Raw genomic sequence first — 109690 nt, 5'->3', positions numbered from 1 at the left:
TACCAAGATCATCCGTCCCGAGGAGCAGAAGGTCTCCGCCGAGTAGTTTCGGCGTATTCCTCACCCATCCATCCCGCTCCGGCGGGTAGTGACTCAAGGAGGCACCATGGCAGGCGAGACAGTCATCACGGTGATCGGCAACCTCACGAACGACCCCGAGCTGCGGTTCACGCCGTCGGGTTCGGCGGTTGCCAACTTCACCATCGCGTCCACTCCGCGTACGTTCGACCGCCAGTCCAACGACTGGAAGGACGGCGAAACGCTGTTCCTCCGCGCGTCGGTCTGGCGCGAGGCTGCGGAGAACGTCGCCGAGACCCTGACCAAGGGCACCCGCGTGGTCGCCCAGGGCCGACTCAAGTCACGTTCGTACGACACCAAAGAGGGCGAGAAGCGCACCGTCATGGAGCTCGAGGTGGACGAGATCGGTCCATCCCTGCGCTATGCCTCCGCGAAAGTCTCCCGGACCCAGCGCTCAGGCGGCGGGAACGGTGGCGGCGGTGGTTTCGGCGGCAACTCAGGCGGGGGCAACTCCGGGTCGAACCCGCAAGCGGGCTCGGGCTGGGGCGGCGGCCAGCAGGCCCAGCAGCCCGCGGATGATCCGTGGGGCGCACCCGCCGGCGGCAACAACTCCCAGGGTTGGGGCAACGGCGCCGACTCCGAGCCGCCCTTCTAGGCTCTCCAGGCAGGGATCCGGTCCCGGGTCCCTGCCGAAGTCACGATCCGTGACTCGCACCTCCCATCCCGCAGAATCGTTCTGCGGGCTCCATCAGAAAAAGGAGCACCACGATGGCTAAGGCTGAACTCCGTAAGCCCAAACCAAAGTCCAACCCCCTGAAGGCCGCTGACGTCACCGTCATCGACTACAAGGACGTAGCCCTGCTGCGTAAGTTCATTTCCGATCGCGGAAAGATCCGTGCCCGTCGCGTCACCGGTGTCACGGTGCAGGAGCAGCGCAAGATCGCTCAGGCCATCAAGAACGCCCGCGAAGTCGCCCTCCTGCCGTACTCCGGCGCCGGCCGCGGCTAGGAAAGGGACACATCATGTCGAAGCTCATTCTCACTCAGGAAGTCACCGGTCTCGGTGCAGCAGGCGATGTCGTCGAGGTGAAGAACGGTTACGCACGTAACTACCTTCTGCCCCGCGGTTTCGCCTTGATGTGGAGCAAGGGTGGCGAGAAGCAGGTCGAGTCCATCAAGGCTGCCCGCTCCGCCCGCGAGCACGCATCGCTCGAGGACGCCCAGCGCCAGGCCGCCGCGCTGTCGGCGAAGCCCGTCACCCTGACCGTCAAGGCGGGTGGCTCCGGCCGCCTGTTCGGCACGGTCAAGGCGGACGACGTCGCCAAGGCCGTCGAGGCCGCTGGTCTCGGCAAGATCGACAAGCGCAAGGTCGAACTGCCCGCCCACATCAAGTCGGTCGGGTCCTACCAGGCCAACGTCCGTCTCCACGAGGACGTCGCAGCAGTCATCGACCTGGACGTCGTCGCAAGCTAGTCGTCCTGTTCGTCCGGGAAGCCTCCGCCGTCGGCGGGGGCTTCCCGTGCTTAAGGGCGGGTGCAGCGAGGGGTGCGAGGTCGGCAAGGATTCTACCGGGTGCTCGTCGCCCCGGTTCGTCAGCAACGCTCCGCCATCGGCGGGAGTGGGTCCTCGTCGGCGCCATCGGGCCATCCCCGGAAGCTGCATGCCGACCGCCGCGGCCGGATCCTCGCGCTGTCGAACGTACTCCCCTCGTGATCCCTCCGGCACACTGCGCCCTCCACTATGCCTCGATCGGCATACTCCCACGTGCGGGTCGGCGCGGCGCGCATCACGCTTCGGCAATGCGGCACGGGACGGCGTGCAAGGACCGCTAGGGGGCCTAGCGAACTACTTCCGGTGATGTTGTCAACAGCGGCCCTGTGGATGAATGCGGGCAGAAAATTCTTTTCGTACACAGGGCGGGGACAACGTTTCCGCAGGTCAAAGGGCTCTCAAGCCGGAATCCCGTTCTTTGTCCACAGGGTTCTCCCCATCCTGTGCACAAGACACGCCGTGTAATCCACAGGTTATTCACACTTACCCACACCCCCTGTTGGTGGAGCGCTTTGTGCCTTGCGAGGCGACGGCTACGGTAGCGGGAGATTCCCACTAGTGAGGGTGTCGGGTGATAGGTATGTCCTGTCGGACCCGGCCCGGGTGTCCGGTCGACGTCGTGACGTCGGCCGCTTCGACAGTAGGAGAAAGGCCCTTCAGTGTCCCTGGCACATGCAGATTCATCATCGGACACACGGTCACCGGAATTCTCCCGCACGCCGCCCCAGGACCTCGTCGCCGAGCAGTCCGTCCTCGGCGGCATGATGCTGTCGAAGGACGCCATCGCGGACTGCGTGGAAGTGCTCCGGGGCATCGACTTCTACCGCCCGGCCCACGAGAGCATCTACGAGGCGATCATCGACCTCTACGGACGCGGTGAGCCGGCCGACGCCGTCACCGTGTCGGATGAGCTCACCAAACGGGGTGAGATCTCCCGCATCGGTGGTCCCGCCTACCTGCACACGCTGATCCAGTCCGTCCCCACGGCCGCGAATGCCGGGTTCTATGCCGAGATCGTGCGCGAGAGGGCGGTCCTGCGCCGCCTGGTCGACGCCGGCACGAAGATCGTGCAGCTCGGCTACTCCAACGATGGCGAGGTGGACGACCTCGTCAACGCCGCGCAGGCGGAGGTGTACGCCGTGGCCGAGCGGCGGACGGCCGAGGACTATGTCGCGCTGAAGGACATCATCGAGGGGACCGTGGACGAGATCGAGTCCGCGGGACACAAGGGCGAGGGGATGACGGGCGTCCCCACCGGCTTCTACGAGCTCGACGAGCTCACGCAGGGCCTCCACGGTGGACAGATGATCGTCGTGGCCGCACGGCCGGCCATGGGCAAGTCGACCTTCGCGCTGGATTGGGCTCGGTCGGCGGCGATCAAGCACAACATGACCACGGTCTTCTTCTCGCTCGAGATGGGGCGCAACGAGATCGCCATGCGACTGCTCTCCGCCGAGGCGACGATCGGCCTGCAGGACCTGCGCAAGGGGACCATCAAGGACGAGCAGTGGGGGAAGATCGCGACGACCATGGGACGCATGAACGATGCGCCCCTCTTCATAGACGACAGCCCGAACATGTCGCTGATGGAGATCCGGGCCAAGTGCCGGCGCCTGAAGCAGCGCCACGACCTCAAGCTCGTGGTCCTCGACTACCTGCAGCTCATGTCCTCCGGCAAGCGTGTCGAATCCCGCCAGCAGGAGGTGTCGGAGTTCTCACGGGCACTGAAGCTGCTGGCCAAGGAGCTCAACGTGCCGGTGGTCGCTCTGTCACAGCTGAATCGTGGCTCGGAGCAGCGGACGGACAAGAGGCCCCAGGTCTCCGATCTCCGTGAGTCGGGGTCGATCGAGCAGGACGCGGACATGGTCATCCTCCTGCATAGGGACGATGTCTACGACAAGGAGTCCGCACGGGCGGGAGAGGCTGACGTGATCGTGGCGAAGCACCGCAACGGTCCGACGAAGACCTTGGTCGTGGGTTTCCAGGGCCACTATTCGCGCTTCAACAACATGGCGGCGGACGGCGGCGGCTACTAGTCCTTCTTCGGCCCGAGTTCGTTGATGACGGTCGCCAGGCGATCACGCAGATCCTGCGATGCCAGGCCGTCCTCGGCCATCAGCTCGTGTTCGATGTTCTTGGCACGCTCGAGGGCCTTCTGGCCGGCGGAGGTGATGGTGATTCGCTGGCTGCGGCGGTCCGCGGTGTTCCGGAGCCTCGTCACGAGTCCCCGCTTCTCGAGGCGGTCCAGGGTGCGGCCGACCGTCTGGGCCTGCACGTGCACCAGCTGGGCGAGGCGCACACCGGTGAGGGTCCCTTCGCGCTCGAGGACGCCGAGGGTCGTCAACCCGGCGTGGGTGATGCCGATGCTCAGGAGCTTCTCGTTCCATGAGTGCTCGACGATGCGGGCCGCGGTCGTTAGCAGGCGGCTGGTCGACCAATCGTTCAACTCCGGCACGATAGCGTGTCCTTCCCCTCGGTCCTACGCGGTGGATTCGCTGTTCCCTACTACTTACTCTAGACAACTTCGCCCGAAATAGACAGCAGGCTTAGCATCAGTTCTGCACAGCGGGCAGAAATCACCCGACGCCCCTGGGGCGCTACGGCTGGTCAACCAGAACGAGCAGAGGGCCCGGGGCACGGCCCCGGGCCCTCTGCTCAGTCGGTGATGCTGTTTATCGGTTGTCGCCGCGACGGGTGTCGTCCGCGCCGTCGACCTCGATCTCTTCCTTGCGGACCTCGCCGCTGACCGTCTCGTTGGACGTGACCGTCTCCTTGTCGAGGCGCACGCGCTCCACGGGAACGGCTTCCTTCTCCACGACGGGACGCTCGGCGTGGAGGGTCACTTCGTGCTCCTCCTCGCTGATGGCGGGGCCGTCGTAGGCGTCGCCACGGTTGGCGTCCGTGATGGGCTCGCGCTCCACCCGGACCTCCTCGTGGCTGACCGGAACGGTCTGCGTGACATTCTCGGTCACCACGTACTTGCGCAGGCGAGCGCGGCCGGCTTCGCGCTGCTCGGTGCCGACGTGCAGCTGCTCCTCGGAGCGCGTCATCGCATCATCGGTCGTGGGGCCCGAGGTGTCGTGGCCGACCGTGCCGTGCGTGTTGCCCGCGTCGCGGTCCGACGTACCGAAGCCGCTGTCGCGTGAGGTGTCCGTATCGGTGAGGCCCGACGTGCGGCCCGAGGTGGTGTCGATATCGACATCGCGGTCACTGTGACCCGTGGTGCCCGTCGTTCCGCTCGTCGTACCCGTGGCGTTGGGCGTATCGGTGTAGCCGCCCGTTCCGCCGCCGATCTCATAGTGGCGGTACAGGCGGTCCTCCTCCTCGGGGCTGAGGTTGCCGTCGGACTCCACGCGGGGGGCGTCCTTCACCTGGTGCTTGGAGTAGGGAACGCGCACGTCGTGGCCCTCGACATCCGCACCCTGAAGGGGGACGAAGGACTCCGACGTCCCGAAGAGGCCCGTCTTCGCCGTGACCCAGCTGGGCTCGCCGGTCTGGTCGTCGAGGTAGACCTGACCGATCGAGCCGATCTTCTCCCCATCGGATCCGAGGACGTTGCCGCCGTTGCCGAGCAGGGTATCGATGTGGTCCTGAGTAATCATGTCCTTCTCCTTCTGAGTCATCTCACTGGTTCGGGATTCGGCTTCGCCTTGACCGGAGTCCACGGCTAACCACCGACCCCTAGAGTAAGCACACTTAGTACCTGATGGGAAGCCTGCTTAGCGTTTTTCCCGAAATGCCTCGACGGGCTGAGCGCCCGAGGTTCGGGCAATCCCGCCTCGAGCTGCTCCCTGTCCGTAGGATGGCCGTAGGTCCAGCCACCGGCCTGACATCCTCCGACCCGGCGCCCGCAGGCGTCCGTGTCGCCGGAGACGATTCCACGCAAGCGGTGGGGGATCGTCTCCGGCGTCGCCCGACGGGTTCCCGACCGGTCGCCTGCTGCACGCCAGGGTCTTCGAGCCCCGGAAGGGTTCCCATGCACGCTGCACGCCCCGCTGCCATCCACGACGTCATGATCGCCGCGGCAGATCTCGAGAACGCCGAATTCACACGGGACGCCCTGGCCCTCGTCTGCGGCGACGCGATCCGTCAGGCCCTCGCCACCGGCCTGACCCACCACGAGCTCGCGGAAGCCGCCGGCCTCTCCGAGGTGGACGTGCGCCGCCTCGCGGAGCAGCCGACGCTCCCGGTCGCGCCGCCGGCGGGGGTGGCCTACCTCGCGGGCTATCCGCTCCCCGACCTAGCCGCGGCCCGGAGCCCGTCCCTCCTGCCCGAGGAGCCCTTGGCTGATGCGACAGCCTCTGTCCCGCCCGCTCCCCGTGACCAGCGGAAGGAGCCGGATGCCGCCCGGTGAACGAGCGGTGGACGCCATGCCAGGTCGCGCGGCACTGCTGATCATCGACATGCAGAACGCCTTCTTCGAGGACGAGGTCCTCCAGCGCTCGCGCTCCTCCCTGGTGACCGCCTGCAACGAGCTCATCGCCGCCGCCGCCCGAGGCGGTTCGATCGTCCTCGTGGCGCGCACGGAGCACGAGACGGACCGCTCGACCTGGACGCTGTCGATGCTCGATGATGAGCAGGGCTTCATCTTCCGCGGGACGGCGCAGGCCGAGCCGGTGACGGGGCTGCACGTGGAGGGGCTGGAATCGGTCATCAAGACCCGCGACAGTGCTTTCTTCGGCACCGACCTCGCAGGGCGCCTACGCCTCCTCGGAGTGCAGGACCTCGTGCTCGCGGGCGTCTCGACGCACAACTGCGTGGCGCACACGGGGGCTGACGCCTTCGCCGCCGACTTCCGGGTCACGTACGTGATCGACGCGATCGGCAGTACGAATGAGCGGTATGCGGAAGCCATGCTGGAAATCCTGTCCGACGAATACCGCCAGCCGATCGTGGACCTCGCCACCGCCGTGGACCTGTTGGGTTGAGTCGGTTCCTGTGTGGACCACGGGACCGATCAGCAGGCCGATCACCGGTCGTCGTTCGACGATAGGGGTGACGAAGGGGGCGGACACGAAGGAGGCCGCCGGATGTGTCCGGTGGCCTCCTTCACTGTTCAGGGTCCGATCAGTGCTGCTGGACGTTCGACTTCGCGTCCTGCGCGCTGCCCTTGACGTCACTGGCAGCCTGCTGGCCCTCGCCCTTGACCTCGCCGACGGCGTGCTGTCCCTCGTCCTTCACGGTCTGCACGGAGTCCGCCGCAGACTCCTTCACGGACTGCATGGCGTCCTGGGCAGGTTCCCTGACCTCGGAGGCGACCTGCTTGGCGGCGTCCGTGACCTTCTCCTTGAGGGGGGCAGCCTGCTCCTTGAGCTGCGAGGCGGCGTGCTGCTCCTTCTCGCTGGCAGGAATGAGGCTCGCGACGAGGAGGCCCGCGCCGAAGGCGATCAGCCCGGCGGCGAGCGGGTTACCGGCGGCCTTGTTGCTCAGCTGGTGCGGGGCGCCCTGGGCGGCCTGGCCCGCGCTGTGCAGCTTGTCCTTCGCGGTACCGGTGGTGGACTGCGCATGACCCATGCCATCCCCTGCCCGGTCCTTGGCGTGTCCGGCCTTGTCGGCGACCGCGCCCTTCACGTCATCGGCCTTGCCGAGCACTGAATCCTTGACGTCTTCGGCCTTGCCCATGACGGTCTCCTTCACATTGCTGAAACTGTGCTTGACCTTCTCGGTCTGGCGGTGCGCGATATTCGCGGGATTCACCTTGTCGGCCACGGCGTCGACGTCGGTGCCGAGCTCCTGACGCGTGCGTTCGATGTCGGCGCGGATCTCATCTGGTGTCTGGCTCATCGTGTCTGCTCACCTGGTTTCAGTGTCTGCGGAATCTCTTTGACGGTCTCCGCTGTTTGCGGGAGGCCCTTGACCTGCTTCATTTCCTTCTTGCCCATGACGGCGAGGACTGCGGCGATGATGCCCCAGAGGACGGCCACGATCAGGGCGGCCCACCCCAGGGGCATGAGGGCCCCGAGGCCCCACATCAGGGCGATGGAGAGGAAGAGGAGAACGAAGTGTCCGCCGAGGGCGGCGCCGGCGAACATGCCGGCTCCCTTCCCTGCGTTCTTGGCCGACTCTGTGGCCTCGGCCTTCGCCAGGGCCACTTCCTGGCGCATGAGCTTGGAGAGGTCCTTCGTCACCTCCCCGAGGAGCTCGCCGACGGACGCGTTGGCCGAGCGCTGCTCGGCCTCCGTCGGCAGGGGTGCGGCAGCCTGGTGGGCGCCGCCCGTGTATGCCTCACTCATCAGCGCAGGCCCCCGTCATTCGCGCGGGTGCCGACCGGGGGGGTGCCCGGCGGGATGGTGGGGTAGTCGTCGGTGGGGTCGACGAAGGCGGGATTGGATCCGGCGACGTGCTGCCCGTGGGTCGCCTCGTCGAAGCCACCCGTGGCGGGCGTACCGCTGTAGAGGTCGGAGTCCGCCTCGGTGTACCCGGTGTACCCGGTGTACCCGGTGTACCCGGCGGTCGTGGTGCCGCTGGTGCCCGTGGGTGCGGAGCCCTGCGGCCCGGAGGTGCTGCTGTCGGCGGAGCCCGGGTTGCCGGTCAGGCCCCGGGTCAGGCGCCCGACGACGAGGCCGGTGCCTGCGGCGATGGCCAGGAACGTTCCCGGGTTCCGACGCGCGAAGCTCTTGACGTCCTCGAGGAGCTCGGATGCATCGCGGCCTTCGAGCCAGCCGGCGACGGAGTCCGTTCGCTGCGAGGCCTGCTGGACGAGGTTGGACACCATGTGGTTGTCCGACTTGTCGGCCATCGACTTCAGCTCGTCGGAGATTCCGCGGATCCCTTCGGTGATTTTCTGCTGCTGCGAGCCTGCCTGGCTCTTGACCTCGGAGGTCACGGTGCCGAGGAGGTTCTTGGCCTGGGTGCCGGCCTCCGCAGCGACGCTCTTGGCCTCGGACGCGGCGGTCCCGGCGACGTTCTTCGCCTCGGACGTCGCCGTGCCGGCGACATTCTTCGCTGCTTCCTTGCCGTCCTGGCCGACCTGCTTGGCCTGGTCCTTGGCGGTGGAGGCCTTGCTGTCGGTGTGGCCGTCGGTGCCGAGCTGGTGCGTGCCCAGGTCGGCGGTGGACGACTCGTTGCCGGTCGTGGAGGGAACCAGGGGATCCTGCGGCCAATTCTGCGTAGTCATGGTCATTCCTAACGTTGATCTTGCCGTTCGAAGCGGACGCTCCACCGTGTTCTCGATGTGCTGGCCCGGCATCTCGTGCTGGACGTATCACTGAAGCTAAGCATGCTTACGTTTGTGATTGCAAGCCCTTTCGCCACTTCCCGCAACCTCAAAATAAGTAGCCTTAGCATCTTCCGAAAATCTTATGGTCGCCGTTAGCGTCGAATCAAGAGGACCTCCTCCGGCCGCTTCCAGAAGGAGCGGAACCCCTGGGGAGGCCCCGAGGTGGGGAGGTATTCACCCGTGTTCTTCCACAAGCAAGAACTTCAGTACAAGTCGACGCCCGACAAGCCGGACGCCATCTACGCCCGGAAGCTGCAGGAGGTGCTCGGCGGCCAGTACGGCGAGATCACCGTGGCCCTCCAGTACAGCTTCCAGGCCTGGAACGCGCACATCCCCGGCAAGTACCGAGACCTGCTCTTCGGGATCGGCGCAGAGGAGATGGGCCACGTCGAGATGCTCGCGACCATGATCGCGCAACTGCTCGAGAAGGCTCCGCTCGGCATCACGGAGGACGCTGTCCAGGCCGATCCGGCCATCGCCGCAGTGATCGGGGGGACCGACCTGCAGCACGCGATCGTTGCGGGCGCGGGCGCACGACCCGTCGACAGCATGGGGAACCCCTGGCAGGGCAGCTATGTCACGGCGAGCGGTAATCTGCTGGCAGATTTCACGGCCAACGCCAACGCCGAGATGCAGGGCCGCCTCCAGGTCGCCCGGCTCTACCACATGACCGACGATCACGGGATCCGGGACATGCTGTCCTTCCTGCTGGCCCGCGACACCATGCACCAGAACCAGTGGACCGCAGCCGCGCGTGAGCTGCAGGAAGCCAAGCTGGAGGAGCTTCCCGTGCCGAGCAACTTCCCCCTCAAGAAGGAAGCGCGCGAGGTCTCCTACCAGTACCTCAACTTCTCGGACGGCAAGGCGGCCTCGGAGGGCAGCTGGGCGTCCGGTCCCTCACCCGATGGCAAGGGCGAGTTCACCTACCACGAAGGCCCGACGACCAGTGCTCCCATGCCGCCGGCCACCCACCCGGACTCCCGGTTCTACGGGACCACCGAGATCCCGAACACCGTCGAGAAGATGGCGGGAACCGTGCAGGACAAACTGAACCGCGAGTAGGCGCTGGCCCCGCCCGCCGAGTTCATCGACCAGAAGGAGATTCTCATGACAAACACGAACAACCGCACGGTGGAGGGTGGGCGGACCACCCTGCAGCGTGCCGCGCAGGCGGTAGGCGTCGTCTTCCTGCTCGTCGGCATCCTGGGGTTCATCCCCGGCATCACGTCGGACTACGACACCATGATGTTCGCCGGCCACCAGTCGGAGGCCATGCTCCTCGGGATCTTCCAGGTCTCGATCCTCCACAACATCGTGCACCTGCTGTTCGGTGTGGCAGGCCTCGCCATGGCCAGGACGGTCTCCGGTGCGCGGTCGTACCTGCTCGGTGGCGGGATCATCTACGCGATCCTGTGGATCTACGGACTGGTCATCGGACAGGAGTCGGCCGCGAACTTCGTCCCGCTGAACTCGGCGGACAACTGGCTGCACCTCCTCCTCGCGGTCGGCATGATCGGCCTCGCCCTGGCGCTCGGCCGCCGCGCCCGCACCACCACCCCGCGCCGGGCCTGATCGGTCTCCGGGCCGCTGTGCCTCGCCGGCAGGATGCCGGCACGACGACGCCGGGTCGGCGGTCCCCCTCGGGGGACACCGGCCCGGCGTCGTCATGTCCTGGTAGGAGCTTTCCTGCGCGCGTCCTCCTGTCCGGTGGAAGCGACGGACCCGGAAGGCGGGCGTCCCGTCCGAGGAGAACGCCACGGAATACGTCGACGAGCACGTCGCGGCCGACGCCGTCCACGAGCAGATCGCGGGCCGGGACATGGCAGGCGGCCTGGTCGAGGAAGACCCCCGCCTCCTGCCGGACGTGCTGTTCGGCGCGGCTGCGGGGCTGGCCATCGACACACTGATGACGAGGTACACCATGGACGCCTGGGAGGGTGGCCGCTCCTCGCTGCGCCGCTCGGAAGCGATGACCTCGTGAGTCCGGAGGTGGTTCCCGGACCCGATGGGCGGGGCGAGGCCGAGGGGCCCGAACGCTCACTGAACTCCGGCGCCGCGTCACCGGTCTCCGTTGTCGCCTGCCCCGACGGGCCGCTCCTGATCGGGGGGGGGGCGGACTGGTGGGAGCGGACGGCAAGGAGTTGCCCCGCACGCGCCGGACGGTCGCCCTCTGCCGGTGTGGTGCTTCGGTGCTGAAACCCTACTGCGACGGGTCGCACAAGCTGACAGGTTTCCGTTCGGAGCCGTGACCGTGCGATCCCCCGTCCAGACAGGATATGCGTCGCCTTCTGCCGCGGGGCTGAAATCGCGATGCGGGTCCCGCTGCGCGCGGTCGGTAGGCTCGATGCACATCATCGATCGAGGAAGAAGGCGATACCCATCCGTCGTCGATCCATCCGGGGGAGTACCGCCCTGATCGTCGGGTTGCTGCTCGCCCTGACAGGCTGCACCGCGTCACGGCCCCCGTCCGCCGCGGAAACCTCGGCATGGTCCGCCCGGCCGGAGTCGGCCGTGGTCCTCGCGGATCGCGGCGCGGACGTCAGGGAGGTGCTGGCCGGACCGCCTTCCGACGCGTCCCTCGCGACGAGCCGCTCCCTCTTCGAGCGGTCCCCCGTCGCGGTGGTGGTCGCGGCCGCCGGCGACGCGACGGCACCTGCGCTCGGCGTGGCGGCGACCGCCGCTGTGGGCCTCGGCGTGCCCCTCCTGACCGTCGATCCGCAGGTGCCGGTACCCGGGCCCGTGATCGAGGAGCTGGACCGCCTCGGCGTCGGGACGATCATCGCCTACGGTGATCCCACGGCCGACTGGGCGGGCCTCGGCGCGGACCGGGAGCTCCTCACCGGTCCGGTGTCGGCGGACGGGTTCTCCTCCGGCCTGGGTCTCCGGGCTTCCGAGCAGACGGTGCCGGCAGCAGAACTGGTGGCCGCCATCGGCGCCCTCGATCCGGCCCGGCTCACGCTCGTGACCGTCGACGCGCCACCGGACCCCGTGAGCGGGAGTACGCCGGCCCCGTCGACCGGACCGGAGGGCGGAGCCGGACTCGAGGGGATCGCGACCACGGACGCACTGCCGCCGATCACGGCTCCGGAGGGACGTACGGACGCCCTCGTCCTGGTCACCGAGGCCTCGCCCGCCGCAGCTGTCGCCACGGCGCGGGCGGCACGGGCGGACGTGGCGATCCTCGCAGACGGAGACCCGAGGTCGACGCCGGCGGGCGTCTCGGCCGTGCACGCGCACGCGGACGGGCCCGTCTACGGAATCGGCGCCGACTTCGGTGGCGCAGCGGACTTCGCAGCCCACGTCGAGGTCGCGGCCACGGGCGTGGAACTCCCCGGCGGTGGGCAGACGGTGTTCCCCGGCCGGCGCATGGTGGCCCTGTACGGGCATCCGAGCGGTCCCTACCTGGGGGCACTCGGGGAACAGGGCATCGACGCGACGATGGACCGCGTGAAGCAGCTCGCCGCGCAGTACCAGCCGTTCAGCGACGAGCCGGTGATCCCCGCGCTGGATCTGATCGCCACGGTGGCCAGTGGCGAGCCCGGGCCCGACGGTGACTACTCCGGTGAGACACCGGTCGAGGTCCTGCTGCCCTGGGTGCATGCCGCGGAGAAGGCGGGAGTGTACGTGGTGCTCGACTTCCAGTCGGGCCGCACCGATTTCCTCTCCCAGGTGACGCGGTACGAGGAGCTGCTGGCGCGCCCGACCGTCGGGCTGGCCCTCGATCCCGAGTGGCGGCTCGCGCCGGGTCAGCGGCCGCTCGAGCAGATCGGGACCGTCGGTGCCGGCGAGATCAATGCCTCGTCCCGGTGGCTGGCGGACCTGACGCGGGACAGGGCCCTCCCACAGAAACTGTTCATGGTGCACCAGTTCAGGCTGGACATGATCAGCGACCGCGACACGCTGGACACCTCACGCAGCGAGCTCGCCGTCACCCTGCACGCGGACGGGCACGGGACACCGGGGGAGAAGCTGGAGACCTGGGCGGTCCTGCAGGACGCCATGCCCGCAGGGGTGTGGCCGTCCTGGAAGAACTTCTACGACGAGGACCGGCCGATGCTGACCCCCGAGCAGACCTACTCGCTCGTCGCTCCCCGACCCTGGCTGGTGACCTACCAGTAGCGGACGGGAACACGTGGATTGTTGAACAATTCACCTGGCTGATGCATGCTGGGAGGAACACTGAGATGGAGGTCACACTTGACGATCGACCTGAACAGCGACGTCGGCGAGTCCTTCGGCGCCTGGACGTTCGGCGACGACGCGCGGATCATCGAGTCCGTCTCGAGCGTGAACGTCGCCTGCGGCTTCCACGCGGGGGACCCCACCGGCATCCGGGCCACCTGCGCCGCCGCGGCTGCCGCCGGCGTCAGTGTCGGCGCCCACCCCGCATATCGCGATCTCGCGGGCTTCGGCCGTCGTTTCATCGATATCGAGCCCGCCGAACTGACGAACGACGTCGTCTACCAGATCGGGGCGCTCCAGGCGCTCGCCCGGGCCGCCGGAACCACGGTGCGGTACGTCAAGCCGCACGGTGCCCTGTACAACACGATCGCGGTGCACGAGCGGCAGGCCCGGGCGGTGGTCCAGGCCGTCCGGGAGGTCGACGCAACCCTTCCGGTGCTCGTGCTGCCGAACACCGTCATCGAGTCGGAGGCTCGCAACGCAGGCCTGCGCACGGTGGTCGAGGCATTCGCGGACCGGGCCTACACGCCCGACGGCGCCCTGGTCTCCCGGCGTGAACCCGGCGCCGTGCTGCACAGCGAGACCGACGTCGTCGAGCACGTCCTGCGGATGGCGACGGAGGGCGAGGTGCTGGCCGTCGACGGCTCGCGGATCCGCATCGAGGCCGAGAGCATCTGCGTCCACGGGGACACACCCGGCGCCGTCGCCATGGCTGCGGCGGTTCGCCGGGCCCTCACCGCCGCGGGTGTGGGGATCGGTGCCTTCGCCTGAGCGGCCCGGCCCGGCGGGTAGGACCGGGATGACACTCCGAGCCGTCGGGGACCGCGGACTGCTCGTCGAACTGCCGGGCCTGCCAGAGGTGCTCAGCATCCAGTCCCAGCTGCAGGCCAGGCCGGCCGACGGACAGGTGGACGTCGTCGCGGCGGCCTGCACCGTGCTCGTGACCGTGCGCAACGCGGTGCACCTCGAGGCGCTCGCGGAGCGCCTGCGCAGCACCGATCCGACGCTTCCCGTGGAGGTCGAGGACACGCTCGTCACCATCGAGGTGCAGTACGACGGCGAGGACCTCGCGGAGGTGGCGCGGCGGACGGGTCTCAGCGAGGACGCCGTCGTCACCGCCCATTCCTCCCGTCCCTGGACCGCCTCCTTCGGCGGGTTCGCGCCGGGCTTCGCCTACCTCACCGGCGGTGATCCCCGCCTCGAGGTGCCACGGCGCGACTCACCCCGCACCGCCGTACCCGCCGGGTCCGTGGCCCTCGCTGGAGCCTTCTCGGCGGTGTATCCGCGGGAGTCGCCCGGCGGATGGCAGCTGATCGGGCACACCGACGCCCTCCTGTGGGACACGCACCGCGAGCAGCCGGCGCTCATCCGACCCGGGAACCGCGTCCGGTTCGTTCCGGTACGGCACCGCGTCCAGGTCGGCGCGCCGGGGGAAGCGGCCGGACCCGGGGAAGCGGCCGAACGCCGTGCAGCGCCCGCGGAGCCGGCCGGGCGCGGCGTACCCGGTGTGGCGGCCACCGGCGGGGAAGCGCCCGTACGCCCGGCAGAACGCGGTGCGGCGCCCGCGATGGAGCCGCACCACCTCATGGTGGTGCACCCCGGCCTCTCCAGCACGCTGCAGGATCTCGGCCGGCCTGGGCTCATGTCCCTCGGGGTCGCGGAGGCGGGCGCGCTGGACCGGTCCGCCGCCCGCCAGGCCAACCGGCTCGTGGGCAACGCAGCGGGTTCAGCGGTCATCGAGAGCCTCAACGGCGGGCTGGCCCTGGAGGCCGGGACGGACCAGGTGCTCGCCGTGACGGGTGCCGACGTCGGCCTGACCATCGCGATGCCCGACGGCCGCGAGCGGGAACCGCTCGTCTGCGCGCCGTTCCTCCTGCGCGCCGGCGAGGTGCTGCGGCAGTCGGCCCCGGCGACGGGTCTCCGGTCCTACACGGCAGTGCGCGGCGGGTTCGCTGCGGAGGAGGTCCTCGGCAGTCGCTCCACCGATTCGATGTCCGGGCTGGGGCCCCGACCGCTCGTCACGGGCGCGCCGCTCACCGTGGCGCTGCAGGCGCCCGCGTCCCCGGTCGGCGAGCCCGAATCCCTCCGGCGCGCCGCCTCGCCGGAGGTCCTCCGCATCCGGACGGGCCCCCGGGACGACTGGTTCGGTGCCGAGGGTCTCGAGCGCCTCTGCTCCTCCGACTGGACGGTCAGCGCCCAGTCGAACCGGATCGGGCTCCGCCTCGACGGGCCCGCCCTGCAACGCACCCGGGAGGGGGAGCTGCCGAGCGAGGGCACGGTGGGCGGCGCCCTCCAGGTGCCGCCGTCGGGCCTCCCGGTGCTGTTCCTCGCCGACCATCCGGTGACCGGCGGGTACCCTGTCATCGCCGTCGTGGTCTCCGCCGACCTGGACCGTGCGGCCCAGCTGCCGCCCGGCTCCACCGTGCGATTCCTCGTCGCAGACCCCTGATCGGACCGGATACCGGGCGGGCGGGCCCGGTTAGGGTGGGATCATGACGTTCGACGACGCCCTGGCGGCCATGCGCCGGCTCTCCAGCGGAGCGCGCCACGCCCATACGGGGCAGTGGGTCGCGGGTGCGCTGAGGACCCGCATCGCCGAGGGTGACCTGCCGCCCGGGACGAAGCTCCTCGAGGAGGCGCTCGGGTCCGCGCTCGGGGTCTCGCGGAACACGTTGCGGGAGGCCTTCGGCATCCTCGCCGCGGAGAACATCGTCACGCGGGTCCCCAACCGGGGGGTCTTCGTCGCCCGCCCCACGGCCGAGGACATCGCGGAGATCTATCGCGTCCGCCGGTACCTGGAGCCAGCGGCGCTGCGCTGGGGCGGTGCCGGCTCAAGGGTGGCGACGGCCGAGCTCGACGCCGTCATCGCCCGGGCTCGCTCAGCGCGGGACGCAGGCGACGTCGCCGCCATGGCCGGTGCCAACCAGGAGTTCCACAAGGCGGTGGTGGCGCGGGCGGGCAGTGCGCGGTTCGACGCCATCATGTCCGAGGTACTGGCCGAGATGCGCCTGGTGTTCCACGGCATGGGTGACGATCCTGCGTTCCACGCGCCCTATGTGGAGGCCAACGGGGACATCGCAGCGCTGCTGCGGGCGGACCGGGCGGACGAGGCAGCGGAGGGCATGCGCGCCTATCTGGACCAGGCGGAGTCCCAACTCCTCGCGGCGGTGCGCCGGAGCTGACGGGTCCTTCGGCGCTGCGCGCCGCCCGACGGGCGGGGGGACCCCGGGCCCCGGACTGACAGAGGTCGTTGCCGGACGCCCACGCGCGGATGCTCGACGTCCCGTCGGTGGGCCTCGTCGTCATATCGGGACGGGCCGCGTGGCCGTGGGATTCCCGGCACAGGGATGTTCGCGGCCGGAAACGCGGTTGAAACCGCCGGTCCGTAGCGTGAGGGAGAACACCCCGTTCACAGGAGGCTGCCGTGCAGACGCTGAGGGTTCGACAGGTCCCCTGGACCAACCCCGTGGGTAGGGGGCTGCGGGAAGCGCTCCGTGCGGAGTCCGGGAGCGGGCACGTGCCCCCCGTCCCTGTCGCACCCGACGACGGCTCGGACATCGCGGTGTTCCTCATCGCGTACGAGCTGGCGTCGGGACAGCCCGTCGGGTGCGGTGGACTCCGCCTGATCGGCGCCGCTGCCGAGGTGACCGACGTCTATGTCGTGCCCTACGCCCGGTGGTCGGGGATCGCGCGGGCCATCACGGAGGAGCTGACCTCCTGGGCGCGCGTGCACGGCATCGCCTCCGTCGGGCCGGACGGGGCACTGGCCGGACTTGATGCCCTGCGGCTCTGACCGCGATGCGTCAGGGGACGAGATAGTCGCTGTCGCGCGCGTCGGTGACCAGCATGTGGCCGGGTGCGTGGCCGATGGCCAGGCCCGGCCGGGACTCCATCACCGCGGCCTGGGGCGTGACGCCGCAGGCCCAGAACACCGGGACGGTGCCGCGGGGCAGGTCCACGGGATCGCCGAAATCGGGTGAGCCGAGGTCGGCGATACCGAGGGCTGCCGGGTCTCCCACGTGGACGGGAGCGCCGTGCACGGCCGGGTAGCGCGAGGTGATCCGGACGGCGTCGGCGATCCGGTCCGGGCTGACCGGCCGCATGGAGACGACGAGCGGTCCGGCGAGACTCCCGGCCGGCCGGCACCGGCGATCGGTCCGGAACATGGGCACGTTCACGCCCTGGTCGATGTGCGCGATCGGGATGCCGCCGGCCTGCAGGGCCGACTCGAAGGTGAAGCTGCACCCGATGATGAAGGTCACGAGGTCTTCCTGCCAGACCTCCAGCAGGTCGGTGGGCCGTTCCACGGGGACTCCGTCGCGGTAGACCACGTACCGCGCGGCATCGGTGCGGATGTCGCCGTCACGCAGGAGGCGCCCGGTGACCTGTCCAGCGTCGAGGACGTCGAGGACGGGGCAGGCCTTCGGGTTGCGCTGCGCGAAGAGCAGGACGTCGTAGGCGAGGTCCGCGGGGACGATCAGCAGGTTGGCCTGCGTGTAGCCGTCCGCCCAGCCCGCGCTGGGCGCCACCGTGCCGCCGCGGAACAGGGCGCGCGCCTCGCCGGCGGTGAGCCGCGACGCATCGGATGGGGCCGGTACCCCTGCGACGGTCATGCCCACAGCTTCGCGAGACCGCTGAGCGACTGGTAGCCGAGGAAGAGGGTCAGGAGCCAGGCGAGGACCCCGACCACCAGGAGCCACCTCGGGTACACGTACCCGGCGAGGAGGTCCCTGCGGCGCCAGGCCACCCACAGGATCACGGCGAAGCCGACGGGCAGGATCAGCCCGTTCACGGCGCCCGCGGCGATGAGCAGCGTCGTCGGCGCCTGTCCCACGAGCAGGTAGATCACGGCGGAGACGGCGATGAAGACGCAGGTGTAGAGGTTCCGGCGGCGGGGCGCGGTGGCGGAGGAGGTGATGAAGGAGATCGACGTGTAGGCCGCTCCGATGACGGACGTGATGGAAGCGGCCCACAGGATGATGCCGAACAGCCGGAGTCCCACCTCGCCCGCCGCGATCTGGAACGCCTCCGCGGCCTGGTTCTGGCCGGCGAGCTCCGCACCGCCCGCGACGACGCCGAGGATGGCCAGGAACAGGAGTACGCGGATGACGCCCGTCACGATGATGCCGAGCACGGAGCTCTGGGTGATCTGGCGGACGTTCGCCGGCCCGACGACGCCGGAGTCGAGCATGCGGTGTGCTCCCGCATATGTGATGTAGCCGCCGATCGTCCCGCCGATCAGGGTGGTGATCACGAGGAAGTCGATCTGGTCCGGGATGACGGCGTTCCTGATCGCGAGCCCCACGGGTGGCTGCGACACGACGGCCACGTACCCGGTCAGCAGGATCATCAGGGCACCGAGGACGACGACGATCCGGTCCAGTGCCGCGCCTGCGCGCTTGATGAGGAACACCGCGATGGCGATCACCGCGCTGACCACTCCGCCGATCTTCGCATCCACCCCGAGCATCGCGTTCAGGCCGAGCCCGGCGCCGGCGGTGTTGCCGATGTTGAACACCATGCCGCCGAGGAAGATCAGGGCCGCGAGGAACCAGCCCACGCCCGGCAGCACCAGGTTCCCGAGCTCCTGGGCCCGGCGACCCGTCACGCCGATGACGCGCCACACGTTCAGCTGCACGGCGATGTCCACCAGGATGGAGACGAGGATCGCGAAGGCGAAGGCGGCCCCGAGAGCCACGGTGAACGTGCTGGTCTGCGTGATGAAGCCGGGCCCCACCGCGCTGGTGGCCATGAGGAACATGGCTCCCAGCAGTGCGCCCCGTTCGGGGCGCACTGCCACCGGTGTCCTCTTCTTCGCTGCCCTGTCGGCCATGGGGTTCCCGTCATCGGTTCAGCAGGCGGCGTGACGGGCGTCACGCCTCGAACGGGAGTCTACAGATTGTTCAACAATCCGCGCAAGGGTTACGGACGGGGTGCTCCGAGGTCCACCGGATCCTCGTCCGTCAGATAGGCGAACTCGGAATGGGCCGCGATGTCGATGCCACGGATCTCGTCCTCCTGCTCGATCCGGAGCCCGATGGTCCGCTGCAGGACCTGCGCGATCACCCAGGTGACCACGAAGGAGTAGGCGAGGACGGCCACGGTCGCGAGGGACTGGATCCCCAGCAGCTCGAAGCCCCCTCCGTAGAAGAGCCCCGCCACGCCGTTCGGCGCGTCCTCGGTGGCGAACAACCCGATGAGCAGGGTGCCGAGGATGCCACCGACCAGGTGCACCGCCACGACGTCGAGCGAGTCGTCGAAGCCGAGGCGGAACTTGAGCTCCACGGCGAGCGAGCAGACGGCACCGGCGATGGCGCCGATGGCGAGGGCGCCCATGGGACTCACCGCACCGCAGGCGGGGGTGATCGCCACCAGGGCGGCGATCAGGCCCGACGCCGCACCGAGGCTGGTGGCGGCACCGTTCCGGATCCGCTCCACGAGGGCCCAGGCCAGAAGGCCGGCGGAGGCCGCCACGGCCGTGTTGAGGAACACCACCGAGGCGGACTGGCCGGCGGAGAGCGCCGATCCGGCGTTGAAGCCGAACCAGCCGATCCACAGCAGGCCTGCGCCGACGAGGACCAGGGGACGGCTGTGGGGCTTGGCATGGTCGACCGTCGGCCAGCCGTGGCTGCGGCCGAGCACGAGCGACAGGGCCAGGGCCGCGATCCCGGCGTTCATGTGAACGGCGAGGCCTCCGGCGAAGTCGATCGCCCCGAGGTCGTTCGCGATCCAGCCGCCCACCACGGAGCCGTCCTCCGAACTGAAGGCGAAGACCCAGTGCGCGATCGGGAAGTAGACGAGGGTGGCCCAGACCCCCGCGAAAATCATCCAGGCACCGAACTTCATGCGCCCGGCCGCGGCCCCGGCCACCAGTGCCGTGGTGACGCAGGCGAAGAACAGCTGGAAGGCGGCGAAGAGGATCGGCGGGATGGAGGCCGCGGGGTCCTCCGCGAGCAGCTGGCCCATGCCGGCGTACTCGGCGACGTCACCGATCAGGCCGAGCCCGCCCACCGAGTCGCCGAACGCCATCGAGTAGCCGAAGAGCGCCCACAGCACCGCCACGAGGCTCGCCCCGCCGAAGCACATCATCATCATGTTCAGGATGCGCCGGGAACCGACCATCCCTCCGTAGAACAGGGCCAGGGCCGGGATCATCAGACAGACGAGCGCAGAACTGGCGAGAATCCAAGCGACGTTTCCAGAATCCATGGGAGTCCATTTCCGTGACAGCGCTCCTGCGTGCCGGAGGGGACAGGGCCGGTTCCCGCACAGGGGGTGGGGTACGAAACCGGGAGGGCACGCCGCGCTGAGCCATGGTAGACAGCGCCACGTTTCCGCCCCCGGCGGCCGCCGTTAACTCTGTGTTACGCCGCGCCCGGTCCCTAGCCGCCGGCCACGGACTGGATGATCATGACGGTCACCCCGGGAGGCACGGGCGTCGCGAGGCCGTCGAGGCGGCGCACGTCCTCACCATCCACGTAGATGTTGACGTACCGCCGCAGCGCCCCCGTCTCCTCGCGGATCCGCTGCTCGAGCAGGGGGCGCCCTTCGCCGAGCCGGTCCAGCAGGGCCGCGACGTCGCCGTCCTCGGGCACGGTCAGACCGACCTCGGTGCGTCCCTCCACGTACGGTCGCAGCAGCGTGGGGATCAGGACGGTGACGTCACCGGCTGCGGCCCCTGGCAGGGTCTCCATCGGGTGCACCCGCTCAGGCGGGGACGACGGCGGCCCGGACCGAGAGGACGTCCGGCAGGTGGCTGGCCACTTCCCGGAACGTGCGGCCCTCGTCGGCGCTCGCGTAGACGCTCCCGCCACGCGTCCCGAAATACACGCCCGCCACGGCATCGTCGTCCACGCAGGCGGCGTCGCGCAGCACCGCGTTGTACTCGCCGCGCGGCAGTCCGGCGTCGGACGCCTGCCACGTTGCGCCGCCGTCGTCCGTCCGGTGCACGGCGAGGTGCCCGTCGGGCGGGATGCGCTCGCCGTCGGCCTTGAGCGGGATCACCCAGGCCGTGCCGCTGCGGTGCGGGTGCGAGAGCATCACGAAACCGAAGTCCGCCGGCAGGCCGTCAGCGATGGACTGCCAGGAGTCGCCCCGGTCCGTCGTCGCGTAGACGCCGTGGTGGTTCTGGGCGAAGAGGCGGTCGGGGTCGACGGCGTCGCGTGCCAGTTTGTGGACGCACTGACCGAACTCCGGATCCGGGTCCGGCATGAAGTAGGCGCTGATGCCCTTGTTCCTCGGCCGCCAGGAGGCTCCGCCGTCGTCGGAGCGGTACACGCCTCCGGTGCTCATGGCGACATGGAGGGTCTCGTCCGTCGGCTCGGCAGGACGGTGTGCGCCGCCGCGCCGCCGAAGCCCGCGCCCCACTCGCTGCGATGAGGGTGGTCCCAGAGACCCCGGTTCAGCTCGAAGGTCTCGCCGTGGTCCGTGGACTTCCACACCGAGATGGGCTGGCAGCCCGCCCAGACCACACCGGGGCGGTTCTCGGCGTCGGGCTGGATCTGCCAGACATGTTCGAGGGCGGCCCCGTCCTCGGGCGCGAAGCGGATGCTCCCCTCCTGCGGCTCGGTCCAGGTGGTCCCCAGATCGTCCGAGCGCGCGATGCAGGGGCCGAAGTGCCAGGACATGCGTCCTGCGAACAGACGCGTGGTGCCGCCCCTGGTGTCGATGCCGACGCTCGGGATCTCCTCCATCAGGAAGAGGGGGTCGGAGAGCGTCCAGGTCTCACGATCCGTGCTCGTCGCGAGCCACAACCCCTTCTTCGTCCCGATGGCGAGAAGAACGGTCTTCCGTGCTGCTGACATGGCTGCCCCCGTTGGCGTCCTGGCGGCTGTCGGGCCGTCTCCTGGTGCGGATCACTTGGGACGATGCCACCCGCCACTCGTTTTGTACAGGGCCGACTACCCGCTTCTGTCCGGAATGGCGACAGGGCCCGCTGCGTCGTGCCAGAGTGGGTTCATCCGGACGCTGGGGCGCGGACCTATCCACCCCTGGAGGCACCGCGTGAGTCAGATCGTCCTCGGAAGTCCAGCACCGCTGCGATCCTGCCCGGCTGCCTCGACCGTCTTCCCGGCCCTGCCCGCTCCGCCCTGCCGGTTCTGCTCCGGTTCGTTCTGCGTGCGGGTCGAACCGCGTCTCCTCTCCCTCTGGTGGGCGACCGGCTCCGTGCTCGGCCTCGCGGACGTGGCCGGCGCCGCCGAGGTCATCCGCGACGTGTCCGACGGCTACCGCCTCCCGCTCGTGGTGCACCTGCAGGGCATGGTCGGCATCGCCGCGGCGGCACGGACCCTCATCCTCGAGAGTTCCCTCTCCTCGCGCATCGCCTACGTCGGCACCGGGCCCGTGGACCAGGTCATCGCGGCGTTCCTCGACCAGGGGCTGTCCGAGACGCGGTACTTCGAATGCCCGCGGGCGGCGCAGGAATGGGCACTGGGCGGGCGGGACGGTTAGCCGAACATCGGCGTGAGGAAGCGGCGCTCGTAGCGGCGGATGCAGCCGCTGTCCCGCGCGAGGCGGTACGCCTCGATGCACTCCTGATCCGTCCGGGACTCCGTGCGGTAGCGCTCGTAGTCCGCGAGCGAGGGGAAGGTGAAGAGTGCGTAGGCGATGTCGCTGTCGCCCTCGCCCGGCAGGAAGTACCCGTGATGGTTGCCGCCGAGCTTCCCCACGAGCCGGATCCAGCGCCGCCCGTACTCCTCGAAGTCGGCGATCCTGTCCGGATCGATCTCATAGCGCAGGTGCACGGTGATCATCCGCCTACCTGCTCTCGTCCGCGGTTCCGGCACGATCCGCGTCCGCCGGGACGGCGGCCTGCCGTTCGTCGATGACCGGTGGGAGCCCGAAGGCGTCGAACAGTTCGGGGTACAGGAAGTTGTGGTGCCCGATGATCCGGCCCCCGGCGGTCTCGATGACCTGGATGGCCCAGGGCTTCCAGAGGCCCGGCTCCACGAGGTGGTAGTTGGCGAAGCCGCCGGCACCGTTGACGCCGAGCGGGAGGAGGCGGCCGCCCTCGCAGACGCTGCCTTTGCCGACGAACCAGGCGATGACGTCGTCCGGACCGCTGAGCCACAGGTCGAACGGCGGCATCGACAGCACGACGTCGTCGCGCAGCAGTGAGACGAGCAGGTCCATGTCGTAGGACTCGAAGGCGCGCAGGTACTTGGCGAGGAGGTCCCTGTGCGCGGGGTCCTCGAGCGGCATGCTGGTGCTCTGCTCGTGCCCGGCCATGGTCTTGCGCGCCCGCTGCAGCGCGCTGTTGATCGACGCCGTAGTCGCATCGAGCAGGTCGGCCACCTCAGCGGCGGACCAGCGGAGCACCTCGCAGAGGATCAGGGCACTGCGCTGCAGGGGTGGCAGGTGCTGCAGGGCGGCGATGAAGGCGAGCCTGATCGTGTCACGTGCCTCGGCGACGACGGCGGGGTCCCCCGATGTGTCGATCACCCGATCGTCCCGGATGGGCTGCACGAAGGTCCCCTCGGTGAGGGGAGCGCCCAGCACGGCGTCCGCCGTCCGCGTGGAGGGGCCCAGGTCCATCGGCCGCGCGCGTCGCTGGGGACTGCGCAGCATGTCGACGCAGACGTTGTGCGCTATGCGGAACAGCCACGTCCGCAGGGAGGACTGGCCGGCGAAGGTGTCCCTGCGGGACCACGCCTTGATCATCGTCTCCTGCACGGCGTCCTCGGCCTCCGAGGCTGCCCCGAGCATGCGGTAGCAGTAGCCGGTGAGCTCCCGGCGTGAGGCCTCCAGGAGGTGGTCGAAGGAGGCGTCGGGCCGGACGGGGCCGGACGTGGCGTCCGGATGCGACGCGGCGGTGGCGGGCTGCATGCCTCGAGCGTAGCGAGGGCGGGGGACCTTCGGGGGAAACAGGGCCTGAAAAGTGGGCGAGGGTCGATGATTCCGGGCCCTCGGTGACGTCTACTGGGGGACAACAGCATTCGACACAGACCGGAGCACCCCATGCGCAGACTCACAGCAGGCCTCTTCTCCTCGGTGGACGGGGTGGTGGAGGACCCCCATCTCTGGCAGCTCGACAGTTTCGACGACGAACTCGGAGCCGGGATGGGAGTCATGATCAGCAGGGTGGACACCGTGCTCCTCGGCCGCCGCGGGTACGAGGAGTGGGCGCAGTACTGGCCCGCGGCGGAAGCCGCGGACCCCTTCGGCGCCTTCATCAATCCCGTCGAGAAGTTCGTCGCGTCCCGCTCCCTGTCCGGTCCGCTCGGCTGGACGAATGCGTCCCTCATGGACCGGCCGCTCGAGGACTTCGTCCGCGCGCTGAAGCAGACGGAGGGCGGGGACATCGCCGTGTGCGCCAGCATCTCCCTGGTCCGCCGGCTCATGTTCGCCGGGCTGCTCGACTCCCTGACCCTGATGATCCACCCGGTGGTGGCGGGCGCGGGCCGCCACCTGTTCGAGGCGGCGGACCCCGTCACGAGACTGGAGCTGCAGGAGGTCACGACGACGAGCCGTGGCAACGTCCTCGCGTCATACGGTCTTCGTGCCGGATCGGTCGGGGAGTAGATATGTCCTTTCAGGCATATCTCGATGCGATCGAGTCGAAGACAGGGCTCACCCCACGCGAGCTCGTGGCGCAGGCGAAGGAACGGGGGTTCGACGGGCCGGGCGTGAAGGCGGGCGAGATCGTCGCCTGGCTCAAGGAGGACCACGAGCTCGGGCGCGGTCACGCCATGGCCCTCGTCCAGGTGATCAGGAACGGCGCCACGATCAGCGATACGCATGTCGGTACCGGCGGGGTGCACCGTGACGCCTCCACCGAGCTGTGGCTCGACGGGGCGGCGACGCGGCCCACTCCGTGACGGACGGTCATGGGCCGCACCTAGACTGCTGCCCATGGCCGTCCTCATCGATCCTCCGTCCTGGCCGGCGCACGGTACGGTCTTCTCCCACCTGGTGTCGACGTCGTCCCTGCGGGAGCTGCACGCCTTCGCCGAGGCCGCAGGCATACCGCGCCGCGCCTTCGACGAGGACCACTACGACGTGCCGGTGCGGCGGTACGGCGAGCTGGTCGAGCGCGGAGCGGAGGAGGTCGGTGGCGCCGAGTTGGTGCGCGCCCTGATCGCGAGCGGTCTGCGGATCCCTGCCCGACGGCGGGGCCCGAAGCTCCGCGCGGCTCTCGGTTCCCGCTGGTCCTCGGTGCTCCCGTCCGATCCTGACCTGGGCGCGGAACTCCTCGACCGCTGGGGGGAGCAGCACCGGCGCTATCACACCCGGACGCACCTCCTCGCCGTCCTGGAGGCTCTCGACCTCCTGCTGGAGGGCACCGATGACGCCCTGCGCCGACCGGTGGTCCTCGCGGCCTGGTTCCACGACGCCGTGTACGAGGCAGTGGCGGGCGGCGACGAGCGGGCATCGGCGGACCTCGCCGTCGAACGCCTGACCGGGCGGCTCCCGCCGGCCGAGGTGCGCGAGGTGGAGCGGCTCGTGCTCCTGACGGCGGGCCACGATCCGGCGGAGGACGACCGCGCCGGACACCTGCTGTGCGATGCGGACCTGGCGGTCCTGGGCGGCTCCGAGGCGGAGTACGCGCGGTACACCGCGGCGGTCCGCGAGGAGTACGCCCATGTCCCCGATGCGGCCTTCATGGAGGGGCGTCGGGCGGTGCTGACGCGGCTGATCGCCCTCGATCCGCTGTTCCGCACGACGGCGGGCCGGGAACGCTGGGGTGAGCGCGCTCTCGACAACCTGCGACGCGAACTCCGGCCGCCCGGCTGACCGCGAGCGGGCGGCGGAGCGTGGAGCAGCGGTCGACCGCGCGTTCTCCTAGAGTGGAGGCATGCCCCGATCACCCGAGACCTCGTCCGACTCCGACAGACCCGGCACCCGGCAGGTGCCGGGTCAACCCGCCGACCTGAGGCAGCGATGAACGGGGAGCTGATCCTCAACATCGCGCTGGTCATCGTCTTCGTCCTGATCGGCGGGGTGTTCGCCGCCACGGAGATGGCCCTGGTGACCCTGCGCGACAGCCAGGTGAACGCCATCGCCCAGCGCGGCAGGCGGGGCGAGAAGGTCGCCGCGCTCGCGCGCAACCCGAACACGTTCCTGTCCGCAGTGCAGATCGGTGTGACCGTGGCCGGCTTCGCCTCCGCAGCCTACGGAGCATCGTCGATCGCCCCGTCCGTAGCTCCGCTGCTGGTCACCTTCGGGCTGGGGGAGCAGGCCGCGCTGACGCTCGCGACGATCCTGCTCACGCTGGTGGTCGCCTACCTGTCGCTCGTCCTCGGTGAGCTGGCGCCCAAACGGCTCGCGATCCAGCGCAACGCGCAGTTCGCCTACGCCGTGGCGCCCGTTCTCAACAACTTCGCCCGGGTGATGCGGCCCGTGATCTGGCTGCTGTCCGTGTCCACCAATGCGGTGGTGCGCCTCCTCGGCGGGGACCCGACCCGCACGAGCGAGAGCATGACGGAAGAGGAACTCCGCGACATCGTCACGAGCCATGAGGGACTGCCCGAGGACGAACGCCGTATCCTCGACGACGTCCTGTCCCTCCGCGACCGGCAGATCAGCGAGGTCATGCGACCTCGCCCCGAGGTCGTCGCCATCACCGGCGCCGAATCCGTCGGCGATGCGGTGGCGCAGATCGCGGGCCTGCCGTTCTCCCGGTACCCCGTCGTGGACCAGTCGATCGACGACATCACGGGGTTCGTTCATGTGCGCGATCTCTACGAGGCCGCGGCGCTGGATCCGGGCACACCGGTCACGGAGGTCATCCGCTCCATCCCCTACCTGCCGGCGACGGCCCGCGTCCTGCCGACGCTGACCATGCTGCGCGCCCGCAACACGCACATCGCCGTGGTCATCGACGAGTACGGCGGCACGGACGGCATCGTCACCCTCGAGGACCTCGTGGAGGAGGTCGTCGGCGAGATCTTCGACGAGTACGACACCGATGCCGCGCCGGCGAAGATGGCGGAAGGCGGAGGGGTGGTCGATGGCCGGCTCAACCTGCAGGACTTCGAGGAGGCCACCGGCATCGAGCTTCCCCGCGGCACCTGGGACACCGTCGCCGGGTTCGTCCTCGAACGCCTGGGCCGGCTCGCCCGCCAGGGTGACGTCGTCGAGGTGGAGGGCGCGACCCTCCAGGTCACGGGGATGGATCGTCGACGCATCGCCGAGATCCTCGTCATCCCCGCGGACGAACCCTCCGATGAGGACCCTGCGGCCTGATCACGTCCCCGCGGACAGCTCGGGACCGGCCGCGGACTTGTGCGGGCCTGTCGGCGAGGCGAAGGGTCATGACGTCGTGAGGACGGTCTTCAGCCAGCCTTCCTCGCGGCGGTCGAAGGTCAGGTAGGCGTCGACGACGTCCGAGATCGGCTCGTGCTGGGTGATGAACCGGGTGGGGTCGAACACGCCGGAGGCCACGAGGTCCAGAAGGGGTGGCGTGACCGAGCGATGGTCGCAGTTGCCCATCCGGACGGTCAGGTTCTTGTTCATGGCCTGTCCGATCGGGTAGAACATCATCTGCGGGCTGTACACGCCGATGATGCCAATCCGGCCGTACTTCCGCACCGTCTCGACGCTCCACCGGGATACCTGGGAGGGCGCGTTCCCCGGGACCCAGTTCTCGCCCTGCACGTTGGTCGAGGGGGCCACCTGCGCGACCTCACGCGCGAACTCGCCGGCCTGCTGTTCGCCGTCGGCGGCCGCCGGTCCGGAGGAAGGGCGCTGCGCGTCGACGCCGACGGCGTCGATCACGGCGTCCACCCCGATACCGAGGGTCGCGTCCATCAGGGCCTGCACCGGGTCCTCGCGGTTGAAGTCGACGACGTCGGCGTTCTGGTCGAGGGCCTGGACGAGGCGGGTCTCGACGCCGTCGATCGCGAAGACGCGCGAGGCTCCCTGGCGGAAGGCGGAGGCGATCGCGAACTGCCCGACGACGCCCGCTCCGTACACGGCGACGGTGTCACCGCGCCGGACCCCGGCAAGTTCCGCTCCGAACCAGGCGGTGGGGAAGATGTCCGACAGCAGGATCGCCTGCTCGTCGCTGACGGTGTCGGGGAGCGCGGTCAGCGTGTTGGAGGCGTAGGGGATGCGGGCGTACTCGGCCTGCAGTCCGTTCACAGGACCGGTGGTCTGCGGGCCACCGAAGAAGCAGGTCCCGGCCTGGGGACCGTTGGGATTGGCGGTGTCGCACTGCGCGGTGTGCCCGGCGCGGCACTGCCAGCACACGCCACAGGACATGGTCGAGGACACGACGACGCGGTCACCGGGGGCGAAGCGGCGCACGGCGGCACCGACCGCCGTGACCTCGCCGACCGCCTCGTGGCCGAGGATGGTGCCTTCCTTCATGCCGGACATGGTGCCCCGGATGAAGTGGAGATCGGTCCCGCAGATCGCGCTGCGCGTGATGCGCACGATCGCGTCGTTCGGGTCGAGGATGGCGGGATCGTCGACGGTGTCGAGGCGGATGTCACCTTCACCGTGCCAGACGAGAGCTTTCATGGTCCGTACTCCTTCTGCCGAACTGCGGGGGCGTGGCCGTCGATGGCCCTCACGCTAGGGACGGGCTGCGAGGTTCCACAAGCGCTGTCCCCGCAGTCGGGTCACCTTGACAGCCTCCGGAGTCGCGGGGGCTCGATCACCGATCCCGCCACGGGCCCGCGTGGGGGTCAGCCGCGCGTCGGCTGGTAACGGGGCCGGTCGAAGGGATCGAGATCGACGGTGAGGCTCATGGTGTGGGGAACAGGGTCGGCGCACAGCAGGTCGTGCATCACGGCCAGCCACTGGAACGCGGCCGCCCTGTCCTCGAAGTACTCGGCAGGGTAGGCGGCGTGCGCGTACCCGGCGGCCGTCATGCGGTCCACGGGCGTGCTGCCGAGCATCGACGCGGCCAGGACGTGCCGTGCGGAAGCGAGGACGCGGCGGGCCCCGGGGAGGATCTCGACGACGTCGTTCAGGTCGACGAACACCACGTACGGTCGGTGGTCGGTGAGCTCGAATCCCCGGCGCAGCATCATGAGCGCATCGACCTCCGTCACGGAGACCGGTTCCCGGGCGCGGACGGTCACCGCGCACCGCTCCAACCGGCTGATCTCGTACGTGGTCTCGAAGGTGTAGGCGGGTCTCATGCATCTCCGGCAGCAGTGATGGGCGGGACGCCGTGGCGCGGACCCGGCGCGAACGCCGTGAGACCAGCCGAACCGAGGCACGTCTCCACAGGATAGGCCGTTCGGCCCACCAGCGCACAGCGCCGTGCGGCCGGGGGACGTCGGCCGTAGGACCCGGTGCCGGGCGCGCGGTCGTGGGCGCCGTGCGGGTTCTCGGGGCGGTCCTCCGGGTGGACCACGGTGGGTTCGCCGCCCCCCAGACGGCGCCGGGCGGAGGGGCGGAGGGACCGCGGTGCGCGCGGTGCCGCCGGACGCGTGGTCACGGATCGGCGCTGATGCGGGGCGGGCCATGGCCGGGAGGGTGCGGGCCGTCGATCATGGGTGCATGACACGGTCGGTGCACGTCGGAATCCTGGTCCTCGCAGCGGTGCTGCTCAGCGGGTGTGGGACGGATGGCAGCGCCGGTGCAGTCGTCGGTGGTCCGGCCACGTCGCCGGGCGCCACCGCCGGTCCACCGGATACCGCCGACCCCGCGACGCCCCCGGTCCCCGCACCCGGAGACTTCGCACCTCCGCCCGCCGAAGGGCCCGTGGCCGGCCAGGGCACCGTCCTCCAGATCGGGGACGCGCCGCCGCAGCTCTGCCTCGGTGGTGTCGCCGAGTCCTACCCGCCGCAGTGCTCGGGTCCCGAAGTGGCGGGCTGGGACTGGGGGCTCGCGCAGCAGGCCGAGAGGGCGTCGGGCGTGACCTGGGGCGCCTACGCGGTCACGGGGACGTGGGACGGGAGTGCCTTCACCCGCACGGGGATCCCCGTCCCGCTCTCGCTCTACGATGCCCTGCCGTTCGAGGATCCCCTCGCCGGACGCCAGGGCACCACCGACCAGCAGGAGCTCGACCGCATCCTCACCGAGGTCTACGCCGGCCACGAGGGCTACGCCGTGACCGCCGGCGTGGACCGCGGCTTCGTCAGCCTCACGGTGGTGTACGACGACGGCTCCTTCCAGACGCGGATGGACGCCGAGTACGGGCCCGACGTCGTCGTCGTGCAGTCGGCGCTCCGGCCCGCCACCTGAGCACGTTCGTCGCTCGTGGCGGGGACTCGGCTCCATCGGGGAGTCCCACCGGGCGGTTCACGGTGCCCTCGGAAGCACGACGGCGGACCCGATTCCCGCGCCTCGGGCCGATGGATGACAGTCCAGTGGTCGTCGCAGCGCTGCATGCAGCATCCGGGCCCGAGCGCCAGTGCTGAATCGAGCGCTCCGTCCGGCGCTCGCGGGTGCCAGAATGATGGCAGTGCGACGGCCCGGTACCCGGGTGGCCGCTCGTGGTCACGAAGCCGGCTGCGGGAGGTGCGCGCTCGGCTGCCCGATGGCGGCGGCCCCATCCGGCTTCCGCAGAGGATCGCCGGAGGACACCGCCGCATGCAAGGACACCACACGCGTCTCGCGATGCAGCACGCGGGCCTCTCCCTCGCGACGGTCTGGGAGCATTTCCTCAACATGGGCGGATGCATCGACCATCTCGAGGTGGACGGCTATCTCCACGGCGTGATCACCCTGCCCGCCGACGACGGCGACTGCGTGACCCAGGCCGTCAACGAATTGCTCGACGACCAGGCGCGTGTGGGCCTGCTGTCCTGCTGCCGCGCCCCGTACAGCCGAACGGGAGCGAGCGGACCAGCCGGACCGCGCACGCTGTTCCGGGCCTGCCCGGCCGCCGGACCGCATCCGGCCGCGGACGGGATGGCGGAGGCCGCGCCCACCGGGGCTGCAGCGCGTCGAGCGCCACGGCCATCGCCGCTGCAACCCGTCCGTCGAGCCGTGCGCCGGGAACGGTGACCGGGTACCTGTCCTGCAGGGACTGACCTCGCTCGGAGACTAGGACCGTCTGTCCTGCCTCGCCGACGAGTCGCGGCCGCGCCCTGATGGAGAAGTGGGCCGCGAGGCGTGACTCGTCCCCGTGGGGGAGGCACGGCTCACTCGTTCGGACGAGTCTCCAGAACCGAACGCATCTTCCGGAGGCCGTCCCGGATGCGTGTCTTCGCCGTCGGGACGGGGATGCCGAGGCGTACAGCGACCTCAGCGTAGGTGAGGTGCGAGAAGTAGGCCAGGGTGATGGCCTCGCGCTGCACTGCGGACAGGACGGCCATCCCGGCGTGCACGCGCGACGCCTCGTCCCGCCCGACGACGGCCTCCGACACTTCGTCGAAGGCGCTCGACTGGTTCCGGCGTCCCCACTTCTCGTCCCGCGCGCCCCGGGAGACCTCCGAGCGCAGGCGGTCGATCGCGCGGCGGTGCGTCAGGGTCTTCAGCCACGTCAGCGGGTGGCCGAGCTCGGGCCGGTAGCGATCGCCCTGCTCCCAGACGAGCAGGAAGACCTCCTGCGTGACCTCCGCGCTGATGTCCGGGTCGAGGAGGATCCGGCGGGCTTGCCCGAAGACCCGGCGCGAGCACGCGGTGTACAGGTCGCGGAAAGCCGCCTCGTCCTTCGATCCGGCGGACGTCAGCAACTCCACGAGGTCGGGCCCGGGTGGGTCCTGCCCGTCGTCGTCGGATGGGGCGGGATGGACCCGGGGAGCGGCGGTCGCGGGGGGAGGGGAGGCGACCGCCTGGGGGAAGGAGGCGATGGTGGAGCTTTCTGGCTGAGACCGGGGCAGAACCATCCCCACCGCGGGTGCGGGAGTCGTCGGGCCGGCGTGCCACCAGCGGCAGTCCGGCCCTCCTGAGGACACAGGGCGCGGCCCTGTGTCCTGAATCTAACCCGTACCACCCCTCCGGTCCAGCCTCCCGCGGCATCGCCGGTCCGGACGGCAGACGGATGCGCAGGGGATTGCGGCCCTGGGGTCTAATGGATGGAGCCCGAGGGGTCTCCCGATCGTGCGGGAACCACGGGAACGACGACGACAGGACGGCAGGGCGGATGACCGACGGACGGCCCCAGCGGGCGCTCATGATCGCCGCCGTCGGCAGTGCGGGCCTGGCTCCGGAGGATGTGTGGCGGACGGGTCTGCTGCTCGGAGGGACCCTGTCCCTGCCGGACGTCAGGGAGTACCTCCACCAGCGCCTCGATCTCCGGGCCCCCGAGAGTGACGTCCTCGCCGCAGCCGTGAACATCCTGCTGCGCGGGGCAGGGATGGAAGTGGCGATACCTCCCATGGCCGAGGACGCACCGGAGGGACCGGGCGGCATCGGCGACCTCGGTGCGGATGCGGCCTTCCTGCTCACCGACGAGGAGCAGGAGCAGGAGCGGCTGGAGGCGGTCCGCCGGACGAGCCTGCTGGACACGGAGCCGGAGGAACGCTTCGACGCCATCACCCGGAGGGCGCAGGAGCGCTTCAGGAGCAGTTCGGTGATCGTGACGCTCCTCGACGAGCACCGGCAGTTCCTGAAGTCCGCGATCGGGCCCGTCGAGCAGAACATGCCCCGGACACGGTCCTTCTGCGACACCACCATCCGCGAGTCCGTCCCCGTGATCGTGGAGGACGCCTTCGACGATCCCCGCTTCCGGTGGAACCCCCTCGTGCTCGGCGATCCCTTCATCAGGTTCTACGCGGGGCACCCGCTCAGGAGTCCCGACGGATGGGCGGTCGGGACCCTCTGCGTGATCGACCAGGAGCCACGCATCTTCGATGCCGAAGACGAGGCGGACTTCCACGCCATGGCCCTCGAGGTGCAGGCCCAGCTGAACGCGTGACACCGGGCGTGCCGGAGCCTCGGCCGCCCCGCGTGCTACCCGTCCCTGCCCTGGCTCCGCCCCGTCTCCGTCCCCTCGGCGCGCCTCCGGATGCGCTCGCGGTACTCCGGGCTGGACACGGCATGGTGAACTAGTAAGTGGGCTTACTGGTTGGTCAAGGAGCGGCTGACACAGCAAACCCCCTGATGGTGCCCGCGCCCGGCTACGGCTGCTCGGGCACCATCTTGCTGTGCGCAGCACTGGGAGCGGACCCCGACCTGCCGTGCTCACGGCGCACGCGGGGTGCCTGGCCGATGGCGACGAGGGCTCCGACGTCGTCGTCCCTCCGCGTCCACGCGCGCAAACCCCCGGCCGCGAGGAGGTCGAGACAGGCCGCTTCCTGGTCCTCGCCGATCTCCACGAGCAGATGGCCCCCGGGCGCCAGCCACTCCCGGGCCTCCTGCACCACGCGCCGCTGGACCTCCAGGCCGTCGGCGCCGCCGTCGAGGGTGGCCCGCGGCTCGTGGAGCCTGGCTTCCGGCGGCAGGTTCCCCACCTGGGCGCTCGGCACGTACGGGGTGTTGCAGAGCAGGGTGTCGACGGTGCCGCGGAGCTCAGCGGGCAGCGGCGCGAAGAGATCGCCCTCGTAGCAGCGGGCGCCGTGTCGGCTGAGGTTCCGGTGCGCGAGCGCGACGGCGGCGCCGGAGATGTCGGTCGCGTGGAGGCGGAGACCCGGGACCAGGTGTGCGAGGCCCGCAGCGAGCGCTCCGCACCCGCAGCAGAGATCCAGCACCGTGGCACCCGGCGCCGTCACGTCGGCCGCGGCCGTGACCAGGAGGGCGGACCGCTGCCGCGGCACGAAGACACCTGGTCCGACGAGGAGTCGGAGTCCGCAGAAGTCCACCCAGCCGAGGATGTGCTCGAGCGGCAGGCCCACCACCCGCTGCTCCAGCATCTCCAGCAGGCGTTCGTCGCCGGCCCCGCTCGCCGCGAGGAGTCGCGCCTCGTCCTCGGCGAAGACGCATCCGGCGGCGCGCAGTCGTGCGGTCATCGCGGCCTCGTTGGGCCGGGCGGAGTCGACGGGGTGCTGACGGTGCGGCATGGGACGGCCCTTCGGCGGGGGAGGCCTGGCACCACGAGAATAGCGGTGATCAGGTGTCGGTGGATCCGTGCGCCATGGCCACCGGCTTCGATTCCACGCTCCCCCGCTCCCGGAGATAGACCGAGGCGCCGATCATCAGCGCGATCACCATGAATTCGCTCTGCCAGTTCTGGAAGGACTCGAACCAGAACCGGGACGTGCCCAGGTACTCCAGGACCGTGGCACCCGGGAGGCCGTGAGCCGCCTGCTCCTCGCTGTAGGCTGCACTGCCACCCACCGCATGCAGGAGGAAGGACGCGGCGAAGAGGACGAAGAACATGATCGACAGCGAATGTTCGTACAGTCGCAGGATCACGCCCCCGCGGCGCACCGGCCACGGAGCGTCGCTGGTGCCGGACGCGTCGCGGGGATCGTCGTCCTGCGGTTCGTGCCGGCCGGGCAGCTTCGATTCCGAGGATCCCCGCTGGAACAGGTACGCCGTCAGCACCACGTACATGCCCATCTGGAGGAACTCGGACTCCCAGTTCTCGAACGTCGCCTCGACGAACTCGCCGGTCCCGAGGAAGCCGAGGACACCCACGGTCGTTTCCCCGTGGGCCTGCTGGTCTGCGGCGTAGCTCGAGGCTCCGCTCAGCACCATGCCCGCGAAGGAGATGACGAAGAGGGCCCCGTTCACGAGCAGCAGGCCGTGGTCCCGGATCCAGTGCCTCATGTGCCTCCACCCTCCTGTATCGATCCGGATCGATCCGGCCCGGATGTCCCCTCCTACGCTAGGAACCGGCGGCGGGCGCCGGCAACGGTGACGAAGGACGCGTAGCGGGTTGCGCGTCGGCGGCGTCCATGTCCAGCGGGCCGCGGCGGCGTTCATGTCCGGCGGGCCGCGGCTCCGGGATAGCCTGAGGAGATGCAACGCGTGGCGGTGATCTCGGACCTGCACGGTAACGCCACCGCCTTCGAGGCGGTCCTGGCGGACCTCGGACACCGGGACGTCTCCACGATCATCAACCTGGGCGACGTCGCCGGCAAGGGCCCACGCGGGTCGGAGTGCGTCCGGCTCAGCCGCCTGCACTGCGCGGTGACGGTGCGCGGCAACTGGGACGACTTCCTGCCGAGCGAGACGCCCGCGCGGCGTGACGATGCCGGCTGGTGGTGGCACGGCGAGCTCAGCCCGGAGGACCGCGCGTGGCTGCAGTCCCTCCCGCTCTCGCACGACATCACCCTCAGCGGCCGCCGCATCCGGCTGTTCCATGCGTCCGCGAGGAGTGTGTACCACCGGGTGCACGCGCAGCACACGGACGAGGAGTTCGCGGGCATGTTCGCGGCGACGGAGCTCACGGGTGACGGACCGCTGCCCGACGTCGTCTGCTACGGAGACATCCACGACGCCTTCATCTCCACCCGTAGGAGCAGGACGCTCGTCAACGTGGGCAGCGTCGGCAACCCGCTCGACGAGCCGCACGCGTCCTACGTGATCCTCGAGGGTGAGCCCGACGGCGACCGCTCGGCCCCGTTCGGCATCCAGTTCGTGCGGGTCGCGTACGACATCGAAGCGGAGATCGCCCTCGCTGCCGCGCTGGGGATGCCCGCTCTTGAGGCCTACGCGATCGAACTGCGAACCGCAATCTACCGCGGACACCACGAGGCGGCGGGCCTGCTCGGGCAGGACGACGGCCAAGCGTCGGTCAGGAGCCGGCTGCTTGACCCCTGACCGACACCCCATGCCCGTGCAAGCACATCGATGTATTCATCGTCGGTCCGCGGACAGGTCCGGGCCGTCGTTGCGTGTCCCCAGTGTGCGCCCCGCTGCTCAAGGTGCGCAGTGACGCGGGTCAAGATCCGCTCAGCTTGACAGGACGACGTGGCAGGACGACCCCGCGGGTCGGTAGGTCACGGCGTGGTGAGGCCGAAGGGATGGCCTGCGGCCGGTGGTCCCCTAGACCCGCTCCGCGAACCGCGGAGATTCTCCCATCGAACGAGCGTGGCCGCCCGGACGATCACCGTCGGCGGACGTCTCCACCCGGCGGCAGAATTGGGTAATATCTCCTAGGTCGTTTAGCAGCAGGCGGCTCCTCACCTTCTCCTTGCCCAGCATCTCGCGTGGTCGGCCAGGGGCGGATGCAAAGGTTCACCTGTTGTCCGAACATCCTTTTGACAAGGGCCCGGCTGTCTCGGGCCTCCTCCAGGACCTCGTCCTCGACAGCGACGACGTCGAGGAGTTCCTGACGAAGCTGGTCACCGTCGCCGGCCACAGCCTGTCGCACGAGGATGACGAGGTGCTGTGCGGCGTGACGCTGCTGAGGGCACGCACGAAGACGACCGTCGCGAGCAACAGTCCCGACGCCCAGAAGATGGACGAGGTGCAGTACGAGTTCAACGACGGGCCGTGCCTGAGGGCCGCCCGCCTGGGAGTCGTCCACTATGTCAGCGACTTCGATGCGGAGGAGCGTTTCCCCGAGTACAGCCGGGCGATCGCGGACCACGGCATCAAGTCCGCGCTGGGTGTGCCCATCCCCCTCGAAGGCGATGCGACGGCGGCGCTCAACTTCTATTCGCCCCTCGTGGACGCGTTCAGCGCCGAGGCCGTCGAGGCGGCGGAGGGATTCGCCGCGGAGGTCTCGGCCTCGCTCCGCCTGGCAGTCCGGATCGGGAAGCTCACGGAGTCGAGTGCCGACATGCGGGCTGCGATGGAGAGCCGCACCACGATCGACCTCGCGGTCGGGGTGATCATGGGGCAGAACCGCTGCTCCCAGGACGCCGCCATGGCCATCCTGAAGGCGGCCTCCAGTACCCGCAACGTCAAGCTGCGGGAGGTCGCCGCGTCCGTGCTCCAGTCGCTGGGCCAGGGTCCGGCCAGCACGCACTTCGAGTAGCAGCACGGCCGGCGATCATGGAGCACTCGAACGAGCACGGCCGGCGCCGGCACCTGGCCGCGGGGATGCGGCGGTCCGGGTTGTCCGTCACCCAGGCCTGGATCGGCTACTTCGCGCAGGGCGGCACCCTGTCGGAGGCCCGGGTGGCTGCCTACCTCGAGGGGCTCGGCGACCTGCCCGCGGTCGAGTCGGATCTCCTCGCCGAGGTCGTGCAGGAAGCGGCGGGGGAGAGGATGCCGGCTGGGGGCGGGGTCGTCCTCAGTCGTCCGGGCGGGAGCCCGCACGATCAGCAGGAGGCCCTGCGGCCGCTGGGCGCTGCAGGGGCGGCGCTGCTCGACGAAGCGTCCGCCGAGCGCGAGCGCCTGCACTCCCTCGATCGGTTGAACCTCCTGGACACGCCCCCGGAGGAGCGGTTCGACAGGATCACCCGGCGGGCGGCCGAGCGATTCCGGTGCGAACTGGCGACGCTCGCCCTGATCGCCGAGCACCGGCAGTTCATCAAGTCCGCCGTGGGCGAGGCCGACCAGGATCTCGAGCGGACGCAGGCTTTCCGCAACGAGACCATCCGCGCGGTGAGTCCCCTCGTCCTGACGGACACGCTGCAGGACGAACGCTTCCGCGGGCACACCTTCGTGTCCGGTGCGCCGTACGTCCGTTTCTACTCCGGGTGTCCGCTGCGCGGGCCGGGCGGATGGCTGGTCGGGTCGCTCTGCGTGATGTCCACCTCGCCACGCGCGTTCAGCGACGAGGATCTCGAGGACCTCGAGGAACTGGCGCAGGACATGCAGCGGGAGGTGTACCCGGGCTGGAAGGCCTGGCGCCTGCTCTGACCGGTGGACTCAGCACGTCTGTGTCCGCGTGTGACGCACCGGGGAGAGCCGGTCGGGTGACCCACCTATCCTCTGAGCTACGGCCCGCCCGGGCCGGCAGCACATCGAGCGACACGTCGAGGAGCACGCCATGGCGCAGACCAGCATCGAGTCCGAGGTAGCCCGCTTCAACGAGGGCTTCGAGCTGCAGATCGGCCCGGACCTGGCGGGCACCTTCGCGCAGGAGCAGGCCGACCTCCGTTCGGTGGGCACTCCGAGCGGCGTGGTGCGGCCGGGTGATGCACTGCCCGACGCCGCGCTGCTCACCGCCCACGGCGACGCGGTCCGGCTGTCCGCGGTGCTGGGCGGTGCCCCCGCGGTGCTCGTCTTCTACCGCGGCGCGTGGTGCCCCTACTGCAACATCACGCTGCGGACCTACCAGCGCGAGCTCCTGCCGCACCTCGCCGGGCAGGGGATCGTGCTCGTCGCCATCAGCCCGCAGCACCCGGAGCGGAGCGGTGCGACGGCCGAGGGCGCCGAGCTGGGCTTCGACGTCCTGTCCGATCCTTCGAACACGCTTGCGGGAGCGCTCGGCATCGTCACCCAACCGAGCACGGCTGCACGGCGTGCGCATACGCAGCTGGGTTTCGAGGTGTCGGACAGCAATGCGGACGGTACGGCGGCAATCCCCTTCCCGACGGTCCTCGTCGTCGACGCCGGCGGGACGGTCCGCTTCGTCGACGTCCAGACGGACTACACGCGGCGCACCGAGGTCCCGGCGATCCTGGCGGCCGTCGCGCACCCCTGAGCCTCAGGGCCCGCCGGCGCGAGGGCCGTCATGCGGCGGGAGGCCTGTGCGCACCGGTTGCTGGACGGGTGGTGAACCGCCTCCGGTACGCGGTCGGCGTGGTGCCGAGCGACGCCGCGAAGTTCTGCCGGAGGGTGACAGCGTTGCCGAAGCCGCAGTCGGACGCGATGCGGTCGATGGGCAGGTCGGTCGTCTCGAGCAGCCGCCGGGCCGCGTCGAGACGTCGGGAGCGCACCCAGGCCGACGGCGTCGTCCCGGTCGTCGCGCGGAAGGCGCGGACGAACGTCCTGCGGCTCAGGTGTGCCTGCGCGGCGAGCCGGTCGATGCCCAGCGGCTCGTCGAGGCGCCCGAGCGCCCATTCGAGCAGGTGTGCGACGGGGTCGTCGCCGGAACCCTCGGGTACCGGGTACTCGATGTACTGGGCCTGCCCGCCGTCCCGGTGCGGGGCGACGACCAGGCTGCGTGCCACCCGGTTCGCCGCATCCGCGCCCAGCCGCGCGCGCACCACATGGAGGCAGGCATCGAGCCCGGAGGCAGTTCCCGCACTGGTCAGGACGTCTCCGTGGTCGATGTACAGCACGGATTGGTCGATCGGGATGTCGGGGTGCCGTGAAGTGAGCGTGTCGAAGGCCTGCCAGTGCGTGACCGCCTTCCTCCCGGCGAGCAGCCCCGCGTCCGCGACGGCGATCGCGCCGAGGCACAGGCCGAGGACGGTCGCCTTCCGGGCGTGCGCGTCACGGAGCGCGCCGAGGAGGCCGTCGCCGAGCGCCCGCCCGTCGTCGAACCATGAGGGGATGACCAGGATGTCGGCCGAGGAGCCGGCCTCGGGTCCCTCGACCCCCGCGAGCCGGTAGCCTTCCGCCGTGCGGACCGAGCCGGGACGGTCGCCGAAGAGTACCGTCGTCCAGTCCGCGAGGCCCTGGCGTCGCACCTCGTCGAAGACCATCTGCGGGACGGCGAGGTGGAACAGGGTCGCGTCATCGAACGCGTAGACCGCAATACGCATCGGGTACCTTCCGTTGGCCCGAATCCATCGTATACCGACCTCCGGGCCACTGGTGGGTCGGCACGGGGACCGGGAGGATGGACGTGATGCCGCATCGAGCGGTCCCCTACCTCCCAGGAGCAGCCACATCATGAGCACCCCTCGCCGCGCCCTCGTCCTCGTCGACGTCCAGCAGCAGTACTTCGGCGGACTCCTCGAGATCCAGTTCCCGCCCCACACCCGGTCGCTCGGCCGGATCACGGCCGCCATCGACGCCGCGACCGCCGCGGGGATCCCCGTCGCTGCCTTCCAGCACTCGTCCGGTGAGGGCGCGCCCGTCTTCGCGCCCGGCACCCCGGAGTTCGAGCTCCACCCGGAGATCGAGAGCCGACGGACCGACGCCTGGAAGGTCATCACGAAGCAGTACGGCTCCGTCTACGCCGGTACCGACCTCACCGCATGGCTGCGGGAGCACGACGTCGACACCATCACCCTCGTGGGCTACATGACCAACAACTGCATCCTCGCCTCGGCCGTGGAGGCGGAGGCCATCGGGTTCTCCACGGAGGTCCTCTCCGACGCCACCGGCGCCATCAACCTCGCCAACAGTGCCGGCTTCGCCGACGCCAAGACGGTCCACACCACGCTGATGGCCCTGCTGAACTCGAACTGGGCCGCCGTCGCGGAGACGGATCAGTGGATCGCGGCCCTCGAGGCGGGCGAGACATTGCAGGGCAGTGATCTCGGAAGTTCGGCGGCGACGGGGTCCGAGCGGGCCGGCACGGTCTGACGGCTGCCTGGGACGACGTCGGCGGAGGAGTTTCGGTCCCGTCGTCGGTCGCGGGTGGCAGACCTCGCGTCAGCGGGCGGCCGTAGACCCGGCGGTCAGCGGTCGGCGGCGGGCCGGTCCTCGAGTCCGACATCGACGGTCCGGGTCTGGGACCCTCGACGGAGCTCGACCGAGACGGTCTGCCCCGGGTCACGCTGCCGCAGTGCCGCGAGCAGGTCTTCCGGGGCCGCGAGATCCTCGTCCTCGATGCGCGTGATGATGTCACCGGGCCGGATCCCGGCGTCGTCGGCGGGTCCGCCCTCGGACACCGAGAGGACGGCGACGCCCGCCGTGTCCTGGAGGTTCAGCTGCTCCGCGATCTGCGGCGTGATGGCGCCGGGCGCCAGCCCCATGAACGCGTGCTCGGCGGTACCGTCCTCCCGCAGTTCCTCCGCCACCTCCACCGCCGTGGGGGCCGGGATGGCGAACCCGAGCGCGACGGCTCCCTGCGCGGGCGGGATGTAGGCCTCGCTGATGCCGATGATCTCCCCGCGGCCATTGACCACCGCGCCGCCGGAGTTGCCCGGGCTGATGGCGGCGTCGGTCTGGATGAGGTCCACGAGCGATTGGCTCGATGCCGCCGAGCCCGGGATCTCCCGGTGCAGGCCGGAGATGATGCCGGACGTCGCGGTGTTCTCGAACCCGAGCGGGGAACCCAGGACGACGGCGAGTTCGCCGATGCGCGGCAGCCCGGACTGGAAGGTGGCTGCCGGGAGGTCGGTCCGGTCCGCGCGGACCAGTGCGAGGTCGGAGACGGCGTCGGATGCCTCTACGGTGCCGGAGACGCGCTGGCCGTCGGCGAAGGCCACCTCGACGTCCTCGTTGCCGCGGATGACGTGCTCGTTCGTGAGGATCAGGCCATCCTCCGTGTAGATGACCCCGCTGCCCAGACCCTCCTCGGTGAAGATGGTGACCACCGACGGCTCGACGGCCTCGACGATCTCGGGAATGCTCATGGTCGCGTCCGCGTCCTGCGCAGAGCCCGTCCCGCCGCCGGACGACCCGGGAGGGGCGGTGGCGGACGCCGAACCCTCCTGCGCCTGGGCGGGAGCGCTCGCCGTGGGCACGGAGACCCCGGTGGCGGTGCACCCCGGCACGGCGAGCAGCAGGGCGAGAGCGACCGTGGTCGCTCGGAGGGGACGGCGGGTGGTGGACGTCATGGGCGGGCGCTCCTCGTGGCCAGGCGGATCGTCGGTGTCACCGGCGGACTCGCCGGCACGCTTTCCCTTCGACGATACGATCGGGCCCGGCCGCGCAACAAGCGGCGACGCGGAGGGTCACGGATGTGGACAGACGTGGACAGGCGGCGGAGGACAGGGCGTGGCGCCGGGCCGATCGGAGGAGAAGGGCGCATCATCGTCGGAGGATCCAGCGGGCCGCGCTCAGGTCCACCGACTCGACGATGGAGCTCCGATGCCGCACTTCGCCGTTCTCATCTACGCCGACGAATCCCTCCATGCCCTGGATGCTGCCGACGCCGAGCTGGCGGAGAACGACCGGCACGCAGGCGACCTGCAGGATTCGGGGTCGCTGACCCTGGCCTATGCCCTCACGCCCCGGGCGGCGGCCGTCTCCATCCGCCGGGACGGCACCACCGAGGGACCGTTCCTGCAGGCCGATCAGTTCGTCGCGGGCTTCTACGTCCTCGACGCCCCCGACCTCGACGCCGCGGTGGCGCTCGCCCGCCTCAATCCCGCCGTCCGCACGGCCACCGGAGGTGTCGAGGTCCGGCCTGTGCACAGCGGCGGAGTCACCGTCGACTCCGCGTAGCCGGAACGTCCCGGTCTCTTCGTCGCGACCTGCCCGGTGAGGGAGCCGCGGTCCTCAGGCCCGTCCGTCGGGGTCGCGGCGGCGTAGCGGATTCTCCCGCCAGGACGCCTCCTCCGACGGGTCCGGCCCGTAGCCGGGGCGCAGGAGTGGCTCGTCCGGATCGTCCTCCGGGTTCACCTTACGGGCGCCGCCAACGCGGTGGGTGAGCCAGTAACCCCAGCCGATGCACGCGGCGGCGGCGAGGATGATGAGGAGGCCGATCGCCAGGAGAAGAGGTGCCTCGGCGGGTATCGGGGTGTCCGTGGACTCGGCCCGTGCGAAGTCGGAGACGGCCTGCGGGACGAAGAGGGTACTGACGAACAGCAGGACGAGTCCTGCCAGGTACTGCTTGATGCCGAGCTTCATGACTCCCCTGGGCGTCGTCGCGACCGGGACGGACCCGTCACGGTTCCTTCCCAGCTTAGGCCGTGCCGCCCACACGCCTACGCTGGTCGGGTGCACGAGACCCTGCCCAGCAACCGCCGGCTCAGCCGCAGTATCCTCCGCCTCGCGGTGCCCGCCCTCGGGGCCCTCATCGCGGAGCCGCTGTTCCTGCTCGCCGACTCGGCGATCGTCGGCCACCTCGGCGTGGACGAGCTCGCCGGCGTCGGGCTCGCCTCCACCGTGCTGCAGACCGCCGTCGGGCTGATGGTGTTCCTCGCCTACTCGACCACGCCCGCCGTCGCCCGCCTCCTCGGCGCCGGTCGGCTGCCCGAGGCGCTGGCAGCGGGGCGGGACGGCGTGGGGCTCGCGGTGCTCTTCGGTGTGGTGCTGTCCGCAGCCGGCTGGGCCACGGCGCCGCAGCTCGCGTCCCTGCTGGGCGCCGAGGGTGCCGTCCACGTCTTCGCCGTCGACTACCTCCGCTGGTCCATGCCGGGCCTCACCGCCATGCTCGTGGTGCTCGCCGCGACCGGCGTGCTGCGCGGGCTGCAGGACACGCGGACCCCGCTCGTGGTGGCCGGCGCGGGGTTCGGCGCCAACGTCGTGCTCAACTACCTGCTGGTGTACGGCGCCGGGATGTCGGTGGCGGGTTCGGCGCTCGGGACGAGCATCGCCCAGTGGGGCATGGCCGCGGTGTACCTGGTGATGATCGTCCGGTCCACGCGGCGGGAGCAGGTGACGCTCCGCCCCACGCTGCGCGGCATCCGTGGAACCGCGGGCGTGGGCTCCTGGCTCATGCTCCGCACGCTCTCTTTGCGCACGGCCATCCTGGCCACGGTCTTCGTCGCGACCGCGCAGGGTCCGTTGGGTCTCGCGTCCCACCAGCTGGTCATGACGGTCTTCACGTTCCTGGCCTTCGCCCTCGACGCCCTGGCCATCGCCGCACAGGCGCTGATCGGCAAGGAACTCGGCTCCGGGAATGCACCCCTCGCCCGTGCCCTGACGCGGCGCATGCTCGTCTGGGGCGTGGGCTTCGGCGTCGTCACCGGTACGCTGCTCGCCGCCGTCGCGCCTTTCGTCGGCTGGATCTTCACCACCGATCCCGCCGTGCAGGCCGCCTTCGCGGCCGGGCTCTGGGTCCTCGCCGCGTCGCAGCCCGTCTGCGGCTTCGTGTTCGTGCTCGACGGCGTCCTCATCGGTGCGGGGGATGCCCGCTACCTCGCGCTCGCGGGCGTCGTGAACCTCGTGGTCTACGTGCCGCTGCTGGTCCTCGTGGCCCGGGCCGACCTCACCGGTGGAACCGGGATCGTCTGGTTGTGGCTCGCCTTCGGCGTCGGCTACATGCTGGCGCGGGCCGCGACCCTCGGCTGGCGCGTACGGGACGACCGCTGGATGGTCACGGGTGCCACACGCGGCGGGACCGCGTAGCGCTCAGGAGGCCAGGGGCTCCCGAGCCCGATCGCCTCGGGGCGCCACCGTGCAGGGACCGGCCGCACTGATCTCAGCCCACACGGCGTCGAGGGACAGCCCGACGACGACGGCGACGGCTGCGATCGTGGGGAAGGCCGGCGTCGCGACGCGGCCCGATTCGATCTTCCGGAGCGTCTCCGGCGAGACGCCCGCGTCGAGGGCTGTCTCCAGCACGGACCGCTCCCCGCGGGCAGCACGCAGGAGGGCGCCGAGGCGCTGGCCGCGTTCGACGTCGGCGGGCGTGAGTGGCAATCTGACCATGCCCCCGATGATAGCCCGGGATAGTATTACCGGGATAGTTATTGGAAGCAGTCGGAAGGCACCCCATGATCGAGATCCTGACACCCGCCGAACTGGACCGGGCGCGCGTGACGGGCAGGCTCGTCGCCGACATCCTGCAGTCGCTGCGGCAGTGCGCCGTGGTCGGGACGAACCTGTTGCAGATCGACCGGTGGGCGCAGGAGATGATCGTGGCCGCCGGCGCCCAGTCCTGCTACGTCGACTACGCCCCGTCCTTCGGGCGGGGACCGTTCGGCCACTACATCTGCACCGCGGTGAACGACGCCGTGCTGCACGGCCTGCCGCACGACTACGCGCTGGCGGACGGCGATCTGCTGACGCTGGACCTCGCCGTCCTCAAGGGCGGGATCGCAGCGGACTCGGCCATCAGCTTCACCGTCGGGCAGGCGCCGTCCCCGAAGGATGCCGAGATGATCGCGACGACCGAGCGTGCCCTCCGCGCGGGTATCGCCGCGGCGCGTCCCGGAGCCCGCATCGGGGACCTCTCACACGCCATCGGGTCGGTCCTGAGCGCTGCCGGCTATCCGATCAACACCGATTTCGGCGGGCACGGCATCGGCTCCACGATGCACCAGGATCCGCACATCACGAACACGGGGCGCCCGGGACGCGGCTACACGCTGCGGCCGGGCCTGCTGCTCGCCCTGGAACCATGGATCATGGCGGACACCGCGACGCTCGTGACCGATCCGGACGGCTGGACCCTCCGCAGTGCAACGGGTAGCCGGACGGCGCACAGTGAGCATACGATCGCGATCACGGAGACCGGCGCGGAGATCCTGACGTTGCCCACCTCCGCCGCACAGTAGGCCCGGCCGGGGGGTGCGCCACCCGGGCGGGCGAGAGCGTGGAGGGAAGGAACCGATGACGGTCGACGAGGTACTCGCCGAACTCGCCGCACTCGAGGATCCGCGCATGCGTGCGGTCAACGAGAGGCACGGCGACGACCACGGGGTGAACCTCGGCGCGCTCCGGGCACTGGCCAGACGGTTGAAGACCCAGCAGGACCTGGCGCCCAGCCTGTGGGGGGCGGACGACACCGCCGCGCAACTCCTCGCCCTGCTGATCTGCCGGCCCAGGGACTTCGGGGCTGAGGACCTGGACGCGATGCTACGGGAGGCGCGCTCGCCCAAGGTGCACGACTGGCTCGTGAACTACGTGGTGAAGAAGGGCCGTCACGCGGAGGAGCTGAGGGTCCGTTGGCTGGCGGACGCGGACCCGGTGGTGGCCTCGGCGGGCTGGGCGCTCACGTCGGACCGTGTGGCGAAGGGCCCCGAGGGGCTGGACCTGGACGCGTTGCTCGACACCGTCGAGGCGGAGATGAAGACGGCGCCGGAGCGACTGCAGTGGGCCATGAACCACACCCTGGCCTTCATCGGCATCGAGGACGCCGACCGTCGGGCTCGTGCACTGGACATCGGCGAGCGGTTGGAGGTCCTCAAGGACTACCCGACGCCGCCGAACTGCACGTCCCCGTTCGCTCCCGTGTGGATCCGGGAGATGGTGGGACGCAGGGAGTCCTGACGTCAGGACTCGAGCAACCGGCGCGGCCTGGACCACCGCGGACGACATCGCGCAGGACCGCTGACCCACGCGGCCGACGGCGTCGCCCCAGGGGCTGAGGTCCTGGCGGCCCGGACCGGACCACCGGAGCGTAGGGTTACGCGACCGCCTCCGTTCGAAGGACCTCCGCCATGACCGTGTTCCATCCAGACCTCGCCCTCGGCCGCTGGATCCCTCCGTTCTCCTTCGGACCGCGCCTCGCGGCGATTGCGAACCGGCCACGAAGCCGACGGCGGGAGGTGCCGGAGGATCTCACCATCGACGACGTCGTCGTGCCCGGGCCTGACGGTGCGGCCGGGGTGCCGCTGCGCATCATCCGTCCGCGGTCTGTGCGGGGTGCAGCCCCCGCGCTGCTGTGGCTCCACGGCGGCGGCATGATCCTGGGGGACAACAGCCAGGACGACGCCACCAACATCGCCTTCACCAGGACGCTCGGCATCACCGTCGTGTCCGTCGGGTACCGCCTCTCGCCGCATCATCCGGCGCCGGCGGCCCTCGAGGACGCCTTCGCCGCCCTGACCTGGTCGGCTGCCCACGCCGAGGAGCTGGGCATCGACCCCCACAGGATCGCCGTCGGCGGGCAGAGCGCGGGCGGGGGCCTGGCGGCCGGGTTGGTGCTGATGGCCCATGACCGCGGTGCAGTGCGTCCCGCGTTCCAGCTCCTCGTCTACCCGATGATCGACGACCGCACCGTCACGCGCACGGACCTGGACACCCGGAACGTCCGCGTCTGGACGCCGGGCAGCAACCGCTTCGGCTGGAGTGCCTACCTGGGGGAGCCGCCGGGAGGCGCCGACGTCTCCGCCTACAAGGCTCCGGCCCGGCGCCAGGACCTGCGTGGACTTCCTCCCGCCTGGATCGGCGTCGGGACGCTGGATCTCTTCCTCGACGAGGACACGACGTACGCGCAGCGGCTCCAGGCAGCGGGAGTCCCGTGCGATCTCCTGCTGGTCGAGGGAGCCTTCCATGGATTCGACACCCTGTTCGCGCGCAAGCCGGTGTCCCGCGACTTCTGGCGCGCGCAGGCGGAGGCACTGCGAGGAGCGCTCTTCGCGGGCTCCGACACCGGCGATGAGGGGCGCCGCCGGCAGGACTAAACTGGACTGGCCGGAGACCGCCCGGCCACCGTTCTCCTCCCGAGAGGCCCCTGATGGCTGCTGCACCGACCGCCTCCGGTCTCGGCCCCGACACAGCTGCGCCGACCGCGTGGAAGCCGTTCCTCGCGCGCGCCGTGGTCGGCGCCGTGTTCGGGCTCGTCACCATCTTCTGGCGCGAGCCGTCCACACTCGTCATGGCCATTGCCGGAGGCCTCTACCTCCTGCTCGGCGGCGCCGTATACCTGTGGACGCACCGCCAGGCGCACTGGGGCTCAACGTCCCTCCTGACGGACATCGGCGGGGGGCTGCTGCTGGGCGCCGGGATCGCGAGCATCGCGTTCGTCGATGATCGCACCTTCGCCTTCGCCGGGGCGGTCGCCCTCGTGGTCGCAGGGCTCGCGGAACTGATCCGCGGTCTCGGCCTCGGAAGCCATCCCGCAGCCCGGGACCTCGTGATCGTCGGCATCGTGTCCATCGCCACCGGTGCCCTCCTGCCGTTCGTCGAGCGACTGGGCGCCCATGCCCTCCTCGGCGTGACCGGGGGAGGGGCGCTGCTGTCCGCCGTCGTCCTCGCGATCGCGGCCCTCAGCTACCGGCACGATTCAGCGCTGAGCGCACCGGGCACTTCGGGCGCCCACGGCGGAGCGGACCCCGTAAACTAGAAGCTCTACGGCTCGTAGAAGACAACGCATCACCGGAAGGAGTGCCCGTGGCCAAGCGCCGACCGGGGAAACCCACGCAGGGGCGGTTCCGCCACGGCATCAAGGCTCCGCTCGTGTTCTCAGCCGTGCTGGCCGTGGTGGCCGGGACGGCGACGTCGATCTTCGCCACCGGCGGCGGGACCAGGGTGCTGCGGGTGGATCTCGGTTTCACCGCGGCCGGTATCGCGTTCATCGCCTCGCTGGTCATCTGCGCCATGCTCATGATGGCCGAGACGCCGAACGCCGAGCACCTCAGCAAGGGCTCGGGCGTCAACCGTTCCTCCGCGAAGCCGGACCCGAAGCCGGGCGCGGCCCGTCCCGCCACCGCCCCGGAGCCGGACGGCGAACCCCGGTACGGCGAACGGCTCCCCCGGCAGGACACCTAGCTCCGGCCAGTGCCGGCACCGCCCCTTGACGGCGCTGCTAACCTCCCCCCATGGGGGATGACACAGCGCGGTTCGTCACGGACTTCGGCACCATGGTGCGCCTGGTCCAGGAGGCCCAGCCGCAGTCGGCGCGCGGGAGGGAACTGCTCGACACGCTGACGGCCCATCTCGGCACGGATGCCGGTGGCGTGGCCGTGGTCCTCGAGGACGTCAGTGCGCACCGGTTCGTGGATGCGGACATCGTCCTCACCGGCCTCATGGGTGGGGACGCGCGCCTCGTGGGCATCGGGGGCGGGGACCAGCGCAACCACATGTCGCTCAGCGACATGCTCCAGCAGTCCCAGATGTACCCGAACTTCCCCCTCGCCCAGCCGGACTACGCGAACCTCCCGATCGGCCCGGACGAGCAGCGCCAGACCGTGGCCTTCGGACTCCGGCTCTTCGAGCGTGGGGGCGTCGCCGTCGCCCTCCTCCAGCGCAGGGCGGAGCCGCGCTTCGGCCGCCAGACGGCCACGCTCGAGGTGCTCTGCGCGGAGCCGGGCGTGACGGCCGCGCTCCTCGCGGAGTTCCGCCGGCGCATGCAGACCGAGAGCGTCCTGAAGGGCCAGGTCCTCTCGCTCGCAGGCGACGACTTCGGCCAGCAGACCGCCGGCGTCACCTTCCACCACCGGCCCCGGATCACCGCAGCGGACGTCATCCTGCTCGAAGGCCTGCTGGCCAGGGTCACGGAACATGCGCTGGGCATCGCCGCCCATCGGGAGGCGCTCGTGGCCGCGGGCCAGCATCTCAAGCGGGGGATCCTGCTCTACGGACCGCCCGGGACGGGCAAGACCCACACGGTCCGCTTCCTGCTCGCCGCGAGCGAGGGGACGACGGCGATCCTCCTGTCCGGCGGCACGCTCGCCCACGTGGGCGAGGCCGCGAGGATGGCGCGCGCGCTGCAGCCTTCGATCGTGGTGCTCGAGGACTGCGACCTCATCGCCGAGGACCGCAGTTTCGGCCACGGGCCGCAGCCCCTGCTCTTCGAGGTCCTCGATGCCATGGACGGGCTCGACGCCGACGCCGACGTCACCTTCGTCCTCACCACCAACCGTGTGGACATGCTCGAGCGGGCGCTCGCCCAGCGGCCGGGCCGCGTGGACCTCGCGGTCGAGGTACCCCTGCCTGCCGAGACCGAACGGGCGGCGCTGCTGCGCCTGTACGCGGCCGGACTGCCGCTGACGGGGGCGGGGATCGGGGTGGCAGCCGGCCGGACCGAGGGTACGACGGCGTCCTTCACCCGCGAGCTCGTCCGCAGGACCGTCCTCGCGGCTGCCCTGCAGGGAGGTCCCGTCACGGACGGGCACCTCCTCGCCGCGGTCGAGGAACTCATGTCGGACGGAGCCGCCCTGACGAGGAGCCTGCTCGGCAGCGGCGGGCCCGGCGGGGAGGGTGACCCCGGACCCGGAGGATCGTATCCCGATCCATCGTTCCCCGCGGGACCGGGTCATCTCAGGTCTGCCGGCAGCTACACGCCGATGCCGGCCACGACCGGGCAGGTCTTCACGGGCCGGCCGGGGTTCGCCGACGGCGGGTACTCCGAGGACGGCTTCCCGGGTGAGGGCGTCGACGCCGTGGTGCCGCCGTCGGAATCGAGGGAGGACGCGCCGCCTGACGCGGGGCCGCGCACGACCGGCTGACCCGCTCCCGCACGCGGTCGACGGTGCTCGGGCTCATGCCTCGGGCGGGGACGGGCCACCGCCCGTCTCCGCCCGAGGCAGGACGCCCAGGAAGGACGTCGTCGATCATGGAACCGCCGGGCGGGCTCAGCGACCGGTCCTGCGCTTGCTATACACGTCGAACGCCACCGCGAGCAGGAGGACGAGGCCCTTGATGACCTGCTGCCAGGCTGCGTCCACCGAGAGGATCGACAGTCCCTGGTTGAGGACGCCCATCACCAGGCCACCGATCACGGCACCGATCACCGTCCCGACTCCACCCTGGACAGCGGCGCCGCCGATGAAGACCGCCGCGATCGCGTCGAGCTCGAAGCTGCCGCCCGCGGAGGCGACGGCGCTGCCTGCGCGGGCGGTGCTGACCACCCCGGCGAGACCGGCGAGGAAACCCATGTTCACGAAGATGAAGAAGTTGACCCACTTCGTCTTCACGCCGGACATCATGGCCGCGTAGAGGTTCCCTCCCATGGCATAGACGTGTCGTCCGAACACCGTGCGCGAGAGCAGGAACGAATAGAGGAGGACGAGCGTGGCCAGGATGATGAGGATGATCGGTGTGCCCCGGTTGTACGCCAGCAGGTAGCAGAGGTACATGATGGCGACCACGGCGATGGCGGTCTTCAGGACGAAGGACAGCGTCCGCTCCCGGGGGAGGTTGAGGCGGCGGAGGTCAGCGCGGCCCTTGAGCTGCTGGACGACCAGGGCGAGCGAGGCGAGGGCCCCGATGCCGAGGGTGATGAGATCCGGAGTGCCGGTGGACGGGAGCGTGCCGGAGCCGATGGAGTTGAAGGCCCGGGGCAGGCCGCTGATGGTGCCGCCCGTGAGGAGCACGAGGGCGACGCCGCGGAACACGAGCATGCCGGCGAGCGTCACGATGAAGGCGGGTATCCCCACGAAGGCGACCCAGAACCCCTGCCACGCACCGATGAGTGCTCCGACGAGCAGTGACAGGGCGACCGCCGCGCCCCAGGGCAGGCCCCAGCTGTTCATCGAGAGCGCTGCCACTGCACCGACGGTCGCCACGATCGACCCTACGGACAGGTCGATATGGCCGGCGATGATGACGATCACCATCCCGATCGCGAGGATGAGCACGTAGGCGTTCTGCTGGATGAGGTTGCTGACGTTCCCGGGGTACAGGAGACGGCCACCGGTGAGGACCTGGAACAGCACGATGATGACGGCGAGCGCGGCGAGGATGCCGTACTGGCGCATGTCGACCCGTCGCCGTTTCTTCCTCACCGGATCCGGGCGCGGTGGGACGGGAGCAGTGGCCTGCTCGGGAGTGGCGGTGGTCATGAGGCCTGTGCTCCTTCGTTCCTGGCGGCGGTCATGTAGCGCATGAGCTCCTCCTGGGTGGCATGGGCGCGATCCAGCTCGCCGGTGAGCTTGCCTTCCGCGATGGTGTAGATGCGGTCCGAGAGGCCGATCAGCTCGGGCAGCTCACTGGAGATGACGATGACCGCCTTCCCCTGGGCCGCCATCTCGTTGATGATCCCGTAGATCTCGTACTTGGCGCCGACGTCGATCCCGCGCGTGGGCTCATCCAGGATGAGAACGTCCGGTCCTGAATAGATCCACTTGCTGAGCACGACCTTCTGCTGGTTCCCGCCTGACAGGTTCCCGACGACGGAGGAGACGCTCGGCGTCTTGATGTTCATCTGCTTGCGGTACTCGTCCGCGACGGCGTACTCCCTGTTCCGGTCGATGATCCCCAGCCGGGCGAGCTTGCCGAGGGCTGCCGCCGAGACGTTGACCGTGATGCTGCCAATCAGGTTCAGGCCGTAGCGCTTGCGGTCCTCCGTGACATAGGCGATCCCGTTCCGGATCGCCTCCCCCACGGTCCGTGTCTGGATCTCCCTGCCGTCCTTGTAGACCCGTCCGGAGATGCCGGTCCCGTAGGACCGGCCGAAGATGCTCATGGCCAGTTCCGTGCGACCCGCACCCATCAGGCCTGCGAAACCGACGATCTCGCCGGCCCGGACGTGGAAGGACGCCCGGTCCACGACGACGCGTTCCACGTCGATGGGGTGATGCACCGACCAGTCCTCGACCCGGAACTTCTCCTCGCCGATCTCCGGTGTCCTCGGGGGGAACTGGTGGTCGAGGGGGCGCCCCACCATCGCCCGGATGATCCGGGTTTCGATGTCATCGCTGTCCTTCACCGGGAAGGACTCGATCGTCTGTCCGTCACGGATGACGGTGACGGTGTCGGCGATCGCCCGGATCTCCTTGAGCTTGTGGGAGATGATGATCGAGGTGATGCCCTGGTTCCGCAGCTGGTCGATGAGGCCCAGCAGGTGGGCGGAGTCGTCGTCGTTGAGCGCCGCCGTCGGCTCGTCCAGGATGAGGATCCGCACTTCCTTCGACAGGGCCTTCGCGATCTCCACGAGCTGCTGCTTGCCCACGCCCAGTTCGAGCACCCTCGTGGCGGCGTTCTCCTGCAGGCCCACGCGTGCGAGCAGCTCGGTGGCCTGCAGGTTCGTCCTGTTCCAGTCGATCACCCCGCCCCGCTGGACCTCGTTGCCGAGGAAGATGTTCTCCGCGATCGACAGGTACGGACTGAGCGCCAGCTCCTGATGGATGATGACGACGCCGTCACGCTCGCTGTCGTTGATGGAGCCGTACGCCACCGGCTCGCCGTCGATCGTGATCGTGCCATCGAAGCTGCCGTGCGCGTACACGCCGCTGAGCACCTTCATCAGGGTGGATTTCCCGGCGCCGTTCTCACCGCAGATGGCATGCACCTCGCCGCGCTCCACGCTCACCGAGACGCCGTCGAGGGCCCGGATGCCGTTGAACTCCTTCACGATGCCGTTCATCTCGAGGATGACGTTGCTCATGCTGTTCTCGCTTCGCTGTAGGGCAGCACGGGGCGCGGCTCGTCGCCGCGCCCCGTGCTGCCACCCGGTGGTCAGAGACCGATGTCTGCTGCCTTCACGAAGCCGGACTCCACGAGCGTCGGTTCGACGTCGTCCTTCGCCACGACCACGGGATCGAGGAGGTAGGAGGGGACCACCTTGGTGCCGTTGTCGTACGTCTCGGTGTCGTTGACCTCGACCTCCTCGCCGGCGACGATCGCCTGGATCATCGACTCGACCTGGCCGCCGAGCTCGCGGGTGTCCTTCCACACGGTCATCGACTGCTGGTCGGCCAGGATCGCCTTGACGTTGGCGACGTCGGCGTCCTGCCCCGTGATGAGCGGCCAGTCCGTACCCGGCTTGTAGCCGGCGGCGTCCAGGGACGCCTCGATGCCGAGCGCCAGGCTGTCGTTGGGCGAGAGCACGACGTCGACCTTGTCACCGCCGGTATAGAACGACTGCAGGCGGTTGTCCATCTCGGCCTGGGCGTCGTCGGAGCCCCAGCCGAGGATGCCGATGGCCTTCCAGCCGTCATTGTCCGCCGGCGACTTCCCGGAGGGGACGACCAACTGGCCGGACTCGACGTAAGGCAGGAGGACGTCCCAGGCGCCGGCGAAGAAGAAGGCCGCGTTGTTGTCGTCCGGGCTGCCGGCGAAGGGCTCGAGGTTGAAGGGGCCCTTGCCGTCGGCCAGGCCGAGCTGCTCCTCGATGAACTGGCCCTGGAGCTGGCCCACCTTGTAGTTGTCGAACGTGGCGTAGTAGTCCACGGCCTCGGTGCCGTTGATCAGTCGGTCGTAGGCGATGACCTTGACGTCCTGGGACGCAGCGTCCTCGAGGGCGGGTCCGAGGGTCTGTCCGTCGATGGCCGCGACGACGAGGATCTTCGCCCCGCCGGCCACCTGGTTCTGGATCTGGCTGATCTGCTGGTCCGTCTTGTTATCCGCGTACTGGAGATCCACGGTGCAGTCCGCGGCCTCGAGCTTCTCCTTGAGTCCCTCACCGTCGTTGATCCAGCGCTCGAGGCTGCGGGTGGGCATGGAGATACCGACATTGCAGGTGGCGGCGGAATCGCCGTCGGCGGCCGGCGTGGATCCGGCGGGCGCGCAGGCCGACAGGCCTGCTGCTACGCCGACGGCCAGCAGGGCGGCGGAAACTTTCTTGATCGTGGTCATGGTCGAGCCTTCGAAAGGGATCCGGGCGTCGGCGGACCGGGTGCGGCCTTGATGGCGGCAGGCGGTCCGCTGTCCGGGCGGATCGAGCTGGTACAACGCTGTAGCGCCCCGTCGATGGGATGTCGACAATATGTAGGCGAAGACAACATATCCAGTGATGCGCGTTACATCAAGGCCGATGGCGATCGTTATGCAACTGAGATGGGGCCGGGGCTCAGGCGGAGCGCGCCCGCCGGGCCCGGTACGCCTTCACGTGGGTGCGGTTCGCGCAGTTGCCGGTGTCGCAGAACCGCTTCGAACGGTTGCGGCTGAGATCGAGCACCACGCCGTCGCAGTCCTCCGCCGCGCAGGATCGCAGGCGGTCGAGTTCGTGTCCGCGGATGACGTCGGCGAGGGCCATGGCCGCCTCGGTCGCCATGCGCTCCTCCAGCGGGGCTTCCGGTGCGGTGGCGTGCAGGTGCCAGTCCCACTCGTCGTGCCGCACGAGCTGGGGGAGCGCTTTCGCACGGCGGAGGATCGCGTTCACCAGGGCGACGGCGTCGTCCTCCTCCGCGAACCAGATCACCTCCAACTCGGCGCGCAGGGTCCGCACCGAGGCGAGTTCGGCATCGGTATGGGTGCGCGAGCCGGTGAACCGCTGCTCCGCCAGGAACCGGTCGAGGCCCTCGAGGGTGGCGAGGGGATCCGCGTCATCCTTCCCGGTGTTGATGAGCGCGGCGGCGGAGGAGAGCGCCACCTCCGTGTCATAGGTGAAAGACATGTTGACTCCTGACAGCGTGCACCTCTAATGTCACGACCATAACCACTTGTCAGTCCTGACACCAATCATCGACCCGAAGGGAGCGGACGTGACCCTGCGACCCGCCGCCGGCCTCTGGATAGCCCTCGTCTCGGCTGCGACGTTCGGCGTCTCCGGGCCCTTCGCCAAGTCCCTCCTCGAGATCGGCTGGAGCCCCGGCGCCGCCGTCGGCCTCCGCATCGGCGGGGCCGCCGTCGTGCTCCTCGTCCCGGCACTGATCGCCTTGCACGGCCGCTGGTCGACGGTGCGCGGCAACGCCCTCACCATCGCGATCTACGGCGCGACGGCGATCGCCCTCTGCCAGCTCTTCTACTTCAACGCCGTGCAGCGCATGTCCGTCGGGGTGTCGCTGCTCCTGGAGTACCTCGCGCCCGTGCTCCTCGTCGGGTTCCTCTGGCTGACCTCGCGGAAGGCGCCCCGGGCGCTCACCATCATCGGCTCCGTCACGGCGATCCTGGGACTGCTCCTCGTGCTGGACCTCGCCGGGGACACGCGCCTCGACCCGGTGGGGATCCTCTTCGGGCTCGCGGCCGCCGTCTGCCTCGTGGTGTTCTTCCTGATGTCGGCCCGGGTGGACGAGTCCCTGCCGCCGATCGTCATGGCCGGCGGCGGGATGGTCGTCGCCTCCGGCGTGATCCTCGTCCTCGGACTGACGAACATCATGCCCTTCCGCTTCGTCTTCTCCGATGTCCAGCTGGCCGGGCAGACCTACAGCTGGCTGGTCCCGGTGGCGGTCCTCGTGCTCGTCGCGACGGTCGCGGCCTATGTGACGGGCATCCTCGCCGCCCGGCGTCTCGGGTCGAAGGTGGCGAGCTTCGTGGCCCTGACCGAGGTGATGTTCGCCGTCGTCGCGGCGTGGCTCATCCTCGGCGAGCTCCCCGCTGCCGTGCAGCTGCTCGGCGGACTGCTGATCGTCGCCGGCGTCGTGTGCGTGCGCCTCGACGAACTCCGGTCCGCAGCCGTGGACGAGACAGTCGACGGGACAGTGGACGAGACAGTGGACGAGACGAGCGGCCGACCCGGCGTTCCCAACCCGGTGGAGCCACTGCCGCGCGTCTGACGGATGCACCGCGACCCGGTCGCCTGTCGGCATGGTCCCCGTCCGTGACGAGCCGGCAGATGCTGCGCCCTGCATAAGAGCCGATACCCCACGCCTGCCCGCCCCGCTCGGGGCCTGCCGCCCGGAGCAGCCACCGGGAGGCCGCGCCGCGGTCTACCGCCCGAAGCGGCGGAGCCTGAGCGAGTTGAGGACCACGAGGACGGAACTGGCAGCCATCGCGCCCCCGGCGAGCATGGGATTCAGCAGGCCGAACGCCGCCACGGGGATGCCGACCGCGTTGTAGAAGAACGCCCAGAAGAGGTTCCCCTTGATGGTGCCGAGCGTGCGCCGTGAGAGTTCGATGGCCTGAGCCACCTGCTCGAGGCTGTTCCCCATCACCGTGAGGTCGGCGGCCTCGATGGCGACGTCGGTGCCGGAACCCATCGCGATACCCAGGTCGGCCTGCGCCAGGGCCGCGGCGTCGTTCACGCCGTCACCGGCCATCGCGACCGTGGCCCCTGCCGCCTGAAGATCCCGAACCACGTCCACCTTGCCTTCCGGCGTGACGCCGGCGTGGACGTCGGCGGCGTCGATTCCCACGGCCGCTGCGACCTGGAGCGCGACGGCGCGGTTGTCACCCGTCAGCAGGACCGGGCGCAGCCCGAGGTCCCGCAGCCGCCGGATCGCGGCAGCGGAGCCGTCCTTCACCGTGTCGGACAGGGCGATGAATCCGGCCACGGCGTCGTCGACGGCGACCCACACCGCCGTCGTGCCGGTCCCTTCAGCCGCGGCGAACGCTGCGAGGTGGCCGGCGGTCGGGCGGATGCCGTTGTGCTCCAGCCACGAGGCGCGCCCGGCGGTGACGGTCACGCCGTCGACCGTCCCGCGCACGCCGCCACCGGGTGCGCTCGCGAAGGCCGTGGCCTCGGGGAGCCGGCTTGCCCGGGCTGCGTGCCGGGCTATCGCCTGGGCGATCGGATGCTCGCTCTGCGCCTCGACCGCTCCGGCGAGCCCGAGCAGGGCGGCCGCGGGCAGGTCCGCCAGCACGACGACGTCGTCCACGGCCATGGTTCCCGTGGTGACGGTACCGGTCTTGTCGAGCACGATGGTGTCCACGGTGCGGGTTTCCTCGAGGACCTGGGGGCCGCGGATGAGGATACCGAGCTGGGCGCCGCGCCCCGTGCCGGTGAGGAGCGCCGTCGGGGTCGCGAGTCCGAGGGCGCACGGGCAGGCGATGACGAGCACGGTCACGGACGCGGTGAAGGCCGCATCCAGGTCCCCGGTGAGCACGAGCCACAGAACGAAGGTGAGGACGGCGATCACGAGCACCACGGGCACGAAGACGGCGCTGATGCGGTCCGCGAGGCGGGCGATCCGCGCCTTGCCGCTCTGCGCCTGGCTGACCAGGCGGCCCATGTGGGACAGCGCGGTGTCCGAGCCGACGCGCGTGGCGCGGACCACGAGCCTGCCGGACGTGTTGATCGTCGCGCCCGTGACCGCATCACCGGGAGCCACCTCCACCGGGATGCTCTCGCCCGTCAGGAGTGCGGTGTCCACGGCACTGTGGCCCTCGGCCACCACGCCGTCGGTCGCGATCTTCTCGCCCGGGCGGACCACGAACTCGTCCCCGGGAATCAGCGCGTGGACGGGAAGCGTGACCTCGGTGCGCTCGCCGTCCACCGTGCGGAGCACGTGTGCTTCCTTGGCGCCGAGGCTCAGCAGTGACTTCAGGGCGTTCCCGGCCCGCTGCTTGGCGGACGCCTCGAGGAAGCGGCCGAGCAGCAGGAAGGTCACGACGACGGCGGCCACCTCGAAGTAGAGCGAGTGTTCCGTCATGTCCATACCGGCCATGCCGGCGTGCTGCGTCAGCGTCGGGTCGGCGAGGAGCTGCCAGGCGGAGAAGAGGAATGCGGCGGTGACGCCGATGGACACGAGCGTGTCCATCGTGGAGGCGAAGTGGCGCGCGTTCACGGCGGCCGCACGGTGGAACGGCCACGCCGACCACGTCACGACGGGCAGGGAGAGGGCGAACACCACCCAGCCCCAGTTCGCGAACTGCAGTGCGGGCACCATCGAGATCAGCAGGACGGGCACGGAGAGCACGGCCGCGAGGGTCAGGCGGGCGCCCAGCAGCGACGGCGTGTGGTCGTGGTCGTGACCGCCCTCGCCGTCGTGCTCGGGCCGCACCACGTGGGCGCCGTACCCGGTGGCGACCACCGTGTTGATCAGGTCCTGGTCGCTGACGCTCGGGGGGACCCGGACGACGGCGGATTCGAGCGGCAGGTTGACGCTCGCCTCGACGCCGTCGAGCTTGCCCAGCTTGCGCTCGACGCGGCCCACGCAGGAGGCGCAGGTCATGCCCTGGATGGAGAGTTCGACGACGCGCTGTTCCCCGGCGATGCCCGCCCCTCCCGATCCCGGGTTCCGGAGCGGGGCCTGCTGCGCGGCCATCTCAGGCCTCCGACGGCACCACGGTGTAGCCGGCTTCGGCGACGGCGGCGTCGATCGAGTCGGCACCGAGTGGTGCTGAGGAGGAGATGGTGGCGGTGGACGTACCGCCGTTGACGAGGTCCACGTCGACGGTCTCGACGCCGGGGAGCCCCCCGAGTTCGCTCTTCACGGCACTGACGCAGTGGCCGCAGGTCATCCCGGTGATGCCGATGGTGGTCGTTGTCATGGTGTTCTCCTTGAGTCGGGTGGGGTGCCGGGTTCTTCCGGCGGGTGGGGTGTCAGCGGAGGAGACGGCCGATGGCGGCCGTCGCTTCCTGGACCTTGTCCTGGACGGCGGTGTCGTCACCGGAGGACTGCGCCTCCTGTGCCGCGCCGACGACACAGTGCGAGATGTGTTCCTCGAGCAGGCCCATGGAGACCGCATGCAGCGCCTTGTTGACCGCGGCGACCTGCGTCAGGATGTCGATGCAGTACTTGTCCTCGTCGACCATCCGGGCGATACCGCGCACCTGGCCCTCGATCCGGCGCAGGCGTTTGAGGTAGGCCTCCTTGTCGGCGGTGTAGCCGTGGGGTGCGCTGTTCTCAGCACGGGTCCTCGTGGTCATCGTGGTCCTCGCATGCTCTCGACTATACCCTCGGGGGGTATAACCGGACCAGTGGCGATTTCATTCCGCTGCTTCGACGGCCGTTCTGCGGGAACGTCCAGCAGCATGCCGTACGGTGGTCAACCGGCACCCCACCGATCCAAGGACACCATGAACATCTCGCTGTCGGGCTGGCAGAAACGCGTTCTCCTCGCCCTGTCCGCGCTCGCCGTCGTCGCGCTCTTCGCCCTCGCCTTCTCGGCAGGTCGCCTGTCCGCCGCGCCCACCCATCCGGGCACCACCAGTGCCGATGCCGGTTTCGCCCGCGACATGCAGGTCCATCACCACCAGGCGGTCGAGATGTCCATGATCGTCCGGGACGAGATGGACGACGAGACGCTGCGGGCGGTCGCCTACGACATCGCCACCACGCAGCAGCAGCAGGCGGGCCAGATGTACGCGTGGCTGGAGGAGTGGGGCCTGTCGCAGAGCAGCACCCAACCCCGGATGGAGTGGATGGCCGGCGCCTCCGGCGATCACGGCGGGATGCAGATGGGGCAGTCGGACGGGTCCGGCTCGATGCTCGAAGCGGACGGCCGGATGCCCGGCATGGCGACCGAGCAGCAACTCGACGAGCTGAGGTCCGCATCCGGGGACGACGCCGCGCGGCTCTACCTGCAGCTCATGATCACCCACCACGTCGCAGGCGTCGACATGGCGAAGGCAGGGGCAGAGCTGGGGACCACCGACCAGGTCCGCGACCTCGCATCGAAGATCCAGTCGGGGCAGCAGTCGGAGATCACGCTGATGGAGTCCCTGCTCGACAAGCTCTGACCGAACCGTCGACCCGACCCGCGCGCCCGCCGGTTCGAGGGCTGGCAGCACCCGCCGGTACATTGGGTTCCGGCGCCACCCGATCCGCGGCCGTTGCCGCAGACCCCCAGCACTGAAGGACGACCGTTGAACAAGAAGCGATCACAGGAGAACCAGGACCGCCAAGCGCGCCTGGCCGCCATCCAGGCCGAGCAGCGGGCCGGTGAGCGCAAGCGCAACGCCCTCATCTTCGGCGGGATCGGTGCCGTGATCCTGGCCGTCATCATCGCCGTGACCCTGGTGATCGTGAACCAGGTCCAGGTCAACCAGGAGCGCGAGGCGGCGGCGTCCCAGCCCATCGAAGGCATCCAGGAGTACCCGGACGTGACCTTCAACCACGTCGAGGGTGAGGTCGAGTACGACCAGGCCCCACCCGTCGGTGGGGACCACAATCCCATCTGGACGAACTGCGGTGTGTACACCGAGCCCGTGCCGAACGTGAACTCCGTCCACTCGATGGAGCACGGCGCTGTCTGGATCACGTACGACCCGGAGATCGGGCAGGCCGAGATCGACAAGCTCACGGAGCTCGTGGGGACCCGGTCCTACGTGCTGCTCAGCCCGTACCCCGACCTGGACACCCCGATCGCGGCCAGCGCCTGGGGCCTCCAGCTCAAGGTCGACTCCGCGGACGATGCCCGTCTCGCCACCTTCCTCGACAAGTACATCCAGGGTGAGCAGACCCGCGAGCCCGGCGCCGCCTGCTCGGGGGGCCTCACGCCGGCGGGTCGCGCCTCCTAGTCGGACCGGTCCCGGGTCCGTCCGCAGTGGGCGCGCCGTCGTCGTACCGCGCACGTGCCCGCCCGGTCCAGGGCGGGCGCGCCGTCGCCGTCGTACAGCGCGCCCACGTGTCCGGGGCGGAAATCCCAGCCTTCCATCCGGGCGACCCGGCCCGGTAGCGTGACCTCAGCGGACCGCGCGGACGTGGCCCGAAGGTGAGGGAAGGCGCTGTGATGACTGACGACAGGATCCTTGGTGAGGTCAGCCTGCCGCGGATGCTGCAGGACATGGTGCTCGAGAGCCCCGACATCCACCAGTTCCTCGATGGCCTGGCCGGGCTCGCCGCCGACAGGCTCTCCTCCGAGGGTGCCGAGATGCTGTGTGGGATCACCCTGCTGAGGCCTCGGTCCAAGGGCACGGTGGCGAGCAGCAGCGAGCAGGCTCGGCTGATGGACGAGATCCAGTACCAGTTCGACGACGGCCCCTGCATCCGCGCCGCCCGGGAGGGTCAGGTCTACGTGGTCACGGACTTCCGCGAGGAATCACGCTTCGGCGAGTACCCGACGGCGGTCGCCGGACACGGGTTGAGATCCGCCCTCGGTGTGCCGATCCCCCTCGACGGCTTCGCGGCGGCCGGCCTCAACCTGTACTCCCCGCAGCCCGGAGCCTTCGATGACGCGATGATCACCGCGGTGAGCGATCTGGCGCGGGAGGCATCGCAGTCGCTGCGCCTGGCCGTGCGCGTGGCCCACCTCTCCGACACCGGGAAGCAGCTCCGGGACGCCATGAGCTCCCGGACCACCATCGACGTGGCGGCCGGCGTCATCATGGGCCAGAACCGCTGCAGCCACGACACCGCGATGACCATCCTCAAGGCGGCCTCGAGCGGGCGCAATGTGAAACTGGCCGAGATCGCGGCCGCCGTGGTCGCATCGATCGGCCAGCAACTCCCCGAGACACACTTCGACGCCTGAGGGCGGGCGAACCCGCCGCTCGGGAGGTCGACCGGGCGTGGGCGTCGTGCGCTGCATCGGCTGGGTGGAATCCGGGCCGTGAGGGTCAGGCGTTCGTGTCGCGGAGCCATGTCTCGACGGAGCGCGGATGACGCCCGAGGAGTGTCTGCGCACTGCGGCTCGCGTCGATGACGTCATCCTGCTGGGTGGACCGCGCACGGTACGAGTCGATGACGGGGGTCATGGCGTCGGCCCCGAAGGCCGGGATCAGTGAGTCGCCGAAGGCATCCGGCGTCTGTGACTCGAAACGGACGGGGTGTCCCAGGTAGGCGGCGAAGCCCGCGGCGAGGTCATCACCGAGAAGCCCGGGACGTGCCCCGACGGCTATGGTGCCGGTGATGTCCACCCGGTCGAACAGCTGCGCGGCGACGTCGGCGACGTCGAGATGCGAGCTCCAGGAGACGCGATAATCGGCCCGGATCGGATAGGGCAGGACGCCGTGCTCACGGGCGGCGGCGATCACCGGTGGCAGCAGCAGGTTCTCGAGGTAGAGGCGCGGGGCGATGATCGCGGTCGACACGCCGGTATCGAGCAGGCCGCGCATCAGGACACCGTGCGGGCTGTCCTCGCCCTCCCCGAGGTCGTACCCGCTGGTGGAGAAGACGACACGGGCCGGCCGGGCTTCGTCCACGGCGGCGATGATCGTCCGGGCCAGTTCGAGCTGCTGCCCGGGCGAGCCGAGGGGCAGGTGGACGAAGACCCCGTCGACGCCGGTGTACGCGTCGGCGAGTGCTGCGGCATCGGAGAGGTCGATGGCGACGGCGGGGCCCTGCTGGTAGGTCTGGGGGTTGCGGACGGCGGCGGTCACGGAGCGGCCTGCCTGAAGGAGTGCGGTAGCGACGGGAGCGCCCTGGGCGCCGGTCGCTCCGTGGATGATGAAGGTCATGCGCCCATTAGTGCATATGATGCATTGGTTACGTCAACTGCACTGGAAGGAGACCATCCATGTCGTTTACGCCGGAGGTGTGGCCCGAGTGCGGGATAGCCCGGTTCCTGACACTGCTTGATGGCCCATGGGCAACTCTCGTCGTGCGGGAACTCTTGAACGGACCGTTGCGCTTCACGGATCTGAAGAACGCGTTACCGGGTATCAGTGCGCACACGCTGACCAACCGGCTGCGCCGGTTCGAGACCTACGGGATCGTCACCCGCACGGTCTACCCCGAGATCCCACCACGGGTCGAGTACGAGCTCACCCCGATCGGCTACGACCTGCGAGCAGTCCTCGAAGCGATGAATGCGTGGGCCGGCTCCGTCCCCGACGTCCGGACGGACGACGCCGTCGTCCTGCCGTCGTCCTGCACGACCCCTGCCCTGTCCTAGCCGATCGCACCCCCGCCCCCCGCCCCCGCCTCGGGGCGGGGGCGGGGAGCGTCGGGTGACCGATCCCGTGGAGGCGCCGGCCGGCCTGCGGAGGCACCGATACCCGGGCGACGACCCGTCAGGGGTGTTCCGGTGGTGCTGGGGGAGCTCCCGTGTGCAGCTGGTGAAGATGGTCGTTGTAGGCGCGGAGGGCGGCGTCACCGTTCCTGTCCGCGGCGCGGTCCTCGCGGAGTGCGCGGCGTTGGTCGTCCTTCCTCCACGCGACGGCGACCGCCAGTGCGAGGAGCAGCGTGGGCAGCTCGCCGACACCCCAGGCAATGGCTCCTCCTCGTTGCTGGTCGGCGAGGAGCGCTTCCTGATTCGTCAGTTGCAGATCCGCCCACCACCCGGGTGCGAGGATCTCCGTGCCGTTGAGCAGGGACAGCCCGAAGAAGGCATGGAACGCCATGGTGGCCAGCAGGATGATGAGGCGGAACGGGAACGGTGCACGCGCCGGGCCGGGGTCTGTCCCGATGAGTACCCAGGCGAAGAGGTATCCGGTGAGGATGAAGTGGATGCACATCAGCACGTGCCCGAGGTGGGTGGACAGGGACAACTCGAAGGCCGGCGAATAGTAGAACCCGATGAGGCTCCCGATGAACAGCAAGCCTGCCACGGGAGGTCTGGTGAGGAAGTGGCTGTAGCGGGAGGTGAAGATCCACAGCGTCCATTCACGCAGGCCCCTGCTGCCGTCCGTGCGTGCAGGGGTGGCACGGAGCAGGAGGAGGATCGGCGCACCGATGACGAGGAGGATCGGCGCATACATCATGAGGCCCATGTGCTGGATCATGTGCCCGGAGAAGCTCGTCTTCCCGTACACGGCCGGGCCGCCGCTGGTGAGCCAGATGAGGAGGGCGCATCCCGCGAGGAACGCGGCGGTCCGAGGCAGCGACCACAGATCTCCCCTGCGGCGCAGGATGATCACGGCACGGATGTAGGCGATGGCGGCCGCGACGATGAAGAGGTTGACCACCCAGTCCGGGTGCCAGGCTCCGAGGAAATGGGGAATGGTCAGCGGCTCGGGCCAGAGATAGCCCAGGAGGGACCGCCGCAGGTCGACGTCGGCGATCGATCCCTGGGGTACAGGTGGGGGACTGGCGGCGAGGCCCACGGAGATCCCGATGGTCAGGATCATCAGCGCGGCCTCGGATGCCCCGAACAGAGTCAGGGCGCGGCGATCCTCCGGGTTCTCGTCGAGGCGGGGGAGGATGCGACGGCGCTGGTACCAGCCGGCGAGTCCGAGTACCCCCAGGGCCAGGATCTTGACGACGATCAGCTGCCCGTAAGGTGTGGCGAGGTTCTCCCAGGGGCCGATGCGCAGGCGGGCGTTGATGATCCCTGAGTACGCGACCGCGGTGAAGGACAGGAGGGCCAGGGTCGAGTACCGGCGCAGGACCCGACCTGTGTCCGTGCCGAGCCGGAAGCCGAGCAGCAGGATCGCGGCCAGACCGCCCACCCACACGCAGACCCCGACCAGGTGCAGGGCGAGGGAGTTGACCGCGTTGCCGTGATCGTCGGAGCCCGCCGCGTGTCCGGCCCACGCCAGCGGGAGAACCCCCATCACGGCTACGGCCAGCATGATGCCGGCCCCGGTGCTCGAGCGCACCATGGGCAGGAACGTCACGAGCAGGAAGACGGCCAGCAGGGCGACCAGGAGGATCTCGCCGAGATCGAGTTCGGTGATGAAGAACATGAAGAGCGGGAAGAATTCCTCGGTGTTGATCGGTTGGCCTGCCGTGTCCGCCGCGATGAACACCAGGGATGCGACCGACGAGACGAACCAGACACCTGAGGAGAGCCACGCCCAGTTCAGGGCCTTCCACTGGGCGAACCCGATGATGGCCCTGTTCGCTTCGGCGCCGGGCAGGGCGACCGAGCACAGCAGGAGCAAGCCGATGGTGAACGCTGCGCTGAAGTCCTGCAGCACGCGGGCCAGGGGGCGGGCGTGGACGACGAAATCACCGGGATCGAGGATCGTCGTCCGATAGGTGGTCAGGGCTTCCGTGACGTACATGGCCAGGATCGTCGCCCCCAGTCCCAGGGGAAGCGCGATACCCAGGACGACCTGCAGGACCGCCCGTTCCGGTGCTGGGCGCCGGCCCTTCGTCCCGGTCCCCCCTGCGGCCACGACGACGGTCCGCTCGACCGGCACCTGTCCTTTAGCCGGCTCCGCCGGCTCTGCCGCGGGCCCTTGTTCCTGCCGCTGGGATCCCGGCTCAGTCATTGCGGGCCGCGATGGCGGTGGTGACTGCTGATTCGAAGTCGGCGGGGGAGGCGAGTTCCTTGCCGTCCACGTACACCGTGGGGGTGCCGGTGATCCCATCGGCTGATGCGCTCTTGCTGACGAAGCTCACCCACGGACGGAAGGTGTCCTCCTCCAGGCAGGCTGTGATGTCCTCGGCCCCCGTATCCTCCGCGTGGGAGGCGAGGTCGCTGTTGTCCAGTTCTCCGTTCGGGAAGTTCGCGAACAGGGCTGCCAGGAACGGCAGGTACGCCTGGGGAGAGGTTTCGGCTGTGCAGGAGAGCGCGTTGGCTGCCCTGGAGGAGTAGGCGGTGGTCGAATTCCGGTCGAGGAAGGCGACGGTGCGGTACTCCATGGTGATGTCGCCGTTCTGCAGCCACGACCGGATCTGCTCCGCGTAGGCGCTCTCGAAGTCCGCGCAGTGCACGCAGTTGACGTCGACCCAGGCGATGACGGGGACCGGTCCCTGTCCTCCGGGGTCCGTGACCCCGCCCGGCGTGATGGTCGCCGCGCTGGTCCCGTCAGGCAGGGCGACGGTCTCGGCGTCGACGTCGCGGTCCTCCCCGGGTATGAGCTGGGTGGGAGACGTGAGGGTGATGCCCCCGTGCTGATTGCCGTAGGCCGGTGCGGGGCCGGCGGTCGGGATGCCCGCCCGGCTCGTGGCGACGATGACGACGGCGACGACTGCCAGAAGGGCTGCGAGGCCTCCGACGATGCCCCAGCGCAGGAGCAGGCGGGAGCGTTTCGCCCCCCGTTCGTGGTCGAGGCGTACGCGCTGAGCGGTCTGCCGTGCCGATGATGATGCTGCTGATGAACGATTCATGGTGGTCCTTGGTGACGGGGTCGGCGCGGGTGGGCCCGGCGCTGACCATCAGGCGATGAAGAGGGGTGCCCCGGATGAGGCTGCCGTTCCGGCCGCCGGGAAGGGTGGCGAGAACCGGGGAGCCACGGTGCGTGGTCCACTCGGGCAGCGGCTCGAGCTCGTCGGGGTGTTGTCGGACGGGAACCGGCCATCGACGTCGGTCCGGGACAGGACCCGCGGTGCACGATGAACGGGCCGTCGGCCAGGTCGTCGAGTGGTTGCGTCAGCGTGGCGCCGGTAAGGCCTGGTTCTCCTGCACCTCGGTGCACCGATGACTGGTCCATGACGATGCCTGCTGTACCGACGTCCACGAAGTCCGCGCCGAAGACCGGTTCGATGGTCCGCGGAGCGCCGCCCAGGATGACCCCGCCCACTCGGTATGTGGGAGAGGAGGACGTTCCGATCGAGGCCCAGGGGCATCGATCGGCCGCGTGGTCAGGGGACGGCGATCCCGAGCAGGGGAGGGCCCCTCAGCCGACGACGCGTGTCGCAGTGCAGGAGGTCGTAGAGAAAGGGCGAGCCGTCACCGAACGCCATCAGGCGCCGGGCGTCGGCGATGGGAACGTGGCGGGCGGCGACCATGATCGCGTCGATGGTCGCGCAGAGGATGGCGAGCAACGCCCACCACAGGTGATCTGCGTGGCGGATCAGCGCGACGCCGGCGACGCCCGCGAGGAGGTGCGAGAGTAGCATCAGGGCGCTCATCCCACTCGCATCCGGGGTGTGCGCCAGACCCGGCGAGGCCATGAGTGTGCTTGCGCCGTGCAGATGATGCGGCGCAGCGACGGCGCCATCCGGATTCCCGCCGGATGTGGCGAACATGCCGAAGAGCCCGTGGAAGACCAGCTGGCTGGCTGCTACCCCCACGACGACGCGCGGGAGGGTCAACCGGCGTCCGGCGAGGATCACACAGACGAGCCCCCCTGCCACGAGGGACACCACGACGGCGACCAGGGGAACGGTGCCTCCGGCGGCGGCATGGGAGGCGGCAGCGAGGAAGGTGGCCATGGCAGCACTGAGCCAACCCCGCACGAGACGCGAGGTAGGTGTCATGTTCTGATGGCCGTTCATCGGTCCTCCTCCTGCGATCATCGTAACCTTCTCTACAAGTCGTAGAAACTGGCGTGTCGGCCGGCCTGTTCTCCTTCTCAGGGAGCTTCGTCCTCCGCGAGGGTCGCCGACGGCGGTCGGATGCACGGTTGCACCTCGGTCGCGACGGGGGGCCACTCATGCCAGAAGCCCCGACCCGGTCCCAGGTCGAGGCTTCTGGCGTTCTTCCATCCACTGAGGCCTGCCTTTGGGCTCGCCGAGTACAGGTGGGGTGAAGGACCTCTCGTCCCGAGGTGTCTAGCCCAGCCCGAGGTGGACGAAGACGAACCAGACGAGGACGGGAACGATGGCGATCATGGCGATGGCCCAGAGGAGTAGTGCTCGGAAGAAGAGCCGCTCGTCCTTGGGTTGGGCGCTTGCCATGAGGAGTGCCCCGCTGGTCGACATGGGGCTGACATCCACGACCGACGAGCTGATGGCGATCGCCGTGACGACGCCGATGGGTGTCAGGAGAGGGTCTATGGCGATGGGGGTCACGATGGGGCTGATGACTCCGAGTGTGCCGGTGGTGGAGGCGAAGGCGGAGACGATGGCAACGACGTAGCTCGTGATGAGTGCTGCAGCCGAGCTGTTGCCGAGGCTGGCGATCCCGGACTGGAGTTCCTCGAGGGCGCCCATCTCCTCCAGCATCCCGACGTAGGTGACGATGCCGGTGACGAGGACGATCGCGGACCAGGGCATGTTCTCGACCGCTGGTTTCTGTACTCCTGGGTCGATGCAGATCAAGGCCAGGGCCACGATGAGCGAGGCTACGCCGACGTCGAGGCCCGCGACAGTGGTGAGGACCAGGAGTGCGACGATCCCGAGCAGGGTCAGGACGCGCATAGGGGTGACGGCGACCTTGATCGGCCCGGTGGCGACAGGTTCTTCCGGCACGGCCAGCGCTGTATCACTTCGTACTCGTGTACCAGCGGACTCGAACTCGGTGTCGGCGCCCACTGATGGGCCACCCGGCCCGGCCGAGTCCGCTGCTGCTGCGTCGACGTCGGTGCGGAGGGTTTCGTGGTCGTTCTTCCTCAGCTCGCGGCGTCGCATGATTGCTTGCACAAGGATGTAGGCAAGAGCGGCGAGTACGGCGTTGAAGACGAAGCAGTAGAGGTAGAGCTTGAGGGAATCAGCGGAGGCGCCGGCATCGTCGAGCATCACGTTCGCCAGAACACCGAAGGGATTCACGGGTGAGAAAGCGCCGGCATTGGCGCCCTGAACGACGACGAGCCCCATGGCGAGGGTGCTGATACCGAAGCGCGTGCCGAGGGCGAGAGCCACGGGGGCCACGATGGCGATGGCTGCCGGCGTGAAGGCTCCTGCCGACGCGAGGAGGGCGGTCAGAAGGAACATCAGAATCGGCACGAGAACTCTACGATCGCCGGCGAGGCGCTCAGCCCAATACGCCAGCAGATCGATGGTGCCGTTGATCCGAACGATGGCGAAGAGCAGGGTCGCCCCTACCAGGATGAAGAACAGTCCGGAGGGGAATTGAGCGATGACGTCGGCGATGGGTAGCCCGGCGAGGAGGGTTCCGACCCCGAATGCGGCAACGGTCGCGATGAGGCCCGCATTGATCCGTGTGAAGGACCCGACGGCGAAGGCGACGATGAGGACTGCGAAAGCGATGAGGGACATCGACATGGGAACGCCTAGACCGTCGAAGAGGCAATGATGAGGCTTCCCGCGAGCAGGCGGCCAGCGCCGGCGATGGCCGGTTCATGTCCCAGAGCCTTGAGGATCTCGTACGTGGTCGCCGTCGCTGCGGTGATCACCGGCAAACCGAGCTCGTCCTCGACAGCCTGGACGGCGGGAAGGGAGGGCATCTGGACACAGGCGGACAGGACGATCGCGTCGGCGCCCTCGCGCTTGAGCTGACGCGCGATGTCAGGCAGGTTCTCGGGGTCGAGAGCGCCTACGGCGAGGTTGTCGTCGACCTCGAGGCTCGTAGCGTCGAGGACGGTGATCCCCGAGCCCTGGATGTAGTCGACGACCATCCCGGTGAGGGGCTTCATGTAGGGCGTGATCATGGCAACCTTCGTGGCGCCGATCTCCTGCAGAGTCCGAACGAGGGCGCCGGCACTGCTGGTCACCGGAGCCGGGTGGCCGTTTCCCGCCGCTGCATCGCCGATCACCCGCTCGGATTCCAGGTGCGCCTCGGGACCCTGCGCCATGACTGCCACCAGACAGGCGTAGGCGATGACGTCGACGTCGGCGTCCGACACCGCTTCGGCGCACCCAGCAGCCTTACCGACCATGGCGAGCAGTTCTTCGCGGTTGACGTTCTTCATCCCGGCCCGAGCCGAATGGAAGGTGTACCTGTGGCCCGTGGCCTCCGATTGCCGACGGAACAGTTCTGGGAGTTCCGTCTCCATCGTGGTGTTCGAACTCGGCACGATCAGGCCTACGCGGGATGACCCCGGACGCTTCGGCTCGGTTTCGGTCTCCGCTGTGACGTGCGAAATGCTCATGATCTACTCCACCTCGTTGTGATGTGTGCAACCCACGATGTGGGCGTACAACCCATAGTGTGGGTCTCAACATGCTGTGTCAACCATCACGCATCAGCCGGACGGAAGGGCGCGCTCCGGCGGAAGGTACAGTTAGGCGCGCCGATTCAGCAGATCCAAAGGAGTGTGGTGGTGATTCAGAAACCGCAGGGAGCGTCGCCGCTTCTCGTCCTCGGCAAGGTCACGACCATCCTTGACTGTTTCTCGATCGAGCGACCCGAACCGACACTCCAGGAGATCATTCGAGCGACGAGACTTCCTTCGAGTACGTGCCAGCGTCTGGTGCAGAGCATGGTGCATGAGGGTTTCCTCGACCGTGAAGGAGACCGCTACCGCATCGGCATCGGCCTCGTGCGCTGGGCGACGCCGGGTACGGTCGGCCTGGACATCGTGCGCTTGATCAAGCCGGTTCTCCAGGAACTCCGTGATCAGACCGGGGAAACTGCTTCCCTGTACATCCGCGACGGCGCGTACCGAACGATCGTTGCAGTGGCCGAGACGAGGCACGTCGTGATGCGGCCCTTTATGGTCGGTATGGTGATGCCCCTCCACGCGGGGGCTCCGGGAAAGATCTTTCTTGCCTACGATGACGAAGCGTGGGACGAGCTGGGTGACGGGAGCGCCCATCAACTGGAACGCTTCACTGCATCCACTCCTGAAAGCCTCGACCGGCTGAGGGCGCAGGCCGACGAGGGCCGCGCTCAGGGCTATTTTGCTGCTTTCGGCGAACGCCACGAAGACGTCGGGTCGATCAGCGCTCCCGTGTTCGACCACTCCGGACGCTTGGTAGCAGCGCTCGGTCTCGGTTTCCCGACACAACGGATCGGCGATGAGGATGTCCCCCGCCTGGGACCCGTTGTGGCTCAGGCTGCGGCGAGCGCGAGCAGTCGACTCGGACACTCCCCTCCTGCAACCTGACACCGACCAGTCAGGGGAGCCAGTGCTCCGTGACAGCGCACTCGGAAATGCGCTGGGTGCCACTGGTCCGGACCCTACGACACCGTGGGCCGACGGCGCCGCTGCTGCTTCCGGCCGGGTGGACCAGGCGACCCGGGGGGCTCTCGATCAAGGTCACCTCTCGGAGCTGCCCATCCAGCAGGGGTCATCGGCCGATAGATCGCCGCACGCTGGCGCCGACATCATCGGGAAGCTGCTGGCTCCTTCGTGAAGCACGAACTCCGCATCATGTGGTGTCGCTGGGCCGGGGACGGCTCGAGCGCGGGCGAGCGGCTGTCGTGGTGGACCGTCCTGCCGGCAGGGGTCTCAGGATGACGATGAGCAGGGTCGCGATCACGCCCAGGGGGAGGGAGATCACGAACCAGGCCGGGCGGGAGCGGTTGTTGCGTCCGGCCAGGTAGGCGTTCAGTGCGGCCCAGACGATGGTCGAGATGACGTGAATGGTCCAGTAGTTGTCCATGCGCCCTTCCTTTCCGAGGCGTTCTACGGAGCAATGTGGCGGCTTGGGCCGGGAGTAGTTGTGCGGATGACCCTGGCGCGATGCACGACGAGGGCAACTGCCAGCTTCAATGAGACGAGAACCGCCCGCACTAGCATTTCCCTCGCAGATCACTCCGGGTCGAATGAAGGTGGTGGTCGATCGCTTCGAGATCCGCGACAGCTGCACACAGAAGGACTTGGCGGGTCCCGGGAGAAGTACGGACAGATGTCTGTCGGGATACAGGTGCAGCCGCTCCTAAGATCGTCAGGAGGTTGTCCACGAGAGTGTCCCGGACGAGTTCGAGTTCGGCCTGCGAAGTCATGGTCTGTTTCCTTCGAACGTCGATTGGCGGTCGCTGTCGACCGTCAGGTCAACCGGTGGGGGATGGCCGGGGCACTGCGGGTCGACCGCCTTCGCCGCCGGCGACCCGCCATGCCGCAGCGGACGCTGAGGGCGGAAGCCGGCTTGCCGTCGGTGCTCAGTCCGGAAGATAAGGCCGGTAGGGGTCCAGCGTTCCGTCGACGACGGGCACAAGCAGGTCCACGGATCCTTCGGCTGTGGTCGCCACCAGGGTCGTCCGGGCGCCTGGCGCATCACCGGAGGTCCGGAGCAGCGTCTCCGTCGTGTCGAGCGCAATACTTCCCTGCTCGGCGACGGTGAGACGTATTTCCTCGTCATCGTCGCTGATCGTCAACTCGATCGGCTGGCTGGTGGTGTTCTCGAATGTTCCGAGGATCCTCGCAGGCGCGCCCTCGGCGTCGGTGACGAGAAGGACGCTGCGCAGGTCGAGCGCTCCGATGCTCTTGTCGTCTCCGACAGCGGTGGAGTTCCAGTTGTCCTCGCCCCCGGTCGCACAGGACGAGAGGGCGACGAGAAGGGCCACCGTGCCGCTTACCTGGGCACCCAGCAGGGCAGGCCGCGCACGACGACGGATTCCGCCGCTCCGTAGCTGTCGTTCCGGCTGCCTTCGCTGGTGTCGGGGGAGTCGCATGGTCCGGTCCTCTGCGGTGTCGGTGATCGGGCGGTCTCTTCGACCGTAGGTCCGATCATCGAGAGGGGACACCGCTGGGACAGCACTGCAACCAACCCTTCACCGGATTCCGGGCTGACTCCCAGTCGGCGGGGAGCAGGCGCCCAGCTTCGGAGGAAGGACGACTGCCGGAGCAGCCGGAGGGAGGTGAGCGAGGTCGGCAGTCGGGCAGGCGCCCACCGTCGCCTTCAACCGCTACAGGTCGGCGGACGCGCCGATGGGCTCGAGGACGACGTCCGGGTAGTCCTTCGTGAAGTGGCCCACCTTCCACTTGTCCCCGAACACGGCGACCTTCTCGCCGTCGGACCGTGACAGGATCTCGCCGCCGCGGAAGGTCTCGGGGACGCCCTGGCTCTCGGGGGCCACGCGCATGGCGAGGGTGTAGGAGAGGTTGTCGAGCGAGGTGGGGGCGTTGAACTCGGTGCCGAGGCGCTGGGCAGCGACCTCGAACTGCAGCGCCCCGACAGCGGCGAGCACCGGTGCCTGGTCACCGCGGAGGTCGGAGCGCAGCACCTGGACCACGCCCTCGTGCTCGAGCTGCTCGATCCCGCGACGGAACTGCTTGTACCGCCCCGGATCCTTGGCGCGCGCCACGGCGAACAGCTCGGGGGAGAAGCGGGGGATGTCCGGGAACTGCACGGGCTCCTCGGCGAAGAGGCTGTCACCGACGCGGAGGCTCGTCGCGTTCACCAGCCCGACGACGTCGCCTGGCCAGGCCGTGTCCACGACCTCGCGGCTGCGGCCGAGGACGCGGTGCGCGTACTTGGTGGCGAAGGGCTTGCCGGTGCGCTGATTGGTGATGACCATGCCGCGCTCGAAGGTGCCCGAGCAGATGCGCAGGTAGGCGATGTGGTCGCGGTGGGCGCTGTCCTGGCCGGCCTGCACCTTGAAGACGAAGCCGGACATCGGTGCGTCGATGGGGCGCGGCTCGTCGTCGCGGGAGGGGCGGGGCGTCGGGGAGGGCGCGACGTCCACGAGGATGTCGAGCAGCTGCGACACCCCGAAGTTCTTGGCCGCCGCGGCGAAGAGGACAGGCGTCTGGCGGGCCGCCTCGAACTCCTCGCGGTCGAACGAGCCGTTGGAGGACTCGACGAGTCCGGATTCCTCCCGCGCTTCGAGCCAGGGTCCGGCGTCACGCGGATCGAGGGCGTCGATGTCGATGTCCGTCTCTTCGGCCGCCTGCGCACCGGCCTCGACCGCCTCGAGGGCGATGGCCCGCTCGGCGCGGAGATCCAGCAGTCCCTGGAAGTGGCCCGCGATGCCGGCCGGCCACGTGAGCGGCACGGGTGTCATCCCGGTGCGCTCGCCGACGTCGTCGATCAGGCCCAGGGCGTCCAGGCCCGGCCGGTCCCATTTGTTGATGACCGTGATGATCGGGATGTTCCGTGCCTTGCAGACAGCCAGCAGCTTCACGGTCTGCGGCTCGAAGCCCTTCGCGGCGTCGATCAGCATGACGGCGGAGTCCACGGCGGCGAGGACCCGGTAGGTGTCCTCCGAGAAGTCCGCGTGCCCAGGGGTGTCCACCACGTTGAGGATGGTGTCGCGGTAGGTCAGCTGGAGGGCGGCGGAGCTGATGGAGATCCCGCGCTCCTGTTCGATGCCCATCCAGTCGGACACCGTGGCATGGCGGCTGGACTTCCCGTGCGTCACGCCGGCGTCCTGGATGGCGCGGGCCAGCAGGGCGAGGGCCTCGGTCAGCGTCGACTTGCCGGCGTCGGGGTGCGAGATGACGGCGAAGGTACGACGGCGTCCGGCCTCACGGCGGACGGCATCGGCGTCGAGGACGGGGGATTCGGTAAGCAGGGCCACGCTTCCATTGTCCCCGATCGCGCGGTGCGGCCCGTCGGGGTGCTGCCGGTGTTCGCTGTGCGCGTGGGTACCGGGGACTACCCTTGGAGGCAGATCATGGCGTGCGGCTACCGGGAGGACGTGATCGCATGACCGATCAGGTATCGGAACGACGTCCGGCCAGGGGGTCGGTCCATGCCGATCTGCTCGCGCAGTACGGACTCGGCGTGGCCCTCGGCGAGGTATTGCCGGTCGGGTCCATGCCCCAGCCCGCCGCACCTTCGGGCGCACCCGCCGCCCTCCAGAACCTCGTATCTCTCGCGGTCCAGCTCTGCAATGCCCAGTACGGCGCGATCAATGTCATCACGGAGGACGAGTTCCACCAGATCGCCGCCCTCGGCCTCGAGCCGCTCATGTGCGCACGGGAGGACTCGCTGTGCGGGCAGGTGTTCAGGTACGGGCACACCGTGGTCGTGGCGGACTGCACCGAGGATGCCCGCTTCCGCGCCAACCCCTTCGTCGACGGACGCTTCGGGGCCGTGCGTTTCTATGCGACGACGCCGCTGCTCACCACGGAGGGTGTCCCGCTGGGAACGCTCTGCATCTTCGACGAACACCCGGGCGAACTCACGGAGCAGCAGGCCGCAGGACTCGAGACGCTCGCGGCCCAGGTGGTCGACGTCCTCGACCTGCAGCTCCGGACGCGCCAGCTCGACGCCACCGTCTCGGAACTCCGCCGCAGCAACGAGCTGCTGGGCGAGTTCGCCGGGCGCATCAGCCATGACCTGCGCGGCCCGCTGACCAACGTCGTGGGGCTGGCTGAGCTCGCCGAGGACGAGCCGGCACTGCAGGAGGGGACCGCCGGCACCTACTTCAAGCGCATCGGCGCGAGTGCGCTCCGCATGTCCGCGATGGTGGAGAACCTCCTCGGCTACTCCCGGGTGGGGGGCGCCACGCGGAGGGACCCCGTGTCCCTCGCCGAGGTCGTGTCCGCGGCCGTCGACGACCTCGGGCACCATGTCGACGGCGTGCGCGTCACCGTGGACGACTTCACCGGCCACGCGGACCGCGAGCAGCTCCGGGTGCTGATCCAGAACCTGGTGGCGAATGCCGTCGCGTACGCGCGGCCCGGATTGCCGCCGAGCGTGCACATCACCGGCTCCGGCAGCCCCGCGTTCTGGCGTCTCGACGTCGCCGACAACGGGAAGGGCATCCCGGAGGAGGACTACGACCGCGTGCTCGAGCCCCTCGTCCGACTGGAGCGCGAGGGTGATCCGGCGGGTACGGGGATTGGCCTGGCGACCTGCGTGCGGATCGCGCAGGCCCACGACGGACACCTGGCGTTCGACCGGACGCCCGGCGGCGGGCTCACGGTGCGGGTCTGGTTCGGCTCCGGGCCGGGCTGAGCAGCCCGGTCAGCCTGCGGCGTCGACCTGCAGGTGCTTCGCCAGGACATCGCGCACGGATGTCCAGTCCTGCTGCCCGTAGCGGTGGTTCGCCACATGCTGCAGTTCCGCCTGGCCGCTGAACATGCTGACGAAGTACTGCATGCCCTGCCACGCCGGGAAGGTCGCCTCCTCGTCCCTGGACAGGCGGCGACCGATCCGTGCGGCACCGGAGAGCATCGCCGTGGTGCCGGCCCACTGCGTGCCGAACGGCGTGCCGGTGAGCTCGCCCATCATCCGGGCGATGCTGCGCGCCGTGACCCGGTCCCCCGCGACCTCGACGACGCGGGGTGCGGCGTCGTCGAGCGCCACGTGCGCAACGGTGCGGGCGACGTCGTCCTTGGTCGTGAAATCGAGCACCTGGTCCGGCGAGGACCAGTAGAGCACCTTCTTCCGCGCGAAGAGGATCATCGGCGCCTGGCCGGTGAGCATGTCCGCGAAGGCGCCGTTCAGCACAGCGGTGGCGCGCACCGGTGCGGCGTCCAGGTCGGCGGCGAACTCGCGGCGCAGTTCGAAGTTCCGGTTGGTGCCCGGGCTGACGCGACGGTAGTCGGCCGAGTAGTCGGACGGGATGAAGCGTGGGACTCCGGCCTCGACGGCCGCGGCGAGCAGCGCCCGCTGGGCATCGAGGATCACGGCCCGTGCGCCGCTCACCGCGGAGACGACGACATCGGCACCCGATAGCGCGGCGACCAGGGCCGCGTGGTCCGCGTAGGCGGCCACCCTGATCTCGACGCGGTCCTGCTCGCCGTACAGGGACTGTGCGGTGCCGCTGCCCGGGCGGGTCAGCACGTGGACGACGGCGTCGGGCCGGGCGGTGAGCAGTTCGCGGACGATCCGGCGGCCGAGGTCGCCGGTGGCGCCGGCGACGAGGAGGGTGGTCATGGTGAGGTGCTCTTCTCTGTGGGGGCGGTTGCTCGGGCACCGGCGGGACGCCCGCGGGCCGAGAGGTGGGGTGCGGCGGCGGGTTGGCCTGCGCCTGGGACGGGCCCGAGGCAGGACTCGACGGCACCGGCATCGAGGGCGACGCGGGCTAGGAGGCGGCGCAGCTGCGTCTGTTCCTCGCTGCCGAGGGCTCGCAGGAGGGTTCCCTCCACGGCGCGGAGCGCTGCTCGGGCCGAGGTGAGGACCGCCCGGCCCTGATCCGTGGGGAGGACCCGGCGGATGCGGCGGTCCCGCGGGTCGGGTCGGCGCTCGACCAGCGACGCCTCCTCCAGTGCGTCGATGACATAGGTCATCGCGGTCTTATCGATGCCGAGGCGCTGCGCGAGGACGAGCTGCGAGGCCGGGTCCTCGGTGGTGATGGCCACGAGGACCTGGTACCCGCGCGGCCCGCCGGGCACGTCGGCGACCGCACCCGTGGCGATGCGCGAGAAGCCCTGCGACATCGCCTGCACCGACCAGCCCAGCTCGGTCTCGATGCCCCCCGCATCCCAGTCGATGTCGCCGCCGCGCGGCGGGGCGGAGGGCTCGGGAGGCGAATCAGGGAAGGGTGAAGCGGTCATACCGTCAATCGTAGCAATGAAAGATGATCTTCAAGCGAGACGATCTGCGGCTAGGATGATCTGACGCCCGCCGGTCGGAGACCCGACCACCATCAGAAGGATCCCATGCCCGACGCACAGCCCTCCTCGACGACTGAACACCCGACCTCAGCCCTCAGGCGCGATGACCATCCCGCCGTCACGCCGTTCATCCTCGACATCCCGGAGGCGGACCTCGACGATCTCCGGCGGCGCATCCTGGCCACGCGCTGGCCGGACCGCGAGACGGTGCCGGACACGACGCAGGGGCCACGGCTGGAGAAGCTCCAGGCCCTGGCGGACCACTGGGCATCCGCCTACGACTGGCGCCGGACCGAGGGGGTGCTCAATGCCTGGGGCCAGTTCACCACCATCATCGACGGCCTCGACATCCACTTCGTGCACGTCCGCTCCGGCATCCCCGGCGCCCGCGCCCTTCTGCTGACCCACGGCTGGCCCGGGTCCGTCCTGGAGTTCCGGCACGCCGTCGGGCCCCTGACGGATCCCGAAGCCCATGGCGGCGACGCAGCGGACGCCTTCGACGTCATCATCCCGAGCCTGCCCGGCTTCGGCTTCTCGGGCCGGCCCACCGGAGCCGGCTGGGACGCACAGCGAACGGCCAGGGCCTGGGCCGTGCTGATGGAGCGGCTCGGCTACGCCCGCTGGTTCGCGCAGGGCGGTGACCTCGGGGCGTCCGTCACGACCGAACTCGCCGCTCTGGAGCAGTCCGAGGGCATCGGCCTGGCCGGCATCCACCTGAACATGGCGCTCTTCATGCCGTCCGAGGAGGAGATGCGGGCGGCGTCGGAAGAGGAGCAGGCGATGTTGCAGGAGGGCGGGTACTACTGGCAGACCCTCTCCGCCTACTCGCAGCAGATGGCTACACGGCCCCAGACGATCGGCTATCCGCTCGCCGACTCGCCCGTCGGCCTGGCGGCCTGGATCTATGCGATGTTCCAGGACGTGGGCGGTGCGCACGGACGGCACGGGGATGCGGAGGCGATCTTCACCCTCGACGAGATGCTCGACGACATCATGCTCTACTGGCTCCCGAACACCGCGGCGTCGGCAGCGCGCTTCTACTGGGAGTCCGGCAGGAACGGCTGGGCGACTCCTGGGACGCTCGAGGACCCGCTGACCCTGCCCGTGGGACTGAGCATCATGCCGGGCGAGTACGTCCGCCGGTCCCGGCGCTGGGCCGAGCGGCGGTACACGAACCTCGTGCACTTCTCCGAGGTGGCGGACGGCGGCCACTTCGCCGTGCTCGAGCAGCCGGAGCTGCTCGTCGACGACATCCGCGCGACGTTCCGTTCGCTGCGCTGATCGACCGGTGCCGCCGGGCTGCGATGCTGCGGCGCCGGGCGCCCCGGGAGGAAGTGCCGGACCCGGTGACGCGCGGCGCGCGGGCTGTGGCGCGGCCGTGGCGGGATCTCCCACCGGTCACGGCGCGGAAGGCCTGATCGGCGCTCCGCCCCGCGACCGGAGGGTGCCGCCGGGTCGGGCGTCCGTGGTCTGGCCGCGAGCCCCGCGACGGGTGCCGGCCGCGCAGAGCGGTGGTCCGCTCAGTCGGCCGCGAGCCCCGCGACGGGTGACAGCCGCGCAGAGCGGTGGTCCGCTCAGTCGGCCGCGAGCCCCGCGACGGGTGACAGCCGCGCAGCGCGGCGGGCCGGCAGCACCGAGGCCAGGAGCCCGGCCGCGACGGCGACGGCCAGGACCGCGCCGATCTGTCCGATCGGCACCGCGGGAGCGACCGCCGTGATGCCGCCGAGGGCCGACTGCGTGCCCAACCACCCGTACAGGATGCCGAGGCCGGATCCCAGCAGCGCGGCGACGCCCGCGATGAGGACGGCCTCGACCGCGAGCATGCCGCGCAGCTGCCCGCGCGTCAGCCCGAGTGCGCGCAGCAGCGAGTTCTCGCGGCGCCGCTCCAGGACGGACAGGGACAGCGTGTTGGCGACGCCGATGAGCGCGATCAGCACGGCGACGGCCAGCAGGGCCGTCACGATCAGCAGCATGACGTCGATGATCTGGTTGTACGCCAGGCGCTCGATCACCGCCCCGGACACGTTGTACTCCGAGACCCCCGTCGCGGTCACGATCTCCGACTGCAGGTCGGCCGCGGCCGTACCGTCGAGCCCGTCGACGAGCCTGAGCCAGAACGTGGCGCCGATGTACTCGGCGAGAGTCCCGTCCCGCAGGGCCTCCGGTGGCGCGGACGCCGGGTCGAGGCTCGGCCCGAGGAGCGTGGCGAGGGCGTCCGGTGGGGTCCCTCCAAGCTGCTCGGCCGTCGCCGTCGTGATGAGCGGGAGGAAGAACGCGGCATCCGTCGACGTGACCGGCAGCGTCGCGGAGCCGTTCCCGCCGTCGAGCGTGACCTCGTCCTGCTCCCAGGACTGCGGAGCGAGCACCTCGCCGTCCATCAGCTCCAGGCCATCGGCGCGCAGCACGCCCGCCACGTCGGCCGGATCGGCGGAGTAGACGAGCAGTTCGCCGTCCTCGGCGCTGGTGAGCATGACGGGAGTGACCTCGACGGCATCGAGCACGCCGTCGACCGCGAGAAGGGTCCGTGCGTCGACGGTGATCCGCCCGGCTTCCGCAGGGGTCGCCGTCGCGCTTCCCGGCCCGGTGACCTGGAGGTCCACGGCATAGTTCGCCTCGAGTTCGCGGTCGAAGGACGTGCGTGCCGTCTGGGCGCCGACCATCATCGTCGTCACGAGCGTGACGCCGACCATCAGTGCCGCGGAGGACGCCGTGGTCCGCGCGGGGTTGCGCACGGCGTTGACCGAGGCGAGAGACCCCGGGACCCCGAGTGGACGGGCGAGGCGGCCGATCGCCGCGACGCTCGCCGGGACGAAGAACGGCGCGAGGAGGATGACGCCGAGGAAGGAGAGGGCGCCACCGACGAGTGCCGGCACGAGGGCCACGGCCACTGCGCCGAAGGCGAGGAGCGCGCCGCCGAGGAGCAGTGCCACGAGACCGAGGGCGAGCCGGGTCCGGCCGCTCCTGCTGCCGGCCGCCGGCGGTTCGGCGGGACGCAGTGCGGCGAGGGGTGCCACCCTCGTCGCGGCCCGGGCGGGGACGAGCGCGGCGAGGACCGTCATCAGGACTCCGACGCCGATGCCGATGACGACGGCGGAGGGCGGTACCGCCAGCACCGCGAAGGATCCGAAGGAGGTCCGCCCCGCGAGGCCGACGAGGGCGGCCATGACCCCGACGGCCAGCAGCACACCGAGTACGGACGCCACCAGGCCCACGACGGCTGCCTCGACCAGCACCGAGGTGCGTACCTGCCGCCGTTCGGCCCCGATGCAGCGCAGGAGGGCCAGCTCCCGTGTGCGCTGGGCGACGAGGACGGAGAAGGTGTTCGAGATGACGAGGGCCGCGACGATCACGGCCACCGCAGCGAAGGCGAGGAGGATGCCGGTGAGGATGTCCCCTCCGCTCGAGAGCTGGGCGACGTCCGCCGTCGTCTGCTCGAGGGCCGTGCGGACCGTGAACGTCCCCGGGTCCGATCCCGCGGGACCCTCGTCCGCGGTCGCGGTCGCGGCGGCCGCGGCCTCGTCCAGCACGGACAGGGCCGCAGCCGTCACCGCCTGCTCGTCCGCGCCGGGCAGGAGGGCGAGCTGCACGTTGCGGACGGACGCGGTTCCGCCGTTGCTCCCGCGCACCACCTCCGGTGAGGCGAGGACCTGGACGACGCCGGACAGGCTGGGATCGGGGCTCGGGGCGTAGAGGCCCGTGACCCTGAGCGGCCCGGCCGTCGGCGACCCCTGCGCGTCGGGGACACCGTCGAGCACCACGGTGTCCCCCGGGGTGATGCCGAGCCGCTCGGCGGAGACCTCGTCGAGCAGGACCTCCTCCGGAGCCTGAGGAGAGGATCCGCTGGAGACCGTCGAGTTCTCGAGGGCCGCCGGCGCGGTCGTGGTGAGCGCGGCCAGCGACGTCTGGGCGCCCGTGGCCAGCTGGGCGTAGGTGCGTTCCTGGCCGTACGCCGCCTCGACGCCGTCGAGCCCGGCGAGGGGCGCCACGGCATCGGCGGGGACGGGCGCGCCGTCCAGCCCCGTGACCACGAGGTCCGCCCTGGCGTAGGAGGCGCCGATGCTCTCCCGGAGGCTGGCGTTGGTAGTCGCGTTCACCATGAGGGTCGCGGAGAGGAAGGCGACGCCGAGCACCACGGCGAGGCCGACGGCCACGAAGCGGCGCGCGTGCATGCGGACCTGCGCGAGGGCTACCTGCAGCACGTCAGGCACCCAGCTTCGCGAGTGCGCCGAGAATGGCGTCCGGGGTCGACTGCTGCAGTTCGCCCACGAGCGCGCCGTCCTTCATGAGGACCACGCGATCGGCGTAGGACGCCGCCATGGGGTCGTGCGTGACCATGATGATGCTCTGTCCCATCTCGCGGCAGCTGCGCCGGAGCAGGGACAGGACCTCGGCGCCGGTCGCGGAATCGAGGTTCCCGGTCGGTTCGTCGCCGAAGATCACGTCGGGCCGCGTGAGCAGCGCGCGGGCGACGGCGACGCGCTGCTGCTGGCCGCCGGACAGTTCGTGGGGGCGATGGGACAGGCGGTCGGTGAGGCCGAGCGTCGAGGCGATCTGCTGCAGCCAGGTGGAGTCGACGCGACCGCCGGCAAGGGCCACCGGCAGGGTGATGTTCTGTTCCGCGGTGAGCGTGGGGACGAGGTTGAAGGCCTGGAAGACGAACCCGACGTGGTCCCGGCGCAGGCGCGTGAGATCGGCGTCGGGAAGGTCCGTGATGTCCGTCCCGCCGATCCACAGCCGCCCGGCGTCCACCGAGTCCAGGCCGGCGAGGCAGTGCATGAGCGTCGACTTCCCCGAGCCGGACGGGCCCATGATCGCGGTGAAGCGCCCCCGCTCGAAGTCGAGGGAGACATCGCGGAGCGCGTGCACCGCCGTCTCGCCGCGGCCGTAGCTCTTGGACACGCCGCGTGCGGCGACGGCGCTGCCTCTCGGGACGTCGACGGTGTCGGGGGTGCCGACGGCGCCGGGCGGATTCACAGGGGTATTCGTGGACGTGGTCATCCTCCTACGCTAGGGAGCTTCGGGGCCGCGCGAATCAGCACAGGGACCGGGGTTCGCCGGCCGCGGCTCATACCGCGGGATGAGGCACGGCCGCTCCACGAGTGCCCGGCTCGGCAGTGCGCGGTCCCCCTGCTACGGTGGCGCCGCCGAGCCGGGTGCACCGAGGCTTCAGTGCTCCGTCGTCGTCCGCCCTGTCGCTACCGGTGCGCCGCCACGCAGGCTCCAGGCCGCGAGGACCGATGCGCCGATCATCAGCAGGGCTGCGATCCCCGAGGTGACCGTCACCCCGCTGTCGAAGGCGTGGAACGCCGAGTCACGCAGCAGCGACGCGTTGCCCGTGCCGAGCTGCGACGCGACCTCGACGGCGCCACCGAGCGTCTCGGTCGCCGAGTCCGCCTGGGCCGAGGTGAGGCCCGCGGGCAGCAGCAGGTTCCGTTGGTAGGAAGCGAGCAGGATGCTGCCGAGCACGGCCGTCCCGAGCACCGAGCCGACCTCGTACGCGGTCTCCGACACGGCCGACGCCGCCCCCGCCTTCGCCGCAGGGACGGTCGAGAGAATGAGGTCGTTCGAGACGGTCTCGGAGGCGCCCACGCCGATGCCGAGGACCACGAAGGCGATCATGAGGAAGCCGGCAGAACCGCCTTCGCCGAGCAGGGCCAGCATGGCGTAGGCGAGCGCGGAGAACAGGAGGGAGACCGAGACGACGACGTGCGGCGGCAGGCGCCGGGCCACGGGTACGACGGCGAGGCCCGCGACGATGGTCACGAGGAGCCCCGGCAGCAGGACGAGGCCGGCGTCGAGCGGGGTGTACCCGAGCACGAGCTGCAGGTGCTGCGAGACGAAGAACAGGAACCCGACGAGCGAGAAGATCGCCAGGAGGTTGACCAGCACCGCGCCGGAGAACGCGCGGATGGTGAACAGCCTCACGTCCAGCATCGGATCCCGTCGCTGGAGCTGGCGCACCACGAACGCGGTGCCGGCTGCGATCCCGATGAACGCCGCCGTGACGGACACCAGCAACGGACCGCCCTTGGCGAGATTCTTGATGGCGTAGACCACGGGGAGCATGGTGGCGATCGAGAGCACGATCCCGGCGTAGTCCACGCGTCCCGGGTTCGCATCCCTCGATTCGGGCACGACGGCGGGCGTCAGGGCGAGCATCAGCAGCAGGACGGGCACGGCGAGCAGGAAGACGGAGCCCCACCAGAAATGCTCGAGGAGCAGTCCGCCCAGCAGCGGTCCGAGGGCCGCCCCGGCGGAGAAGCCCGCAGCCCACACCGCGATGGCGATGCGCCGCTGGTTGCGGTCGGTGAAGATGTTGCGGATCAGCGACAGCGTGGAGGGCATGAGCATCGCGCCGAAGACACCGAGCCCCACACGGGAGGCCAGCAGGAACTCCGCCGTGGGTGCGAAGGCTGCTGCCACCGAGAACAGGGCGAAGCCCGCGGCTCCGATCATCAGGAGCCGGCGACGGCCGAAGCGGTCGCCGAAACTGCCCATCGCCACGAGGAGTCCCGCCAGGACCAGCGGATAGCTGTCGACGATCCACAGCAGCATCGTCCCGCTGGTCGCGAAGTGACGCGAGATCTCGGGCAGGGCGAAGCTCAGGACGGTGTTGTCGACGGAGACCAGCAGCACCGGCAGCATCAGCACGGCCAGGGCGAACCAGGCGCGACGGTCGGCGGTGGGGGCCAGGGAAGGGGACGGGGTGTGAACGGCACGCGGGTTCACCCCGGTCGGACGTGCGGAGGAGGACGGAGTGGTGATCATCGGTCCAAGCTATACCGTCCAGCCGGTACAGTACAACAAACGTGACGGGTATCATGAGGGAGTGTCCAGTTCCCGCGAGCGCATCCTCGACAGCTTCGAGGACGCGCTGATCCGCGACGGTGAGAGGGCTGCCACCATGGAGGCCGTCGCCGCCGCTGCGGAGGTGTCGAAGGGCGGACTCCTCTATCACTTCCCGTCGAAGGAAGCGCTCGTCGAGGGCCTCGCGCACCGACTCCGGGCTCTCGCCGATCGTGACCGCGATGCCATGACCGCAGCCCCGGACGGCGCCGCGCGATACTACGTGCGAACCTCCGTGTTCGAGGACAGCGCCTTGGATCGTGCCCTCGTCTCCATGGCCCGACTGGCCCAGCAGGGCCACCCGACGGCCAAGGTGTCCCTCGCCGAGATCCAGGAGCGGTGGCTCGACGCCCTCGAGGCCCAGCTCGGCGACCGCACCACGGCCCGGGCGGTCAAACTGCTCGGCGACGGCCTCTACTACGACGCGGCGTTCTTCGCGTCGGCAGGATCAGGTCGCACGAGCGAGCGGGAGATCCGGGATCTCCTCGACGTCGTCGACCTCATCGTGTCGAGGCGCAGCGCGGGCGCAGCCACGGGCTGACGCCTCGCCCGTGACTCCGGCTACTGTCCGCAACCGCGGTGCCTCACTACAGTTGGCCCTGCATGTACGTCCCGGGCAGGTCCCGCAGGCCGCGCCCGCACATGATCCGCCGGCAGGTCCGGCGGACGCCCTCCACCGGCACGTCCAGCAGGCACATCACGCACGCACACCGAGCACAAGGGGACGCATCACATGATCAAGGGATTCCGGGATTTCATCCTGCGGGGCAACGTCATCGAGCTGGCGATCGCCGTGGTGATCGGGAGCGCCTTCACCGCCCTGGTCGGGGCGTTCACGGCGAACATCATCAACCCGGTCATCGCCTCGGCGGGCGGGGTCGACGCCGCCGGCTGGGGCTTCCCGATCCGACCGGGCAACGACGCCACCTTCGTGGACGTCGGCGCCGTCGTCACCGCGATCATCACGTTCCTGATCACCGCGGCCGTCGTCTACTTCCTCTTCGTGGTGCCGATGAACCGTGCGAACGCCCGGTTGCGCTCCCTCTCGGCCCCGCAGGAACCGGAGGAGGAGCCCACTCCCGTGGACATCGCTCTCCTGACCGAGATGCGGGACCTCCTCAAGGAGATGTCGGCGAGGGACGCGCGGCCATGAGTGGCGACACGGAGGGGGGTGCCGCCCGCGGAAGCGTGCCGCTGCGGGCAACCGTCCGGATCGGCGTCGTCGCGGTGGTCGTGCTGGCCGTCGTCTCGACCTTCCTCGACACGGCGTCCAGGACGACGATCAACCCGTTCAACTTCTTCGGCTTCTTCACGATGCAGAGCAACATCATGGCGGCGGTGATCCTCCTGCTGGCCGCAGTCCTGCAGCTGCGGATGACTCCGGGTCCGGAGTGGCTCGTCCCCGTCCGGGCGGCCATCACCACGTACATGTTCGTCGTGGGTGTGGTGTACAACCTGTTGCTCGCGGGCCTGGCCGGCGGCGTGGAACTCGCCTGGGCCAACTGGGTGCTGCACGTGGCGTTCCCGATCTACGCGGTACTCGACTGGTTGTGCACCACCGATCGCCGGCCGCTCTCCTATCGGGTCATCCGGCTGATCCTCGTGTATCCGCTCGTCTGGGCCGTCGTGGTGCTGATCCGTGGGGCCACGGACGGATGGGTGCCCTACCCGTTCCTCGATCCGGCCACGGGGTACGCCTCCGTGCTGCTGTATGTCGTGGCGATCGCCCTGACGTTCGCGGCGTTCGGCGCCCTCGTCATCCTCGTCAGCCGGAGCCTTCCACCCCTCGGCTCGCTGCTCGACGGTCGGGCCGGAAGGGCGGCCGGCAAGCCCTGAGTGTCGTATCCCCGGCTCAGCGCCGGGTGGTCGCCAGGTCCGAGGTGGACGGTCCCTCGAGCAGTGTGCCGTCCGCGGTGAAGCGCGAGCCGTGCAGCGGGCAGTCCCAGGATCGTTCGGCGTCGTTCCAGGACAGGATCCCTTTCAGGTGCGGGCAGACGGCCGAGACGCGGTGCTGCACGCCGTCGACGGTGCAGATGCCGATCGGTCGCGCGCCCTCGCGGATCACCCTTCCCTCTCCCTCGCCCGGGGTGGAGGTGCCGGTCTTCGCGAGGCCGGACAGCCATCCGGCGACCAGTTCCAGACCGACCACGGCGTTCGCCTGCGCGGTCTGGAGGGCATCCGCCGGGCTGACCTTCGTCCGGTAGAGCGTCGCCGCCCAGGGCATGTTGCCGCCCAGGATCTCCCCGGCGAGGGCGAGGGAGGCGGCGACCGCGTTGGTCATGCCCCACTTGTTGTAGCCCGTCGCGGCATAGATGTGTCCGCCGCCCGCCGGGACCTTCCCGACATACGGGACGGACGCCGCGGGCGTATAGTCCTGCGCCGACCAGGCGTAGGCGCGCCTGGCCGTGGGGAAGTACTCCTTGGCCCAGCGCGTGAGACCGTCCACCTTGGCTTGGGTGTTCGAACTGTGGCCCACCTTGTGGCCGTTCCCGCCGACGATCAGATATCTCGTCCCGTCCACCAGGGCGGTCCGCAGCGACCGGGTCGGGGAGTCGGCGCTCAGGTACATGTCCTCGGGGACGTCGTCCTCGACCGTCAGCGCAACACAGTAGGAACGCATGGGCTGCAGGACGGCGAAGTACCCGCCGCGGTCCAGGATGGGGATCCCGGTGGCCAGCACCACGTTCGACGCCGTGACCGTGACCGGGCCCGCGCTCGTGGCCAGTTCCACGTCCGGCGAGTCGCTCTTCACGACCCCCCGGACCCGGACGCCCTCCACCAGTACGCCGCCGTGCCGCCTGAACTCGGCGGCCAGGCCGGCGAGGACCTCCAGGGGGTGGAACTGCGCCTGGTCCTTGAGCCGGAGGGTCTTCCGCACGGGGAAGGGGAGGGTGGCGGAGTTGCCGAGCCCGGTCGCGAGGCCGGCGGTCGTGCACGCCTCGTGTTCGGCGACGAGTCTCCGTGCTCCGGTGTCCGTAGTGGCGTAGTCGACGGCGTCGCGGGTCTCGTAGGCGATGCCGTGCTCGTCGCAGAACCGCAGGAGCCAGCTCTGGCCCTCGCGGTTACCGGTGACGTAGGCGCGCGCCAGCTCGGCGTCGTGGTGCTGCAGGATGGTCGACATGCTGGTGTCCTGCAGCAGCGAGAGCTTGGCCGTGGTGTTGCCCGTGGTGACTGCCCCGGTGGTCCGTGCCTCGAGGACGGCGACGCGATGCCCTGCGCGGGCCAGCAGCAGCGCCGTCGTGAGGCCGGTGAGGCCCGCGCCCACCACCACCGCATCGAACGCGCTTCCCTCCTGCAGCGCATCCGACGGGATGGGCGGCGCGGTGTCGAGCCAGAGCGATCTCATGGGCTTCCCTTCGGGAGTCGTCCGGTGCCTCCACCGAACCACTCAGCATGCTTACAGTCAAGCATCGGAAGGCCTGTCGGAGGAGGGCACTAGCATGGCGTCCCATGACCGCCCGCACCAGGAAGGCAGGCCCTGTGCACGTCCGTCTCGTCCTTCCCCACCAGCTCTTCGAGGAACACCTCGATGCACCCGAGGGCACGCTCTTCGTGTTCCTCGAGGATGACCTCCTGTTCCGCAGCCTCCGATTCCACCAGCAGAAACTCGTCCTGCACCGCGCGGGGATGACCATCTTCGCGCGGCGCGCGGAAGCCGCCGGGTACGAGGTGCACTATGTGGACACCTCGGCGGACACCCCGAGCCAGGAGCGTCTCGCCGCCGCCCTGGCCGGGTGCGGAGCGACCGTCGTGACCTACTACGACGTCGTCGACGACTGGCTCGACCGGCGGCTGACGCAGACGCTCGCCGATGCCGGCGTCGAGGTCCGCGTGCTCGAGACGCCGCAGTTCATCACCGACCGCGAGGTCCTCGGCACCTACTTCTCCTCGCACACCTGGCGGATGCAGACGTTCTACGAGTGGCAGCGCAAGCGGCTCGGCATCATGGTGGGCCCCGACGGGTCCCCGGAGGGCGGGCGGTGGAGTTACGACACGGAGAACCGCAAGAAGCTGCCGAAGAAGATCGAGCTGCCGGACCTGCCGGAATTCGACCGCCCGCCGGAGGTCCGGGACGCCATCGCCTGGGTCGCCGCAGAGTTCCCCGACAATCCCGGGAACGCGGAGTCCTTCAACTGGCCCGTGACCCATCGGCAGGCCTTCGACGCCCTCGAGTCCTTCCTCGCGGAGCGGTTCGAGCTGTTCGGTCCGTACGAGGACTCGATCGCCGTCGGGCAGACCTACCTGTTCCACTCCGCCCTGAGTTCCAGCATGAACACCGGACTCCTCAACCCCGTGGAGGTCGTGGACCTCGCGCTCGATTTCGCCGGGCGCCACGGCACGCCCATCGCGAGCGTGGAGGGTTTCGTCCGGCAGGTCATCGGCTGGCGGGAGTACATCCGGGCCTCCTACGTGCTGCGGGGCAGGGAGATGCGCGCCGGGAACACCCTCGGGTTCACCGCGGATCTGGACGAGCGCTGGTGGACCGGTGACACCGGGCTCGAACCGGTCGACTCCGTCATCACGCGCATCCTCGACACGGCCTACGCGCACCATATCGAGCGCCTCATGATCCTCGGCAACGCGGCGCTGCTGATGCGCGCCAAGCCCGACGCCGTCTACGAGTGGTTCATGGAGATGTTCATCGATGCGTACGACTGGGTGATGGTGCCCAACGTCTACGCCATGAGCCAGTACGCGGCCGGCGCCATGATCACCACGAAGCCCTACGTCAGCGGCAGCAACTACATCCGGACGATGAGCGACTTCGGCGAGGGCCCCTGGCGGTTCAGCTGGGATGCCCTGTACTGGGAGTTCGTGGCCGACCATCGGGAGCTCTTCGCCCGCAACCCGCGCTCGCGGATGAGCGTGAACCTGCTGGACAAGATGGACACCGAACGGCGCGTGTCCCTGCGCGGCGAGGCCGCCCGCTGGATCCCCGGCAGAGGATCGGGACCGACCGCGGAGGACGGCGTCGGCGGGGCGGGGAACGACGCCGGGACGCAGCCGGCCCGGACGCCCACGAAGGCGCGCGCACCCCTCGAGGAGGAACCGTCGTCCGGGGAGCGGTCCGCTGTCGAGCGTCGGATGGCGCAGGCGACGTCGATGACGGAGGCCACGTTGCCCGGCCTATAGTCTTCGAGCATGGAACAGAGAATTCTCGGAAGAACCGGCCGTCCCGTCTCCGTCATCGGCCTCGGCACCTGGCAGCTCGGCGCGGACTGGGGCGAGGTGGCGGACAAGGACGCCGTCGCGGTGCTCGATGCCGCGGTCGAGGCCGGCGTGACCTTCTTCGACACGGCGGACGTCTACGGCGACGGCAGGAGCGAGTCGACGATCGGCGGCTTCCTCAGGCACAACCCGGACCTCGACATCCTCGTCGGCACCAAGATGGGCCGCCGGGTGGACCAGACGCCGGAGAACTACACGCTCTCGAACTTCCGCCAGTGGATCGACCGGTCGAGGACCAACCTCGGCGTCGATGCCCTCGATCTCGTGCAACTGCACTGCCCGCCCACCGCCGTCTACAGTTCCGACGAGGTCTACGACGCGCTGGACACCCTCGTGGCCGACGGCGTCATCAGGAACTACGGCGTGAGCGTCGAGCGGGCCGACGAGGCCCTGGCCGCCATCGCCCGGGGGAACACCGCGAGCGTGCAGATCATCCTCAACGCCTTCCGGCTGAAGCCCCTCGACGAGGTGCTGCCCGCGGCGAAGGCGGCCGGGGTCGGCATCATCGCCCGCGTGCCGCTCGCCTCGGGTCTGCTGTCCGGGAAGTACACGAAGGGCACCGCCTTCGCCGAGAACGACCACCGCAACTACAACCGGAACGGCGCCGCCTTCGACGTCGGGGAGACCTTCTCGGGCGTCGACTACGAGACGGGCCTGCAGGCCGCCCGCGAGTTCGCGGAGCTGGTCCCGGAGGGCGTCACGACGGCGCAGGCCGCGCTCGCGTGGATCATCGCGCAGGACGGCGTCAGCACGGTCATCCCCGGCGCTCGCACCCCGGAGCAGGCGCGCGCCAACGCGGCGGCCGCCGGGTCCGCCGGTGTCGCCGCCGGCATGGACGACGCCGTCGCTGCCATCTACGACCGCCATTTCAGGGCCACGGTCCACCCGAAGTGGTAGCCGCCGGACCAGGATCCGCCGGCCCCTGCGCGGGCGGGTTCCGGTCGGCCTGACCCTCCGCTAGGGTGGGGAGCACCAGGTCAGACGGAGTTAGAGGACGTCTGTCATTGTTGGATCACCGACGAAGGAATCGACATGACTGAAAACACCTCAAGCGCTGGCACCGGCGAGTCCCACACCATCCGCGACTGGACGGATCTCGCGGAGGAGATGTGGTCCTACCTGACCGGACGGGGCGCAGCCATCAACTACACCCTCCAGGACATGACCATCGAGGTCCCGCGGGACATCGGCCCCGATGCCCCGCGTGCGACCTGGAAGTTCAACGGCACCCTGCGGATCACCACGAGTGACAACGCCGCCAGCGGTTCCGACCCCCACGCGAGCTGATCCGCCGGACCACGATGGCCTCGACACTCAGGCTCGACATTGACATCGATTTCTCGCTGGGCGAGCCCGCGGTCGACGGCAAGCCGGAAGCGCGCCTCTCCGGCACCGTGAAGGCCGCCGGGAGCACCGTGGACGTCTTCGTGGACGACCCGGCCTCCTTTCGCGGCAACAACCTGCCGGGGCTCGGTCAGGTGCGTTCCATCGCGAAGGAACTCGCGGATCGCGGCCTCGCCATCTCGGTCAGCGGGCCCAAGGGCCTGCTGGTGAGTCTCGGCGCGGTACAGTCCTCGATGGCGCAGCGCCTCATCACGCGCTCGCCGCACATCCGCCTCGGTTCGCCCGGTACGCTCGCGCCGCTGCTCGGCATCGGCCGGCGTGCCCTGGAGAAGGGTGACACGCCGTCGATCCTCCCTCCGGGCACGCCGTTCCCCCTCGTGCCGACCGTGAACCGGAGGATCAAGCGGACCATCACGACGACGCACTACCTGCACGGGAGCGGGCGTCCACGGCTCATCTTCGTGCAGAACTCCGAGACGTGGGACGGGCAGGTGCCGCGGGAGGTCGAACTCCTCGGTGACCGCACCACGATCGGCAGCGGCGAGGACGCGACGCTCCGCCTCACGGGCCTCGACGAGCTGCACGCGGAGGTCATCCACACCGAGGACGACGAGTACGTCCTGGTGCCGCACGGAGTCATCACGGGGAGCGTCAACGGCAAGGAGCAGTCCATCCTCCGAACGGGTGCCCGCATCCAGCTCGGGGAGTGGGCGCTCGCGTTCTTCCGCGAGGAGTACGCCGACCACGGAAGGCCCTTCGGCGGACGCAACGGTGGCGAGCTCTCGTATCAGCGTCCGCAGCGCAACCCGCGCACGGGTGCCACCGAGGTGGACGGCTCGGCCGGGGTCGGCGACTTCCGCCGGCCGCGCTGACCCGGCGTGCGCCGAACCACCGGCGCGTGTCGGGTCGGGGAGTTCGGCGATGACGTCGGGCAGGGGGGCCGGGCAGGAATGAGCCCGGCCGTGACGGGACCGGCGGGAGGGGGTGCGCGGCATGGCCGATAGCATCGAACTACTGCTGGACCCGACCTCCGACCTCCGCGTCCTCGAGGATTGGGCCGCGCTCGAGGACGCGGGCCTGCCGAACCAGTCGCGGCACCAGTCCTTCAGCAATGCCCCGCACATCACGCTCGCCGCGGCCGCGCGCATCGACGACCGGTACGACGCCGACCTCGCCGCTGCGTCAGGCGGACCCGCCCCCGACCTGAGGACCGCCGGTTTCCTGGTGTTCCCCACGCGCCGGAAGTTCGTCCTGGCGCGGCAGATCGTCGCGGGCACGGCACTGACCGGCCTGCACCGGCGCATCTGGTGCGCGCTCGACGGCGTCCAGGAGACCGTGCCGACCACCGTCAGCGGAGCCTGGACGCCCCACATCACGCTCGGTCACGGCCTGACCGCCGAGCAGCTGGGCACAGCGCTCGAGCTGCTCAGGGACAGCCCTCCGGTCCGGCTTGCAGCCGGGATCGTGCGGCGGTGGGATGCCAAGGAGAAGCGCCTGATCCTGCTCGGCGGCGGAGGAGCTCCTCAGGCGTCAGGGTGACTCGGCGCGCAGTGAGGCGGGCCGGACGAGAACCCCCTGGGGCTCCCGGATCCACCACAGGCCCGTCTCCCGCTTCTCGCGTCGGCTGCCGAAACGGTAGAGGAAGATCCGCGCCCGCACGTACCGCGGACGGGCGCCGTCGAACGGGTCCTCCGCGAGGAGTCCCAGGGTCTGCGGATCGGCCTGCAGGAGCTTGACCAGGAACGGCGTGAACCATCCGCGCTCGGATCCGAGCGCGAGGAACCACATCATCCAGTCCAGGCGCAGGTGGTACGGCGCGAACTGCCGTGGCCTGCGCGCCGGGTCGCCGGGTTTGCCCTTGAACCCGTACTCCCGCCAGTGCGCGTCCGGACCGGCGTCGTCGAGCGTGCCCTCCACGACCACCTCGTAGCGCACCTTCGTGACGCTGCCGAACGCCCCGTACGCGTTGCCGAGGTGCCACCTGTTGAAGCCGGCATTCATCAACTGGTGCCGGGCGAAGAGGTTCACGAGGGCCGGGCGGCTCAGGTAAGCGAGCACGAGCACGGCGAGCACGACGACGATCGTGAACCACAGCGGGGTCGGCTGGTAGGAGCCGCCGGGATCGACGGCGGAGACCACCGCGGCGTAGAACGAGTCGGGTACGGCCGCGAAGGCCAGGATGATGGTGAGCGTGTTGAGCCAGGCGAAGTTGCCCGAGACCACGAGCCAGCCCTGCGTCAGGATCATCACCAGGGCGGCGATCCCCGCGAGGGGCTGGGGAGCGAACAGCAGCCACGGCACCGCGAGCTGCGTGACGTGGTCGCCGGCCACCTCGACGCGGTGCAGGGGCTTCGGCAGGAGGTGGAAGAACCGGCTGGCCGGGTTCGGCATCGGCTGCGTCTCGTGGTGGTAGTCCAGGGCGGTGAGGTCACGCCATGAGCGGTCGCCGCGCATCTTGATCATGCCCGCGCCGAACTCGAGACGGAAGACGAGCCAGCGGACCATGATCAGGACGAGGAACGGCGGTGCCACCTCGTCCGACCCGAGGAACGCGACGATGAACCCGGCCTCCAGCAACAGGCTCTCCCACCCGAACCCGTAGAACACCTGCCCCACGTTCACGATCGACGTGTAGAGCCCCCACAGCACCAGGAAGGCGACGAGGAGCAGCCAGGGCGGGCCTGCCTGCGGCAGCCCGAGGACCAGGAGCGCCGAGAGGACGATGCCGGTCCAGGCCACGGCACGGAGCCGGTCATCGGTGTATCCGCGGCGGAAGAGCGTGGGACCCACGCGGTCGCCCGCCCGCCGGAGGTACTCGGGCACGGGCAGCAGTCCCCGCTCCCCGAGGAGGGCGGGGAACTGGTTCAGCGCCGAGGTGAAGGCGATCAGGTAGACCGCAGCGACCCCGCGCTGCACGATCTGCCGGCCCACCTCGTAGTCCTCCGCGGCAAGGACCCCGGTCACCCACTCCATGCCGTCAAGGGTCCGGTCCGCCCGACGCCGGGGTCAACAGGACATCGGCGTCCCGAGCAGCGGGCGTGTCTGCTAGCGCGGCGTCACGGGGTAGGCGGCGCCCGACCCCCTGCGGGGATCTCGACGAGGGCCTGCACGGGCGCGTGGTCGCTGGCCCAGCGGCCGTCGAGGGTGGAGGTGTTGACGGCGGCCTGCCGCACGAGGACGTCCGGCGTCGTGAGGATCCAGTCGATGCGGCGCCCGCCGTCGACCGGCCGTTCATAGCGCGGGAAGGTGCCGAGGTCCGGCGTCAGGTGTTCGTCCGCGCGGACCCAGGCGTCGCCGAGCACGCCCGAGTCCAGGAAGCTCCGATAGGCGGACGAGGTGCCGGCGTCGGAGTTGAAGTCACCCATGACGATGGTGGGCAGCCGGGGGCGGAAGAACGTGACGAGGTCGAGCACGGCGGCGGCGCTCCGGATCCGCGCGAGATCCGACTCGTGGTCGAAGTGCGTGTTGACGAGCAGGATCTCGCGGTCGGTCGAGGTGTCCCGGAAGCGGCCCCACGTCGCGATCCGCGGCACGCCGTTACCCCACGTCGAGGAGCCGATCAGCTTCGGGGTGTCGGACAGCCAGAACTGGTCCCACTCGATGAGCTGCAGGCGGCGCGCGTCGTAGAAGATCGCGGAGTACTCACCCCGGCTCCCACCGTCACGCCCGGCCCCGATCATGCGGTACCGCGGGGGGAGAGCGGCCTCGACGACCACGAGCTGGTGGTGGAGTGCCTCCTGTACGCCGAGGACCGTGGGCACCTCGCGCCGCAGCACGTCCTGCAGCGGCGGGATGCGGTCCGGCCAGTAGTCGATGTCCCCGGGCCGGGCGGCAGGACGGTCGTAGCGGATGTTGAAGGTCATGACGTGCAGGGAGCTCCTGCCGGCCCTGATGAGCGGCGGGGCAGGTGGTGTTCGTGGCATGGAGCCTTTCCGGTGCGGCACGGGGATCGTGACTGCTGCCCGGCGGAGCGCCGGTACGCGGTCAGCCGAGATGGTCCACGAGCCGAGCCGCGATACCGGTGTAGCCGGCGGGCGTCAGCGCGAGCAGCCTCTGCTCGGCCTCCGCACTCAGCCCGAGCCCGCTCGCGAACTCGCGCATCCGGGCCGCGTCAACCCGCCGGCCGCGGGTCAGGTCCTTGAGGCGTTCATAGGGGTCGTCCAGTCCCGGCACGCCCGCGATCGCCTCGGCTCGCATGACCATCTGCACCGCCTCGCCGAGCACCTCCCAATTGCCGTCGAGGTCTGCTGCCAGCACGTCCTCCGCGACATCGAGCCTCGCGAGCCCCTTGGCCACGTTGGAGACGGCGAGGAGGGAGTGGCCGAGGGCGACACCGATGTTGCGCTGGCTGGAGGAATCGGTGAGGTCGCGTTGCCAGCGGGAGGTGACGAGCGTCGAGGACAGCACGTCCAGCAGGCCGGAGGAGATCTCCAGGTTCGCCTCGGCGTTCTCGAAGCGGATCGGGTTCACCTTGTGCGGCATCGTCGAGGACCCGGTGGCGCCGGCCACCGGGACCTGCGCGAAATAGCCGATGGAGATGTAGCTCCACACGTCCGTGCAGAAGTTGTGCAGGATCCGGTTGAAGCGGGCCACGTCGGAGTAGAGCTCGGCCTGCCAGTCATGGGATTCGATCTGCGTGGTCAGCGGGTTCCAGGTCAGGCCGAGGCCCTCGACGAAGGTCCGGGCCACGCCCTCCCAGTCGGCGTCCGGGACGGAGGCGTAGTGGGCCGCATAGGTTCCGGTGGCGCCGTTGATCTTGCCGAGGAACCCCGTGGCCGTGATGCGGTCCAGCTGGCGCGTCAGGCGGTGGGCGACGACGGCCATCTCCTTGCCGAGCGTGGTCGGTGTCGCCGGCTGGCCGTGGGTCCGGGAGAGCATCGGGGTCTCGCGGGACGAGCGTGCCAGATCGGCGATCGAGGCGACGAGTGAGCGCGCTGCCGGCAGCCAGACCTCGGTGACGGCGCCCTTGATCCCGAGCGCGTAGGAGAGGTTGTTGATGTCCTCGGAGGTGCAGCCGAAGTGGACGAGCGGTTTCAGGTGTCCGATGCCGATCCCGTCCAGGCGCCGTCCGATGAAGTACTCCACCGCCTTGACGTCGTGCACCGTGACGGCTTCGATCTCCGCGAGCTCCGCGACCGAGGCGGCGTCGAACGAGGTGACCACGGCGCGGAGCCGTTCCTCCTGGTCCGCGGTGAGTGGCTCGGTACCGGGCAGGACGGAGTGACGCGTGAGGTGGATGAGCCACTCCACCTCGACGTGCACGCGATCGCGGTTGAGGGCCGCCTCCGACAGGAAGTCGACGAGGGGCGCCACGGCGTCACGGTACCGGCCGTCGAGGGGGCCGAGGGTCAGCGACGTTCCCTCCCCTCGGGACAGAGCAGCGAATTCAACCCGGGAGAGTGCGGAGTCAGCCATGGCTCCATCCTTCCATGGAGCGGGGGCGGTTCCTCACGGCCTGTCCACATACCCGGCCGCCCTCCGGTGGCCTGTCTGCCGGGCTCCTAGCGTGGACGTACAGGGCGGGAGAGGGGGACGAATCATGGACAGTGGCGGGGAGGGCGGCACGCGCGGTCCGGGGAGCGGCGCGGGCGACGACGCGCTGGCGATCCAGGCAGCCCTGACCCGTCATGCGGAGAGCCTGACCGATGTGCGGCGCCACGCGCTGTCCGTCTCCCTCCTCTCCTGGGACTCGCCCGCGGGCGGCGCCTTCCGCACGTACCTGGTAGAGCGGTGCAGCGAGCTCTCGGGCACCATCGAGCTGCTCCACTCCGCAGCCCGTCTCCTGGGCGAGTACGGCCGCCTCCTCCGCGCGGCGGAGGAGCTGCAGCGCGGGGCAGGGCTGTGACGCGGCTGCTCGGGCCCGCGGATCCCGGCGACGGCTCGCTGCTGATCCGCGGAGGTGTGGGCGGGATCCGCTTCCAGTGGGAGGAACTGGACCACGCCGCGAGCGTCCTGTCCCTGCTCGCATCGGACACCGCCGCGGTCGCCACGGCGCTCGCCCAGCTCGATGCGGAGGTCGCCGAGCTGCCGTGGCGTCAGGTGCAGCTCCTGCCGCCGGGCGTGGGCGCCGGAGCGATCTACGAGGAGGCACGCGGGCAGGTCGGCGCCTCCCTGTACTCGACCATGGGGGGCGCGGCGTCCCTCGCCGGGACGGCCGGGAGGTTGAGATCTGCCGTGGACGCCTATGCCTGGGCGGATGATGCGGCCCGTGCAGCGACCGAGTCGGCGCGCCGCGCATCGGTGGTGACGGCGCGGGCCCTCGCCCGTGAGGCCATCCATCGCGGCGCGCTGGACGTCGGGCCCATCGACCTGCTGGAGGCACCCGGCGGGGTCTCCGGGACGGCCTCGGACATCGTCGCCTTCGACGGGTCGATCGAGGGCGTCGTCGCCCGGATCTCCGCCGTGGAGGCGGAGGGGCCCGGCGTGTTCGAGGTGCTGCGGCTGGGTACGCAGATGCAGCCGGTCCATCTGGTGGTGCTGCCCGGAACGCAGTCCGGGCTGGTCGGCGACGCGCGCGGCAGCAATCCCTTCGACGCCGGGGGCGTCGCCGAGGCGCTCGCGGTGGACAGCCGCCACACGGAGGCCGCAGTGCGCGAAGCGCTGCGTCGGGCGGGGGCACAGGCGGGGGACGCACTCATCCTGGCGGGGTACAGCCAGGGCGGGATCCATGCCGTCAACCTCGCGCGCGAGGCCGGTCTCGGTGCGTCGTACGACGTGCAGCTGGTCGTGACGGTCGGCTCGCCCACGGGCTGGCACACGACGGCCGACACCGAGTACCTGCACCTCGAGCATGCGGTGGACCCGGTCCCCCTCCTCGACGCGATCCCCAACCCCGACGATCCCCACCGGACCACCATCACCCTGACCCACCAGGTACCGCCGCTGGGACGGGAGGCGGACGGGTCGGTCGAACCCTGGGGGCTGGGTCCGGCGCACAAGCTCGGGAACTACGCAGCGGGGGCACGTCTGGTCGACGCCAGCACGGCGCCGTCGCTGGGTCCCGCCACGTCACTCCTCGCTTCGGCCGCTACGCGCGGCTCGGCCCGACGGTCCTCCTTCACCGCGGTCCGGAGACCGGATCCGTTGCCGGGTCCACCTGATCGTTGAGCTATGAGAGCGGCCATCACTGACTGGTGGACACCAGCGCGTTGTCGAAGCGGAAGGTCACCCCCGTTGTGCTCTTGGAGGACAGTGCAGCCGTCAGTCCTGTCTGCCCAGCCACCTGGAGGGCTGCTGCGCTGTCCGTCGTCGTGATCAGCGGTAAGGGCTCAGCGGTCCCGCTCCGCCACACGGTAAGGGCCATCTTCGTCGGGCTGGTACCCGTGGTCGTGAACCGCAGGGAAAGCGCCGACCCGGGTGCGGTAGTCAGGCCGGGAACCGTGACTTCCTGACCGAGGACCGTCTCGGAGGCAGAGCCGTTCATGCGGTAGATCAGCGCGCTGACGGAGCCGTTCGCCAAAATCCGGGCCGTGCCCCGGTACTCGACGGATTCTGCGACACGACGACTGCTGATGCTCGCGTACGCTCCACTTCCGCCTGGTGCGCCGTCGAGCTGGACGGTCGCCGTGGTGTTGGTGTCGCGCGCACCCGCCCCAGTGAGGAATGCCTGCCGAGTCCGGCCAGGAATGATGGCGATCAGTCCCTGCTGGCCATCGACGCTCAGAACTGAGCTGCCCGGCGTCCAGGAACCGCCCAGATCAGCAGTTCCCCATCCGCTGTTGACCCTCCTCGTGAACGTATCCTGTGCAACCACCGTCGCCGGTCCAGCAACGTCGATCCTGACAGTAGCGGTCCCGACCGATCCGGCGGAGTCGCTGACCGTGTAGGTGAAGGAGTCGGACCCGCTGAATCCGGAGGCGGGTGTGTAGGTATAGCCGCCGGTCGGGCTCATGGAGGCCGAGCCGTTCGCGGGTTGCGTCCACCGCGCTATCGACAGACCACTGCCGGTGTCATTCGACAGCACACCCGGCGTCGTCGCTGAGAACGTCGTCTGGAAGGAGGTCGACGCCGAGTCGTCCCGGGCGACGATCGGTTCCGTCATAGGAGGGGCACTGTCGGGGACGAACACGACATCAACCCAGTAGTTGCTGGCGTTGTACGTACGGGTGGGAAATGCGCCGATCGCCGTCGCATACAAGCCGTTACCGGCGCCGGTGGTGCTGGCCAGGCCTTTCAGGGGCGATGACCCGACCGCTGCCGTGAAGTAGTTCACGGACTGCGAGTACCGGCCGACCGGCGCGGAGTACGACGCCACGTATGGGGTGTCGGCCCGGACACGCACACCACCGGGTATCTCGACCTGCTGCCAGCCCGACTCCGTTTCTGTGCCGGTCGTCACTGAAGCGAGGAGGGACCCTCCGTTGGACCAGAGACGGACGGGATGCGCGCCGGTATTCGACGACGCCTTGTAGAAGCGGACGGCGGTGATGACACCTGGCACGTCCGTTGCGAAGCGGACGCCCACTTCGGTAGGTCCCGTGGCGGATGCCGCCAGGACGGACGGAACCTGGGTCGGATCGAAGATGGAGCAGGGGCACTCCTCCGGCGTGGATTCACCGGGGCCCTTGGGATCGACGACGACCTTGGCGTAGCTGCGGATCTGTGCGTTGTAGGTGTCCGACGGTGCCAGCAGGCCGGGGCACAGCTTCCGGGCCTTCATCCCGTCCAAAATCGCCGGCAGCGCCTCTGCGGTATAGGGGGCCCAGTCATGCAGGACGATGACACTGCCGGACCGGATCGCGGCGAGCACGGGCTCCGACACCGCAGCGGGACTCGTCGCGGCTGTGTCGCCCTTGTTCACGTCCCATAGCACTTCGCGGAGTCCCAAGGACTCTCCGATCGAGGCGATTCCCGCATTCGTGCTGCCGTAGGGAGGACGGAACAGTGCAGGCTGCGACACCCCGGCTCCAGTGATGGCCTCATTCGCCCGCACGAGCTGTGACTGTACTTCAGCGCTGCTTACCGTCGTGAGGTTGGGATGGTCCCATGAGTGGTTACCCACCACATGGCCTTCCGCCTCTTCAAGGAGGACGAGGTCGGGGCGCGTCCGTTGATTCGGATCGTTGATCCGTTCGCCGAGATCGAAGAACGTGGCATGGGCACCGTAGGCGCCGAGCGTATCCAGGATCCAGGATGTCCGATCGCGGGCGGAGATGTCCGGACCGTCGTCGAACGTCACGGCAACGAATCCTGCGGAGCAGTTCCAGCCCTCAGCGGGGAGCGTGGTCTCGGCGGCCGCCGCGTCGCTCATGAGGGCCGGCAGCCCTGCTGCCAGTAATGCTCCCAGTATCGATGCCTGTAACCAGGTGGTGCGGGCCAACGAGTGCGGACGCTGCGGACGGGTCATGTCAGCCTTCCCTGCGATAGGTGCCACCCCAGCAACGATCACGGTTGCAGGAACTATAGTCCCTGCCGGGGCGTTCGCGATACGCCCTCCCGGGCGCGACGCGGGGGCTCGGTGTGGAATGCCGGATCGGGCCCGGACGCCCGTGCGCGGAGGGCGGGTCTAGGCTATGGCCATGACTTCGATCGACGACTCCCCGGCACCGTCCACCTCCGGGCGGGACACCGCGGGCAGCACGAACCAGGGCCTGCGCCCACGCGGCGTCTTCGGGAAGCTCCCGCGATATGCCGCGGGCAAGCCGCCCGTGGTGGTGGAGGGCCTGGAGAGCTTCAAGCTGTCCTCCAACGAGAACCCCCTTCCGCCCCTCCCGGCCGTGCTGGAGGCGATCGCCTCCGAGACCTCGGTCAACCGGTACCCCGACCCGATGACCACGGCCCTCCGGACCGAGCTCGCGGGTTACCTCGGCGTCCCTGCGACCGACATCGTCACCGGGGCCGGCAGCCTCGGCGCGCTGAACCAGATCCTGGCGACCTTCGCGGGCCAGAACGATTTCGACGCCCCCGACGAGGTCGTGTACGCGTGGCGTTCCTTCGAGGCCTATCCCATCAGCGTCGGGCTCGCCGGCGCCGCGGGAGTGCAGGTGCCGGTCCGCCCGGACGGCACCCACGATCTGGACGCAATGGCGGCCGCGATCACCGACCGCACCCGGGTGGTCATGCTCTGCACGCCCAACAATCCGACCGGGCCGGTCCTCACCCGGAACGACGTCGTCGGCTTCCTCGAGAAGGTACCCGCCCACATCGTCGTCGTCATCGACGAGGCGTACCAGGAGTTCGTCCGCAGGTCCGATGCCGTCGACGGCATCGAGCTCTATCGAGAGTACGAGAACGTGATCGTGCTCCGGACCTTCTCCAAGGCGCACGGGCTGGCCGGGCTGCGCGTCGGATACTCCGTGTCCCAGCCGGCCCTGACCGACCACCTCCGAGTCAGCGCCGTTCCCTTCGCGGTCTCCCAGATCGCCGAACACGCGGCCGTGACGTCCCTGCGCCACATCGACGAGGTCGAGGTGCGCGTGCAGAGCATCGTCGACGAGCGCATCCGGGTGGTCGCGGGCCTTCGGGACCTGGGGTGGACCATCCCGGAGGCCGAGGGGAACTTCGTCTGGCTCGCCCTGGGCGAGCACACCCAGGACTTCGCCGTCCGGGCCGGCGAGCATGCCCTGTCCGTCCGTGCCTTCGGGTCCGAGGGGGTTCGGGTCTCGATCGGCGAGGAGGCCGCGAACACCCGTTTCCTCGCGCTGTGCAGAGACTTCCCGCACCGTCCAGCGGAAGGCTGACGCCGTCTTAAATAGGCCCGTCGGCCCGCGCTGACTAGTCTTGGTCAGGATGTCACCGGAAGATATGTTCTCCGGTGTATGACTGATGGCATACATTCCCCACATGGAATGTGCAGGTCGGATGAGGAGCTAGGGATGAACGGCGGTCGATTGCCGACAGCGGAGTTCGAGGTCGAGGAGGTCGAGCGCGCGGCGCGCACGGCGGAACTCGGGCAGGACCGTCAGGCCGAGCCGGACATGCTCCGGATCCTCGATCCGGAGGGCCGGCTGGCCGACGGGATGACGGCCGGGATCGCCGGTGAGCTCGTCGACTTCGCCCCCTACCTCTCGACGTCGGACGCACCGCACCTGCTCTCGCTCTACCGGGACATGTACCTGGTCCGCCGCTTCGACCAGGAGTCCACCGCCCTGCAGCGGCAGGGGCAGCTGGCCCTCTGGGTCCCCCTCACCGGTCAGGAGGCCGCCCAGATCGGGTCGGGCCGCGCCATGGAGGCCCAGGACTACGCCTTCCCGACCTATCGCGAGCACGGCGTCGCGCTGACCCGCGGCGTCGAGCTGTCCGAGATCCTGCGTCTCTTCCGCGGCGTGACCAACGGCGGCTGGGATCCCCGGGAGCGGAACTTCCACCTCTACACGCTGGTGCTCGCCGCGCAGTCCCTGCACGCCGTGGGCTACGCGATGGGGATCCAGCGGGACCAGCTCGCCGATCCTTCCCTGCCGCAGGCGGCATCCGTCGCCTACTTCGGCGACGGAGCCAGCTCCGAGGGCGACATCCACGAGTCCATGGTGTTCGCGGCGTCCTTCGATGCACCCGTCGTGTTCTTCTGCCAGAACAACCAGTGGGCCATCTCCGTGCCCTCGACGGTGCAGACGCGCGTGCCGCTGGCGAAGCGGGCCGAGGGGTACGGTTTCCCGGGCGTCCGCGTGGACGGCAACGACGTCCTCGCGGTCGAGGCCGTCACCCGCTGGGCCCTTGAGCACGCGCGGACCGGCAGGGGGCCGGTACTGATCGAGGCGTACACCTACCGCATGAGTGCGCACACCACCGCGGATGACCCGACCAAGTACCGGCTGTCCGGTGACGAGCAGGAGTGGCGGACCCGGGACCCGCTGGCCCGCCTCGAGACCTATCTGCGCTCCGCCGGACTCGCCGACGACGCCTTCTTCGAGGGGCTCGCGGACGAGGCCCGGGTCATGGCCTCGGACCTCCGGGCGGCCGTGCTGTCGATGACCGCGCCGGATCTGGAAAGCCGCTTCGCGGCCGTGTACGCCGAGCCGCACCCACTCGTGCAGGAGGAACAGCGGTTCTTCCAGCAGTACGAGTCCGGTTTCGCCGACGAAGGGAAGCACGCCTGATGGCGACCATGACCATCGCCAGGGCGATCAACGAGGGGCTTCGCGCGTCCCTCGCGAACGATCCGAAGACCCTGCTCATGGGGGAGGACATCGGTGAGCTCGGAGGCGTGTACCGGGTCACGGACGGACTGAAGAAGGACTTCGGCGCGATGCGCGTGGTCGACTCCCCGCTCGCCGAGTCAGGGATCATCGGCACCGCGATCGGCCTCGCCCTCCGCGGCTACCGGCCCATCTGCGAGATCCAGTTCGACGGTTTCGTGTTCCCGGGATTCAACCAGATCACCACCCAGCTCGCCAAGCTGCGCACCCGCAGCGACGGGATGCTGAGTGCCCCCGTGGTCATCCGCATCCCCTACGGCGGTGGCATCGGCAGCGTGGAGCACCATTCGGAGTCGCCGGAGGCGCTGTTCGCCCACACCGCCGGCCTGCGGATCATCACGCCCTCGAATCCCCAGGACGCCTACTGGATGATCCAGCAGGCCGTCAGCTGCGAGGACCCGGTGATCGTCTTCGAGCCCAAACGGCGGTACTGGCTCAAGGGCGAGGTGGACACGGGGGCACCCGTCGGTGATCCGTTCACCGCGCACGTCCTGCGCCGTGGCACCGATGCGACGGTGGTCGCCTACGGTCCGCTGGTGCCCGTGGCGCTGGCGGCGGCCGCCGCTGCCGAGGAGGACGGGCGGAGCGTCGAGGTCATCGACCTCAGGTCCATCTCGCCGATCGATTTCGACACCGTCACCGAGTCCGTGACCCGCACCGGGCGGCTGATCGTCGCGCACGAGGCCCCGACCTTCGGCGGGATCGGCGGCGAGATCGCCGCGCGTATCTCCGAGCGCGCGTTCCTGTCCCTCGAGGCGCCCGTCATCCGTGTGGGCGGGTTCCACATGCCCTATCCGGTCGCCCGTGTGGAGGAGCAGTACCTGCCCGACATCGACCGCATCCTCGAGGCACTCGACCGTGCCTTCGCATACTGAAGGACCACCATGACGCTGAAGACGTTCAACCTGCCCGACGTCGGTGAAGGCCTCACCGAGGCGGAGATCGTGCAGTGGAGGGTGGCGCCGGGCGCAGCCGTGTCCGTCAACGACATCATCTGCGAGATCGAGACCGCGAAGTCCCTCGTCGAGCTCTCCTCGCCCTACGAGGGCACGGTCTCCGAGTTGCTGGTGCCGGAGGGCGAGACGATCGAGGTCGGGACGCCGATCATCTCCGTGGAGGACGGCACCGGACCGTCCGGCAGCGGCAACAGTGGCGGCAGTGGCGGCTCCGCCGTGACTGCGCCGACGTCCGGGGCGGCGCCTCGGCCCGACGGTTCGGACGGCCGCGACGCGCAGGTACCGGCAGACGAGCCCGCCGGGAGCGAGGCACGCCCGGCCACCGCGACCGAGGGCCAGGTCCCCGTGCCGGAGATGCCGGGAGAACTGGCAGGCCCGCAGGCAGGAGCCCTTCGCGGCGATGGCTCCGCACCGGTCACCGGAGGTCACTCCGCGGCCGGCGGTGATGCCGCGTCCGGCGCAGGCCCCGCAGCAACGCGAGGGGACAGGGCAGCAGGATCGGGTTCCGCGGATCCGGTGCCCGGCCCCCTCGTCGGGACGGGCCCGAAGGCCGACGCCGTCAAACGCCGCCCCCGTAAGTCACCGTCCGGCCCGGCCCGGGCCGTGTCCGCCGCGTCGGCGGCCGGCCATCCGGGCAGGAGCGATGACCGGGCGGCGGGAAGCTCCCAGCAGCCCGCCGACGGGCAGTCCACCGTGACGGTCGCGCCCGCACCGCCGGCCTCAGCCGGCCCGGGGGCGGCAGATCGACAGCAGGCGCCCAGCGCGACGCCGGTGCCGTCCGGCAGCGGCAGCGCGCAGGGCCGGGTGAACCCGCTCAACCAGCTCATCAATCGCGTCCTGGCGAAGCCACCGGTCCGGAAGGCGGCGCGGGACCTCGGCATCAACCTCGCCGACGTCCCGGCCACCGGATCCGCCGGCGAGGTCACGAAGCAGGACCTCATGAGCTACCAGTCGCAGCGTGACGCGGAGCAGGACGGCGCCGACTCCTTCTGGTCGGAGCGCAAGCTCCTCGGGGGCGACCGCATCGAGCGCATCCCGGTCAAGGGCGTCCGCAAGGCCACCGCGAGGGCGATGGTCCAGAGCGCCTTCACCGCGCCGCACGTCAGCATCTTCGTGGACGTCGACGCATCGCGCACCATGGAGTTCGTGAAGCGACTCAAGGCCAGCCGGGACTTCGAGGGCATCAAGGTCTCGCCCCTGCTGATCCTCGCCAAGGCGGTCATTTGGGCTGCTGCACGGAACCCCTCCGTCAACGCGACCTGGTCCGATGACGAGATCCTCGTCAAGCACTTCATGAACCTCGGGATCGCCGCCGCCACGCCACGGGGCCTCATGGTGCCGAACATCAAGGATGCGCAGGATCTCTCCCTGAAGGAACTCGCACTGGCCCTCAACGAGCTGGCGACGACGGCGCGGGCGGGCAGGACGCAGCCTGCCCAGATGCAGGGCGGCACGCTGACCGTCACGAACATCGGCGCCCTCGGCATCGACACGGGAACGCCCATCATCAATCCGGGGGAAGTGGCGATCGTGGCCTTCGGCACCATCAAGCAGAAACCCTGGGTGCTCGACGGCGAGGTGATCCCCCGGTGGATCACGACCCTCGGGGGGTCCTTCGACCACCGCGTGGTGGACGGGGATCTCAGTGCCCGCTTCATGGCGGACGTCGCCTCGATCCTCGAGGAACCCGCGCTGCTCCTCGACTAGGGTTGGCGCATGAACCAGGAGTTGCCGGGGCAGGATCCCGGCCGTCGACCGCGCGCCCGGTACCCGCTGAGCAGGCTGCTGCTGGTCGTGGTCGTCGGCTTCATCGCCTCGAGCCTCCTGCAACTCGCCTTCCCGGGGCTGGACACGATCGCCCGCCTGTCCATCCTGGTGATCGTCGCCGCGCTGATCTCGATCACGGTGACGTTCCGCCAGCAGAGGCGCCCACCGCGCTGACCCCTAGGGCGTCCGGAGACCGGTGATGGCATCGCGGAGGATCGGCGCGAGACGCCGGACGCCCTCGACGATGTCCTCGGGGGACACGGCGCTGAACGCCAGGCGCAGCTTGTTCGACGGCTCGTCCGACGGCGTGAAGGCGGCACCCGGGATGAAGACGACGCCGGCGTCGATGGCGGTGTAGAGCAGGGGATAGGTGTCGGTCCCCTCGGGCAGGGTGACCCAGACGAAGAAGCCGCCGTCGGGCGTGGTCCAGTGCACGCCGTCCGGCAGCTCGGCGGCGAGGGCGCCGAGCATGGCCTCGCACCGTTCGCGGTAGAGGCCGCGCATGGACTGCAGGTGGCCGCGCCAGTCGTACTCCGTGAGATAGGCGGTGACGAGCATCTGCGTGAGCGGCGACGGACAGAGCACCACCGCCTCGCAGGCCAGGTAGAACCGGCGGTAGAGGTGCCTGGGCACCAGCGCCCAGCCCAGGCGCACACCGGGCGCGAAGATCTTGGAGAACGAGCCGAGGTAGATGACGTCCTCGGGGTTGGCCGCGCGCAGGGGTTCGAGGGGCTCGCCGTCGAAGCGGAGCATGCCGTAGGGGTTGTCCTCGAGGACCAGGATCGTGTGCGCGCGGCAGATGTCGACGACGCGCTGGCGGCGGTCGGCGGCCAGGGTGATGCCGCTCGGGTTGTTGAAGCTGGGGATCGTGTAGAGCAGCTTGATGGTGCGCCCCTCCGCCTCGAGCTCGCCGATGATGCGCTCGAGTTCGTCGGGGATCAGTCCGTCCTCGTCCATCGGGACGGTGACGACATCCACCTCGTAGGCCTCGAAGGTGTTCAGGGCGCCGACGTACGTGGGGTCCTCGCAGAGGATCACGTCTCCGGGATCGCAGAAGACCTTGGCGGCGACGTCCTGGGCGGATTGCGATCCGGTGGTGATGACGATGTCGTCGGGGCTGGCGCCCACGATCCCCTCGGCGGCCATGACGTCGCAGACGAGAGAGCGCAGTTCCGCCATGCCCTGCCCGCCGCCGTACTGCAGCGCCTCCAGGCCGTGCTCGGCGATGATCTTCTGGGCCGTACGGCCGAGGTCCTCGAGGGGGAGGGACTTCAGGTAGGGGCTGCCGCCGGCCAGGGAGACGAGGCCGGGGCGGATCGAGATGTCGAAGACGTCGCGGACGGCCGACTGCTTGATGTTCGCCGCGCGCACGGAGAAGAGCGGATCGTGCCGTGCTGCGGAGTCGACGGCGCGTTCGAGGGCTGCTTCCGTCTCGGCGGGCAGGAGGTCGGCGGAGGCTTCGCTGGAGGACGTCACGCCCAGAGTCTAGGCGCGTGTTGACCATCAGGCAACAGGTGTTGACCAGCGGAGCGTAGGCTGTCAGATCCAGCCGGCGTCGCGGGCCTTCAGGGCGGCCTGGAAACGGCTGTCCGCGCGCAGGGTCTCGAGCATCCAGGCGATGTGCCGCCTGCACGTCCGGACGTTGATGTCCAGCCGCCGTGCGATCGACTCGTCGGAGAGTCCGCTGGCGAGTCCCTGGATGATCGAGCGCTGCAGGCTGCTGAGCGGGGACTCCACCTCCTCGGGTGCCAGGAACGCCTGGCTGATCTCCCAGGCGATCTCGAACAGCTGCGTGAAGATGTTGATGAGGCTGTGGTCCCGGATCACCAGCGCCGCCTTGTCGTCGCGCGTCAGCTGACGGCCCACCAGCGCCAGCTTCTCGTCGAAGATCAGCATGCGCAGCGGGATGAACGGGAGGACTCCGAACTCGCCCCCGCCGGCGGCGATGGCCTCGACAGCCTTCCGTGTCGGGACGTGGTCCCTCGTGCTCGTGTCGTACAGGGTGCGGCGGCGTACGCCCTTCTCCAGGAGTTCGAGGTCCTTCCGCACGCTCTCCTCGTGGACGTCCGCCGTCGAGCCCTGTCCCGGCTGCGCGATGTAGACCTTCTCCGTGACATCCCGGCCGTAGTCGATGAGCACGCGGTGGATGAGGTGCGGGTCCTCGAGTGTCTCCACCGAGGTGCTCGCGAGGACGTGCTTGCGCGCATCGAGGAAGGTGGGGAGGAGGCTCGAGAGTTCGCGCCGCTGGCTGCTGATGCGTGCCTTCAGGTCCTGCAGGGTGCGCTCGTCGGCGTCGACCAGATCGGCGAGGGCGACATCGGGGGACACCGCGACGAGGCCGTCGTCGCTGCCAGCCTGAGGGCTGAGCAGCCGGCGCCGGGACAGCTCGCCGATGGCCTCGTCGATCCGGCGCAGTGTCAGGCCCAGCTGCTCCGACACCTCGGCACGGGTCCAGCCGGGATGACCCACCGCATAGCGATAGACCTCCAGCGCCGTGGCATCCAGCATGAACCCTCCCTGTCGTCCCCGGTCATGAGCATTCAGCACGGTGCGAAAAACATGACATGTCCAGTTAATGACACATCTGTCGGGCTGGCAATCCACCGGCCCCGTCCGAGCCGCGAATCCGCGTCGTTCCGCGGATCCGCCGTCCCCGCGATCCCTGTGAGCACGCCTGGGCGTGGTGTCCGCATCCGCTCGGCGTCCGGTTGGCGTCATGTCCGCAAACGGCCACCCGTACTGCTGGACACTACCCTCTGCGCACCGACATTCTGATGGAGCCGGTTCACCGGGGTCCTGACCGGGATGCCGATGGATACGGGCACTGCGCATCCGCAGTGCGGACCAGTTCGACCTCCCGGGGAACGGGCAAGGAAGGATCGCCATGAAGAAGGTACTCGGCGCAACTGCAGGCCTGATGATCCTGGTCGGAGCCGTTGTGCCGGCAGGTCAGACCGTCAGCGCGGCAAGCTGGGACTGGCCCAAGGCCTCGGTCTCGGCCAGCAGCTGGGACTGGCCCAAGTAGGAACACGGCGGCGCCGGACTAGAGCCCGGGCGCCGCTCCCATAGCCCGCCCCAGCGGGGGTGATCACAGACCCTGAAGGAGAGAGCCATGAGTCAGCTGACAGCCGTGCGAACCGCCTCACGGACGGTCGTCAGCACTCAGTGGTGGCATCTCTCCCTCTCGACGGGTGGCTTCGATGTAGCGGACGGCATCATCGAAGAGCTGGTCACCCCGCTGGTGGCGCAGGCGCAGGCGCTCGGCGCCAAACGCTGGTACTTCACGCGGTGCGAGGACGCATCCACCGGAGTGGTCAGCCAGATCAGGCTCAGCATCCACGCGCACCCCCGGGTCCTCGAGAGGCTCCGCACCTTCCAGCGGGCGCTCCAGGCCCGCAGTGCGCGGGCCCTGCCGCTGCTGGCGGTCCGGCAGCACTACACGGCTCCCGCGAGCAACACCTACTACTCGGGCGGCCAGGAGGTGGCCGACCCCCAGCTCGAGGCGAACCTCGTGAAGTACGGCGGTGTGGAGGGACTCCACCTGGCCGAGGAGGTCTTCGAACTCAGCTCCGAGCTGGCGATCTGGGGCAACCAGCGATTCCCCCGCATGCAGAGCCGTTCGGCGCTCGGCGCCCTGGTCCTGTTCGACGCCGCCCAGAGCATGATGCGAGGGCCGCGCTCGGCCGGCTGGCAGGATCGCCGCCGCCTGACCTGGGACTTCTACTGGGACAGCCACCTGCGGACCTGCACCGCCGACGTCGGGCCGCGCGCTCCGGCAGTCCGCGACGCCATGGCGGCGCAGGTTTCCTCGAAGGCGACCGGCTTCCATGCCCTGATGGCGGCGACGGCATCCGAGTCCGCGGTGCACAACTGGCGACGGCGCTGGTACCGGGCGCTCGACACCTACCTCTACCGCGCCGACAAGGTGCGGGTCAGCCGCAGCGCCCAGCACCTCACGGTCTACCAGGCGCACATGACGCTCAACCGCCTCGGATTCGTCCCCCGCGAGGAGGCCGCCCTCGGTCTCTACGCGCGGAGCTGGAAGCCGCAGGTGGACCTCATTGCACCGCGACAGCCCTGACGGTCACGGCCGCCCAGGACCCATCGAGCGAAGGACTGCACCATGAATGCCAGGAACACCATCGTGCTCGCCATGGACCAGGACGATCTCTCCGAGGCGCTCGGCTGCTCCTCCGAGGCGGTCCAGTCCATGCAGAACGACGGCGTGCTCGAATCGCAGGGTCAGCTGTGGGAGATCGGACCTGCGCGGGACTACCTCAGGGACGCGGCCTGGGCGGACAGCCTCTGGCACTGACACCCGGTCACCGGAACGCTCCGGTGCACGCACGACGACGCCGGCGCATCCCTGCGCCGGCGTCGTCGTGTTCCGATCCGGGTATGCCCGGCCGAGGGTAGGAGCCTCAGGCTGCGACGGGTGACGCAGCTCCCGCCAGGGCCGAGAGGACGTCCGACACCTGGCCGGCGACCTCGGCGTCGTCCTTCGGGTGGACCTCGGCGAAGCGGGTGATCGATCCGCCGATGGACAGCTTGGTGTCGTCCACGACCGACGCTCCGGCGACGCCGAGGGCGCGGCGGGCCTCGTCGTGGGCCCAGACTCCGCCGTACTGGCCGAAGGCGGACCCGATGACGGCGGCCGGCTTGCTCGAGATGGCGCCGGCGCCGTAGGGGCGGGACAGCCAGTCGATCGCGTTCTTCAGGACGGCGGGCATGGTGCCGTTGTACTCGGGCGAGACGAGGAGGAGGGCATCCGCGTCGGCGGCCGCGGCGCGGAGGTCGTCGGCCGACTTCGGGCGGTCGGCGTCGTTGTCGATGTCCTCGTTGTAGAACGGGACCTCACTCAGGCGATCGAACGTCACCACGGTCACGGCGTCGGGCGCGTGCTCCTTCGCGGCCTCTGCGAGCTGGCGGTTGATGGAGCCTTCGCGGAGGCTGCCGACGAGTGTCAGGATCGTGGTGGTCATGAAATCTCCGTTGCTAGTGACCTCGCGGCCGGGGCTGGTGCGGACGTATCG

Annotated in this window: 111 protein-coding genes and 2 pseudogenes (1 of these 113 only partly in view); 63 read left to right on the top strand and 50 right to left on the bottom strand. The window is 69.8% G+C overall.

All coding sequences use genetic code 11. The features are described 5' to 3' along the window. The 5 genes from rpsF to dnaB form a co-directional block, all read left to right on the top strand. Nucleotides 1–46: the end of a 30S ribosomal protein S6 gene (gene rpsF / locus ACTIMO_RS03075; RefSeq protein ID WP_055766343.1), read on the top strand. The gene continues 260 nt to the left of window position 1, outside the view; 46 of the gene's 306 nt are visible here — the last part of the coding sequence; its start codon lies off the left edge, out of view; the stop codon is at nucleotides 44–46. 60 nt (nucleotides 47–106) lie between these two features. Further along, nucleotides 107–673 (top strand): single-stranded DNA-binding protein, encoded by a 567-nt coding sequence (locus ACTIMO_RS03070; RefSeq protein WP_055766346.1) that lies wholly within the window; start codon nucleotides 107–109, stop codon nucleotides 671–673. A 113-nt stretch (nucleotides 674–786) separates the two neighbouring features. Beyond that, nucleotides 787–1026: a 30S ribosomal protein S18 gene (rpsR, locus tag ACTIMO_RS03065; RefSeq protein WP_005273147.1), complete on the top strand. Its 240-nt coding sequence runs from the start codon at nucleotides 787–789 to the stop codon at nucleotides 1024–1026. A gap of 14 nt (nucleotides 1027–1040) precedes the next feature. After that, nucleotides 1041–1490, top strand: a complete 450-nt coding sequence (gene rplI, locus ACTIMO_RS03060) for a 50S ribosomal protein L9 (protein WP_043442543.1) — start codon at nucleotides 1041–1043, stop codon at nucleotides 1488–1490. Nucleotides 1491–2227: 737 nt separating this feature from the next. Continuing rightward, on the top strand, nucleotides 2228–3604 hold the full coding sequence (gene dnaB / locus ACTIMO_RS03055; RefSeq protein ID WP_055766349.1) for a replicative DNA helicase: 1377 nt from the start codon (nucleotides 2228–2230) through the stop codon (nucleotides 3602–3604). On the opposite strand, the gene ACTIMO_RS03050 is transcribed toward dnaB, so the two are convergent. Continuing rightward, nucleotides 3601–4023, bottom strand: coding sequence for a MarR family winged helix-turn-helix transcriptional regulator (locus ACTIMO_RS03050; protein WP_152813471.1), 423 nt, complete (start codon nucleotides 4021–4023; stop codon nucleotides 3601–3603). The two genes, dnaB and ACTIMO_RS03050, sit on opposite strands and share 4 nt — an antisense overlap. Before the next feature lie 217 nt (nucleotides 4024–4240). Further along, nucleotides 4241–5170 (bottom strand): DUF2382 domain-containing protein, encoded by a 930-nt coding sequence (locus ACTIMO_RS03045; RefSeq protein WP_422390895.1) that lies wholly within the window; start codon nucleotides 5168–5170, stop codon nucleotides 4241–4243. Nucleotides 5171–5544: 374 nt separating this feature from the next. Between ACTIMO_RS03045 and ACTIMO_RS03040 the strand changes: the two genes are divergently transcribed. After that, nucleotides 5545–5922, top strand: coding sequence for a hypothetical protein (locus tag ACTIMO_RS03040; RefSeq protein WP_055766354.1), 378 nt, complete (start codon nucleotides 5545–5547; stop codon nucleotides 5920–5922). Further along, a complete protein-coding gene (locus ACTIMO_RS03035; RefSeq protein WP_448181439.1) occupies nucleotides 5909–6496 on the top strand; it encodes a cysteine hydrolase family protein in 588 nt (195 codons plus the stop codon). The genes ACTIMO_RS03040 and ACTIMO_RS03035 overlap by 14 nt, the downstream gene beginning before the upstream one ends. A 139-nt stretch (nucleotides 6497–6635) precedes the next feature. On the opposite strand, the gene ACTIMO_RS03030 is transcribed toward ACTIMO_RS03035, so the two are convergent. The 3 genes from ACTIMO_RS03030 to ACTIMO_RS03020 are packed head-to-tail and all read right to left on the bottom strand — an operon-like array spanning nucleotide 6636 to nucleotide 8685. After that, nucleotides 6636–7352, bottom strand: coding sequence for a DUF3618 domain-containing protein (locus ACTIMO_RS03030; RefSeq protein WP_055766357.1), 717 nt, complete (start codon nucleotides 7350–7352; stop codon nucleotides 6636–6638). After that, a complete protein-coding gene (locus tag ACTIMO_RS03025; RefSeq protein ID WP_422390892.1) occupies nucleotides 7349–7801 on the bottom strand; it encodes a phage holin family protein in 453 nt (150 codons plus the stop codon). Before ACTIMO_RS03025 ends, ACTIMO_RS03030 begins: the two co-directional genes overlap by 4 nt. Then, complete coding sequence (locus tag ACTIMO_RS03020; RefSeq protein ID WP_055766362.1) at nucleotides 7801–8685, bottom strand: hypothetical protein; 885 nt, start codon at nucleotides 8683–8685, stop codon at nucleotides 7801–7803. The genes ACTIMO_RS03025 and ACTIMO_RS03020 overlap by 1 nt, the downstream gene beginning before the upstream one ends. 282 nt (nucleotides 8686–8967) lie before the next feature. Here ACTIMO_RS03020 and ACTIMO_RS03015 point away from each other — a divergent pair, with 282 nt between their 5' ends. The 9 genes and pseudogenes from ACTIMO_RS03015 to ACTIMO_RS02975 all read left to right on the top strand — a co-directional run bounded on the left by ACTIMO_RS03015 (nucleotide 8968) and on the right by ACTIMO_RS02975 (nucleotide 16762). Then, nucleotides 8968–9849, top strand: coding sequence for a manganese catalase family protein (locus ACTIMO_RS03015; RefSeq protein ID WP_448181438.1), 882 nt, complete (start codon nucleotides 8968–8970; stop codon nucleotides 9847–9849). A 45-nt stretch (nucleotides 9850–9894) separates the two neighbouring features. After that, a complete protein-coding gene (locus ACTIMO_RS03010) occupies nucleotides 9895–10359 on the top strand; it encodes a DUF4383 domain-containing protein (protein ID WP_055766368.1) in 465 nt (154 codons plus the stop codon). 169 nt (nucleotides 10360–10528) lie between these two features. Beyond that, a pseudogene (locus tag ACTIMO_RS03005) lies at nucleotides 10529–10768 on the top strand (iron-containing redox enzyme family protein); the annotation flags it as partial. 139 nt (nucleotides 10769–10907) lie between these two features. After that, nucleotides 10908–11036 carry a CDGSH iron-sulfur domain-containing protein gene (locus tag ACTIMO_RS03000; protein ID WP_448181437.1) on the top strand — a complete coding sequence of 43 codons (129 nt, stop codon included), beginning with the start codon at nucleotides 10908–10910 and terminating at the stop codon, nucleotides 11034–11036. A 262-nt stretch (nucleotides 11037–11298) separates the two neighbouring features. Beyond that, nucleotides 11299–12906 carry a hypothetical protein gene (locus ACTIMO_RS02995; RefSeq protein ID WP_448181436.1) on the top strand — a complete coding sequence of 536 codons (1608 nt, stop codon included), beginning with the start codon at nucleotides 11299–11301 and terminating at the stop codon, nucleotides 12904–12906. Nucleotides 12907–12984: 78 nt separating this feature from the next. Continuing rightward, nucleotides 12985–13740 (top strand): LamB/YcsF family protein, encoded by a 756-nt coding sequence (locus tag ACTIMO_RS02990; RefSeq protein WP_448181435.1) that lies wholly within the window; start codon nucleotides 12985–12987, stop codon nucleotides 13738–13740. Nucleotides 13741–13768: 28 nt separating this feature from the next. Beyond that, on the top strand, nucleotides 13769–15418 hold the full coding sequence (locus ACTIMO_RS02985) for a 5-oxoprolinase subunit B/C family protein (RefSeq protein ID WP_448181434.1): 1650 nt from the start codon (nucleotides 13769–13771) through the stop codon (nucleotides 15416–15418). 43 nt (nucleotides 15419–15461) lie between these two features. Next, nucleotides 15462–16151: a GntR family transcriptional regulator gene (locus ACTIMO_RS02980; RefSeq protein ID WP_055766378.1), complete on the top strand. Its 690-nt coding sequence runs from the start codon at nucleotides 15462–15464 to the stop codon at nucleotides 16149–16151. Nucleotides 16152–16486: 335 nt separating this feature from the next. Continuing rightward, the gene (locus ACTIMO_RS02975; RefSeq protein ID WP_422390886.1) at nucleotides 16487–16762 is read left to right on the top strand and encodes a GNAT family N-acetyltransferase; all 276 of its coding nucleotides are present in this window, start codon (nucleotides 16487–16489) and stop codon (nucleotides 16760–16762) included. Nucleotides 16763–16772: 10 nt separating this feature from the next. Here ACTIMO_RS02975 and ACTIMO_RS02970 read toward each other — a convergent pair whose 3' ends face one another. The 5 genes and pseudogenes from ACTIMO_RS02970 to ACTIMO_RS02950 form a co-directional block, all read right to left on the bottom strand. After that, nucleotides 16773–17582, bottom strand: a complete 810-nt coding sequence (locus tag ACTIMO_RS02970; protein WP_448181433.1) for a putative hydro-lyase — start codon at nucleotides 17580–17582, stop codon at nucleotides 16773–16775. Beyond that, entirely contained in the window at nucleotides 17579–18802 is a 1224-nt protein-coding gene (locus ACTIMO_RS02965) for an NRAMP family divalent metal transporter (RefSeq protein ID WP_448181432.1), read from the bottom strand. Before ACTIMO_RS02965 ends, ACTIMO_RS02970 begins: the two co-directional genes overlap by 4 nt. An 89-nt stretch (nucleotides 18803–18891) precedes the next feature. Then, nucleotides 18892–20178: an ammonium transporter gene (locus ACTIMO_RS02960; protein ID WP_055766387.1), complete on the bottom strand. Its 1287-nt coding sequence runs from the start codon at nucleotides 20176–20178 to the stop codon at nucleotides 18892–18894. 173 nt (nucleotides 20179–20351) lie between these two features. Beyond that, nucleotides 20352–20663: a MoaD/ThiS family protein gene (locus tag ACTIMO_RS02955; RefSeq protein WP_055766390.1), complete on the bottom strand. Its 312-nt coding sequence runs from the start codon at nucleotides 20661–20663 to the stop codon at nucleotides 20352–20354. Between the two features lie 13 nt (nucleotides 20664–20676). Then, nucleotides 20677–21773 (bottom strand): annotated as a pseudogene (locus tag ACTIMO_RS02950) (WD40/YVTN/BNR-like repeat-containing protein). 199 nt (nucleotides 21774–21972) lie between these two features. Here ACTIMO_RS02950 and ACTIMO_RS02945 point away from each other — a divergent pair. Further along, complete coding sequence (locus tag ACTIMO_RS02945; protein WP_422390883.1) at nucleotides 21973–22419, top strand: hypothetical protein; 447 nt, start codon at nucleotides 21973–21975, stop codon at nucleotides 22417–22419. Here the strand turns inward: ACTIMO_RS02945 and ACTIMO_RS02940 are convergent. After that, a complete protein-coding gene (locus tag ACTIMO_RS02940; protein ID WP_422390882.1) occupies nucleotides 22416–22721 on the bottom strand; it encodes an NIPSNAP family protein in 306 nt (101 codons plus the stop codon). The genes ACTIMO_RS02945 and ACTIMO_RS02940 overlap by 4 nt on opposite strands. Before the next feature lie 4 nt (nucleotides 22722–22725). Continuing rightward, entirely contained in the window at nucleotides 22726–23793 is a 1068-nt protein-coding gene (locus tag ACTIMO_RS02935; RefSeq protein ID WP_448181431.1) for a sigma-70 family RNA polymerase sigma factor, read from the bottom strand. A gap of 132 nt (nucleotides 23794–23925) precedes the next feature. On the opposite strand from ACTIMO_RS02935, the gene ACTIMO_RS02930 reads away from it, so the two are divergent. The 4 genes from ACTIMO_RS02930 to ACTIMO_RS02915 all read left to right on the top strand — a co-directional run bounded on the left by ACTIMO_RS02930 (nucleotide 23926) and on the right by ACTIMO_RS02915 (nucleotide 27153). Further along, the gene (locus ACTIMO_RS02930) at nucleotides 23926–24489 is read left to right on the top strand and encodes a dihydrofolate reductase family protein (protein ID WP_448181430.1); all 564 of its coding nucleotides are present in this window, start codon (nucleotides 23926–23928) and stop codon (nucleotides 24487–24489) included. A 2-nt stretch (nucleotides 24490–24491) separates the two neighbouring features. Next, nucleotides 24492–24785, top strand: a complete 294-nt coding sequence (locus ACTIMO_RS02925; RefSeq protein ID WP_055766405.1) for a DUF4287 domain-containing protein — start codon at nucleotides 24492–24494, stop codon at nucleotides 24783–24785. A gap of 34 nt (nucleotides 24786–24819) precedes the next feature. After that, complete coding sequence (locus tag ACTIMO_RS02920) at nucleotides 24820–25701, top strand: DUF4031 domain-containing protein (RefSeq protein ID WP_448181429.1); 882 nt, start codon at nucleotides 24820–24822, stop codon at nucleotides 25699–25701. 147 nt (nucleotides 25702–25848) lie between these two features. After that, a complete protein-coding gene (locus tag ACTIMO_RS02915; protein WP_422390877.1) occupies nucleotides 25849–27153 on the top strand; it encodes a hemolysin family protein in 1305 nt (434 codons plus the stop codon). 66 nt (nucleotides 27154–27219) lie between these two features. Here the strand turns inward: ACTIMO_RS02915 and ACTIMO_RS02910 are convergent, their stop codons facing one another. Beyond that, a complete protein-coding gene (locus tag ACTIMO_RS02910; RefSeq protein ID WP_448181428.1) occupies nucleotides 27220–28431 on the bottom strand; it encodes an alcohol dehydrogenase catalytic domain-containing protein in 1212 nt (403 codons plus the stop codon). 167 nt (nucleotides 28432–28598) lie between these two features. Then, nucleotides 28599–29057: a DUF7793 family protein gene (locus ACTIMO_RS02905; RefSeq protein ID WP_055766418.1), complete on the bottom strand. Its 459-nt coding sequence runs from the start codon at nucleotides 29055–29057 to the stop codon at nucleotides 28599–28601. A 364-nt stretch (nucleotides 29058–29421) separates the two neighbouring features. On the opposite strand from ACTIMO_RS02905, the gene ACTIMO_RS02900 reads away from it, so the two are divergent. Both ACTIMO_RS02900 and ACTIMO_RS02895 read left to right on the top strand, forming a co-directional pair. After that, the gene (locus tag ACTIMO_RS02900; RefSeq protein ID WP_448181427.1) at nucleotides 29422–30108 is read left to right on the top strand and encodes a hypothetical protein; all 687 of its coding nucleotides are present in this window, start codon (nucleotides 29422–29424) and stop codon (nucleotides 30106–30108) included. A gap of 348 nt (nucleotides 30109–30456) precedes the next feature. Next, nucleotides 30457–30873 (top strand): hypothetical protein, encoded by a 417-nt coding sequence (locus ACTIMO_RS02895; protein WP_448181426.1) that lies wholly within the window; start codon nucleotides 30457–30459, stop codon nucleotides 30871–30873. Nucleotides 30874–31010: 137 nt separating this feature from the next. On the opposite strand, the gene ACTIMO_RS02890 is transcribed toward ACTIMO_RS02895, so the two are convergent. Continuing rightward, complete coding sequence (locus ACTIMO_RS02890) at nucleotides 31011–31697, bottom strand: sigma-70 family RNA polymerase sigma factor (protein WP_082471180.1); 687 nt, start codon at nucleotides 31695–31697, stop codon at nucleotides 31011–31013. Between the two features lie 257 nt (nucleotides 31698–31954). On the opposite strand from ACTIMO_RS02890, the gene ACTIMO_RS02885 reads away from it, so the two are divergent. Next, a complete protein-coding gene (locus tag ACTIMO_RS02885; protein WP_448181425.1) occupies nucleotides 31955–32728 on the top strand; it encodes a GAF domain-containing protein in 774 nt (257 codons plus the stop codon). Nucleotides 32729–32930: 202 nt separating this feature from the next. On the opposite strand, the gene ACTIMO_RS02880 is transcribed toward ACTIMO_RS02885, so the two are convergent. Continuing rightward, a complete protein-coding gene (locus tag ACTIMO_RS02880; protein WP_448181424.1) occupies nucleotides 32931–33809 on the bottom strand; it encodes a putative protein N(5)-glutamine methyltransferase in 879 nt (292 codons plus the stop codon). 49 nt (nucleotides 33810–33858) lie between these two features. Continuing rightward, nucleotides 33859–34521 (bottom strand): DUF6766 family protein, encoded by a 663-nt coding sequence (locus ACTIMO_RS02875; RefSeq protein WP_422390870.1) that lies wholly within the window; start codon nucleotides 34519–34521, stop codon nucleotides 33859–33861. A 192-nt stretch (nucleotides 34522–34713) separates the two neighbouring features. Between ACTIMO_RS02875 and ACTIMO_RS02870 the strand changes: the two genes are divergently transcribed. The 4 genes from ACTIMO_RS02870 (at nucleotide 34714) to ACTIMO_RS02855 (ending at nucleotide 38296) form a co-directional block, all read left to right on the top strand. Continuing rightward, complete coding sequence (locus ACTIMO_RS02870) at nucleotides 34714–35517, top strand: metallophosphoesterase family protein (protein ID WP_422390869.1); 804 nt, start codon at nucleotides 34714–34716, stop codon at nucleotides 35515–35517. 424 nt (nucleotides 35518–35941) lie between these two features. Next, on the top strand, nucleotides 35942–36679 hold the full coding sequence (locus ACTIMO_RS02865; protein WP_422390868.1) for a GAF and ANTAR domain-containing protein: 738 nt from the start codon (nucleotides 35942–35944) through the stop codon (nucleotides 36677–36679). A 17-nt stretch (nucleotides 36680–36696) separates the two neighbouring features. Continuing rightward, entirely contained in the window at nucleotides 36697–37509 is an 813-nt protein-coding gene (locus ACTIMO_RS02860) for a GAF domain-containing protein (protein ID WP_422390867.1), read from the top strand. Between the two features lie 130 nt (nucleotides 37510–37639). After that, complete coding sequence (locus ACTIMO_RS02855; protein ID WP_422390866.1) at nucleotides 37640–38296, top strand: peroxiredoxin-like family protein; 657 nt, start codon at nucleotides 37640–37642, stop codon at nucleotides 38294–38296. Between the two features lie 28 nt (nucleotides 38297–38324). Here the strand turns inward: ACTIMO_RS02855 and ACTIMO_RS02850 are convergent, their stop codons facing one another. After that, the gene (locus ACTIMO_RS02850; protein WP_448181423.1) at nucleotides 38325–39302 is read right to left on the bottom strand and encodes a GlxA family transcriptional regulator; all 978 of its coding nucleotides are present in this window, start codon (nucleotides 39300–39302) and stop codon (nucleotides 38325–38327) included. Between the two features lie 130 nt (nucleotides 39303–39432). On the opposite strand from ACTIMO_RS02850, the gene ACTIMO_RS02845 reads away from it, so the two are divergent. Beyond that, nucleotides 39433–40071: an isochorismatase family protein gene (locus ACTIMO_RS02845; RefSeq protein WP_422390864.1), complete on the top strand. Its 639-nt coding sequence runs from the start codon at nucleotides 39433–39435 to the stop codon at nucleotides 40069–40071. Nucleotides 40072–40166: 95 nt separating this feature from the next. Here ACTIMO_RS02845 and ACTIMO_RS02840 read toward each other — a convergent pair whose 3' ends face one another. Continuing rightward, nucleotides 40167–41270, bottom strand: a complete 1104-nt coding sequence (locus ACTIMO_RS02840; RefSeq protein WP_055766455.1) for a S1C family serine protease — start codon at nucleotides 41268–41270, stop codon at nucleotides 40167–40169. Nucleotides 41271–41523: 253 nt separating this feature from the next. Here ACTIMO_RS02840 and ACTIMO_RS02835 point away from each other — a divergent pair, with 253 nt between their 5' ends. Further along, nucleotides 41524–41880, top strand: coding sequence for a YciI family protein (locus ACTIMO_RS02835; protein WP_422390862.1), 357 nt, complete (start codon nucleotides 41524–41526; stop codon nucleotides 41878–41880). Nucleotides 41881–41934: 54 nt separating this feature from the next. On the opposite strand, the gene ACTIMO_RS02830 is transcribed toward ACTIMO_RS02835, so the two are convergent. Next, entirely contained in the window at nucleotides 41935–42285 is a 351-nt protein-coding gene (locus ACTIMO_RS02830) for a hypothetical protein (protein ID WP_055766461.1), read from the bottom strand. 90 nt (nucleotides 42286–42375) lie between these two features. Here ACTIMO_RS02830 and ACTIMO_RS02825 point away from each other — a divergent pair, with 90 nt between their 5' ends. Further along, nucleotides 42376–43728 (top strand): MATE family efflux transporter, encoded by a 1353-nt coding sequence (locus tag ACTIMO_RS02825; protein ID WP_448181422.1) that lies wholly within the window; start codon nucleotides 42376–42378, stop codon nucleotides 43726–43728. Between the two features lie 3 nt (nucleotides 43729–43731). On the opposite strand, the gene ACTIMO_RS02820 is transcribed toward ACTIMO_RS02825, so the two are convergent. Further along, nucleotides 43732–44031 carry a helix-turn-helix transcriptional regulator gene (locus ACTIMO_RS02820; protein ID WP_422390859.1) on the bottom strand — a complete coding sequence of 100 codons (300 nt, stop codon included), beginning with the start codon at nucleotides 44029–44031 and terminating at the stop codon, nucleotides 43732–43734. 65 nt (nucleotides 44032–44096) lie between these two features. Between ACTIMO_RS02820 and map the strand changes: the two genes are divergently transcribed. The 6 genes from map (at nucleotide 44097) to ACTIMO_RS02790 (ending at nucleotide 49496) form a co-directional block, all read left to right on the top strand. Next, nucleotides 44097–44879 (top strand): type I methionyl aminopeptidase, encoded by a 783-nt coding sequence (gene map, locus ACTIMO_RS02815; RefSeq protein WP_448181421.1) that lies wholly within the window; start codon nucleotides 44097–44099, stop codon nucleotides 44877–44879. 55 nt (nucleotides 44880–44934) lie between these two features. After that, nucleotides 44935–45594, top strand: coding sequence for a DNA alkylation repair protein (locus tag ACTIMO_RS02810; RefSeq protein ID WP_448181420.1), 660 nt, complete (start codon nucleotides 44935–44937; stop codon nucleotides 45592–45594). Between the two features lie 170 nt (nucleotides 45595–45764). Continuing rightward, nucleotides 45765–46730: an alpha/beta hydrolase gene (locus ACTIMO_RS02805; protein WP_448181419.1), complete on the top strand. Its 966-nt coding sequence runs from the start codon at nucleotides 45765–45767 to the stop codon at nucleotides 46728–46730. A gap of 53 nt (nucleotides 46731–46783) precedes the next feature. Beyond that, complete coding sequence (locus tag ACTIMO_RS02800) at nucleotides 46784–47392, top strand: hypothetical protein (protein ID WP_448181418.1); 609 nt, start codon at nucleotides 46784–46786, stop codon at nucleotides 47390–47392. 47 nt (nucleotides 47393–47439) lie between these two features. Next, nucleotides 47440–47817 carry a hypothetical protein gene (locus tag ACTIMO_RS02795; RefSeq protein WP_082471184.1) on the top strand — a complete coding sequence of 126 codons (378 nt, stop codon included), beginning with the start codon at nucleotides 47440–47442 and terminating at the stop codon, nucleotides 47815–47817. Between the two features lie 50 nt (nucleotides 47818–47867). Next, nucleotides 47868–49496: an AAA family ATPase gene (locus ACTIMO_RS02790; protein WP_448181417.1), complete on the top strand. Its 1629-nt coding sequence runs from the start codon at nucleotides 47868–47870 to the stop codon at nucleotides 49494–49496. Between the two features lie 126 nt (nucleotides 49497–49622). On the opposite strand, the gene mmsB is transcribed toward ACTIMO_RS02790, so the two are convergent. The 4 genes from mmsB to ACTIMO_RS02770 all read right to left on the bottom strand — a co-directional run bounded on the left by mmsB (nucleotide 49623) and on the right by ACTIMO_RS02770 (nucleotide 54325). Next, entirely contained in the window at nucleotides 49623–50831 is a 1209-nt protein-coding gene (gene mmsB, locus ACTIMO_RS02785; RefSeq protein ID WP_422390852.1) for a multiple monosaccharide ABC transporter permease, read from the bottom strand. Next, nucleotides 50828–52375, bottom strand: a complete 1548-nt coding sequence (mmsA, locus tag ACTIMO_RS02780) for a multiple monosaccharide ABC transporter ATP-binding protein (protein ID WP_055766492.1) — start codon at nucleotides 52373–52375, stop codon at nucleotides 50828–50830. Before mmsA ends, mmsB begins: the two co-directional genes overlap by 4 nt. A gap of 71 nt (nucleotides 52376–52446) precedes the next feature. After that, nucleotides 52447–53565, bottom strand: coding sequence for a multiple monosaccharide ABC transporter substrate-binding protein (gene chvE / locus ACTIMO_RS02775; protein WP_055766495.1), 1119 nt, complete (start codon nucleotides 53563–53565; stop codon nucleotides 52447–52449). 214 nt (nucleotides 53566–53779) lie between these two features. Then, nucleotides 53780–54325 (bottom strand): CGNR zinc finger domain-containing protein, encoded by a 546-nt coding sequence (locus ACTIMO_RS02770; protein ID WP_055766498.1) that lies wholly within the window; start codon nucleotides 54323–54325, stop codon nucleotides 53780–53782. Between the two features lie 88 nt (nucleotides 54326–54413). Here ACTIMO_RS02770 and ACTIMO_RS02765 point away from each other — a divergent pair, with 88 nt between their 5' ends. Further along, nucleotides 54414–55424 carry an EamA family transporter gene (locus ACTIMO_RS02765; RefSeq protein ID WP_448181416.1) on the top strand — a complete coding sequence of 337 codons (1011 nt, stop codon included), beginning with the start codon at nucleotides 54414–54416 and terminating at the stop codon, nucleotides 55422–55424. A gap of 153 nt (nucleotides 55425–55577) precedes the next feature. Here ACTIMO_RS02765 and ACTIMO_RS02760 read toward each other — a convergent pair whose 3' ends face one another. From ACTIMO_RS02760 to ACTIMO_RS02750, 3 genes are read right to left on the bottom strand one after another with little or no spacing between them, the layout of a single operon-like run. Then, the gene (locus tag ACTIMO_RS02760) at nucleotides 55578–57854 is read right to left on the bottom strand and encodes a heavy metal translocating P-type ATPase (protein ID WP_448181415.1); all 2277 of its coding nucleotides are present in this window, start codon (nucleotides 57852–57854) and stop codon (nucleotides 55578–55580) included. Between the two features lies 1 nt (nucleotide 57855). Continuing rightward, a complete protein-coding gene (locus ACTIMO_RS02755) occupies nucleotides 57856–58080 on the bottom strand; it encodes a heavy-metal-associated domain-containing protein (protein WP_055766500.1) in 225 nt (74 codons plus the stop codon). A gap of 52 nt (nucleotides 58081–58132) precedes the next feature. After that, the gene (locus ACTIMO_RS02750) at nucleotides 58133–58459 is read right to left on the bottom strand and encodes a metal-sensitive transcriptional regulator (RefSeq protein ID WP_448181414.1); all 327 of its coding nucleotides are present in this window, start codon (nucleotides 58457–58459) and stop codon (nucleotides 58133–58135) included. 150 nt (nucleotides 58460–58609) lie between these two features. On the opposite strand from ACTIMO_RS02750, the gene ACTIMO_RS02745 reads away from it, so the two are divergent. The 3 genes from ACTIMO_RS02745 to ACTIMO_RS02735 all read left to right on the top strand — a co-directional run bounded on the left by ACTIMO_RS02745 (nucleotide 58610) and on the right by ACTIMO_RS02735 (nucleotide 61005). Beyond that, nucleotides 58610–59272, top strand: a complete 663-nt coding sequence (locus ACTIMO_RS02745) for a DUF305 domain-containing protein (RefSeq protein ID WP_055766507.1) — start codon at nucleotides 58610–58612, stop codon at nucleotides 59270–59272. A 126-nt stretch (nucleotides 59273–59398) separates the two neighbouring features. Beyond that, the gene (locus ACTIMO_RS02740; protein ID WP_055766510.1) at nucleotides 59399–60052 is read left to right on the top strand and encodes a DUF3105 domain-containing protein; all 654 of its coding nucleotides are present in this window, start codon (nucleotides 59399–59401) and stop codon (nucleotides 60050–60052) included. A gap of 212 nt (nucleotides 60053–60264) precedes the next feature. Further along, complete coding sequence (locus tag ACTIMO_RS02735; RefSeq protein WP_448181413.1) at nucleotides 60265–61005, top strand: GAF and ANTAR domain-containing protein; 741 nt, start codon at nucleotides 60265–60267, stop codon at nucleotides 61003–61005. 85 nt (nucleotides 61006–61090) lie between these two features. Here ACTIMO_RS02735 and ACTIMO_RS02730 read toward each other — a convergent pair whose 3' ends face one another. Further along, nucleotides 61091–61930: an SDR family oxidoreductase gene (locus tag ACTIMO_RS02730; RefSeq protein WP_448181412.1), complete on the bottom strand. Its 840-nt coding sequence runs from the start codon at nucleotides 61928–61930 to the stop codon at nucleotides 61091–61093. Between the two features lie 59 nt (nucleotides 61931–61989). Here ACTIMO_RS02730 and ACTIMO_RS02725 point away from each other — a divergent pair, with 59 nt between their 5' ends. Beyond that, a complete protein-coding gene (locus ACTIMO_RS02725) occupies nucleotides 61990–62367 on the top strand; it encodes a winged helix-turn-helix transcriptional regulator (protein ID WP_055766518.1) in 378 nt (125 codons plus the stop codon). Nucleotides 62368–62485: 118 nt separating this feature from the next. Here ACTIMO_RS02725 and ACTIMO_RS02720 read toward each other — a convergent pair whose 3' ends face one another. From ACTIMO_RS02720 to ACTIMO_RS02700, 5 genes are all read right to left on the bottom strand, one after another. After that, complete coding sequence (locus tag ACTIMO_RS02720) at nucleotides 62486–64558, bottom strand: cytochrome c oxidase assembly protein (protein WP_448181411.1); 2073 nt, start codon at nucleotides 64556–64558, stop codon at nucleotides 62486–62488. A gap of 64 nt (nucleotides 64559–64622) precedes the next feature. Beyond that, complete coding sequence (locus tag ACTIMO_RS02715) at nucleotides 64623–65471, bottom strand: DsbA family protein (RefSeq protein WP_448181410.1); 849 nt, start codon at nucleotides 65469–65471, stop codon at nucleotides 64623–64625. 474 nt (nucleotides 65472–65945) lie between these two features. After that, nucleotides 65946–66581 carry a hypothetical protein gene (locus ACTIMO_RS02710; RefSeq protein WP_448181409.1) on the bottom strand — a complete coding sequence of 212 codons (636 nt, stop codon included), beginning with the start codon at nucleotides 66579–66581 and terminating at the stop codon, nucleotides 65946–65948. A 276-nt stretch (nucleotides 66582–66857) separates the two neighbouring features. Next, complete coding sequence (locus ACTIMO_RS02705) at nucleotides 66858–68249, bottom strand: SLC13 family permease (protein ID WP_448181408.1); 1392 nt, start codon at nucleotides 68247–68249, stop codon at nucleotides 66858–66860. A gap of 8 nt (nucleotides 68250–68257) precedes the next feature. After that, the gene (locus ACTIMO_RS02700) at nucleotides 68258–69076 is read right to left on the bottom strand and encodes a maleate cis-trans isomerase family protein (RefSeq protein ID WP_055766537.1); all 819 of its coding nucleotides are present in this window, start codon (nucleotides 69074–69076) and stop codon (nucleotides 68258–68260) included. Between the two features lie 168 nt (nucleotides 69077–69244). Here ACTIMO_RS02700 and ACTIMO_RS02695 point away from each other — a divergent pair, with 168 nt between their 5' ends. Continuing rightward, a complete protein-coding gene (locus tag ACTIMO_RS02695; protein ID WP_162237502.1) occupies nucleotides 69245–70033 on the top strand; it encodes an IclR family transcriptional regulator in 789 nt (262 codons plus the stop codon). Nucleotides 70034–70298: 265 nt separating this feature from the next. On the opposite strand, the gene ACTIMO_RS02690 is transcribed toward ACTIMO_RS02695, so the two are convergent. The 3 genes from ACTIMO_RS02690 to ACTIMO_RS02680 form a co-directional block, all read right to left on the bottom strand. Beyond that, nucleotides 70299–70532, bottom strand: a complete 234-nt coding sequence (locus ACTIMO_RS02690) for a hypothetical protein (protein WP_055766540.1) — start codon at nucleotides 70530–70532, stop codon at nucleotides 70299–70301. A 499-nt stretch (nucleotides 70533–71031) separates the two neighbouring features. Continuing rightward, a complete protein-coding gene (locus tag ACTIMO_RS02685; protein ID WP_448181407.1) occupies nucleotides 71032–71436 on the bottom strand; it encodes a hypothetical protein in 405 nt (134 codons plus the stop codon). A gap of 342 nt (nucleotides 71437–71778) precedes the next feature. After that, nucleotides 71779–73392, bottom strand: a complete 1614-nt coding sequence (locus ACTIMO_RS02680) for a peptide chain release factor 3 (protein ID WP_422390837.1) — start codon at nucleotides 73390–73392, stop codon at nucleotides 71779–71781. A gap of 128 nt (nucleotides 73393–73520) precedes the next feature. On the opposite strand from ACTIMO_RS02680, the gene ACTIMO_RS02675 reads away from it, so the two are divergent. Next, on the top strand, nucleotides 73521–74777 hold the full coding sequence (locus ACTIMO_RS02675) for a GAF domain-containing sensor histidine kinase (protein ID WP_448181406.1): 1257 nt from the start codon (nucleotides 73521–73523) through the stop codon (nucleotides 74775–74777). Between the two features lie 9 nt (nucleotides 74778–74786). Here the strand turns inward: ACTIMO_RS02675 and ACTIMO_RS02670 are convergent, their stop codons facing one another. Together ACTIMO_RS02670 and ACTIMO_RS02665 are read right to left on the bottom strand one after the other, a co-directional pair. After that, the gene (locus tag ACTIMO_RS02670) at nucleotides 74787–75701 is read right to left on the bottom strand and encodes an NmrA family NAD(P)-binding protein (protein WP_448181405.1); all 915 of its coding nucleotides are present in this window, start codon (nucleotides 75699–75701) and stop codon (nucleotides 74787–74789) included. Beyond that, entirely contained in the window at nucleotides 75698–76321 is a 624-nt protein-coding gene (locus ACTIMO_RS02665; RefSeq protein WP_055766580.1) for a MarR family winged helix-turn-helix transcriptional regulator, read from the bottom strand. Before ACTIMO_RS02665 ends, ACTIMO_RS02670 begins: the two co-directional genes overlap by 4 nt. Before the next feature lie 105 nt (nucleotides 76322–76426). Between ACTIMO_RS02665 and ACTIMO_RS02660 the strand changes: the two genes are divergently transcribed. Then, entirely contained in the window at nucleotides 76427–77662 is a 1236-nt protein-coding gene (locus ACTIMO_RS02660; protein ID WP_448181404.1) for an epoxide hydrolase family protein, read from the top strand. Nucleotides 77663–77955: 293 nt separating this feature from the next. Here ACTIMO_RS02660 and ACTIMO_RS02655 read toward each other — a convergent pair whose 3' ends face one another. The 3 genes from ACTIMO_RS02655 to ACTIMO_RS02645 all read right to left on the bottom strand — a co-directional run bounded on the left by ACTIMO_RS02655 (nucleotide 77956) and on the right by ACTIMO_RS02645 (nucleotide 83149). After that, a complete protein-coding gene (locus ACTIMO_RS02655; RefSeq protein WP_448181403.1) occupies nucleotides 77956–80580 on the bottom strand; it encodes an ABC transporter permease in 2625 nt (874 codons plus the stop codon). Between the two features lies 1 nt (nucleotide 80581). After that, nucleotides 80582–81379, bottom strand: a complete 798-nt coding sequence (locus ACTIMO_RS02650; protein ID WP_448181402.1) for an ABC transporter ATP-binding protein — start codon at nucleotides 81377–81379, stop codon at nucleotides 80582–80584. 168 nt (nucleotides 81380–81547) lie between these two features. Beyond that, complete coding sequence (locus tag ACTIMO_RS02645; RefSeq protein ID WP_448181401.1) at nucleotides 81548–83149, bottom strand: MFS transporter; 1602 nt, start codon at nucleotides 83147–83149, stop codon at nucleotides 81548–81550. A gap of 61 nt (nucleotides 83150–83210) precedes the next feature. Between ACTIMO_RS02645 and ACTIMO_RS02640 the strand changes: the two genes are divergently transcribed. The 3 genes from ACTIMO_RS02640 (at nucleotide 83211) to ACTIMO_RS02630 (ending at nucleotide 85063) form a co-directional block, all read left to right on the top strand. Next, entirely contained in the window at nucleotides 83211–83768 is a 558-nt protein-coding gene (locus ACTIMO_RS02640) for a TetR family transcriptional regulator (protein ID WP_055766587.1), read from the top strand. Nucleotides 83769–83960: 192 nt separating this feature from the next. After that, nucleotides 83961–84380 carry a large conductance mechanosensitive channel protein MscL gene (mscL, locus tag ACTIMO_RS02635; RefSeq protein WP_055766590.1) on the top strand — a complete coding sequence of 140 codons (420 nt, stop codon included), beginning with the start codon at nucleotides 83961–83963 and terminating at the stop codon, nucleotides 84378–84380. Continuing rightward, a complete protein-coding gene (locus tag ACTIMO_RS02630) occupies nucleotides 84377–85063 on the top strand; it encodes a Pr6Pr family membrane protein (protein ID WP_200914765.1) in 687 nt (228 codons plus the stop codon). Before mscL ends, ACTIMO_RS02630 begins: the two co-directional genes overlap by 4 nt. 16 nt (nucleotides 85064–85079) lie before the next feature. Here ACTIMO_RS02630 and ACTIMO_RS02625 read toward each other — a convergent pair whose 3' ends face one another. After that, the gene (locus ACTIMO_RS02625; RefSeq protein ID WP_448181400.1) at nucleotides 85080–86573 is read right to left on the bottom strand and encodes an FAD-dependent oxidoreductase; all 1494 of its coding nucleotides are present in this window, start codon (nucleotides 86571–86573) and stop codon (nucleotides 85080–85082) included. A gap of 104 nt (nucleotides 86574–86677) precedes the next feature. Here ACTIMO_RS02625 and ACTIMO_RS02620 point away from each other — a divergent pair, with 104 nt between their 5' ends. From ACTIMO_RS02620 to ACTIMO_RS02600, 5 genes are all read left to right on the top strand, one after another. Further along, nucleotides 86678–88360, top strand: coding sequence for a cryptochrome/photolyase family protein (locus ACTIMO_RS02620; RefSeq protein WP_448181399.1), 1683 nt, complete (start codon nucleotides 86678–86680; stop codon nucleotides 88358–88360). A gap of 9 nt (nucleotides 88361–88369) precedes the next feature. Then, nucleotides 88370–89353 carry an aldo/keto reductase gene (locus ACTIMO_RS02615; RefSeq protein WP_448181398.1) on the top strand — a complete coding sequence of 328 codons (984 nt, stop codon included), beginning with the start codon at nucleotides 88370–88372 and terminating at the stop codon, nucleotides 89351–89353. Between the two features lie 135 nt (nucleotides 89354–89488). Next, nucleotides 89489–89743 carry a hypothetical protein gene (locus ACTIMO_RS02610; protein ID WP_422390824.1) on the top strand — a complete coding sequence of 85 codons (255 nt, stop codon included), beginning with the start codon at nucleotides 89489–89491 and terminating at the stop codon, nucleotides 89741–89743. Between the two features lie 14 nt (nucleotides 89744–89757). Beyond that, on the top strand, nucleotides 89758–90672 hold the full coding sequence (locus ACTIMO_RS02605; RefSeq protein WP_422390823.1) for an FHA domain-containing protein: 915 nt from the start codon (nucleotides 89758–89760) through the stop codon (nucleotides 90670–90672). A gap of 121 nt (nucleotides 90673–90793) precedes the next feature. Beyond that, entirely contained in the window at nucleotides 90794–91339 is a 546-nt protein-coding gene (locus ACTIMO_RS02600) for a 2'-5' RNA ligase family protein (protein WP_448181397.1), read from the top strand. On the opposite strand, the gene ACTIMO_RS02595 is transcribed toward ACTIMO_RS02600, so the two are convergent. From ACTIMO_RS02595 to purB, 3 genes are all read right to left on the bottom strand, one after another. Next, on the bottom strand, nucleotides 91331–92773 hold the full coding sequence (locus tag ACTIMO_RS02595) for a lipase maturation factor family protein (RefSeq protein WP_448181396.1): 1443 nt from the start codon (nucleotides 92771–92773) through the stop codon (nucleotides 91331–91333). The genes ACTIMO_RS02600 and ACTIMO_RS02595 overlap by 9 nt on opposite strands. Before the next feature lie 83 nt (nucleotides 92774–92856). Continuing rightward, a complete protein-coding gene (locus ACTIMO_RS02590; RefSeq protein WP_448181395.1) occupies nucleotides 92857–93723 on the bottom strand; it encodes an endonuclease/exonuclease/phosphatase family protein in 867 nt (288 codons plus the stop codon). Between the two features lie 61 nt (nucleotides 93724–93784). Beyond that, nucleotides 93785–95215: an adenylosuccinate lyase gene (gene purB, locus ACTIMO_RS02585; RefSeq protein ID WP_448181394.1), complete on the bottom strand. Its 1431-nt coding sequence runs from the start codon at nucleotides 95213–95215 to the stop codon at nucleotides 93785–93787. Nucleotides 95216–95339: 124 nt separating this feature from the next. Here purB and ACTIMO_RS02580 point away from each other — a divergent pair, with 124 nt between their 5' ends. Together ACTIMO_RS02580 and ACTIMO_RS02575 are read left to right on the top strand one after the other, a co-directional pair. Then, nucleotides 95340–95645, top strand: coding sequence for a hypothetical protein (locus ACTIMO_RS02580; protein WP_055766613.1), 306 nt, complete (start codon nucleotides 95340–95342; stop codon nucleotides 95643–95645). Next, a complete protein-coding gene (locus ACTIMO_RS02575; RefSeq protein ID WP_448181393.1) occupies nucleotides 95642–96907 on the top strand; it encodes a hypothetical protein in 1266 nt (421 codons plus the stop codon). The genes ACTIMO_RS02580 and ACTIMO_RS02575 overlap by 4 nt, the downstream gene beginning before the upstream one ends. A gap of 16 nt (nucleotides 96908–96923) precedes the next feature. On the opposite strand, the gene ACTIMO_RS02570 is transcribed toward ACTIMO_RS02575, so the two are convergent. Further along, entirely contained in the window at nucleotides 96924–99146 is a 2223-nt protein-coding gene (locus ACTIMO_RS02570; protein ID WP_448181392.1) for a DUF4082 domain-containing protein, read from the bottom strand. A 172-nt stretch (nucleotides 99147–99318) separates the two neighbouring features. Here ACTIMO_RS02570 and ACTIMO_RS02565 point away from each other — a divergent pair, with 172 nt between their 5' ends. The 5 genes from ACTIMO_RS02565 to ACTIMO_RS02545 all read left to right on the top strand — a co-directional run bounded on the left by ACTIMO_RS02565 (nucleotide 99319) and on the right by ACTIMO_RS02545 (nucleotide 104831). Next, nucleotides 99319–100479 (top strand): histidinol-phosphate transaminase, encoded by a 1161-nt coding sequence (locus ACTIMO_RS02565; protein ID WP_448181391.1) that lies wholly within the window; start codon nucleotides 99319–99321, stop codon nucleotides 100477–100479. A 135-nt stretch (nucleotides 100480–100614) separates the two neighbouring features. Beyond that, on the top strand, nucleotides 100615–101835 hold the full coding sequence (gene pdhA / locus ACTIMO_RS02560; protein WP_448181390.1) for a pyruvate dehydrogenase (acetyl-transferring) E1 component subunit alpha: 1221 nt from the start codon (nucleotides 100615–100617) through the stop codon (nucleotides 101833–101835). Further along, nucleotides 101835–102809 (top strand): alpha-ketoacid dehydrogenase subunit beta, encoded by a 975-nt coding sequence (locus tag ACTIMO_RS02555; protein ID WP_055766623.1) that lies wholly within the window; start codon nucleotides 101835–101837, stop codon nucleotides 102807–102809. Before pdhA ends, ACTIMO_RS02555 begins: the two co-directional genes overlap by 1 nt. Nucleotides 102810–102818: 9 nt before the next feature. Beyond that, nucleotides 102819–104597, top strand: coding sequence for a dihydrolipoamide acetyltransferase family protein (locus tag ACTIMO_RS02550; RefSeq protein WP_448181389.1), 1779 nt, complete (start codon nucleotides 102819–102821; stop codon nucleotides 104595–104597). A 9-nt stretch (nucleotides 104598–104606) separates the two neighbouring features. After that, the gene (locus ACTIMO_RS02545) at nucleotides 104607–104831 is read left to right on the top strand and encodes a hypothetical protein (RefSeq protein WP_157365712.1); all 225 of its coding nucleotides are present in this window, start codon (nucleotides 104607–104609) and stop codon (nucleotides 104829–104831) included. Between the two features lie 3 nt (nucleotides 104832–104834). Here the strand turns inward: ACTIMO_RS02545 and ACTIMO_RS02540 are convergent, their stop codons facing one another. Both ACTIMO_RS02540 and ACTIMO_RS02535 read right to left on the bottom strand, forming a co-directional pair. Continuing rightward, entirely contained in the window at nucleotides 104835–106133 is a 1299-nt protein-coding gene (locus tag ACTIMO_RS02540; protein ID WP_448181388.1) for an aminotransferase-like domain-containing protein, read from the bottom strand. Nucleotides 106134–106196: 63 nt separating this feature from the next. Beyond that, on the bottom strand, nucleotides 106197–107165 hold the full coding sequence (locus ACTIMO_RS02535) for a helix-turn-helix transcriptional regulator (protein ID WP_055766631.1): 969 nt from the start codon (nucleotides 107163–107165) through the stop codon (nucleotides 106197–106199). A gap of 376 nt (nucleotides 107166–107541) precedes the next feature. On the opposite strand from ACTIMO_RS02535, the gene ACTIMO_RS02530 reads away from it, so the two are divergent. The 3 genes from ACTIMO_RS02530 (at nucleotide 107542) to ACTIMO_RS02520 (ending at nucleotide 108972) form a co-directional block, all read left to right on the top strand. Next, entirely contained in the window at nucleotides 107542–107682 is a 141-nt protein-coding gene (locus ACTIMO_RS02530; RefSeq protein WP_448181387.1) for a hypothetical protein, read from the top strand. Between the two features lie 87 nt (nucleotides 107683–107769). Beyond that, entirely contained in the window at nucleotides 107770–108738 is a 969-nt protein-coding gene (locus ACTIMO_RS02525) for a lantibiotic dehydratase C-terminal domain-containing protein (protein WP_448181386.1), read from the top strand. Between the two features lie 42 nt (nucleotides 108739–108780). Continuing rightward, nucleotides 108781–108972, top strand: a complete 192-nt coding sequence (locus ACTIMO_RS02520; RefSeq protein ID WP_055766637.1) for a hypothetical protein — start codon at nucleotides 108781–108783, stop codon at nucleotides 108970–108972. A gap of 106 nt (nucleotides 108973–109078) precedes the next feature. Here the strand turns inward: ACTIMO_RS02520 and ACTIMO_RS02515 are convergent, their stop codons facing one another. Beyond that, on the bottom strand, nucleotides 109079–109639 hold the full coding sequence (locus ACTIMO_RS02515; protein ID WP_055766640.1) for an NAD(P)H-dependent oxidoreductase: 561 nt from the start codon (nucleotides 109637–109639) through the stop codon (nucleotides 109079–109081). Between the last annotated feature and the right edge of the window lie 51 nt (nucleotides 109640–109690).

The sequence above is a fragment of the Arthrobacter sp. CP30 genome (genome assembly GCF_053470025.1).
The sequence above is the reverse complement of the archived record's forward strand: the minus strand, read 5'-3'. Positions and strand labels throughout refer to the sequence as shown.

Excerpts from the sequence above, each read along its gene's own strand:
- ACTIMO_RS02810 (WP_448181420.1), top strand. The coding sequence starts at position 44,935 with ATGACGGTCGACGAGGTACTCGCCGAACTCGCCGCACTCGAGGATCCG.
- ACTIMO_RS02980 (WP_055766378.1), top strand. The coding sequence starts at position 15,462 with ATGACGTTCGACGACGCCCTGGCGGCCATGCGCCGGCTCTCCAGCGGA.
- ACTIMO_RS02730 (WP_448181412.1), bottom strand. The coding sequence starts at position 61,930 with ATGACCTTCATCATCCACGGAGCGACCGGCGCCCAGGGCGCTCCCGTC.
- ACTIMO_RS02920 (WP_448181429.1), top strand. The coding sequence starts at position 24,820 with ATGGCCGTCCTCATCGATCCTCCGTCCTGGCCGGCGCACGGTACGGTC.
- ACTIMO_RS02700 (WP_055766537.1), bottom strand. The coding sequence starts at position 69,076 with ATGAGCATTTCGCACGTCACAGCGGAGACCGAAACCGAGCCGAAGCGT.
- ACTIMO_RS02800 (WP_448181418.1), top strand. The coding sequence starts at position 46,784 with ATGGCTGCTGCACCGACCGCCTCCGGTCTCGGCCCCGACACAGCTGCG.
- ACTIMO_RS02520 (WP_055766637.1), top strand. The coding sequence starts at position 108,781 with ATGAATGCCAGGAACACCATCGTGCTCGCCATGGACCAGGACGATCTC.
- ACTIMO_RS02545 (WP_157365712.1), top strand. The coding sequence starts at position 104,607 with ATGAACCAGGAGTTGCCGGGGCAGGATCCCGGCCGTCGACCGCGCGCC.
- mscL (WP_055766590.1), top strand. The coding sequence starts at position 83,961 with ATGATCAAGGGATTCCGGGATTTCATCCTGCGGGGCAACGTCATCGAG.
- ACTIMO_RS02650 (WP_448181402.1), bottom strand. The coding sequence starts at position 81,379 with ATGACCACGTCCACGAATACCCCTGTGAATCCGCCCGGCGCCGTCGGC.
- ACTIMO_RS02955 (WP_055766390.1), bottom strand. The coding sequence starts at position 20,663 with ATGGAGACCCTGCCAGGGGCCGCAGCCGGTGACGTCACCGTCCTGATC.
- ACTIMO_RS02940 (WP_422390882.1), bottom strand. The coding sequence starts at position 22,721 with ATGATCACCGTGCACCTGCGCTATGAGATCGATCCGGACAGGATCGCC.
- purB (WP_448181394.1), bottom strand. The coding sequence starts at position 95,215 with ATGGCTGACTCCGCACTCTCCCGGGTTGAATTCGCTGCTCTGTCCCGA.
- ACTIMO_RS02835 (WP_422390862.1), top strand. The coding sequence starts at position 41,524 with ATGCCGCACTTCGCCGTTCTCATCTACGCCGACGAATCCCTCCATGCC.
- ACTIMO_RS02760 (WP_448181415.1), bottom strand. The coding sequence starts at position 57,854 with ATGGCCGCGCAGCAGGCCCCGCTCCGGAACCCGGGATCGGGAGGGGCG.
- ACTIMO_RS02770 (WP_055766498.1), bottom strand. The coding sequence starts at position 54,325 with ATGTCTTTCACCTATGACACGGAGGTGGCGCTCTCCTCCGCCGCCGCG.
- ACTIMO_RS02820 (WP_422390859.1), bottom strand. The coding sequence starts at position 44,031 with ATGGTCAGATTGCCACTCACGCCCGCCGACGTCGAACGCGGCCAGCGC.
- ACTIMO_RS02710 (WP_448181409.1), bottom strand. The coding sequence starts at position 66,581 with ATGAACGGCCATCAGAACATGACACCTACCTCGCGTCTCGTGCGGGGT.
- ACTIMO_RS02875 (WP_422390870.1), bottom strand. The coding sequence starts at position 34,521 with ATGAGGCACTGGATCCGGGACCACGGCCTGCTGCTCGTGAACGGGGCC.
- ACTIMO_RS02840 (WP_055766455.1), bottom strand. The coding sequence starts at position 41,270 with ATGACGTCCACCACCCGCCGTCCCCTCCGAGCGACCACGGTCGCTCTC.
- ACTIMO_RS03035 (WP_448181439.1), top strand. The coding sequence starts at position 5,909 with ATGCCGCCCGGTGAACGAGCGGTGGACGCCATGCCAGGTCGCGCGGCA.
- ACTIMO_RS02960 (WP_055766387.1), bottom strand. The coding sequence starts at position 20,178 with ATGGATTCTGGAAACGTCGCTTGGATTCTCGCCAGTTCTGCGCTCGTC.
- ACTIMO_RS02570 (WP_448181392.1), bottom strand. The coding sequence starts at position 99,146 with ATGACCCGTCCGCAGCGTCCGCACTCGTTGGCCCGCACCACCTGGTTA.
- chvE (WP_055766495.1), bottom strand. The coding sequence starts at position 53,565 with ATGACCACGATCAAGAAAGTTTCCGCCGCCCTGCTGGCCGTCGGCGTA.
- ACTIMO_RS02830 (WP_055766461.1), bottom strand. The coding sequence starts at position 42,285 with ATGAAGCTCGGCATCAAGCAGTACCTGGCAGGACTCGTCCTGCTGTTC.
- ACTIMO_RS02915 (WP_422390877.1), top strand. The coding sequence starts at position 25,849 with ATGAACGGGGAGCTGATCCTCAACATCGCGCTGGTCATCGTCTTCGTC.
- ACTIMO_RS02705 (WP_448181408.1), bottom strand. The coding sequence starts at position 68,249 with ATGTCGATGTCCCTCATCGCTTTCGCAGTCCTCATCGTCGCCTTCGCC.
- ACTIMO_RS02855 (WP_422390866.1), top strand. The coding sequence starts at position 37,640 with ATGGCGCAGACCAGCATCGAGTCCGAGGTAGCCCGCTTCAACGAGGGC.
- ACTIMO_RS02910 (WP_448181428.1), bottom strand. The coding sequence starts at position 28,431 with ATGAAAGCTCTCGTCTGGCACGGTGAAGGTGACATCCGCCTCGACACC.
- ACTIMO_RS03070 (WP_055766346.1), top strand. The coding sequence starts at position 107 with ATGGCAGGCGAGACAGTCATCACGGTGATCGGCAACCTCACGAACGAC.
- ACTIMO_RS02850 (WP_448181423.1), bottom strand. The coding sequence starts at position 39,302 with ATGCGTATTGCGGTCTACGCGTTCGATGACGCGACCCTGTTCCACCTC.
- ACTIMO_RS02805 (WP_448181419.1), top strand. The coding sequence starts at position 45,765 with ATGACCGTGTTCCATCCAGACCTCGCCCTCGGCCGCTGGATCCCTCCG.
- ACTIMO_RS02555 (WP_055766623.1), top strand. The coding sequence starts at position 101,835 with ATGGCGACCATGACCATCGCCAGGGCGATCAACGAGGGGCTTCGCGCG.
- ACTIMO_RS02930 (WP_448181430.1), top strand. The coding sequence starts at position 23,926 with ATGCGCAGACTCACAGCAGGCCTCTTCTCCTCGGTGGACGGGGTGGTG.
- ACTIMO_RS03020 (WP_055766362.1), bottom strand. The coding sequence starts at position 8,685 with ATGACTACGCAGAATTGGCCGCAGGATCCCCTGGTTCCCTCCACGACC.
- ACTIMO_RS02745 (WP_055766507.1), top strand. The coding sequence starts at position 58,610 with ATGAACATCTCGCTGTCGGGCTGGCAGAAACGCGTTCTCCTCGCCCTG.
- ACTIMO_RS02790 (WP_448181417.1), top strand. The coding sequence starts at position 47,868 with ATGGGGGATGACACAGCGCGGTTCGTCACGGACTTCGGCACCATGGTG.
- rpsR (WP_005273147.1), top strand. The coding sequence starts at position 787 with ATGGCTAAGGCTGAACTCCGTAAGCCCAAACCAAAGTCCAACCCCCTG.
- ACTIMO_RS02750 (WP_448181414.1), bottom strand. The coding sequence starts at position 58,459 with ATGACCACGAGGACCCGTGCTGAGAACAGCGCACCCCACGGCTACACC.
- ACTIMO_RS02715 (WP_448181410.1), bottom strand. The coding sequence starts at position 65,471 with ATGAATCGTTCATCAGCAGCATCATCATCGGCACGGCAGACCGCTCAG.
- ACTIMO_RS02625 (WP_448181400.1), bottom strand. The coding sequence starts at position 86,573 with ATGAGATCGCTCTGGCTCGACACCGCGCCGCCCATCCCGTCGGATGCG.
- ACTIMO_RS02735 (WP_448181413.1), top strand. The coding sequence starts at position 60,265 with ATGACTGACGACAGGATCCTTGGTGAGGTCAGCCTGCCGCGGATGCTG.
- ACTIMO_RS02610 (WP_422390824.1), top strand. The coding sequence starts at position 89,489 with ATGACTGAAAACACCTCAAGCGCTGGCACCGGCGAGTCCCACACCATC.
- ACTIMO_RS03025 (WP_422390892.1), bottom strand. The coding sequence starts at position 7,801 with ATGAGTGAGGCATACACGGGCGGCGCCCACCAGGCTGCCGCACCCCTG.
- ACTIMO_RS02580 (WP_055766613.1), top strand. The coding sequence starts at position 95,340 with ATGGACAGTGGCGGGGAGGGCGGCACGCGCGGTCCGGGGAGCGGCGCG.
- ACTIMO_RS02665 (WP_055766580.1), bottom strand. The coding sequence starts at position 76,321 with ATGACCGCTTCACCCTTCCCTGATTCGCCTCCCGAGCCCTCCGCCCCG.
- ACTIMO_RS02620 (WP_448181399.1), top strand. The coding sequence starts at position 86,678 with ATGACCGCCCGCACCAGGAAGGCAGGCCCTGTGCACGTCCGTCTCGTC.
- ACTIMO_RS02845 (WP_422390864.1), top strand. The coding sequence starts at position 39,433 with ATGAGCACCCCTCGCCGCGCCCTCGTCCTCGTCGACGTCCAGCAGCAG.
- rplI (WP_043442543.1), top strand. The coding sequence starts at position 1,041 with ATGTCGAAGCTCATTCTCACTCAGGAAGTCACCGGTCTCGGTGCAGCA.
- ACTIMO_RS02965 (WP_448181432.1), bottom strand. The coding sequence starts at position 18,802 with ATGGCCGACAGGGCAGCGAAGAAGAGGACACCGGTGGCAGTGCGCCCC.
- ACTIMO_RS02690 (WP_055766540.1), bottom strand. The coding sequence starts at position 70,532 with ATGGACAACTACTGGACCATTCACGTCATCTCGACCATCGTCTGGGCC.
- ACTIMO_RS02530 (WP_448181387.1), top strand. The coding sequence starts at position 107,542 with ATGAAGAAGGTACTCGGCGCAACTGCAGGCCTGATGATCCTGGTCGGA.
- ACTIMO_RS02565 (WP_448181391.1), top strand. The coding sequence starts at position 99,319 with ATGACTTCGATCGACGACTCCCCGGCACCGTCCACCTCCGGGCGGGAC.
- ACTIMO_RS02860 (WP_422390867.1), top strand. The coding sequence starts at position 36,697 with ATGGAGCACTCGAACGAGCACGGCCGGCGCCGGCACCTGGCCGCGGGG.
- ACTIMO_RS02645 (WP_448181401.1), bottom strand. The coding sequence starts at position 83,149 with ATGATCACCACTCCGTCCTCCTCCGCACGTCCGACCGGGGTGAACCCG.
- ACTIMO_RS02885 (WP_448181425.1), top strand. The coding sequence starts at position 31,955 with ATGACCGACGGACGGCCCCAGCGGGCGCTCATGATCGCCGCCGTCGGC.
- ACTIMO_RS02615 (WP_448181398.1), top strand. The coding sequence starts at position 88,370 with ATGGAACAGAGAATTCTCGGAAGAACCGGCCGTCCCGTCTCCGTCATC.
- ACTIMO_RS02600 (WP_448181397.1), top strand. The coding sequence starts at position 90,794 with ATGGCCGATAGCATCGAACTACTGCTGGACCCGACCTCCGACCTCCGC.
- ACTIMO_RS02925 (WP_055766405.1), top strand. The coding sequence starts at position 24,492 with ATGTCCTTTCAGGCATATCTCGATGCGATCGAGTCGAAGACAGGGCTC.
- ACTIMO_RS03040 (WP_055766354.1), top strand. The coding sequence starts at position 5,545 with ATGCACGCTGCACGCCCCGCTGCCATCCACGACGTCATGATCGCCGCG.
- ACTIMO_RS02630 (WP_200914765.1), top strand. The coding sequence starts at position 84,377 with ATGAGTGGCGACACGGAGGGGGGTGCCGCCCGCGGAAGCGTGCCGCTG.
- ACTIMO_RS02595 (WP_448181396.1), bottom strand. The coding sequence starts at position 92,773 with ATGGAGTGGGTGACCGGGGTCCTTGCCGCGGAGGACTACGAGGTGGGC.
- ACTIMO_RS02755 (WP_055766500.1), bottom strand. The coding sequence starts at position 58,080 with ATGACAACGACCACCATCGGCATCACCGGGATGACCTGCGGCCACTGC.
- ACTIMO_RS02535 (WP_055766631.1), bottom strand. The coding sequence starts at position 107,165 with ATGCTGGATGCCACGGCGCTGGAGGTCTATCGCTATGCGGTGGGTCAT.
- ACTIMO_RS03045 (WP_422390895.1), bottom strand. The coding sequence starts at position 5,170 with ATGATTACTCAGGACCACATCGATACCCTGCTCGGCAACGGCGGCAAC.
- ACTIMO_RS02895 (WP_448181426.1), top strand. The coding sequence starts at position 30,457 with ATGCAAGGACACCACACGCGTCTCGCGATGCAGCACGCGGGCCTCTCC.
- ACTIMO_RS02905 (WP_055766418.1), bottom strand. The coding sequence starts at position 29,057 with ATGAGACCCGCCTACACCTTCGAGACCACGTACGAGATCAGCCGGTTG.
- ACTIMO_RS02890 (WP_082471180.1), bottom strand. The coding sequence starts at position 31,697 with ATGGTTCTGCCCCGGTCTCAGCCAGAAAGCTCCACCATCGCCTCCTTC.
- ACTIMO_RS02605 (WP_422390823.1), top strand. The coding sequence starts at position 89,758 with ATGGCCTCGACACTCAGGCTCGACATTGACATCGATTTCTCGCTGGGC.
- ACTIMO_RS02725 (WP_055766518.1), top strand. The coding sequence starts at position 61,990 with ATGTCGTTTACGCCGGAGGTGTGGCCCGAGTGCGGGATAGCCCGGTTC.
- ACTIMO_RS02660 (WP_448181404.1), top strand. The coding sequence starts at position 76,427 with ATGCCCGACGCACAGCCCTCCTCGACGACTGAACACCCGACCTCAGCC.
- ACTIMO_RS02590 (WP_448181395.1), bottom strand. The coding sequence starts at position 93,723 with ATGCCACGAACACCACCTGCCCCGCCGCTCATCAGGGCCGGCAGGAGC.
- ACTIMO_RS02880 (WP_448181424.1), bottom strand. The coding sequence starts at position 33,809 with ATGCCGCACCGTCAGCACCCCGTCGACTCCGCCCGGCCCAACGAGGCC.
- ACTIMO_RS03010 (WP_055766368.1), top strand. The coding sequence starts at position 9,895 with ATGACAAACACGAACAACCGCACGGTGGAGGGTGGGCGGACCACCCTG.
- mmsB (WP_422390852.1), bottom strand. The coding sequence starts at position 50,831 with ATGACCACCGCCACTCCCGAGCAGGCCACTGCTCCCGTCCCACCGCGC.
- ACTIMO_RS02550 (WP_448181389.1), top strand. The coding sequence starts at position 102,819 with ATGACGCTGAAGACGTTCAACCTGCCCGACGTCGGTGAAGGCCTCACC.
- ACTIMO_RS02935 (WP_448181431.1), bottom strand. The coding sequence starts at position 23,793 with ATGCAGCCCGCCACCGCCGCGTCGCATCCGGACGCCACGTCCGGCCCC.
- ACTIMO_RS02970 (WP_448181433.1), bottom strand. The coding sequence starts at position 17,582 with ATGACCGTCGCAGGGGTACCGGCCCCATCCGATGCGTCGCGGCTCACC.
- ACTIMO_RS03030 (WP_055766357.1), bottom strand. The coding sequence starts at position 7,352 with ATGAGCCAGACACCAGATGAGATCCGCGCCGACATCGAACGCACGCGT.
- ACTIMO_RS02900 (WP_448181427.1), top strand. The coding sequence starts at position 29,422 with ATGACACGGTCGGTGCACGTCGGAATCCTGGTCCTCGCAGCGGTGCTG.
- ACTIMO_RS02985 (WP_448181434.1), top strand. The coding sequence starts at position 13,769 with ATGACACTCCGAGCCGTCGGGGACCGCGGACTGCTCGTCGAACTGCCG.
- ACTIMO_RS02870 (WP_422390869.1), top strand. The coding sequence starts at position 34,714 with ATGCAACGCGTGGCGGTGATCTCGGACCTGCACGGTAACGCCACCGCC.
- ACTIMO_RS02670 (WP_448181405.1), bottom strand. The coding sequence starts at position 75,701 with ATGACCACCCTCCTCGTCGCCGGCGCCACCGGCGACCTCGGCCGCCGG.
- map (WP_448181421.1), top strand. The coding sequence starts at position 44,097 with ATGATCGAGATCCTGACACCCGCCGAACTGGACCGGGCGCGCGTGACG.
- ACTIMO_RS02515 (WP_055766640.1), bottom strand. The coding sequence starts at position 109,639 with ATGACCACCACGATCCTGACACTCGTCGGCAGCCTCCGCGAAGGCTCC.
- pdhA (WP_448181390.1), top strand. The coding sequence starts at position 100,615 with ATGAACGGCGGTCGATTGCCGACAGCGGAGTTCGAGGTCGAGGAGGTC.
- ACTIMO_RS02675 (WP_448181406.1), top strand. The coding sequence starts at position 73,521 with ATGACCGATCAGGTATCGGAACGACGTCCGGCCAGGGGGTCGGTCCAT.
- mmsA (WP_055766492.1), bottom strand. The coding sequence starts at position 52,375 with ATGAGCAACGTCATCCTCGAGATGAACGGCATCGTGAAGGAGTTCAAC.
- ACTIMO_RS02525 (WP_448181386.1), top strand. The coding sequence starts at position 107,770 with ATGAGTCAGCTGACAGCCGTGCGAACCGCCTCACGGACGGTCGTCAGC.